The organism is Anaeromassilibacillus sp. An172 (assembly GCF_002160515.1).
Classification (GTDB): Bacteria; Bacillota; Clostridia; order Oscillospirales; family Acutalibacteraceae; genus Limousia; species Limousia pullorum.
Genome location: NZ_NFKS01000007.1, coordinates 1 through 115,343, shown reverse-complemented (window position 1 = coordinate 115,343; position 115,343 = coordinate 1). Strand labels below are relative to the sequence as shown.

90 protein-coding genes, 1 tRNA gene, 1 other RNA gene and 2 riboswitches (1 of these 94 running past the window's edge) are annotated in these 115,343 nt (G+C 41.3%); of the genes, 52 read left to right on the top strand and 40 right to left on the bottom strand.

The window, feature by feature from the left end; translation table 11 throughout:
• Positions 1-1,168, bottom strand: partial view of a dockerin type I repeat-containing protein gene (locus tag B5F08_RS05170; protein WP_087377058.1) — the 5' portion only. The gene continues 449 nt to the left of window position 1, outside the view; only the first 1,168 of its 1,617 coding nucleotides appear in the window; its start codon is at positions 1,166-1,168; its stop codon lies off the left edge, out of view.
• Positions 1,169-1,186: 18 nt separating this feature from the next.
• Positions 1,187-2,680, bottom strand: a complete 1,494-nt coding sequence (locus B5F08_RS05165) for a DUF4874 domain-containing protein (protein ID WP_087377056.1) — start codon at positions 2,678-2,680, stop codon at positions 1,187-1,189.
• Positions 2,681-2,971: 291 nt separating this feature from the next.
• On the opposite strand from B5F08_RS05165, the gene B5F08_RS05160 reads away from it, so the two are divergent.
• The 8 genes from B5F08_RS05160 (at position 2,972) to B5F08_RS13235 (ending at position 11,363) form a co-directional block, all read left to right on the top strand.
• Positions 2,972-3,844, top strand: a complete 873-nt coding sequence (locus tag B5F08_RS05160) for a helix-turn-helix domain-containing protein (RefSeq protein ID WP_087377054.1) — start codon at positions 2,972-2,974, stop codon at positions 3,842-3,844.
• Positions 3,845-4,008: 164 nt separating this feature from the next.
• On the top strand, positions 4,009-5,070 hold the full coding sequence (locus tag B5F08_RS05155) for an aldose epimerase family protein (RefSeq protein WP_158096225.1): 1,062 nt from the start codon (positions 4,009-4,011) through the stop codon (positions 5,068-5,070).
• Positions 5,071-5,091: 21 nt separating this feature from the next.
• A complete protein-coding gene (locus B5F08_RS05150) occupies positions 5,092-5,484 on the top strand; it encodes a DUF2500 domain-containing protein (protein ID WP_087377050.1) in 393 nt (130 codons plus the stop codon).
• Between the two features lie 61 nt (positions 5,485-5,545).
• On the top strand, positions 5,546-6,820 hold the full coding sequence (locus tag B5F08_RS05145; protein WP_087377048.1) for a galactokinase: 1,275 nt from the start codon (positions 5,546-5,548) through the stop codon (positions 6,818-6,820).
• 598 nt (positions 6,821-7,418) lie between these two features.
• Positions 7,419-8,480, top strand: coding sequence for a galactose ABC transporter substrate-binding protein (locus tag B5F08_RS05140; protein ID WP_087377046.1), 1,062 nt, complete (start codon positions 7,419-7,421; stop codon positions 8,478-8,480).
• A 144-nt stretch (positions 8,481-8,624) separates the two neighbouring features.
• Positions 8,625-10,133 (top strand): sugar ABC transporter ATP-binding protein, encoded by a 1,509-nt coding sequence (locus B5F08_RS05135; protein ID WP_087377044.1) that lies wholly within the window; start codon positions 8,625-8,627, stop codon positions 10,131-10,133.
• Positions 10,134-10,149: 16 nt separating this feature from the next.
• Positions 10,150-11,172 carry an ABC transporter permease subunit gene (locus tag B5F08_RS05130; protein WP_087377042.1) on the top strand — a complete coding sequence of 341 codons (1,023 nt, stop codon included), beginning with the start codon at positions 10,150-10,152 and terminating at the stop codon, positions 11,170-11,172.
• Positions 11,173-11,201: 29 nt separating this feature from the next.
• Positions 11,202-11,363, top strand: coding sequence for a hypothetical protein (locus B5F08_RS13235; protein ID WP_158096224.1), 162 nt, complete (start codon positions 11,202-11,204; stop codon positions 11,361-11,363).
• Positions 11,364-11,501: 138 nt separating this feature from the next.
• On the opposite strand, the gene B5F08_RS05125 is transcribed toward B5F08_RS13235, so the two are convergent.
• The 4 genes from B5F08_RS05125 to B5F08_RS05110 all read right to left on the bottom strand — a co-directional run bounded on the left by B5F08_RS05125 (position 11,502) and on the right by B5F08_RS05110 (position 13,593).
• Positions 11,502-11,846, bottom strand: a complete 345-nt coding sequence (locus tag B5F08_RS05125; protein WP_087377066.1) for a type II toxin-antitoxin system PemK/MazF family toxin — start codon at positions 11,844-11,846, stop codon at positions 11,502-11,504.
• Between the two features lie 121 nt (positions 11,847-11,967).
• Positions 11,968-12,942, bottom strand: a complete 975-nt coding sequence (locus tag B5F08_RS05120; RefSeq protein WP_087377040.1) for an NAD(P)H-dependent glycerol-3-phosphate dehydrogenase — start codon at positions 12,940-12,942, stop codon at positions 11,968-11,970.
• A 106-nt stretch (positions 12,943-13,048) separates the two neighbouring features.
• Positions 13,049-13,243: non-coding RNA, 6S RNA (gene ssrS / locus B5F08_RS05115), on the bottom strand.
• A 47-nt stretch (positions 13,244-13,290) separates the two neighbouring features.
• Positions 13,291-13,593: a DUF1292 domain-containing protein gene (locus tag B5F08_RS05110; protein WP_087377037.1), complete on the bottom strand. Its 303-nt coding sequence runs from the start codon at positions 13,591-13,593 to the stop codon at positions 13,291-13,293.
• A 257-nt stretch (positions 13,594-13,850) separates the two neighbouring features.
• Here B5F08_RS05110 and B5F08_RS05105 point away from each other — a divergent pair, with 257 nt between their 5' ends.
• The 10 genes from B5F08_RS05105 (at position 13,851) to B5F08_RS05060 (ending at position 27,217) form a co-directional block, all read left to right on the top strand.
• A complete protein-coding gene (locus B5F08_RS05105) occupies positions 13,851-15,785 on the top strand; it encodes an NAD(+) synthase (protein WP_087377035.1) in 1,935 nt (644 codons plus the stop codon).
• 15 nt (positions 15,786-15,800) lie between these two features.
• Entirely contained in the window at positions 15,801-16,286 is a 486-nt protein-coding gene (locus tag B5F08_RS05100) for a hypothetical protein (RefSeq protein ID WP_087377033.1), read from the top strand.
• Positions 16,287-16,314: 28 nt separating this feature from the next.
• Positions 16,315-16,794, top strand: coding sequence for an Lrp/AsnC family transcriptional regulator (locus B5F08_RS05095; RefSeq protein WP_087377031.1), 480 nt, complete (start codon positions 16,315-16,317; stop codon positions 16,792-16,794).
• A 7-nt stretch (positions 16,795-16,801) separates the two neighbouring features.
• Positions 16,802-17,986, top strand: a complete 1,185-nt coding sequence (locus B5F08_RS05090; protein WP_087377030.1) for an aminotransferase class I/II-fold pyridoxal phosphate-dependent enzyme — start codon at positions 16,802-16,804, stop codon at positions 17,984-17,986.
• 17 nt (positions 17,987-18,003) lie between these two features.
• Positions 18,004-18,891, top strand: a complete 888-nt coding sequence (gene ispE / locus B5F08_RS05085; RefSeq protein WP_087377028.1) for a 4-(cytidine 5'-diphospho)-2-C-methyl-D-erythritol kinase — start codon at positions 18,004-18,006, stop codon at positions 18,889-18,891.
• Between the two features lie 62 nt (positions 18,892-18,953).
• Positions 18,954-19,553 (top strand): stage II sporulation protein R, encoded by a 600-nt coding sequence (spoIIR, locus tag B5F08_RS05080; RefSeq protein WP_087377026.1) that lies wholly within the window; start codon positions 18,954-18,956, stop codon positions 19,551-19,553.
• A gap of 89 nt (positions 19,554-19,642) precedes the next feature.
• Entirely contained in the window at positions 19,643-22,993 is a 3,351-nt protein-coding gene (locus B5F08_RS05075; RefSeq protein ID WP_087377024.1) for a PD-(D/E)XK nuclease family protein, read from the top strand.
• On the top strand, positions 22,993-26,583 hold the full coding sequence (gene addA, locus B5F08_RS05070) for a helicase-exonuclease AddAB subunit AddA (protein ID WP_087377022.1): 3,591 nt from the start codon (positions 22,993-22,995) through the stop codon (positions 26,581-26,583). Before B5F08_RS05075 ends, addA begins: the two co-directional genes overlap by 1 nt.
• 62 nt (positions 26,584-26,645) lie before the next feature.
• Entirely contained in the window at positions 26,646-26,963 is a 318-nt protein-coding gene (locus tag B5F08_RS05065; RefSeq protein WP_158096223.1) for a LysM peptidoglycan-binding domain-containing protein, read from the top strand.
• 14 nt (positions 26,964-26,977) lie between these two features.
• Positions 26,978-27,217: a helix-turn-helix domain-containing protein gene (locus B5F08_RS05060; RefSeq protein ID WP_087377018.1), complete on the top strand. Its 240-nt coding sequence runs from the start codon at positions 26,978-26,980 to the stop codon at positions 27,215-27,217.
• A gap of 41 nt (positions 27,218-27,258) precedes the next feature.
• Here B5F08_RS05060 and B5F08_RS05055 read toward each other — a convergent pair whose 3' ends face one another.
• Positions 27,259-28,674: an AI-2E family transporter gene (locus tag B5F08_RS05055; protein ID WP_087377016.1), complete on the bottom strand. Its 1,416-nt coding sequence runs from the start codon at positions 28,672-28,674 to the stop codon at positions 27,259-27,261.
• A gap of 23 nt (positions 28,675-28,697) precedes the next feature.
• Positions 28,698-29,546 (bottom strand): PHP domain-containing protein, encoded by an 849-nt coding sequence (locus B5F08_RS05050; protein WP_087377014.1) that lies wholly within the window; start codon positions 29,544-29,546, stop codon positions 28,698-28,700.
• A 244-nt stretch (positions 29,547-29,790) separates the two neighbouring features.
• Between B5F08_RS05050 and B5F08_RS05045 the strand changes: the two genes are divergently transcribed.
• Complete coding sequence (locus B5F08_RS05045; RefSeq protein WP_087377012.1) at positions 29,791-30,360, top strand: hypothetical protein; 570 nt, start codon at positions 29,791-29,793, stop codon at positions 30,358-30,360.
• A gap of 35 nt (positions 30,361-30,395) precedes the next feature.
• Here the strand turns inward: B5F08_RS05045 and galE are convergent, their stop codons facing one another.
• The 3 genes from galE to B5F08_RS05030 form a co-directional block, all read right to left on the bottom strand.
• Complete coding sequence (gene galE / locus B5F08_RS05040) at positions 30,396-31,409, bottom strand: UDP-glucose 4-epimerase GalE (RefSeq protein WP_087377010.1); 1,014 nt, start codon at positions 31,407-31,409, stop codon at positions 30,396-30,398.
• Between the two features lie 154 nt (positions 31,410-31,563).
• Positions 31,564-32,802, bottom strand: coding sequence for a DNA recombination protein RmuC (locus B5F08_RS05035; RefSeq protein ID WP_087377008.1), 1,239 nt, complete (start codon positions 32,800-32,802; stop codon positions 31,564-31,566).
• Positions 32,803-32,899: 97 nt separating this feature from the next.
• On the bottom strand, positions 32,900-33,829 hold the full coding sequence (locus tag B5F08_RS05030) for a S1 RNA-binding domain-containing protein (protein ID WP_087377006.1): 930 nt from the start codon (positions 33,827-33,829) through the stop codon (positions 32,900-32,902).
• A 206-nt stretch (positions 33,830-34,035) separates the two neighbouring features.
• On the opposite strand from B5F08_RS05030, the gene B5F08_RS05025 reads away from it, so the two are divergent.
• The 7 genes from B5F08_RS05025 (at position 34,036) to B5F08_RS04995 (ending at position 42,860) form a co-directional block, all read left to right on the top strand.
• Positions 34,036-34,998 (top strand): peptidylprolyl isomerase, encoded by a 963-nt coding sequence (locus B5F08_RS05025; RefSeq protein ID WP_158096222.1) that lies wholly within the window; start codon positions 34,036-34,038, stop codon positions 34,996-34,998.
• A gap of 33 nt (positions 34,999-35,031) precedes the next feature.
• Positions 35,032-35,889, top strand: coding sequence for an HAD family hydrolase (locus B5F08_RS05020; RefSeq protein WP_087377004.1), 858 nt, complete (start codon positions 35,032-35,034; stop codon positions 35,887-35,889).
• A gap of 343 nt (positions 35,890-36,232) precedes the next feature.
• A complete protein-coding gene (locus B5F08_RS05015) occupies positions 36,233-37,192 on the top strand; it encodes a metal ABC transporter solute-binding protein, Zn/Mn family (protein ID WP_242968282.1) in 960 nt (319 codons plus the stop codon).
• A complete protein-coding gene (locus B5F08_RS05010) occupies positions 37,192-37,932 on the top strand; it encodes a metal ABC transporter ATP-binding protein (RefSeq protein WP_087377002.1) in 741 nt (246 codons plus the stop codon). The genes B5F08_RS05015 and B5F08_RS05010 overlap by 1 nt, the downstream gene beginning before the upstream one ends.
• Positions 37,925-38,845, top strand: coding sequence for a metal ABC transporter permease (locus B5F08_RS05005; protein WP_087377001.1), 921 nt, complete (start codon positions 37,925-37,927; stop codon positions 38,843-38,845). The genes B5F08_RS05010 and B5F08_RS05005 overlap by 8 nt, the downstream gene beginning before the upstream one ends.
• The gene (locus B5F08_RS05000) at positions 38,829-39,695 is read left to right on the top strand and encodes a metal ABC transporter permease (protein ID WP_087376999.1); all 867 of its coding nucleotides are present in this window, start codon (positions 38,829-38,831) and stop codon (positions 39,693-39,695) included. Before B5F08_RS05005 ends, B5F08_RS05000 begins: the two co-directional genes overlap by 17 nt.
• 123 nt (positions 39,696-39,818) lie before the next feature.
• Positions 39,819-42,860 (top strand): hypothetical protein, encoded by a 3,042-nt coding sequence (locus tag B5F08_RS04995; protein ID WP_087376997.1) that lies wholly within the window; start codon positions 39,819-39,821, stop codon positions 42,858-42,860.
• Between the two features lie 67 nt (positions 42,861-42,927).
• Here B5F08_RS04995 and B5F08_RS04990 read toward each other — a convergent pair whose 3' ends face one another.
• The 3 genes from B5F08_RS04990 to B5F08_RS04980 form a co-directional block, all read right to left on the bottom strand.
• Positions 42,928-45,141, bottom strand: a complete 2,214-nt coding sequence (locus B5F08_RS04990; protein ID WP_087376995.1) for a polyribonucleotide nucleotidyltransferase — start codon at positions 45,139-45,141, stop codon at positions 42,928-42,930.
• Positions 45,142-45,323: 182 nt separating this feature from the next.
• Entirely contained in the window at positions 45,324-45,587 is a 264-nt protein-coding gene (gene rpsO / locus B5F08_RS04985; RefSeq protein WP_087376993.1) for a 30S ribosomal protein S15, read from the bottom strand.
• Positions 45,588-45,770: 183 nt separating this feature from the next.
• A complete protein-coding gene (locus B5F08_RS04980; RefSeq protein ID WP_158096221.1) occupies positions 45,771-46,214 on the bottom strand; it encodes a helix-turn-helix domain-containing protein in 444 nt (147 codons plus the stop codon).
• Positions 46,215-46,509: 295 nt separating this feature from the next.
• On the opposite strand from B5F08_RS04980, the gene B5F08_RS04975 reads away from it, so the two are divergent.
• Both B5F08_RS04975 and B5F08_RS04970 read left to right on the top strand, forming a co-directional pair.
• Positions 46,510-46,586: transfer RNA gene (locus B5F08_RS04975), tRNA-Thr, on the top strand.
• An 87-nt stretch (positions 46,587-46,673) separates the two neighbouring features.
• On the top strand, positions 46,674-47,213 hold the full coding sequence (locus B5F08_RS04970) for a DUF4358 domain-containing protein (protein ID WP_158096220.1): 540 nt from the start codon (positions 46,674-46,676) through the stop codon (positions 47,211-47,213).
• Positions 47,214-47,302: 89 nt separating this feature from the next.
• Here the strand turns inward: B5F08_RS04970 and trhA are convergent, their stop codons facing one another.
• Positions 47,303-47,956, bottom strand: a complete 654-nt coding sequence (gene trhA / locus B5F08_RS04965) for a PAQR family membrane homeostasis protein TrhA (protein ID WP_087376987.1) — start codon at positions 47,954-47,956, stop codon at positions 47,303-47,305.
• Positions 47,957-48,259: 303 nt separating this feature from the next.
• Here trhA and nagA point away from each other — a divergent pair, with 303 nt between their 5' ends.
• Together nagA and nagB are read left to right on the top strand one after the other, a co-directional pair.
• Positions 48,260-49,393 (top strand): N-acetylglucosamine-6-phosphate deacetylase, encoded by a 1,134-nt coding sequence (gene nagA / locus B5F08_RS04960; RefSeq protein ID WP_087376985.1) that lies wholly within the window; start codon positions 48,260-48,262, stop codon positions 49,391-49,393.
• 81 nt (positions 49,394-49,474) lie between these two features.
• Positions 49,475-50,242: a glucosamine-6-phosphate deaminase gene (gene nagB, locus B5F08_RS04955; RefSeq protein ID WP_087376983.1), complete on the top strand. Its 768-nt coding sequence runs from the start codon at positions 49,475-49,477 to the stop codon at positions 50,240-50,242.
• Between the two features lie 130 nt (positions 50,243-50,372).
• On the opposite strand, the gene B5F08_RS04950 is transcribed toward nagB, so the two are convergent.
• From B5F08_RS04950 to B5F08_RS04940, 3 genes are all read right to left on the bottom strand, one after another.
• Positions 50,373-51,365 carry a sensor histidine kinase gene (locus B5F08_RS04950; protein WP_087376981.1) on the bottom strand — a complete coding sequence of 331 codons (993 nt, stop codon included), beginning with the start codon at positions 51,363-51,365 and terminating at the stop codon, positions 50,373-50,375.
• Between the two features lie 13 nt (positions 51,366-51,378).
• Positions 51,379-52,050 carry a response regulator transcription factor gene (locus B5F08_RS04945; protein ID WP_087376979.1) on the bottom strand — a complete coding sequence of 224 codons (672 nt, stop codon included), beginning with the start codon at positions 52,048-52,050 and terminating at the stop codon, positions 51,379-51,381.
• 115 nt (positions 52,051-52,165) lie between these two features.
• Complete coding sequence (locus B5F08_RS04940; protein WP_087376977.1) at positions 52,166-53,788, bottom strand: glycoside hydrolase family 13 protein; 1,623 nt, start codon at positions 53,786-53,788, stop codon at positions 52,166-52,168.
• 113 nt (positions 53,789-53,901) lie between these two features.
• Between B5F08_RS04940 and B5F08_RS04935 the strand changes: the two genes are divergently transcribed.
• The 8 genes from B5F08_RS04935 to B5F08_RS04895 all read left to right on the top strand — a co-directional run bounded on the left by B5F08_RS04935 (position 53,902) and on the right by B5F08_RS04895 (position 63,244).
• Positions 53,902-54,783 carry an AraC family transcriptional regulator gene (locus tag B5F08_RS04935; protein ID WP_087376975.1) on the top strand — a complete coding sequence of 294 codons (882 nt, stop codon included), beginning with the start codon at positions 53,902-53,904 and terminating at the stop codon, positions 54,781-54,783.
• Positions 54,784-55,030: 247 nt separating this feature from the next.
• Positions 55,031-56,170: a cysteine desulfurase family protein gene (locus tag B5F08_RS04930; protein ID WP_087376973.1), complete on the top strand. Its 1,140-nt coding sequence runs from the start codon at positions 55,031-55,033 to the stop codon at positions 56,168-56,170.
• A gap of 21 nt (positions 56,171-56,191) precedes the next feature.
• Positions 56,192-57,364, top strand: a complete 1,173-nt coding sequence (thiI, locus tag B5F08_RS04925; protein WP_087376970.1) for a tRNA uracil 4-sulfurtransferase ThiI — start codon at positions 56,192-56,194, stop codon at positions 57,362-57,364.
• A gap of 40 nt (positions 57,365-57,404) precedes the next feature.
• Positions 57,405-59,219, top strand: coding sequence for a class B sortase (locus tag B5F08_RS04920; RefSeq protein ID WP_087376968.1), 1,815 nt, complete (start codon positions 57,405-57,407; stop codon positions 59,217-59,219).
• A 12-nt stretch (positions 59,220-59,231) separates the two neighbouring features.
• A complete protein-coding gene (locus tag B5F08_RS04915) occupies positions 59,232-59,672 on the top strand; it encodes a hypothetical protein (protein WP_087376966.1) in 441 nt (146 codons plus the stop codon).
• A gap of 527 nt (positions 59,673-60,199) precedes the next feature.
• Positions 60,200-60,964: an ABC transporter ATP-binding protein gene (locus tag B5F08_RS04905; RefSeq protein WP_087376962.1), complete on the top strand. Its 765-nt coding sequence runs from the start codon at positions 60,200-60,202 to the stop codon at positions 60,962-60,964.
• Positions 60,961-62,997 carry an ABC transporter permease gene (locus B5F08_RS04900; protein WP_087376960.1) on the top strand — a complete coding sequence of 679 codons (2,037 nt, stop codon included), beginning with the start codon at positions 60,961-60,963 and terminating at the stop codon, positions 62,995-62,997. The genes B5F08_RS04905 and B5F08_RS04900 overlap by 4 nt, the downstream gene beginning before the upstream one ends.
• Positions 62,998-63,016: 19 nt before the next feature.
• Complete coding sequence (locus tag B5F08_RS04895; RefSeq protein WP_087376958.1) at positions 63,017-63,244, top strand: hypothetical protein; 228 nt, start codon at positions 63,017-63,019, stop codon at positions 63,242-63,244.
• Positions 63,245-63,334: 90 nt separating this feature from the next.
• Here the strand turns inward: B5F08_RS04895 and B5F08_RS04890 are convergent, their stop codons facing one another.
• The 8 genes from B5F08_RS04890 to B5F08_RS04855 form a co-directional block, all read right to left on the bottom strand.
• On the bottom strand, positions 63,335-65,533 hold the full coding sequence (locus B5F08_RS04890; RefSeq protein WP_087376956.1) for a hypothetical protein: 2,199 nt from the start codon (positions 65,531-65,533) through the stop codon (positions 63,335-63,337).
• Entirely contained in the window at positions 65,530-66,411 is an 882-nt protein-coding gene (locus B5F08_RS04885; protein WP_087376954.1) for an ABC transporter ATP-binding protein, read from the bottom strand. The genes B5F08_RS04890 and B5F08_RS04885 overlap by 4 nt, the downstream gene beginning before the upstream one ends.
• 35 nt (positions 66,412-66,446) lie before the next feature.
• The gene (locus B5F08_RS04880; protein WP_087376952.1) at positions 66,447-67,610 is read right to left on the bottom strand and encodes a hypothetical protein; all 1,164 of its coding nucleotides are present in this window, start codon (positions 67,608-67,610) and stop codon (positions 66,447-66,449) included.
• Positions 67,611-67,693: 83 nt separating this feature from the next.
• Entirely contained in the window at positions 67,694-69,166 is a 1,473-nt protein-coding gene (locus B5F08_RS04875; RefSeq protein WP_087376950.1) for an extracellular solute-binding protein, read from the bottom strand.
• A 23-nt stretch (positions 69,167-69,189) separates the two neighbouring features.
• The gene (locus tag B5F08_RS04870) at positions 69,190-69,504 is read right to left on the bottom strand and encodes a hypothetical protein (RefSeq protein ID WP_087376948.1); all 315 of its coding nucleotides are present in this window, start codon (positions 69,502-69,504) and stop codon (positions 69,190-69,192) included.
• Positions 69,505-69,742: 238 nt separating this feature from the next.
• Entirely contained in the window at positions 69,743-70,900 is a 1,158-nt protein-coding gene (locus B5F08_RS04865; protein WP_087376946.1) for a hypothetical protein, read from the bottom strand.
• 26 nt (positions 70,901-70,926) lie between these two features.
• On the bottom strand, positions 70,927-72,444 hold the full coding sequence (locus tag B5F08_RS04860) for a hypothetical protein (RefSeq protein ID WP_087376944.1): 1,518 nt from the start codon (positions 72,442-72,444) through the stop codon (positions 70,927-70,929).
• 173 nt (positions 72,445-72,617) lie between these two features.
• On the bottom strand, positions 72,618-73,421 hold the full coding sequence (locus B5F08_RS04855; protein WP_087376942.1) for an amidohydrolase family protein: 804 nt from the start codon (positions 73,419-73,421) through the stop codon (positions 72,618-72,620).
• A gap of 163 nt (positions 73,422-73,584) precedes the next feature.
• Between B5F08_RS04855 and spoVAC the strand changes: the two genes are divergently transcribed.
• Positions 73,585-74,040 (top strand): stage V sporulation protein AC, encoded by a 456-nt coding sequence (gene spoVAC, locus B5F08_RS04850; protein ID WP_242968277.1) that lies wholly within the window; start codon positions 73,585-73,587, stop codon positions 74,038-74,040.
• A 23-nt stretch (positions 74,041-74,063) separates the two neighbouring features.
• On the opposite strand, the gene B5F08_RS04845 is transcribed toward spoVAC, so the two are convergent.
• The 3 genes from B5F08_RS04845 to B5F08_RS04835 are packed head-to-tail and all read right to left on the bottom strand — an operon-like array spanning position 74,064 to position 75,540.
• Positions 74,064-75,011: a HipA domain-containing protein gene (locus B5F08_RS04845; protein WP_087376938.1), complete on the bottom strand. Its 948-nt coding sequence runs from the start codon at positions 75,009-75,011 to the stop codon at positions 74,064-74,066.
• Entirely contained in the window at positions 75,008-75,337 is a 330-nt protein-coding gene (locus B5F08_RS04840) for a HipA N-terminal domain-containing protein (RefSeq protein ID WP_087376936.1), read from the bottom strand. Before B5F08_RS04840 ends, B5F08_RS04845 begins: the two co-directional genes overlap by 4 nt.
• A complete protein-coding gene (locus B5F08_RS04835; RefSeq protein WP_087376934.1) occupies positions 75,337-75,540 on the bottom strand; it encodes a helix-turn-helix transcriptional regulator in 204 nt (67 codons plus the stop codon). The genes B5F08_RS04840 and B5F08_RS04835 overlap by 1 nt, the downstream gene beginning before the upstream one ends.
• A 661-nt stretch (positions 75,541-76,201) precedes the next feature.
• On the opposite strand from B5F08_RS04835, the gene rpoB reads away from it, so the two are divergent.
• Together rpoB and rpoC are read left to right on the top strand one after the other, a co-directional pair.
• Entirely contained in the window at positions 76,202-79,942 is a 3,741-nt protein-coding gene (gene rpoB, locus B5F08_RS04830) for a DNA-directed RNA polymerase subunit beta (RefSeq protein WP_087376932.1), read from the top strand.
• 14 nt (positions 79,943-79,956) lie between these two features.
• Positions 79,957-83,544, top strand: coding sequence for a DNA-directed RNA polymerase subunit beta' (gene rpoC, locus B5F08_RS04825; RefSeq protein WP_087376930.1), 3,588 nt, complete (start codon positions 79,957-79,959; stop codon positions 83,542-83,544).
• A 424-nt stretch (positions 83,545-83,968) separates the two neighbouring features.
• On the opposite strand, the gene B5F08_RS04820 is transcribed toward rpoC, so the two are convergent.
• From B5F08_RS04820 to B5F08_RS04805, 4 genes are all read right to left on the bottom strand, one after another.
• Positions 83,969-85,363 (bottom strand): MATE family efflux transporter, encoded by a 1,395-nt coding sequence (locus B5F08_RS04820; protein ID WP_087376928.1) that lies wholly within the window; start codon positions 85,361-85,363, stop codon positions 83,969-83,971.
• A 164-nt stretch (positions 85,364-85,527) separates the two neighbouring features.
• Positions 85,528-86,919: an NADPH-dependent glutamate synthase gene (gene gltA / locus B5F08_RS04815; RefSeq protein ID WP_087376926.1), complete on the bottom strand. Its 1,392-nt coding sequence runs from the start codon at positions 86,917-86,919 to the stop codon at positions 85,528-85,530.
• Complete coding sequence (locus B5F08_RS04810; protein ID WP_087376924.1) at positions 86,912-87,760, bottom strand: sulfide/dihydroorotate dehydrogenase-like FAD/NAD-binding protein; 849 nt, start codon at positions 87,758-87,760, stop codon at positions 86,912-86,914. The genes gltA and B5F08_RS04810 overlap by 8 nt, the downstream gene beginning before the upstream one ends.
• A 66-nt stretch (positions 87,761-87,826) precedes the next feature.
• Positions 87,827-88,312, bottom strand: a complete 486-nt coding sequence (locus B5F08_RS04805; RefSeq protein ID WP_087376922.1) for a VanZ family protein — start codon at positions 88,310-88,312, stop codon at positions 87,827-87,829.
• A 184-nt stretch (positions 88,313-88,496) separates the two neighbouring features.
• Here B5F08_RS04805 and B5F08_RS04800 point away from each other — a divergent pair, with 184 nt between their 5' ends.
• The 5 genes from B5F08_RS04800 to pulA all read left to right on the top strand — a co-directional run bounded on the left by B5F08_RS04800 (position 88,497) and on the right by pulA (position 95,712).
• Positions 88,497-89,006 (top strand): COG2426 family protein, encoded by a 510-nt coding sequence (locus B5F08_RS04800; RefSeq protein ID WP_087376920.1) that lies wholly within the window; start codon positions 88,497-88,499, stop codon positions 89,004-89,006.
• Positions 89,007-89,325: 319 nt separating this feature from the next.
• Positions 89,326-90,552, top strand: coding sequence for an NAD(P)/FAD-dependent oxidoreductase (locus tag B5F08_RS04795; RefSeq protein ID WP_087376918.1), 1,227 nt, complete (start codon positions 89,326-89,328; stop codon positions 90,550-90,552).
• A 3-nt stretch (positions 90,553-90,555) separates the two neighbouring features.
• On the top strand, positions 90,556-92,160 hold the full coding sequence (locus B5F08_RS04790; protein ID WP_087376916.1) for an NAD(P)/FAD-dependent oxidoreductase: 1,605 nt from the start codon (positions 90,556-90,558) through the stop codon (positions 92,158-92,160).
• Positions 92,161-92,230: 70 nt separating this feature from the next.
• Positions 92,231-93,490 (top strand): phosphopyruvate hydratase, encoded by a 1,260-nt coding sequence (eno, locus tag B5F08_RS04785; protein ID WP_087376914.1) that lies wholly within the window; start codon positions 92,231-92,233, stop codon positions 93,488-93,490.
• Between the two features lie 167 nt (positions 93,491-93,657).
• Positions 93,658-95,712, top strand: a complete 2,055-nt coding sequence (gene pulA, locus B5F08_RS04780; protein ID WP_158096219.1) for a type I pullulanase — start codon at positions 93,658-93,660, stop codon at positions 95,710-95,712.
• Between the two features lie 90 nt (positions 95,713-95,802).
• Here the strand turns inward: pulA and B5F08_RS04775 are convergent, their stop codons facing one another.
• The 5 genes from B5F08_RS04775 to B5F08_RS04755 all read right to left on the bottom strand — a co-directional run bounded on the left by B5F08_RS04775 (position 95,803) and on the right by B5F08_RS04755 (position 100,824).
• Positions 95,803-96,729, bottom strand: a complete 927-nt coding sequence (locus tag B5F08_RS04775; RefSeq protein WP_087376910.1) for a DMT family transporter — start codon at positions 96,727-96,729, stop codon at positions 95,803-95,805.
• A gap of 125 nt (positions 96,730-96,854) precedes the next feature.
• A complete protein-coding gene (locus B5F08_RS04770; protein ID WP_087376908.1) occupies positions 96,855-97,442 on the bottom strand; it encodes a folate family ECF transporter S component in 588 nt (195 codons plus the stop codon).
• A gap of 87 nt (positions 97,443-97,529) precedes the next feature.
• A riboswitch (THF riboswitch) is annotated at positions 97,530-97,626 on the bottom strand.
• Positions 97,627-97,672: 46 nt separating this feature from the next.
• Positions 97,673-98,311, bottom strand: coding sequence for an ECF transporter S component (locus B5F08_RS04765; protein WP_087376906.1), 639 nt, complete (start codon positions 98,309-98,311; stop codon positions 97,673-97,675).
• Positions 98,312-98,441: 130 nt separating this feature from the next.
• A riboswitch (FMN riboswitch) is annotated at positions 98,442-98,555 on the bottom strand.
• A gap of 56 nt (positions 98,556-98,611) precedes the next feature.
• Positions 98,612-99,436, bottom strand: a complete 825-nt coding sequence (locus B5F08_RS04760) for a DUF975 family protein (RefSeq protein ID WP_087376904.1) — start codon at positions 99,434-99,436, stop codon at positions 98,612-98,614.
• Between the two features lie 26 nt (positions 99,437-99,462).
• Positions 99,463-100,824, bottom strand: a complete 1,362-nt coding sequence (locus B5F08_RS04755; RefSeq protein ID WP_087376902.1) for a Sapep family Mn(2+)-dependent dipeptidase — start codon at positions 100,822-100,824, stop codon at positions 99,463-99,465.
• 164 nt (positions 100,825-100,988) lie between these two features.
• On the opposite strand from B5F08_RS04755, the gene yfbR reads away from it, so the two are divergent.
• Both yfbR and B5F08_RS04745 read left to right on the top strand, forming a co-directional pair.
• Positions 100,989-101,573 carry a 5'-deoxynucleotidase gene (gene yfbR, locus B5F08_RS04750; RefSeq protein ID WP_087376900.1) on the top strand — a complete coding sequence of 195 codons (585 nt, stop codon included), beginning with the start codon at positions 100,989-100,991 and terminating at the stop codon, positions 101,571-101,573.
• A 289-nt stretch (positions 101,574-101,862) separates the two neighbouring features.
• Complete coding sequence (locus tag B5F08_RS04745) at positions 101,863-103,026, top strand: LCP family protein (protein WP_087376898.1); 1,164 nt, start codon at positions 101,863-101,865, stop codon at positions 103,024-103,026.
• Between the two features lie 118 nt (positions 103,027-103,144).
• Here B5F08_RS04745 and B5F08_RS04740 read toward each other — a convergent pair whose 3' ends face one another.
• A complete protein-coding gene (locus B5F08_RS04740; protein WP_242968275.1) occupies positions 103,145-104,827 on the bottom strand; it encodes a DUF1653 domain-containing protein in 1,683 nt (560 codons plus the stop codon).
• Between the two features lie 156 nt (positions 104,828-104,983).
• Between B5F08_RS04740 and B5F08_RS04735 the strand changes: the two genes are divergently transcribed.
• Positions 104,984-105,514, top strand: coding sequence for an inorganic diphosphatase (locus tag B5F08_RS04735; protein ID WP_087376895.1), 531 nt, complete (start codon positions 104,984-104,986; stop codon positions 105,512-105,514).
• A 65-nt stretch (positions 105,515-105,579) separates the two neighbouring features.
• Here B5F08_RS04735 and B5F08_RS04730 read toward each other — a convergent pair whose 3' ends face one another.
• Positions 105,580-106,854, bottom strand: a complete 1,275-nt coding sequence (locus B5F08_RS04730) for a chloride channel protein (RefSeq protein ID WP_087377060.1) — start codon at positions 106,852-106,854, stop codon at positions 105,580-105,582.
• Positions 106,855-107,092: 238 nt separating this feature from the next.
• Here B5F08_RS04730 and B5F08_RS04725 point away from each other — a divergent pair, with 238 nt between their 5' ends.
• The 3 genes from B5F08_RS04725 (at position 107,093) to B5F08_RS04715 (ending at position 114,957) form a co-directional block, all read left to right on the top strand.
• Positions 107,093-108,043 (top strand): L-lactate dehydrogenase, encoded by a 951-nt coding sequence (locus B5F08_RS04725; protein ID WP_087376894.1) that lies wholly within the window; start codon positions 107,093-107,095, stop codon positions 108,041-108,043.
• 338 nt (positions 108,044-108,381) lie between these two features.
• Positions 108,382-110,970, top strand: coding sequence for a dockerin type I domain-containing protein (locus B5F08_RS04720; RefSeq protein WP_087376892.1), 2,589 nt, complete (start codon positions 108,382-108,384; stop codon positions 110,968-110,970).
• A gap of 297 nt (positions 110,971-111,267) precedes the next feature.
• Complete coding sequence (locus tag B5F08_RS04715) at positions 111,268-114,957, top strand: dockerin type I domain-containing protein (RefSeq protein ID WP_087376890.1); 3,690 nt, start codon at positions 111,268-111,270, stop codon at positions 114,955-114,957.
• Positions 114,958-115,343: the final 386 nt, after the last annotated feature.

The following is a 115,343-nucleotide window of genomic DNA, read 5'->3' as shown; positions in this document are numbered from 1 at the left end:
CAGCTGTAGAACTGTTAATTTTAATTCTGAATTTTGAAGCTGTACAGGAGTCAAAGGTAATTTTGTGTCCCTCGGTTCCCTGTACGTCACAGCGGTAGTTAAAATCTGTACCGGCGGCGATTTCTGTCCATACTCCGTCGATTTCAGCTTCCGCACTCATATTTAAAGTAAATTTATCTGATGAGGAGGCAAGGAGGGTGAGTCCTGTGGCGTTGAGATTTTTTCCTGAGAAATCAAGTGTCAGATAAGCGGGATTTTCACTGTCTGTAAAGGAAACGGTCATTCCTGTTGAAATCTGTCTGTCTGTAAGATATGCTGTGTTTCCCAAAGATACTGTGAGATTTTCAGCTTCTGCGGCAGGTGCGTTCTCCATTGGGTTTTGTGAGGAGGTAAATTCTTCTATTGCAGTTTCTATCTGCTCAATCATCACAGGAATGTCATCTGCTGTTACAAGTCCTGCGTCAAGCTTTTCCTTTATCTCATTTGTAACAGCATTAAGGCTGTCAACTGCGTCCTGAGAAAATTCTCCGTCCTTATTGCCTATGAGAACCTGTGATACAAGCTTTTCCGCCTGAGCTATTGCGTCTGTAAGTGGCTTAAATTCTGTAACTATGTATCCGTTTGGACGCATAAGGTGCATACAGATTTTATCTGACCATGAATGATATGCGCTGTTGATTTTTACTCTGAATTTCATGGTGGTAACAGGTTCGGTGAGAGTGATTTCAACCTCTTCTTCTGTTCCGCCCGAGGTTTGCCATGGTACTTCAATATTTTCCTGTGCAGTTACCCACTGACCGTCCTTGAAATACTCAAGGCTGATATTTTTTACTGCCTGGTCTTTTGGCCACCAGCCTACAAGTGTCAATGACTCTATCATGACTTCGTTGCCGTAGTTGTATACGATGTATGCGTCCTGCATGTTGTCGCTTCCGGGACCGAAGTCAAAATCTCTCATGGTCGGAGCTGTTTCGCTGTATGGAGGATTGTCCACAAGATAGGTTGTGCTTCCTCCTCTTACCTGAAGATTTTCAAGGGTTATTTCAGGGATGTTAAGAGGTTTTTTCTCATCTCCGTCTGCCGCCAAAAAGCTTTGACAGGACATAACCAAAAGCATTATGGCTATCAATGATGATAAAACCCTTTTGGAAGTTTTAAAAGCTTTCATTTGTACAATCTCCCTTCATTATATCAAATCGCCAAGGATGTTGTATCCGTCGGTGTATTCTATGTTGTTGGCAAGTCTTGCTGTGTCGCCGTTTCTTGAAGAGAGTCTCAAAGCAAGTCTGTAGCCTCTGCCGTTTTCCGGACGCTGAAGCTCTATTGTCTTTTCAACGGTTGAGCCTGACTGAAGCTCTTCAAGACTGCAAAACTCACTGCTGCTTACCGGGTTTCCGTCTGCGTCAAGAAGCACAAGCTCGATTTTATCAAGTGTAAGAGGTGCGGCAAAACCGTAATTCTTTAATGCTACAGTAGCGGTAACAGTGTCTCCGTTTACAACCGCTGAAGCTTTTTCGGCTTTCAGATAATAGCCCAAATAATCCTTTATATAATCAAACATGGTTCTCGGGAGATTGTTTCCGTTTTCATCAAGGAACCAGCTTTCATCGTAGAGAAGTCCGTTTTCGTCAAGGATATTTTGGTTGATATACTCTGTTTTCCAGTACTCCATTGAGTAGTATCCGTCTTTTTCCTTGTAGTTGTGGGTAAGGCTCAAGGATGTAAAATGATGCTCTGCCATTCTCTTTGCCATTTTTATGGAGCTTATGTAATCTCCGCCGATTTCACCTTTGTAATAATCGTTGGCACTGCCCCAAATCATCTCTCCGTCAACGGGAACATAACAGCTTTCCTCTGACATCTGCTGATATCTGTCTGACTGAGGGTCACTGCCTGCTGTGTTCCAGCCGTGAAGATTTCCAATAAGGAAGTCGTCGTGGAAACCTATTCTGTCATAGTCAGGGTCGTCTTTGCTGAAATTATCTGTCTTTATATAGCTGTATCTCACCTGTACATATAAGTCGTCGGGAGTGTTGCCCATAATGGCGTCAAGAATTTTTTTGTAGTCAACTCTTGACATTGCGCCTGAGTCCCATTCTCCCCAGGCTCCTACACAGCCTGCCTGCAATACGGAAATCTGGTCACGTCTTTCTTCTATAAATGGTGCAAGCTGTTCCCAGTGTCTTACAACCATGTCGTCCTCTGGTTCCTGGGAAAGCGGGTTTGTGTCATCGGAAATGTAGGCAAATCTCAAAACCGCCTTGAGATTGTTTTCTTCCAGCATGTCGAAATATCTGTTCATGTTGTCAAAAGCGGTTTGGTCAAGCTCCTTGTCCTTGTAGCCTGTAAGGTAGAAATAAACCTGCACAAGGGTTGGATTGTCGGACTTGTACTTGTCGATTTCGTCCTGAAGCTGCTGGAATGCGTCCACATCCGCATATTCAAAAAGGCTCATTCCTGTGGCAACGTCCAGATATACCTCCATGCGAAGTCCTCTGTCAGGGTTTGCGGACATCAATTCGGTGGTTTTATCGCCGGTGAGTCCCTCGGTGGAGAACTCGTAGGTTTTGCTGTCCGGTATCTTGCTCTTATAGGCAGCTTGTATGCCGGCAATGGATATGCTTGCGGTCAGTACAAGGGCTACAGCGGCGGCAAGAATTTTAGATACTTTAGTTTTCATTGTTTACCGTCCTTTCTTTTAGTTGTTATCTATATATTATCATTTAAGTGATGAAAAAACTTATACAATACGGTGTAAATGTAAGGTCAGTTATAAAATATGGCAGAGATTTCGCTTACCTATTGATTATTTCCCGTGTTTATGATAAAAGTATACTGTAAATTATAGAATGAGATAATAGAAAAATAAAATAACTTATAAAATATAGAACGAAAAACCGTTATAATTTAAAAAATAAAGCGCAAAGTTATTCTATATGGAATTGCCAATATTTATAAAGAAGGTGTCTGTATGCAGGAAAAGGATGTAATAATGGAGGCACTGCTCAGCAGTAACGACGAAAAAAATATAATACACAACGCATTGATAAGATTTTTGGAGTCGGATTTTTTCTTTGGCCCACACTGTCATCAAAATGTGGAGCTGTGCCTTATGCTTAAAGGGGAATGTGACATTATAGTAAACGGCGAGGTTGTGACAGTTCATGAAAATGAATTTATGGTTCTTTTTCCAAACTGCATACATTCCTTTAGAGTTAAGCACGACAAAACCGCAAACTTCCTCCAGATGCATTTCAGAAGCGAAAGCTTTTTAAATATGGACCCAAAAACCTACAAGCAGGTAAAATTTTTATTCTATATGGCTACAGAATCCAAGGCGTATATGAAAGCAAAGTACAGCGACGAGATTTTTTCCTGTGTTAAAAGAATTGTTTACGAGATAAACGAGGACAAGCAGATAAATAATATAGCTTTGGCAAACCTATATATTTACGAGCTGATACTGCTTCTTTCAAGGGATATTCAAAATTCATTTAATTCTGTTTTAAAGGTTGACCATCCCATTACAGCTGCGGCGGTTGAATATATAAATAACAATATTGAAGCGAAAATTTCCTTGTCTGATGTGGCGAAAAACTGCAATGTAAGCAAAAGATATCTCACGGAAATATTTAAAAAGCATATAAATGTAACGGTCAATGAATATATAAATATCACGAAAATAAAGAAGGCTATTGAATATATATACGATAGCGATGAAAGCCTTACGGATATTGCGTATCGGCTTAACTTTGGTTCTGTGCAGTATTTTTCCGCTGTTTTTAAGAAATACGCAGGGGTAGCGCCCAGAGAATTTAAGAATCTTAACAGTCGTCAGGTATAATAAAAACAGGCAGTAAAAACGCTGCCTGTTTTTTAGTAAAATTTTTTGTATGATTTTTATTGAAATCGTCGAAAATAATTCTTTGTATTGTAATTGAATTTACCTCGTGGTATACTTAGTGCGTGTTAAGCGATATTTAATGTATGAATAAATGGGGTGATATTTTGACTGAAATATTTGATTTTGGTAAAATAGACAATGAAAATAAGGTTTATTTGCTCAAAATAACCAATAAATCCGGCGCTTTTGTCACAATTACAAACTATGGCTGTACAATAGTCTCAATCTGCGTTCCGGATAAAAACGGTGTTTTAACAGATGTATGTCTTGGTTATGACACTCTTGAAGAATACAGGGAAAACGACGGATATTTGGGCATGTTCGTTGGAAGATGTGCAAACAGAATTGCAAACGGTGTTTTCAGTCTTAACGGAGTCACCTATAAGCTTGCAGCAAATAACGGCGTAAATCATCTCCACGGAGGAGTAAACGGGTTCAGCAGTAAGGTGTATGACTTTGAAATAAAGGAAAATACCGTTAAATTTACCGCTGTTTCCAAGGACGGAGAAGAGGGCTACCCGGGAGAAATGAAAATAACGGTGGAATATACCTTTACAGATGATAACCAGTTGATATTTAACAGCCGTGCTGTTTCCTCAAAGGATACCATTGTAAATTTTACAAACCACACCTATTTTGATTTAAACGGACAGGGAAGCGGAAAGGCTTTGGAGCAAAAAGTTCAGATTTTTGCAGACGGAATAACGGAAATCAACGAAAATCTTATTCCTACAGGCAAAATTCTTCCTGTAAAAGAAAACAAAGCTTTTGATTTTACAGAGCCAAAGGCTTTGAAACAGGATATAAATATGGATGACCGCCAGCTTAAAATAGCCAACGGCTATGACCACAATTTTGTGCTTTCAGGATATTATGAAAAACCTTACCAAATTGTAGCTCTTCAAAAAGCGGCACGCCTTATAGGAGAGGAAACCTCTATTGTTATGGATATGTATACAACACAGCCGGGTATGCAGATGTATACGGCGAACTTTCTCACAGAGAGAAAGGGAAAAGAGGGAAAAATCTACAGAGAAAACGACGGCGTGGCTTTGGAAACCCAGAATTTCCCCGACGCAATAAACCACAGCGATTTCCCGTCGCCGATACTTAAAAAGGGCAAAATGTACGGAAAAATGACAGTTTACAAATTCTCTGTAATTTAATAAATTTTACGAGGTTATAATATGGGATTTAGATACGAGTTTGACGATACATCACCCTTTTTCTGGGTGTTTCTTGTGGTGTTTATTCTGATTTTTCTTGTAGTTATAGGCATATTTGTTTATATAATAGTCCGAAACGTAGGTCAGTGGAATAAAAACAACCATTCCCCAAGACAGACCGTAAACGCACGGATTGTTGGTAAAAGAATGGATATCACCAACCGTCACCGCACACGTATGGGAGGTACAATGTATACGCCCAGCTCAACATGGTATTATGTAACATTCCAGTTTGAAAGCGGTGACCGAATGGAGCTTCCTGTAAACGCTTTCCAATACGGAATGATGGCTGAGGGGGATTACGGACAGCTTACCTTCCAGGGAACCAGGTGTATAGATTTTAAAAGACAGTGATTAAATTTTGTTTTGCCGGAAAAGTTTCGGCAAATGATAATATATAATAATGAGGTGCAATATGAAAACTATAAATCAATGGAAAGAAGATTTTTCCTGCGGCAAAATGGACGCAGAGCTTCAAAAGCTTTACAATGAAACAGAAGAGAACAAGAGCCGTTACATAGAGGTTCTTGAGGGATTTGAAGAGTATTTCGGCGCTGACCAGAGAGAGGTTATGCTTTGCTCTGCTCCTGGACGTACAGAAATCGGCGGAAACCACACAGACCACCAGCACGGAAGATGTCTTGCCGGAAGTGTAAATCTGGACATAATCGCAGCAGTTGCTCTCAACGGCACAGATAAGGTTAGAGTTAAATCAAAGGGCTACAATGAAGATTCAATAGATATAAACGATTTGGAGATACATCAGGATGAGATAAATAAGTCTGCTTCTCTTATCCGTGGTGTTCTGAAGAAATTCAGCGAAAAGGGCTGTGATATCAAAGGCGTTGACGTTTACACAGTTTCCAATGTTCTCAAGGGCAGCGGTCTTTCCTCATCTGCCGCTTACGAGGTCTTAATAGCTTCCTTTATTAATCACCTTTTTAACGGGGATAAGGCGTCGCCTGTTGAAATTGCTCAGATAAGCCAGTACGCAGAGAGCGTTTATTTCGGAAAGCCCTGCGGACTTCTTGACCAGACAGCCTCTGCCGCCGGAAATATGGTTGAAATGGATTTTAATGACCCTAAAAATCCTCAGATAACAAAGGTTGATTTTGATTTTTCAAAATCGGGATATGCTCTCTGCATTATCGACACAGGAGCAGACCACGCCGACCTTACAGACGAGTATGCGGCAATTCCGATAGAACTTAAAGTTATCAGCAATTATTTCGGAAAAGATGTTCTTAGAGATATACCAAAAGAGGATGTAATGTCAAACATCCCAAGCCTTCGCCGACTGGCAGGTGACAGAGCTGTACTCCGTGCCGTGCATTTCTATAATGATGACGAAAGAGTTCCAATGCAGGCTGAAGCTCTGAAAAACAATGACTTTGACACTTTCCTCCGTCTTGTTAAGGAATCCGGCAGATCCTCATGGATGTATTTGCAGAATGTTATTCCGGCAGGCTACAAAGAACACCAGGACGTGGCACTGTCATTGATGCTCTGCGACAACTTCCTTGAGGGCAGAGGAGCATACAGAATTCACGGAGGCGGTTTTGCAGGCACTGTTCAGGCTTTTGTTCCATACGATATTTTGGACAGATTTAAAACAGGAATAGAGTCCGTTCTCGGCGAGGATTCATGTCATGTGCTCTTTATAAGACCTGTTGGATTCCATATAATGTGATACATACAGCAAACATATACATAAGATAGTGTTTTTAACCGCAGACAGCGATATTGGTTGTTTGCGGTTTTTTATATGTGCATTAATTTCAGTGAACAATTTTTGAATATAAAAGGTGTATCGATGGGCTGATACACAGGTATAAAGCTTCGGAAAATTATAACAGTATCTTTATTTTATAATAAGAATAATCGTAAAAAAGCTATGACATAGGGTAAAAAGCGGCGGTAGAGCAAAAAAATTGAATATTTAACCTTTATGCATAATGTAAAATGTAACACGGTGCTGTTTTGTGTATATTGACGAAACTTGTTGGAAGAATTACTATAGAAAACTTGAAAAAAAACGATTTCACAGTAAATAATAGATAAAATTTTTTAGTGCGTGTAAAATTTATATATATTATGTTGACATGGAATTTTCGTTTTGATAAAATATAGATGAAAAATTTGTGAAAAAAACGTGTAAAAAGTGGTTTTTAAGTAAAATAAGCGGTAGATTTTACGTTAAAAACTCACTTTTTGCTCTTTAGTTTGACTTTCACAATGACAAAAATCCTAAATGGTAATTTTTTATTTAAGAAAAGGAGAAAACACAAATGAAGAAAATGAAAAAAATTATTGCACTGATGCTCACAATCTTTATGATGGCATCTTTGGCAGCTTGCGGCGGTAATGAAGCTACAGACGAAGCTACAGACGGCGGCGACAAGAAGGTTGTAAACATAGGCGCTGCTATTTATCAGTATGACGACAACTTCATGACTCTTTACCGCACAGAGATGGAAAACTATGTAAAATCTCTCAACGAGTCTTCAACAGATGTTGAATACAAGCTCACATTGGTAGACGGCAAAAACGACATGGCTACTCAGACAGAGCAGATCAACAGCTTCATCACACAGGGTATGGACGCAATTATTCTCAATCCTGTTCAGACATCTTCCGCAAAGGTTCTTGTTGACAAGTGCGTAGAGGCAAACATTCCTGTTGTAATCATCAACCGTGAGCCTGACGGAAGCGTTATCACAAGCAGCGACAAGGTTTGCTATGTTGGCGCAGATGCAAAGCAGTCCGGTACATATCAGGGCGAAATCATCCGTGACCTTCCAAACAAGGGTGACGCAGACGGCGACGGCGTTGTTCGTTATATCATGATTCAGGGCGACCCTGAGAACTCCGACGCACAGTTCCGTACAGAGTATTCAATCAAGGCTCTCACAGACGCAGGTATCGAAGTTGAAGAGCTTATGAACCAGATCGGTAACTGGGCAACAGACCAAGGCCAGCAGATTGCTGCTAACGGACTTGCACAGTTCGGCGACAAGGTTGACGTTATCTTCTGCAACAACGACGGTATGGCAGTTGGCGCATCAGCAGCTATTAAGCAGGCAGGCCGCACAGTTGGCAAGGACATCTATCTTGTAGGTGTTGACGCTATCGACCAGGCTATGGATCTTCTCAATAAGGGTGAATTGACAGGTACAGTTCGTAACAACCATATCGACCAGTCACACACAGCAGTTGACGTTGCTATCAAGGCTGTTAACGGCGAGGCTATCGAGGATTACTACTGGATCGACTATGAGAAGGTTACATCAAGCGATTCTGCAACCGAAGAAGAGACAGAGGCTGAAGAAACAACAGAGGCAGCAGCATAATTATTGAGTCACTTGCATTGTGTGCAGGGAGCTTATTAAAGCCGATTAAATTTTAAATACATATTGAGTTTAATTTGCAGGTGAGCTTCATTGTCTGAATGAAGGTCACCTGCAATATTTTTTGAGAACAGGAGGAAAAACAGCATGGCAGATACACAGTATCGTCTGGAAATGAGAGGCGTTGTTAAAACATTTCCCGGCGTTAAAGCCCTTGATCATGCCCAGCTAAGACTCAAGCCCGGTACGGTTCATGCGCTTATGGGTGAAAACGGCGCAGGAAAGTCCACTCTTATGAAATGCATGTTCGGTATATATAAGATGGACGAGGGCGAAATCTTTTACGAGGGAAAACCCGTAAAAATAAAAGACCCGCTGGATGCTCTTCACAAGGGCATAGCAATGGTGCATCAGGAATTGCAGCCCATACCGGCAAGAAGCGTCGGTGAAAATATATTCTTGGGACGCTATCCAAAAAAATTCGGTGGATTATTTGTTGACCATAAAAAGATGTACAGTGATACCGAGAAGCTTTTGAAAAAAGTTAGAATGGACTTTGACCCAAAGCAGCATGTTGGTACATTGAGCGTTTCTCAGATGCAGTCAGTTGAAATCGCAAAGGCGGTTTCCGCAAACTGTAAGGTTTTGATTTTGGACGAGCCTACCTCTTCACTTACCGCAAAAGAGGTTGAAGCTCTTTTCAGAATTATAGAGGACTTAAAGGCAGAGGGCGTTTCCATTGTATATATAAGCCATAAGATGGACGAAATTCTTAGAATTTCAGACGAAGTTACAATCATGCGTGACGGTCAGTACATCGGAACATGGGACGCAAAAGAGCTTACAACCGATATGATTATTACAAAGATGGTTGGTCGTGAGCTTACAAACCTGTTCCCGCCTAAGATAAATCAGCCCGGCGAGGTTGTATTCAAGGTTGAGGACTTTACATCCATTAATCCCAAGAGCTTCAGAGATATCAATTTCGAGCTTAGAGCCGGAGAAATCCTCTGCGTAGGCGGACTTGTAGGCGCACAGAGAACAGAGCTTATGGAGGGTATTTTCGGTATCAGAAGCCACAGTAAAGGAAAGATTTACTACAAGGGCAAAGAGCTGAAAATAAGACGTCCTAAGGACGCTATCGACCAGGGAATTGCGATGCTTACCGAGGACAGAAGAGCCACCGGTATTATGGGAGTTCTCTCAATAGCTGATAATATTTCCATAGCTTCACTGAAAAAGTACAGAGACTTCGGTTTTCTTATCAACAATAGAAAAATAGAGAATCTTGTTCAGGACAACGTTAAAAAGATGAACATTAAAGCGCCGTCAAGTAAAACGCTTATTCAGTCTTTGTCCGGCGGTAACCAGCAGAAGGTTCTCATAGGCAGATGGCTTGCCAATAATCCGGATGTTTTGATTCTGGACGAGCCTACCCGTGGTATTGACGTAGGCGCAAAATACGAAATTTACTGCATTATTTCCGAGCTTGCAAAAGAGGGAAAAGCTATTATCCTTATTTCCTCAGAAATGAGCGAGCTTATCGGAATGGCGGACAGAGTAATGGTTATGTGTGACGGACGTATCACCGGATTCATCGATGGCAAGGACGCAACACAGGAAAATATTATGGAACTTGCCACACAGTTTGCATAAGGAGGATTAACCGAAAATGGGTAAAATAAAAAGCACAAAAATAACCCCGAAATCAGTGGGAAGATTTCTGCTGAATAATGCTATTATTGAATTGCTTATAATAATGGCTTTAATTGTTGGTTTTACAACAAACAACTTTTTCACAATGGGTAACTTCAACAACCTGGCTATGAACACATCAATCAGATTTTTGATTGCTCTCGGTGTTTCAGGATGTTTGATTACAAAAGGTACCGACCTTTCAGCCGGACGTGCCGCAGGTCTTGCAGCCTGTGTAGGCGGTGTTTTGATGCAGGATATAGACTATGTAGGCCGTATGTTCCCGGGAATGCCTCAGATGAATATGTTTATTGCATTCCTTATAGTTGTAGCTATTACAGGTGTTATCGGTCTTATCAACGGACTTATCATCAGTATCCTTAAAGTTCCTCCATTTATCGCAACTTTGGGTACACAGACAGCTATCTACGGTACTACACTTATCTTTACAAACGCAACACCTATCGGTGGTTTCCAGGAAAGCTATACAAAGTTTACAAGCGGCGCTTTGTTTAACATTAACGGTGAAAAGGTATTGCCTTACCTTATGATAATCGCTGTAATTTTTGGCGTTGTTTTCTGGGTTCTCTACAATAAAACCACATACGGAAAGAATATGTACGCTATCGGCGGAAACGAAAACGCAGCAGAGGTTTCCGGTGTTAACACAGTTCGTTCAAAGATACTCATTTACACAGTAGCAGGCGTTATGTACGGCGTTGCAGGTTTCCTCCTTGCAGGTAAGTCCGGCGGCGCAGCTTCCAGCCTTGGTATGGGCTACGAGCTTGAGGCTATCGCAGGATGTACAATCGGCGGCGTATCCACAACAGGTGGTATCGGTAGAGTAGGCGGCGTTCTCATCGGTGTTCTGGTATTTGAAATCCTCAAGATTTGCCTCCAGTTCATGAACGTTAACCCATACTACAACTACATTGTTCAGGGTCTTGTTATCGTATTGGCAGTATCCTTGGATATCCGTAAGTATTTGGCTAAGAAATAATTTCTGTATAAAGGGAAAGGAGATTGAAAATGGAAGAGAAAAAAGACCAGAAACCAAAGAGCGCATTCACTCAAAGCAAAGAAAATTTTTACGAAAAACTGCCTTTTACCCTTAAACAGATAGATATAATAATCGCCATTTGTATTATTGCTATTGTGGGAGTGCTGGTTTTCGGTTACCTGACCAGATAATGTCTAAAAAGATATTTCATGACTGACTACATATTTTTCTTTATTATTCATTTGCCATAAACCTAAAAACAGGAGAGCGTACAATGTGCGCTCTCCTGTAATATTTTTTAGGGTTTGTCCTTTTTATAAAAAGTTATTTTAAAGCAATCCGAAAGAAATGGAAATAGCCTTGTTTATCTTATCCATGTAGCCGTTGTCAACGCTGCCCATTTTTTCACGAAGTCGTTTTTTGTCTATGGTTCTTATCTGCTCCAAAAGCACAACGCTGTCCTTTGCAAGACCGCTTCCCGTTGTGTCAATGGCTATGTGTGTGGGCAGATTGGCTTTTGACTGCTGGCTTGTAATGGCGGCGGCAATTACGGTGGGGCTGAACTTGTTTCCCACATCGTTTTGCACAATCAGAACAGGTCGTATACCCCCTTGTTCCGAGCCCACCACCGGACTTAAATCTGCATAATATATATCACCACGTCGTATGTTCACATTGTTCACGCTCCATGTTTTTGTTTTCAATAATATTTTTGCCATGGGATTTTTCTTTTATACCGTGACATTACATATTATTTAAAAACATGAAAATGGGTGATATTTATTTTTTATGATATCAGTCAACCTGCCAGAATTCGTCTCTTATTTCTCTTGCGAACAAAGCGTCAAGGGTTTCCTTTATGGAGTTGCCGTCAAACAATACGTTTGTTACAGCTCTTACAATAGGAAGGTCAACGTCGTAGCGTTCGCCCATCTTTAAAAGAGCCTTTGAGGTCATAACACCTTCTGCAAGCTTTTCAAATCTTTTGCCGTGGGCAAAGTCCTCGCCGAACTGTCTGTTGTGACTCCATTTAGAAAACAGTGTGGCTTCATAATCTCCCAGATGGCAAAGTCCGTATGCGCTTTTCTCGTTTCCGCCAACGGCTTTTATAAGTCTTGAAACCTCATATGGAGCTCTCGCCATCAATGCGCCTTTAAGTGAGGTGAAATTAAGACCGTCCAGAATACCTGCGGCAATTCCCACCACGTTTTTGGCGGCGGCTCCTATTTCAGAGCCGATAAGGTCTGTTCCTATATAAAAACGTATGATGTCTCCTGAAAATTCCTCAACAAGCTTTGTTTTTACATCCTTGTTGTTGCTGTCTATAACCATGCAGTTTGGTATTCCCTTTACAAAATCCTGAGGATGTCCGGGACCTACCCAAACGGCGATAGGGGTTTCCTTTTCGTCTACAAAATCCCCTACAACCTCGCTTAAACGGCAGCCTGTGGAAACCTCAATTCCTTTCATGCAAAGCACAATAATTTTATTTTTCAAGTCGTGTTTTGCGATGTCCACCATGTAGGAACGGAGATGCTGACAGGAAATGGAAATTATTATAACCTCGGCTGTAGAGATAGCCTGTCCCAAGTCTGAGGTTACGGTTATTGAAGGAGGGAAAGACAGATAATCATTTTTTCTCTCGGTAGAAAGCTGTATAAATTCCGGGGCGTCCGCAAGTCCGCAGGAGGTAACATTGTGACCGATTTTATCAAGATACCAAGCTATGCAGCTTCCCCATCTTCCGCAGCCCAAAACAGAAACGTTCATATTATTCACCATCTTTAATTTTATTTTAAAAGACGCAAGGGCGTCAGATTTCAGTCTTAATAAAAGAAAAAAGACCGGGTATTCTCTGCCCGATCTATCTCATAAAAGTAACCCCGCTTAACCGTGTGTTGTTTAAGATAACCTGCCTACGAAAAGAAAAGCAGGTGGGTGCCGCCTTTTGGCTTTAGGATTCCTTCGTCCCGAAAATCGAGGAGGTCTTCACACCGTCAAAAGAGATTAGGCTCCCTATTTATTAGTTGTAGGGTTATTTTAACAACTTTCACGCATTAAGCAGGGAATTAAGCAAGTTTAAGTTTACAACAATATTATATTCTGAAAAGAACGGGATTATTCTTCGGTTTCATCGTCGTCAAAAAGCTCTTCAAAACGCTGTTCAAAAATCTCAGCAAGCTTATCCAAAAGCTCGTCGTCCTCTACTTCGGCCAATTCCTCTTCGCCGTTTTCTTCAACAACTTCCATAATATAATATTCGCCGCTGTCTTCAACGCTTTCTTCTGCGTCGTCGAATACGGGATAAAGAGCATAATATTCCTTGTCTTCGTACTCTAAAGTATCGAGAATTTCAAAAGTATGCTCGTTATTGTCTTCGTCAATCAAAGTGATCAAATCAGCAGAAAATTCATTGTTCATTGGTATCACTCCTTTTCTTTGATTTAATTTTACATCATTTCATATTTAAAGTCAAGCAATTTGACGGATATTTTGAATTTACAAATGTAAAATATATTGAAAATGCGTATGATGGAAATTTGAGGAAATTTAAAAGTTTTTGTGAATAACAATGTTTTATTACATCACTTGTAAAATTAACACGTGTGGAGTATAATGATAAATGGAGATATCCCGAGTTTTTTCGGGAATTTATTACATGTTTTGCGGGTGATGGTATGAATTACGGTTTTTTAAGAGTCAGTGCGGCGTCTCCTAAGGTTCATCCTGCGGACTGCCAGTATAATATTGAAAGAATAAAAGAACTTATAATTGAGGGAGCGGACAACAGAACTTCTCTTGTTGTTTTTCCGGAGCTTTGCGTTACCGGCATAACCTGCGGAGATTTGTTTTTCCACAATACCCTTTTGGAAAGCGCCGAAAATGCGGTTAAAAAGCTGCTGGAGGAAACGGCGTTTCTTATGACCGCCTTTGTTATAGGCGTTCCCGTAAAATACGGCGGAAAGCTTTATGACTGCGCCCTGTTTTGCAGCAGAGGCAAGGTTGTGGGAGCTGTTCCGAAAAGAAAAATAAAAAGACATGACGAGTTTTCCCTGGCAAAATATTTTTCAGACGGTATAGGCCTTGACGGAACTATCGACTATGCAGACTGCAAGTCAGTGCCGTTAAATCCCTATATTGTTTTTGAAAATCAGAAAAACAGCCTGTTTTCCGTATGTGTGGATATGGGAGAGTCCCTGTTTTCTTCTATTCCAAACAGCGAATATCTTACGGCTGTTGGGGGAGCAAAAATTACAGTTTGCCCTTCTGCCTGCGCCGAGATTATCGGAAAGGCTGATTACAGACGTTCCGTTGTAAAATCCCAGAGCGGAAGAATGCTCTGCGGCTATATCTTTACATCCGCTTCCTTGGGAGAGAGCACAACGGATATTGTGTGCGCAGGACACAGACTTATTGCGGAAAACGGCGTAATTGTTACAGAAAGCGAGCTTTGCACCAACGGCGCAGTTTACGGCGACCTTGACTTGGAAAAAATGGAAAGCGACCGCAGAAAGAGCGCAGTTTTTGCAATAGCTTCCGACAACATCGACGTGTGTGTTGACCGCATAATCAAAAAGGTTTATTTCTCAATGGACGAAAGAGAGATTATTTTAAGAAGAGAGATAAGCCGTCTGCCGTTTATTCCAAAGGAAGAGAATATGGACGAAACCTGCCGCCAGATACTCACAATGCAGGCGTCTGCCCTTGCGGTTCGTATGGAGCATATAAAATGTGACAAGCTGGTTATCGGTCTGTCAGGAGGACTTGACAGCACTTTGGCACTTATCGCCTGTGTCAAAGCCTGCGATATGCTTGGAATAAGCAGTAAAAATATTCTCACTGTGACAATGCCATGCTTCGGAACTACAAGCAGAACAAAGTCCAACGCCCAGAAGCTTGCGGAGTGCTACGGTACAGAGTTTAAGGAGATAAATATTTCCGCTTCCGTTCGTCAGCACTTTATAGATATAGGACATGACGAAGCCATGAGAAATGTCACCTATGAAAACAGCCAGGCAAGAGAGCGCACACAGGTGCTTATGGATTTGGCAAACACAAGGGGAGCTATAGTTGTGGGAACAGGCGACCTTTCCGAAATTGCTTTGGGATGGGCTACCTACAACGGCGACCATATGTCAATGTATGCGGTAAACGCAGATATTCCGAAAACACTTATAAGAGTTTTGACACAGTACGAGTCAGACCATTGTGACGAAGAGCTGGGCGCAGTTTTGAAGGATATTCTCGACACACCTGTAAGTCCTGAGCTTTTGCCTCCGTCAGATGATGGAGAAATCGCTCAAAAGACAGAGGATGTTGTAGGTCCTTACGAGCTTCACGACTTCTTCCTTTATTACTTTGTGCGCTACGGATTTTCACCGTCAAAGGTGTTTTATCTTGCAAATACAGCTTTCGATGGAATTTACAGTGAGGATACGATAAAATCATGGTTAAAGGTATTTATCAGAAGATTTTTCACTCAGCAGTTCAAGAGGTCTTGTATGACCGACGGACCTAAGATTGGTTCAGTTTCATTGTCCCCGAGGGGAGATTTTACAATGCCCAGCGACGCAGCTTTTGCAGTCTGGATGGAGGAGGCAGAAAAACTCTAAAAAGGACGTGTGCTTATGAAAGTCTTTCTGAAAAGAGAAACAACATCAGGAAATGTTATTTTTACAGTTAAAGACTGCATGAGTGATGATAAATACACGGTCACAGCCAAAGAGGGAACACCCATGTCAAAGGCGTATATAAAGGATAATTCCGGAATAAAACGACTTGTCATCAGGAGAATAAATCTTCCCATGTATACGCTTTATTCCATTTCATCGGGAGGAGAGAGGATTTCTCTTGTGACAAGCCACGGCACGGTGCCGGAATGTATTTTTTACGGAATAAGCTGGCACATCAGAGGGGATGTGCGGAAAAAATCCTATGATATAGTGGACGCTGATAACTCTGTTGTGGCGGCGGTTTCAAAAGCGGGAGTGGGAAAGTGCGACGCCCTTGCTTTAAATATATTCTGCGAACAGAGGGAGCTGTTTTCCATAGGCGTTGCCGTATGCCTTTCAATGGAAAAGGCTGTTGACTGCGAAGTGTTCCAAACAATATAAAATAACCCTATGAAAAGGTGGTAATGTTATGAATCGTTTATTGGCTTTACTCAGTGAAAGTACAAATTTCTCCACAGCTCAGCTTGCCATGATGCTTAATGAGCCTGAGGATTATATAAAAGCACAGATAAGAGAATATGAAAAAAGCGGTATAATCGTGGGCTATAAGGCTCTTGTAAACTGGGAAAAGGTTCAGGACGCAGGAGTTACCGCTCTTATTGAGCTTAAAGTAACACCTAAGATGGAAACCGGTTTTGACGAAATTGCCCAGAGAATTACCGAATTTGAACAGGTTGAGTCAGTTTACCTTATGGCAGGAGCTTACGACCTTGCTGTATACGTAAGAGGCGAAACCATTCAGGATGTGGCGACCTTTGTTTCCAGAAAGCTTTCCGCTATGGAGGGAATCATTTCCACAGCCACCCATTTCTTGCTTAAGAGATATAAAGAGGGCGGTATTCTGCTTGATTCCAACATAGAGAAGCAAGAGGAAAGAGAGGGTATTTGAGAAAACAATGGTGGATTATTCAAAGATATTAAATAAAAAGATAAAAGAGGTCAAACCGTCCGGCATAAGAAAGTTTTTTGATATTGCCAACGAAATGGAGGACGTTATATCACTTAGTATCGGTGAGCCGGACTTCCAGACACCTTGGCATATAAGACAAGCCGGAATTGACTCTCTTGAAAAGGGAAAAACATGGTACACCCCAAACAGGGGATTTATAAAGCTCAGACAGGAAATTTCAAATTACTTTGACAGAAGATTTAACGTAAAGTACGACCCCAACGATGAAATCCTTGTAACTGTAGGCGGAAGCGAAGCTATTGACGTGGTTTTGAGATGTGTTGTTGAGGAAGGCGACGAGGTTTTAATTCCTCAGCCGTCTTTCGTCTGTTATGAGCCGCTGGCTGTTATGGCAGACGCCACTCCGGTTATCATAGAAACCAAAAAGGAAAACAACTTCAAGCTTACACCTCAGGACATAGAGGAAAAAATCACCGACAAAACAAAGGTGCTGATACTTCCTTTCCCAAACAACCCCACAGGTGCGATTATGGAGAGAGAGGAACTTGAAGCTATTGCCGAGGTTATTGAAAAGCACGACCTTTTTGTACTTTCCGATGAAATTTACGGAGAGCTTACCTACAACGGAAAAGGCCATGTGGCTTTTTCCTCCATAGGAAATATGAAGGAAAGAACAGTCGTGGTTTCCGGATTTTCCAAAACCTACGCAATGACCGGCTGGCGTTTGGGATACGCCTTAGGCCCGAAGCCTGTTATCGACCAGATAACAAAGCTTCATCAGTTCGGCATTATGTCAGCTCCCACAACTGCCCAGTATGCGGCTATTGAAGCCCTTAAAAACGGCGATAAGGATATAGAAAACATGAGAAATCAGTACAACATGAGAAGACGTCTTTTAGTGGGAAGCTTTAACAAAATGGGACTTACCTGCTTTGACCCACAGGGCGCATTCTATGTGTTCCCATGCATCAAGTCAACAGGACTTTCCTCAGAGGAGTTCTGCACAAGACTTTTAAAAGCAAAGCATGTGGCTGTTGTTCCGGGCAACGCTTTCGGAGAAAGCGGCGAGGGCTATGTGAGAGTTTCCTATTCCTACTCCCTTGCCCATCTTAAAGAGGCTTTAAAGAGAATAGAAGAATTTTTAAAGGAACTTAAAGAGGAAAATTCCTAAACAAGAGGAGAAACTCTATGAAAATAAATGTTTTGGCTCCGGCAAAAATCAACCTGTCACTGGATGTAAACGGCTTGAGAAGCGACGGCTATCACTCCGTTTCAACGGTTATGCAGGCTGTGTCCATTTACGACGAGATAATACTTACCTCCAACGACAGCGGAGAAATCACTGTTTCCTGTGATTATCCGGGAGTTCCCTGCGACGAAACAAACATAGTTTACAAGGCGGCTGTGCAGTTTTTTAACTATACAAAAATACCTCAGTCGGGAGTGCATATCGAGATAAAAAAAATCATCCCAACACAGGCGGGCATGGGCGGCGGAAGCAGCGACGGAGCGGCTGTGCTTGTGGGACTTAACAGAATGTTTGACGCCCATTTAAAGACAAAGGAGCTTTGTCAGATAGGCGAAAGGGTGGGCGCTGACGTTCCATTCTGCATAAACGGCGGAACTCAGTACGGCACAGGAACCGGCGCAACTCTGGAAAAAATAAGGTCAATGCCAAGGGCTCAGATTGTAATCTGCAAGCCACAGGATGTTTCCGTTTCCACAAAGGAAGCTTACGCCAAGGTGGACGAGATGCCGGCAAAGGTTGCGGACTATAGCAAGTACCTTATCAGGTCTATCTATAACGGAGATTTAAGAAATTTCTGTGCCACACTTTACAACGATTTTGAAGAGGCTCTGCAAATTCCTCAGGTTGCCGAGATAAAGAAAATCATGTACCAAAACAAGGCAAAAGGCGCTTTGATGACCGGTTCCGGTTCGGCTGTTTACGGACTTTTCTCCTCCGAAAGACATGCGAAAAAATGCATAGAGGTTTTGAAAGAAAACTATCAGGATGTATTTCTCTGCAAGCCTGTAAAGGACGGCTGTAAAATTGTTTCGGTTGATTTGGATTAAATGAATATTAAAAAAATACCTGCCCATAATCACGTTAAGAAACGTGAAGGGCAGGTTTTTTTATGAAAATAATGTTTAAATCCATGTGCGTGGGATTTGTTCTCACTGTAATATTTTCCTTTTTACCTTTTCAGACAGTGTGTGAAACGCTGACCCAGGATGTTCTGAGATTACATATACTTGCAAATTCAGATACAAACGAAGACCAGGAGTTAAAGCTTTTGGTAAGGGACGAAATAACCAAGGAGTGCAAGGAGCTTTTTACAGAAGCTCAGTCTTTGGAGGAAGCAAAGGAAATAACCCTTGAAAACCTTGAAGAGCTGAACAAAACTGCAGCCACCGTTATTAAAGAGCAGGGGAAGGATTACACAGTATCTGTGCAGCTGTGTGAGGAATATTTCAATACAAGATACTACGGAAGCGTAACAATGCCGGCAGGAAAATACACAGCCTTGCAGATTAAAATAGGCAAGGCGAAAGGTGAAAACTGGTGGTGCGTTTTGTATCCCTCATTGTGCGTTGGGACGTCCACAGATTATGAAAGCTTTGAGGAAAACCTGACGCCCCAGGAATGCAGTGTGGTTTCCTCGGGAAATAAATATGAGTTCAAATTTAAAATCGTTGAGGCGGTAACAAGCTTTTTTAAATTTTTAGGATTTTAAACATGACCTTTTTATGACCTATAAATTGTGATATAATTTAAAAATAATATGATTGATGAGATGAAATATAATAATCAAGAGGTGATAATGTGCTTAATATAATAACAGGACGAAGCGGATGCGGAAAAACCCGGAGAGTTTCTCAAATATTGGCGGAAATTGCCGCCGGCGGGGAAAAATGCATGATGATTGTCCCTGACCAAAGCACCTTTGAAAACGAAAAAATGTTTTTGCGTTTGCTGGGGCCTAAGCTTGCGGGAAATGTTCTGGTTTTCGGATTTACAAGACTTTGCAAGTATATTTTTGAAAATACAGAGGGGAAAATTCCCTTGTGTATAGATGACGGTGACAGACAGCTTGTTATGTCTTTGGCTTTGGAGGAAACCGCCCAGAATCTTTCCCTTTTCTCCTCGGAAAAAAGGCGAGGGGAGTACATAAAAACACTTTTGCAGACCGTCACCGACTATAAAAAATGGGGAATAACTCCTCAGATGCTTGAGGATGTTTCTTCAAAAACAAAGGATAAAATGCTTAAAGCCAAGCTTTCTGAAACCGCATTGGTTTACAGTGCTTACGACGCAATTTTAAACGACGACAGGGAAAACAAAATCGACCCCTTTGACATGACAGAGGCGGCATATGACCGACTTGCAGGCACAGACCTTTTTAAAGGAATGGTTGTGGCGGTGGATTCTTTCAGAGATTTCACCGGCAGGCAGACAAAACTGCTTTCAAAAATAATGGAGAGAAGCTCACAGTTTTACATGACCGTAACCGACGACCCAACTGCTCCCGACGGCTCGGGACTTTTCGCCTCCACAAGAGCCAACAGGAGAATTTTTGAAAATCAGGCAAAAGAAAATAATATAGAAATCTCAAAGCCTGTGGTTTTGCAGGAAAACAAACGCTTTGAAAATGATGAGCTTTTGTATCTTGAGCGTGGTTTTCTTTCCGGAAGCTCTGAAACCTGCGACGATGCAGTTGAAAATGTTTTTCTTTCACGATGCGGCAGTATTTATTCCGAGGCGGAAAATGTCGCCTGTGAAATTAAAAAACTGATAATTGAAGAGAATTTCAGATACGGGGATATTTCGGTGGTGTTTCGCCATGGGGAGAGCTATGCGCCGGTTATTACAACGGTTTTTGACAAGTACGAAATCCCATATTTCTGCGATATTCCCGAGGACATAAGCGTAAAGCCCCTCATTAGACTTATAAAAGGCTGTATTTCCGCCGCAGTTTCAGGTTTTGACCGTGAAGAGGTTTTAAAAATTATGAAAACCGGACTTACAAATGTGACTGCTTACGAAACCTCGGTGTTTGAAAATTACCTGCTTATGTGGTCTATAACAGGAAAGAACCTGACAAAGCCATTTACCGCCAACCCCTCGGGCTTCGGTGCGGAGATGGGGAAAAAGGAGCAGGCGGAGCTTATGGAACTTGAAGCCATAAGACAGAAAATAATGACGCCTCTTATGAATTTTAAAAACAGCTGTGATGATACGGGTTGCAGGGAGATTTCAAAATCACTCTATCAGCTCTTAAAGGATTTGCACACAGAGGAACAGCTTGAAAATATGTATCAGAGCCTTTCAAAGCTTGGACTTGAAAACCAAAGCGAGGAACAGGTGCGATTGTGGGAAATGGTCATGGGAATCCTCGACAAAATGGTTTTGATTTTAGGTGACAGCAGACTGAGCCTTAAAAGATATTCGGAGCTTCTTGATTTACAGTTTCAAGCCTCGGAAATCGCCTTTATCCCCGAGGGTTTGGACAGGGTCACAATGGGTCAGGCGGACAGAATAAGACTAAACGGAGCAAAGGCTGTTTTCATTGTGGGAGCTATAGAGGGACAGTTCCCCACCGTGCCGGTAGAAGAGGGAATTTTCAGCGACAGGGAGAAAAAGGAGCTTTATAATCTGGGACTTCCGGCTTCCGATTTCTTTGAAGAGGTTTTAAACAAGGAAAAGTTTATCGCCTATTATGCCCTTTCCGCTTCAAGTAAAAAGGTCTTTGTTTCCTGGTACAGAACATCACTTTCAGGAGATGAAAACGAACCCTCGGTTATAGTTCGTGAGATTTTGAGAATTTTCCCTCAGATACATATAGAAACAGATGAATTTTTAGAGCCTGAACAGGTGCTGTGGTGTGAAAAGCCCTCCTTTGAGCTTTGCGCAAAAAAATACGGCGACAGAACAAGCGACGGTTTTGCTTTCGGACTTGTAAAGTATTTTGAAAATTCTGAGGAATACAAAAACAAAATGAAAGCTTTGGAAAGAGCGGTAAAGCGCAGTCATTCCGTTATAGAAAATCCCGATACAGCAAAAGCCTTGTTCGGTAAAAACTTTGCCATGTCCGCTTCCCAGGCGGAAAAATATCATCTTTGCCCCTTTAGCTATTTTTGCACCTACGGACTGAAAGCCCAGGAGAGAAAAACCGCAAAGATGACACCAAGCGAGTACGGAACTATCATACATTATACTTTGGAAAACTATTTCAAGGATTTTGACAGGGAAAAAATTCTCACCAAAGAGGAAATAGTTTCAAAGGTTCAAGAGCTTTTGGAGCAGTACAGCGAAAAATATTTGGGCGAGGAAGCAAAGGAAAATCACTCCCTTATGTTCCTTATGGAAAAGCTCAGGGATAACGCCGCAGGACTTATCGAGAGAATAAGTGAGGAGCTTTCCCAAAGCGAATTTGTGCCGAGAGATTTTGAACTCAGCATAGGAAAAGATATAGAGCCCTACAAAATAGAAACCGAAGAGGGCGCAAGTATATCGGTTTACGGAGTTATCGACAGGGTTGACGTTATGGAGAAAAACGGCGAAACCTATGTGAGAATAATAGACTACAAAACCGGCAAAAAGGAGTTTAAGCTTTCGGATATTCTTTTTGGTCTTAATATGCAGATGCTCATATATATGGAAGCTCTGTGTCAGGGAACGGGAAAATACAAAGGAACAAAACCAATCCCAGCAGGAATACTCTATATGCCGTCGGGAAGCGTCTTTGTTGACTCAGATTTCTCCATGGACAGCGGAAAAATCCAGCAGGAGATAGACAAGGAAAGAAAAATGAAAGGCCTTGTGCTCAATAACGACACAGTTATAAAGGGCATGGAAAAGAACGTGGGGGGAGTTTATCTTCCTGTAAAGCTCAACAAAAGCGGCGATAAGTACACAAGCACTGAAAGCCTTGTAAACGCTGTGGAAATAAAGAGAATTTTTGACAAGATAAATTCCATTCTTAAAAAGATGGTAAAGGAACTGCTTAACGGAAAAATAGGTCAGATTCCCGCAAAGGGAACAACAGACGCCTGCGCTTTTTGTCCTTACTGGCAGGTGTGCGGCTATGAAGAGGGAATGGAGAGCAGGGAAGTATTTAAGCTTAGCAAAGCAGACGTTATGGAAATTCTTGAAAATGAGGAGGGCGGACAGTAATGGGCAGACAGTGGACTGAAAATCAAAAGAACGCAATAAATGCAAGGGGAGGTTCCCTGATAGTTTCCGCCGCCGCAGGTTCGGGAAAAACAGCGGTTTTGGTTCAGAGGGTAATAGAGAGAATAACCGACAGCGAAAAGCCCTGCGACGCCGACAGGCTTCTTGTGGTTACCTACACAAGGGCGGCTGCTGCGGAAATGCTTCAAAGAATAAACGACAGAATAAGCGAGCTGCTGGAAAAAGACCCGTTAAACCCTGCATTAAGACGTCAGCAGAACCTTTTGGCAAAGGCGGACATCTCCACAATACACAGCTTTTGTTCACGAGTTATAAGGGAGTTTTCCTCAAGTCTTGATATCTCAGCAGATGTGAGAATAGGCGAGGACGGGGAGCTTATGGTAATGCGCAACGAGGCTATGGACTTAACCCTCAGCAAATTTTACGGTGAAAACAATGAGTATTTTAACCGGCTTGCCTCCGCCTTTTCCTCGGGACGTGACGACGTTAAGCTTAGAAATATCATATTTAGATTGTACGACTTTTTAAGGTCACACCCCTTTGCCGACAGCTGGCTTCAGGAAAAGCTAAGCTTTTACAGAGAGGGTCAGGAGGTTTCACAGACAGTATGGGGAAAAATTATCCGTGATTACTGCGTGGGCGCATGTCAGTACAGCTTGTCCGTGGCTGAAATTTCTATGGAGATTTCCACAGAGGAAGAAAAAATCTACAACGCCATAAACCTTTTGCTGGCTTCCGATTTGGCTTTTTTAAGGAGCATGAGCGAAACTCTTGAAAGTGGCACATGGGACGAAATAAAACAGAAGCTTTCATCATTTGAAAAGGGAACTTTCAGAACTCCAAGGGGTTATAAAGACCACCCATTGGCGGTAAAGCTAAAACAAAACAGAGAAATAATAAAAAGCACAGTCGAGGAAATGCAGAAGCTTTTCGCCCAAAGCGAGGAGGAATGTCTTGAGGATATAGACTATCTCCGCCCCATTGTTGAACAGATGTTTTTGTGCATAAAGGAGTTCGGGGAGAATTTTTCAAAGCTCAAGGAAAGCAAAAACATAGTTGACTACAGCGATTTGGAGCATTACACTCTGCAAATTCTTGTAAAAAGAGAGAACGGCGAAATAACCTTTACCGAGGAAGCAGACAGAATTTCTCAGAGATTTGATGAGGTTATGGTTGACGAGTATCAGGACGCCAACGAGGTTCAGGATTTGATTTTTAAAGCTATAAGCCGTGAAAAAAATCTCTTTGTGGTTGGCGACGTAAAGCAGAGCATTTACGGTTTCCGTCAGGCGATGCCGGAAATATTTCTGAGAAGACGTGAAAGCTGTGAAAGATATAATCCCGACAAGGATAACTACCCTGCGAAAATAATTCTGGAAAAGAATTTTAGAAGCCGAAAGACAGTCACCGACGGGGTAAACTTTGCCTTTGAACGCCTTATGTCAAAAGAGGTTGGCGACATGGAGTACAACGAGGATGAAATGCTTGTGTCCGGCGCATCCTATCCGGAAACGGAAGAAGCCGGTGTGGAGGTTCATTTTCTGGAATACCCCGGCGGCGGAGATATGTGCGTATTTGAGGCAAGGCACATTGCGGAGGAAATAAGAAAACTCCGCTCCACAATGAGGATAACCCGTGACGGACAGCAGGTACCGCCTGATTTCGGCGACTTTGCAATACTTTTGAGAAACGCAAATTCCTTTTTCCCTATCTACATAAAGGAGCTTGAAAAATACGGAATACCTGCGGTTTACGAGAAGTCCGAGGGATTTCTCAAAAACAAAGAGGTAGCTCTTGCTATGAATATCCTCAGAATAATCGACAATCCTGTGCAGGATATACCTCTTATCTCGGTGATGATGAGTCCCCTTTACGGATTCAGCGCAGATGAAATGTCGATGCTGAGAATTTTTTCAGATTCACCAAGACTTTACGGTTCAATGCTGGATATAATTTCAAAATATTCGGAGGGAAACAAAACAGGAGAAACTACGCCCCCTAAAAGCGTGGTGGAGCGTTTTGAAAAGTTTACAGAGGAGATTTCAAATTTCAGAGCCATGGCGGCAGTTATGTCCGCTCAGGAGCTTATGAGCAAGGTCTATGACGTTACCGGAATAGAAGCGGTTGTCAGCGCCTCGGGAAACGGAGAAACAGCGGTAAACAACCTGCGCAGACTGAGAGAATACGCCGCAGACTATGAGAAAAACTCCGATAAGGGTCTTTCAGGCTTTATAAGATATGTGGACAGATTGTTTGAATACGGCTCTGACTTGACAGGAGCGGCAAACACCCAGTCACAGGGTTCAAACTCTGTAAGAATAATGAGCATACACAAAAGCAAGGGGCTGGAATTTCCAATATGCTTTGTAGCCGCCATGTCTAAAGGTTTTGTATCGGACGCTTCCCAAAACGTGCTTATACATTCAAAGTTAGGCGTTGCCATGAAGCGAACCTATCCTGAGCTTATGTGCAGAAGAAGCACAATGCCAAGAGAAGCTCTCGCCATAGAAATGAAAAGAAGCGAAAAGTCGGAGGAACTTAGAGTTTTGTATGTGGCGATGACCAGGGCAAAGGAAAAGCTTATAATGCTCTGTTCCTCAAAGGATGTGGAAAAAGAGCTTAAAGCCGTGGGAGCTGGAATGACAGGCGTTGGGAAAATCCCATCCCATTTTGTAAGGGAAGCCGGCTCTCCGGGAAAATGGATAACAATGTGCAGTCTTTTGCACCCATGCTGCGGAGAGCTGAGAAAGCTTGCGGACTGCGAGGATATTTACAGGGCGGAAAACGTACAAAGGGAAGTTTGGAAAACAGAAATCTTTAAGTACACTCAGGAGGAAGAAGAGGAAATCACCACGGAAGCTTCCTGCGATGAAAACAGCCTCAAGGAAGAGGAAAAGAGAATTGAGAAAATCCTCACGGAAAGAAAGAATTTTAAATATCCTTACAGTGAGCTTGCGGACATACCTGTAAAGGTTACGGCTTCTGCTTTAAACGAAAAGGAAAGGCCGGTATATTTCAAAAAGCTTGCGCCACCTGCATTTTTGGGAGAGGAGAAGCTCACCGCCGCCCAAAAGGGAACGGCAATGCACCTTTTCTTCCAAAGCTGTGATTTTAATTTACTTAAAGAAAATCCTCAGAATGAAGTAAAAAGACTTGCGGAAAAAGGTGTTTTGTCGCCTGCTCAGGCGGAAGCTATAGACATAAAGCTTGTGGAGAGCTTTACAGAAAGTCCTCTGTTTAAGAGAATTACAGCTTCAAAAAATGTTATGAAGGAATACACATTTTCCGTTGAAATTCCTGTGTCAATGGTAAATCCTCAGATACAAAAGGAACTTTCAGACGAAAAGGTCATATTGCAGGGAGCGGTTGACCTTGCCTTTGAGGAAAAGGGTAAGCTTGTGATTGTGGACTATAAAACCGACAGGGTAAAAGAACCGGAGTTTTTGGCAGAGGAATACAGAAAACAGATAGCCCTTTATAAAAACGCCATGGAGCAAACCACAGGACTTGAGGTTTCCGCCTGCCTTATCTATTCCATAGTCCTGGGAAAAGAAATAGAGGTTTCAGTTTAAATTTATCACCGTAAAATTTTATTATCATATTATGTCATATGAGAATTTTATACGGTGATAATATGAAAGACTATTTTATGTACAGAGTAGAAAAGGGAGATACCTTTTGGAAAATAGGGGAAAAGTTCGGAGTTTCTCCCCTGGATATTTTTACAAAAAACTCCATAGATAAACCCAGAAGAGCCTGCCCAGGAGAGGTTTTGAAAATCCCTCTTAAAGGAACAAAAATCCCTATGTTTTACAGGGTAAAAGAGGGCGACACTCTATGGAAAATCTCCCGGGAAAACGGAGTGCCTATAAACGTACTTATAGACATAAACAACCTCGAAAACCCGGGAGGACTGCGAAAAGGAAAGATAATAAAGCTTAGGGAAAAATAAAAGGCGGTGGATGAATGAAGCTTAACGAGGCGGTAAGATGCCGGTTTCTGGAATTGTTAAAAGAAAAAAACATGACCCAATATCAGCTTTACATGAAAAGCGGAGTTCCGAAATCTACAATAGGAAATATAATAAACTGCTCTTACGAGTCCGTAAAGCTCAGGGTCATCCATGAATTATGTCAGGGTTTGGAAATCGACCTTAAAACATTTTTCAATTCTCCACTTTTTAATGAAGAAAATCTCGAACCATAAAACAACCCCTTCGATACGTTTTTTGTACCGAAGGGGTTTGATTATTTTTTATCTTCTCTTTTAATGTATTCTTCCGAGTCCAAGTCTATGTCGATGTTTAATTCTTTTCTGTTTATAGGCTTTTCATCAGGCTTGCTCTTTTTTGCAGGAGCAGGTCTTGTCTTTGGCTCGGCTTTTTTGTCCTCGTGGGATATTACTTTTTCGGCTTGACCGGAGGTTTCTTTTACGGTTTTAACCGAAACATTTTTTTCGTGTACGACTTTTTGCTTGGCTTTTGCCTTTTCTTCCTCGGCTCTAAGTCTTTCAAGCTTTTGTCTTTTAACACGCTTTTTGACGGTCTGTTTTATGAGAGCGTAGACAACAGAGGTCAACGGAATAAAGAGTATCATTCCGGCTATGCCGAAAATGCTTCCGCCCAAAGTTACCGCAGCCAAAACCCACATGGCGGGAAGTCCGATAGAGCCGCCCACAACTCTCGGGTAAATGAAGTTTCCTTCAATCTGCTGTAAAACAAGGAAGTAAACAACAAACCAGATTGCCTGTATAGGGTTTTGTATGAGGATGAAAAATGCTCCTACAAAGCATCCTGTGAAAGCTCCGATAATCGGGATAAATGAAAGCACTGCAATAAGTACGGATATCATTGCCGCATATGGGAAGCGGAAAATGCTCATTCCTATGAAGCACAGAGAGCCTAAAATCAAGGCTTCAAGACACTGACCGGAGAAAAATCCGGAGAATACAGAGTCGATAAGAGCTGTGATATCGAAAAATTTCTTGTATGCCTTTTTGGGAAGGAAAGAGCGAAGCACGATTTTAACCTGACGTGCAAGACTTTCTTTTCCCAAAAGAATATAAAGAGCGAAGATAAAGGACATGAAAAATGTTCCGATACCGCTGAACACCGCAGTTGCCGCCGATATGGAGGAGGAAACCGCCTGAGTTCCGAAACTGCTTAAAAATCCGGTTATCTGTTTTCCAACATTGTTCCAGTCGATTTGAATGTTCTCAAGGAATGAAAGATATCCCGGAAGGGATTTTGAAACCTCTTGGAAGAACTTCTGACATTCCCTCATAAATCCGGGGATTTCCGCAGAAAGTGAGGAAACCGTTTCGCCTATCTGAGGGGCTACGATAAATGCGGCGCCAATCAAAAGGGCTAAAATCAATACAATTGCCAAGACAAGACTTACAAGCCTTATGACCATTGATTTTTCTTTTTTCGGTTCTTTTTTTCTGATGGCTCTAACAAGCTTTGTGAGATTGCGCTCGATAAACCGCATTGGGATATTTAAAAGAAATGCGATAAATCCGCCTAAAATAAAAGGAAAAATAAATCCGATAACAACACCCAGGAAATCAAATATGGGCCCCAAGTTGTTAAGCGCCCAGTATAGAACAACACCGCCGCCAACTATGATTCCAAGGCGTTTAAAAAATAGTTTTTGGTTATCCAATATATACACCTCTTTTTTTAATTTTATAGTACATCAAACTGAGAATATTCATCTGTATCAAAGGAAATAAAGTGATTTCTCTTGTTTTTAAAACCGTGAAAATCGCTTCCGCAGGTTACAAACAGTCCGTATTTTTCTGCAAGCCTGCAAAGGCTGAGTCTTTCTTCGTGGGTAAAATCTCCGTAAAGTGCTTCAATTCCGTCAACGCCTAAGCTTATGGTTTTTTTCAGAATTGCTTCCACCTGGTTTTCATCAATAAGCTGTTTCTTAAAATTTCTGTAAACATTAAAGGGATGCGCCCATACCGCTTTGCCGCCTGCCTTATGTATTAGGTCTATGGAGTCCTTTAAAGAAAAATTCTCGCTGTCCAGAGCAGAACTGTAGTTATAGACGTCCTCCACTGCTTTTTCAAGGTTTGGATTGTCGCTGTAGTTTTTTTCTATGTGTGCGGCGATATCAAGCATCTGCATTACGATTCCGCAGCTTATGTCAACCTGAGTGTAGTCAAAAAACATTCCGTATTTTTCTAGGCTCTTTATAAGAACATCGTAGGTCTTTCTTACCCTTGCGGCTCTGTCGTCCAGTGCATCGTTGAGTTCTTTGTTATGAATATCAAAGCCGTATCCCAAAAGGTGCAGGCAGTATTTGCCGTCGCAGTGAGGATAATGTTCTTCCCTTGTGGTGAACTCCACGCCCGGGAGAAAATCAAGCTTTCCCTTTGAGTAATTTTGGGCGGTTTCCAATCCCTTTATGCTGTCGTGGTCTGACACTGCCAGTGCGGAAACGCCTTTTGAAACTGCCAAATCTATAAGCTCCTCAGGAGTTTTTGTGCCGTCGGAATTACCTGTATGTGTATGATAGTCTTTAATCATTTAAACCATCTTCTTTTTTAGATTTTTATTCGTATCTATATTATCATACCTATAAATTTAAAGCAATAAGATCTTTTGTGTATTACAGGAGAAAAATAGATTAAATTTGCAACATAATTTCAGATAAAATATAAAATTATTACACTTCTTTTGTTTTGTAAAGTAAAGAGTTAACCGGTCACGAAAAAATTAAAAATCTCAATAATTACGGATAAATTATCCATAATATAATTGAGGTGATACAATGGCTCGAGATTTGATTAAACTGTTGAAAATTTTACTGATTTCCTTTGTTTTGATTTACCTTGTTTTTCCTTTGGTACACGAGGGCGGACATGCCTTTTTCTCTATTTTAGCAGGAGCGGAGGTTTTGTCCGTGGAGATTTTTCCAACGCCCTCGGTGCTTTGTTCCTCCATTGGACTTGAAACCTTTGAAATCCTTTTTATTGGAAGCGGCGGAATGGTGATGACATTTCTTTTTTCGGTGATATTCAATTTTAAAAAGAATTTTTATCTTTGGTATTCCGGTTTTTTCTTTAGGGTGATAACATCAATTTCACTTCTTATTTCCTGTATATCCTCGGTGCTGTGGGGCTTTGGTATCTCCCTTGAAAATGAGGACGCAGTTATAATGCTAAATTTCTGTAACCCTGCCCTTTATCCCATTATTTTAGGTACAGCATCACTTTTGTTTTTTACCATTGTGATGATAAAAAGGGATGATTTTATAAAACGCATAGGTGAATTTTTCGATGTGAGATTTACAGAAAAAACAAAGAATTATGCAAAAGAAAACGAAGGCCATAAAATATGACCTTCGTTATTTTTAGTTTAATTTAAGGGGAGCAATTAAGCCTCGTATCCGTTAGGATTGCTTGACTGCCAGTGCCATGAATCACGGCACATGTCCTCGAGAGTCTTTTCTGCTTTCCAGCCAAGGCCTTCGTAAGCCTTCTTAGGATCTGCATAGCACTCTGCGATATCGCCTGGGCGGCGTGGCTTGATTTCGTAAGGAATTTCAACGCCGTTAACCTTCTGGAATGCATTTACGATGTCAAGAACGCTGTAACCTGTACCTGTACCCAGGTTGAATACCTCTGCACCCTTATGAGCGTCAGCATAGTCGATAGCCTTAACGTGGCCCTTTGCAAGGTCAACAACATGGATAAAGTCACGAACACCTGTACCGTCGTGTGTTGGGTAGTCATTTCCGAATACGCCCAAGCATTTAAGCTTGCCAACAGCAACCTGTGTTATGTAAGGCATAAGGTTGTTTGGAATACCGTTTGGATTCTCACCGATTCTTCCGCTCTCGTGAGCACCGATTGGGTTGAAGTATCTGAGAAGAACAACAGAGAGGTCAGGGTCAGCAACGCATGCATCCTTGAGAATCTGCTCAATCATAAGCTTTGTCCAGCCGTATGGGTTGGTGCAGCTTGTTGGCATTGTTTCTACGAGAGGAACTGTCTCAGGAATACCGTAAACTGTTGCGGAAGAACTGAATACGATGTTGTGAACTCCGTGCTTCTTCATAACTTCGAGAAGTGTAAGTGTGGAGTCGATATTGTTTCTGTAATATTTAATCGGAATAGATACGCTTTCGCCAACAGCCTTAAGTCCTGCAAAGTGGATAACTGCGTCAATCTTGTTTTCCTCAAACACTTTGTCAAGAGGCTCGAAGTCGCATACGTCTACATTGTAAAGAGGTACTTTCTGTCCGATAAGCTCTTCAACTCTTTTTACTGCTTCAGGGCTGCTGTTGCAGAAGTTGTCTACGATAACAGCAGTGTGACCAGCCTTGTAAAGCTCGATGCAAGTATGAGTACCGATGTAGCCGGCTCCGCCTGTCAATAAAATGTTCATTTCAAATCTCTCCTTTATTAAGGCTTCTAAACCTTTTTTACACTAAAATGATACACCTTTTTAATGAAAAAAACAAGAGATTTTTAAACATTTATTGCACAATATTTAAAACTTACCAGCTTTTACAGAGTGAATGATTTTTAAAAAATTATAATTAAATCTGTGAATCCGTGCTGTCACTCTGGAGCTTTTCCAGTTTTCTCTGAATCTGTCTTGTGCGGACTCCAACCAGCTTGTCCAGCTCGTTGTTTGCCTGTTCCAATCTTTGCTGTGTGTTTTCCAAAACAGTTGAAAACTTGTCGAACTCACCTTTAACAGAGCTTAAAACCTCCCAAACCTGTGCGCTTCGCTTTTGAACAGCCAATGTTTTAAAGCCCATTTGCAGGCTGTTAAGCAAAGCCGCCATGGTGCTGGGGCCTGCAAGGTTTATTTTGTACTCACGCTGTAAAATTTCAACCATTCCACGGTTTACAGCTTCCGCATAAAGTCCCTCAAAGGGCAGGAAAAGAATTGCAAAATCTGTTGTATAGGGCGGGCATACATATTTTTCGTGAATGTCACGGGCTTCACTTTTAAGTCTTGAAACAAGAGCCTTTGCCGCCTCATCGATTTTTGCCTTGTCGCCCTGTTCGTATGCATCCACAAGGACTGTGTAGGTGTCGCCGGGAAACTTTGAGTCTATAGGAAGATATATAAAGCCGTTGTCCTCAGCCGGAAGCTTTACCGCAAATTCCACGGGATTTTTTGACTTGGGAACAGTAACCACATTTTCGCAGTACTGCTCCGGTGAAAGTATCTCCTTGAGTATGGCGGAAAGCTGAAGCTCTCCCAAAATACCCCTTGTCTTTACGTTGGAGAGAACCTTTTTCAAATCTCCCACACCTGCGGCGAGATTCTGCATTTCTCCAAGTCCCTTGTAAACCTGTTCCAGCCTTTCTGTAACAAGGGAGAAAGAGCGTGTCATTTTTTCTTCCAGTGTTTTTTGAAGCTTTTCGTCAACGGTCGCCCTCATTTGTTCCAGCTTTTGGCTGTTTTCATCCCTGATAAACTCAAGGCGTTTTTCAACGGTCTGACGTATCTGTTCCAGCTTCTGCTGGTTGTCCGAAGAAAAGGTGCCAAGTCGCTGTTCCAGCTGCATAAGCTTTTCCGTCTGTGAAGCGGAGAAATTCTGCTGGTTTACGGAAAGCATGTTTCCCATTGAAGAAATGCTCTGCTGGGTGGTTTTCTGCATCTCCTGACGTAACGCCTGATTGTTTTTGTAAAGGGCGTCGGTGAGAGCCTTTTCGGAAATACCACCTGATGAACCGTTCTTTTTTGAGAACAAAAGATACACGACGGCTGCGGCAAGGATAATCACTGCCACAGCCAAAATCCATGTCAGTACATCGTTCATATTATCACCTCTTATAATTACTAAGATGATAATACCATAACAAATGTTCGATGTCAATTGCAGACTGTTATTTTGTTGAAATATGTTTTATTATTTTTCAGTCATCGGAAAAATCCGTGCAGATAATTTTTTCACAGCCCTCAGGGGAATACATAAAGCTTTCCATTCTGTCGCCGTTAAAGAAGTATTCCGGAGTATGGGGACTGTAGCTGTATGGGAATGTATCGATTATAATAAGCTTTATTTTCATTTTAGATGGGATAATGCTCTTTATGTAAACGCTTGCCTGCTGACCTACCTTGACGCCCTCTTTTGTTTCCGCCAGTCCTGCAAGGTTTGGGGAAAGCTCCACAAATGCCCCGTAGTTTTCTACTGAACGGACAATTCCCGTGACTGTTTCTCCCGGTGTAAATCTTTGGGCGTTTTCTTCCCATGTTCCCAAAAGCTCTTTATGGCTTAAAGAAATTCTTCCGTTTTCTATGGATTTCACCACTGCCTTTATATCCATGCCGGGATAAAATCTCTCTTTGGGATGTTCAATTCTTGAAACTGAAATTGAGTCAATGGGCAAAAGAGCCACAATTCCGCAGCCTATATCAGCAAAGGCTCCGAACTGCTCCAAATGGGTTATCTTTGCAGGGATAACGTCGCCTTTTCTCAGGCGGCTTGTGTAGTTTTCCATGCATTTTTTCTGAGCCTTTTCCCTTGATAGTACAATGAGGGGAGAACCGTTTTCATCGGCGGTTATTTCCGTAATCACAAAACAAACCGGGCGGTTTACCCTTGAGATAACGGCGATATCCCTGACAGTGCCTTCTTTTATTCCTGCCGCACCTTCTTCACGTGGGATAATTCCTTTAATTCCGCCCAAATCCACAATTAAATTGTGCTTTGCGTCGCAGACCACCGCCACCGCCTCTAATATTTTTTCCTCACGCATGGCGTCACCCAGGGTTTGGAGGTTTTTAAGGCTGTTTCGGTTTTCTTCTGTGTTTATTAGATTTCCTTCCGGTAAATATGCTGTCATTTTAACGCCTCCGTTTTGTTATCTTTTCTCAATATACTATGAAAAGATTTTTCCTAATATAACCAATGTGACGCTTTTTTGAATTTTGAAAGTAAAATTCAAGTTCTATTGAAATTGTAGTAATTTTATAATAAAATATATGGTGCAGACCTATTTTTGCAACAAAAGATATATATGGTCAAAGGATAATGAAAGGAAAGAACACAATGAAAAATTCAAAGAAAATCATAAGCGTAATGCTTGCTGTAATGATGGCGGCAGCTTCCGCTTTTTCAATGGCAGGATGTTCAGGCGATAATAATGAAACAACATCAACAGACGAGTCAGCACAGACAACAACAGAAGCATCAACTACCGAAGAGGGCGCAACAGAAGAAGCTACCTATGACCCGGCAGACCTTGATGAAGTTGCCGAAGTAGTAGGAAAGTCCTACAAGGAAGATACAGAGCACGACTACGGATACCAGCTTGAAATGCCGGAGGTTGGAGAAACAATCGCAATTATCCACACATCTATGGGCGATATTTCTTTAAGACTCTTCCCGGAAAATGCTCCTAACACAGTAAACAACTTTATTGAGCTTGCTAAGGCAGGTAAATATGACAACACTATTTTCCACAGAGTTATAGACGACTTTATGATTCAGGGCGGCGACTTTGAGAACGGAGACGGCACAGGCGGTTCTACCTACAATGATGAAATCCTTGAGGATGAGTTCTGCGACAAGCTTTTGAACCTGAGAGGCGCAGTAGCTATGGCAAACTCAGGCCGTGACACAAACGGAAGCCAGTTCTTTATAAACCAGGCAGGCCCTGAAAATATTGACTGGGATGCACTTCAGAAGCAGTGGGAATACATGTATGAGGGTCTTTCAATGTACCATGCACAGGGCGTTGCAGACTACTTTGCAGGAATGTACGGTTCATACTGCTATAATCCTGAATCCGTTCCGGAGGAAGTAAAGGAGCTTTACAACCGGTACGGCGGCAACCCATCACTTGACGGCGCATACAACGCAGTTGACAGAGGTCACACAGTATTTGCTCAGGTATTTGAGGGAATGGATGTTGTAGACGCTATTGCCGCTGTTGAGACAGATTCCGAAACAAACAAGCCTTACGACGATGTTATTGTAACATCAGTTGAAATCACAACATATCAGGGATAATTTTTCCTGTGTAAATAGGAGAGGAGAGCAGTCATGTCAGAAAAATCCATTGCGGCTATAATGTACGATTTTGACAAAACCCTTTGTACAAGGGATATGCAGGACTATCAGTTCATACCCAGCCTCGGCATGACCTCCTCACAGTTTTGGCAGGAAGCCAATATATTCGGCAGGGAAAAGGAAATGGACAGCGTTCTTGCCTACATGTACACAATGATTAGGGAAGCCAAAAGAAAAAACGTCCCCGTTTTCAGGGAAACTTTGGTAAACCAAGGCAAAAGCGTAGAGCTTTTCAAGGGACTTGACACGTGGTTTGACAGAATAGACGAGTTCGGAAAAAGTCAAGGCGTACAGGTAGAGCATTATGTAATTTCCTCGGGACTTAAAGAGATAATCGAGGGAACATCCATAAGCCACAAGTTTAAGAAAATTTTCGCCTGTGAGTTTTATTACGACGATGAAACAAAGCAGGCTGTATGGCCCATAACTGCGGTAAACTACACAAACAAAACCCAGTTTGTCTACAGAATAAACAAAGGCGTTTTGGATGTTTCCAACGACGAGGACTTAAACCGTTCCATGCCCGACAGCGTAAAGCGAGTGCCATTCACCAACATGGTTTACATAGGCGACGGACTTTCCGATGTGCCCTGCATGAAGATGATGAAGTCCTACGGCGGTCAGGCAATAGCTGTTTATCAAAACGACAACCCAAAGGTCAGAGAGCTTTTAAAGCGTGGAAGAGTTGACTATATTTTCCCCGCCGACTACTCCGAAAACAGCAGTCTTGAGATGACAATAAAAAATATTATCCGCAAGATTGCCGTCTGCGACAAACTCTACTTTGAAAATGTCCGCCAAAAGTTTTTTATATCCGGCGTGCAGGGGTGACTGCAAGAAATAAACGTCATCACACGCCGGGCGAGACCTTGAGTTTAGAAATGACAATGGCTCTGTCACAATTAAGTTTGTGGCAGAGTTTTTTATTTCCGGCGTGCAGAGGTTTGATTAAGAAATAGACGTAGTTACACGCCGGGTGAGACGTTAGTTTTAGAAATAACAATGGCTCTGTCACAATTAAGTTTGTGATAGAGCCTATTTTTTTAAATAAAAATTAACCTATTACATAGGGGGTAAATATACAATCCACTTTTACTATTAGACTATAAAAGTATTAACACCTTTTAACCCTCCGTCATATATTGACATAGAGAATTAAAAGGGGCGAAAAGCTTTGGAGGAAAAATATTCAAAAATTTTTAAAAAAGAAATTCCCACATTGATTGTGGTTTTTGCGGTTTTCCTGTTTTCTTTTGGCTATGGGGTTTTCGGCACAGGAGAGGAAAGGGAAGAAGAGGCCGATAAAATAAAGATAGTCACAACAACCACTATGCTCTGTGATATGGTGAAAAATATTGCAGGGGACAAAGCGGAGGTTACGGGACTTATGGGAAGCGGAGTTGACCCTCATCTTTATCAGGCGGGAGCAGGCGACGTTTTTACAATGGAAAACAGCGACGTGGTCATATACAACGGTCTGCATCTTGAGGGCAAAATGGGGGATATTTTTGAAAACCTCAGTTCCATGGGAAAAACCGTTATCTGCGCTTCCGACGGAGTGGAAACCTCACACCTCATAGAAACATCATCGGGAGTTTACGACCCACATATATGGTTTGACGTTTCAATATGGAAGGAAGCCGCAGAGCATGTAAGTAAAAGTCTTTGCGATGCCGACCCAAAAAACAGTATATATTATGAGGAAAATCTCAGAAATTATCTGGGTGAGCTTGATGACTTGGAAATTTATATAGAGGATAAATTAAAAGAATTGCCGGAGGAAAAAAGAATACTTGTAACGGCTCATGACGCTTTCGGCTATTTCGGAAAAGCTTATGGATTTCAGGTTGAGGGCTTGCAAGGTATAAGCACCGACGCCCAAACCGGAACTAAGGATATAAGCCTTATGGCAAAGTTTATTTCAGACAATAAAATAAAAGCGGTGTTTGCGGAAAATTCTCTGCCAAAGGCCACGATAAACGCCTTGTGCGAAGCGGTGCAAAATAAAGGATTTGAAACAAAAATAGGGGGACAGCTTTACTCTGATTCCTTAGGCGATGAGGAAAACGGCGGAGAAACCTATATAAAGGCAGTAAAAAGCAATGTAGACACCATAGTCAGGGAGTTGAGCTGATGGAAAATCCGGTACTAAGTGTGAAAAATCTCACCGTCGCCTATGACGGCAAGCCGGTTTTGGAGAATATAACCGGAGAAATAAAAAAGGGAAGCCTTACCGCTATAATCGGGCCAAACGGGGCGGGAAAAACAACTTTTCTAAAGGCGATTATGGGATTGTTAAAGCCTCTTTCCGGCGAAGTGACCTTTGGTTTTGAGGACAAGGAGAGAAAAACAAAAATTGCCTATGTTCCCCAGACCGGAAGCACAGACAGGGACTTTCCTGTTACGGTTTTCGATGTGGCGTTGATGGGCAGATATCCTCACTTGGGATGGTTTAAAAGACCTAAGAAAAAAGACAGGGAAATAGCTTTTGAAATGCTTAAAAAAGTTGGAATGGAAAAATATATCCACAGACAGATTGGGACGTTGTCGGGAGGACAGGAACAAAGGGTATTTCTCGCCCGAGCCTTGGCTCAGCAGGCAAAGCTGTATTTCTTGGATGAACCATTTAAGGGAGTGGACGCCGCCACGGAAAAAGTCATTGTGGAAATGCTCAGAGAAATCAGAGAACAGGGCGGAACAGTGGTTGTGGTTCACCACGACTTGAATACTGTAAAAAAGTATTTCGACTCGGTGATAATGATAAATAAAACCCTTGTGTGCTGGGGAGATACTGAAAGCTGTTTTAATGAAAAAACAGTTTCAAGGACATTTAAAACAGATATTTTTCCGGAGATGAAAACAAGCTATGACTGATTTGTTTTTGCTCTTTCAGGATTATACCTTTTGTGTGGTTTCATTGGGTTCTGCCCTTTTGGGAATACTATGCGGAGTTCTGGGAAGCTTTGCGGTTTTGAGAAAACAGAGCCTTTTGGGCGACGGAATTTCCCACGGAGCACTGCCGGGAATCTGCGCAGCTTTTCTCATAACACTATGCAAGGATGAAGAAATTTTACTTTTGGGAGCTTTGGCAGGGGGAGTGATTTCCCTGTGCTTAATAACATTGATTACAAGGTTTTCAAAAATAAAATTTGACTGCGCCCTTGCGATGACGCTTTCCGTAATGTTCGGCTTAGGACTTGTGCTTTTGACCTTTGCCCAAAAGCTTCCCAACTCCTCCCAGGCGGGACTTAAAACATTTATCTATGGTCAAGCGTCGGCAATGACTTCAAAGGATGTTTTTATAATTTTAATTTCCACGGCGGTTGTGCTTGTGACCGTGGCGATTTTCTGGAAACCCTTTAAGCTTGTTACCTTCGATAAGGTGTTTTCTCAGGTGGTGGGAATTAAAGTGTGGATGGTTGATTTTGTCCTGTCATTTTTCGTCACCTTGGCTTCCGTGGTTGGAATAAAAACGGTAGGCGTAATTTTAATGAGCGCCATGCTGGTGGCTCCGGCAGCGGCTGCAAGACAATGGGTCAGCCGTCTTGAAACAATGACATTGCTTTCAGCAGTTATAGGAGCCTTTGGGGGAGTTTTGGGAACTGCCGTAAGCTCTTCCTTTGAGTCGGTTCCCACAGGGCCGGTAATAGTTGTGTGTCTTGGAGTTATGGCGGTTTTTTCAATATTGTTAGCTCCAAAAAGAGGAGTGCTTTGGAAGCTTATCAAGCGAAAACAAAACAGGAAAAAGCTTATTGAAAGGGTGAAAAGCTTTGAATCCTCAGATTGAAATACTCTTAACAGCGGTTTTTATGTCAGCCGCCTGCGCTTTGCCCGGGTCGTTTCTTGTGGTGCGAAATATGTCCATGACCTCAGATGCAATAACCCATACGGTTCTTTTGGGAATAGTTTTGGGATTTTTATTGACAGGTGACCTAAACTCGCCCATATTGATAATCGGTGCGGGAATTGTGGGAGTGCTGACCGTGTGGTTTACAGAAACTCTGGACAATACGGGACTTGTAGACAGTGACGCTTCCAACGGCTTGGTGTTTCCTCTGCTGTTTTCCGTAGGAGTTATACTGATAACACTCTGCGCCGACTCTGTTCACCTTGATACAGACTCGGTTTTGCTGGGAGAACTTGCCTTTGCGCCCTTTGATAGGCTTATGGTTTTGGGAAAGGATATAGGGGCGAAAAGCGTGTATTTTTCAATGTTCTTGTTTGCCCTAAACCTGATTTTTGTCCTTGTGTTTTATAAGGAACTGAAATTTGCTTCTTTCGATGAAATTGCAGCCAAAACAGGTGGATTTCATCCGGAGATTTTGCACTACGCCTTGATGACCTGCGCTTCAATAACAGCGGTTGTGGCTTTCCAGTGGGTAGGCTCTGTGCTTGTGGTGGCGTTTATGATAGCTCCCCCTGCCGCCGCATTGCTTCTGACAAAACGTCTGTCTGTGGTTTTAGCACTAAGCTGCGCATTAGGCGGAACCGCCGCCGCATGGGGCTATAAGCTTGCGTCAACCTTAGACGTCTCCATCTCCGGCACAATGGCGGTTATGACCGGGGTAATTTTTATAATAATTCTGATAATAACTAACCTAAAAATCACTATAAATAAAAAATCCAAAAGCGGTTAAAAAGTACCGCTTTTGGATTTTTGTATATGTAATAGGTTTGTTGACTTTATAAAAACCATGAGGTACAATATATCTGTAAAATTTTAAAATATGTTGACGAAGAATGTAAAAGGAGGGGAAATTATGATAAAATTTTTAACCGATAAAATAACCGATTTGGTGAATGGTTTTGTTTCAGAACAAGAGGGAAAGATAAAAGGCGTTATAAACAAAAAGACAGAAGAAAAATCACTTGAAAAAAGATTTGAGGAAAGCTCAAAAAGATTTTTTGACGAAAAAATTGAAAATTCATTGAGTATTGAAGAAATAGATTTTCCTGCTTTAAACGAATATGTTAAGAAAAATCTTCTTACACAGGTACGGGACAGCCTTCTTTTTAAAGATAAATGGGGTTCACTTTCGGACAGCTGTTTTATAAATTCCTGTATAAATGTAGCTAAAGCCGATACACCGGAAAAAGAGCGAATTGTATGCGCATATGTTCGGACAGCGAGGGAGATAGTCAAGAGTTTTTACATGGATAAAAACAGTATAGAACAGCAGATACTCTTAGGTGAACATTTTTCTAATCTTTTTGAATATGCAGAAGCAAGACATATGGAACTTATGACAGGGTTCGATAAAATGTACAAGGACATTGCATATATAAATTCTTTTGCCAGCGTCATTGATAGAATTTCACCTAAAACCTTAAATTTAAGTCCCTTTCATTACCGCAACGACATAATTACATTCAGAGGAAGAGAAGAAGAGCAAAAAGAGATTTACAGTTTTCTTGATGATGAAAGAAAACTGTTGTGGATGTCAATTTCCGGTGACGGAGGTTCCGGAAAAAGCAAGCTTATGTATCACATGACCCAAAAGCTTGAGAGCAACGACTGCTGGAAAGTGATATGGCTTGGGGAACAAAGTCTGCAAAGCATAATGTCAAAGGATAAATTTGAATATCCTATAAACCTTTTATTTGTCTGCGACTACGGCGGTCAGTTTTCTGAAAAGCTGGGAGATTTTATAGAAAGACTCTGCACCTTTGACAACACCTACAGTGAAAAAATAAGACTGATAATTCTGGAACGTGAGGGATTTACTCAAGTTTGTGATAGGCTGTTAGAGCCTATGTGGTACAGAAGCTTTAGAGGAAATATAAGCAGAAATCACTGCATAGACAGCACCGCATTTGACAAAAATAAATCTCTGAATTTAAAGCCTTTAAATGATGATGATTTTAAGGGAATAGTGAAAGATTACCTTGCAGAAAAAAAGAAATCTTTGTCGGATGAGAAAATAAATACAGTTATAAAAAAGACTCACGAAATAGATGACAGAAAAACGGGCGCAAGACCCTTGATTCTGCTGTTTGTCGCCGATGCGGTAGCCGACGGAAACGAAGCAGAAAACTGGGATTTAAACAATCTGGTGGAACATGTAATAAAAAGATATGAAGACCACTGGAAAAACGTCATATGCAAAGGCGATGAGGAGCTTTTCAAGGCGGTAAAGGAAATAATAGCCTATGCCACAGCCGTTGGCGGATGGAATTTGAAAAATAAAAAAATAGTGGAACCGATTAAAAATGCCATAGATGTATTTTTGAAAAAAGTTGAAGATAAAAACATGTTTTTATGCAGTATTTGCGAAAAAACAGAAACTGACGGTATTTGGACAACGTTTGAACCGGATTTGCTCGGCGAATTTTTTGTACTGGAGTTCTTGAGAGAAAAAATACAAAATTATGACGATGAATATGTATCTAATTTTTCTGATATTTGCTGGGAAAATAGTTCTGTGTTGTTTGCATGGTTTTTATCTCGTTGTGTTCAAAATTATTGCATGCAGGAAAGATTTAATACAATATTTGCAGATGACATGGAGATGTTTGAACCAAATGATGAAGAAAATGCGGTGTGGTATAGCTATATCCTGGTAAATATGACGTTTTATCAAACAGTAGAAAAAGCAGGTGAAACAGTAAAAAAATTAGAAATGATGAGTCAGAAATACATTACAAATCAAAAATTTCAGGCATCATACGCAAATGGACTTGTTAATTTGAGCAGAGTTCAGGAGCTACGAGAAAGGGAAAAGACAATAGAAGAACTAAAAAATCTGAGTGAGTCATCCCCAGAGAATCAAGAAATCCAAACAATATATGCAAAGGGACTTGTTAATTTGAGCAACAAGCAGGAACTAAAAGAGAGTGAAAAGACAATAGAAGAGCTAAAAAATCTGAGTGAGTCATCCCCGGAGAATCAAGAAGTCCGGACAGTATACGCAAATGGACTTGTTAATTTGAGCAGTGTTCAGGAGCTGCAAGAAAGGGAAAAGACAATAGAAGAACTAAAAAGGCTGAGTGAGTCAGTCCCTGAGAATCAAGAAGTCCGGACAGAATATGCAAAAGGACTTGTTAATTTGAGCAGTGTTCAGGAGCTGCAAGAAAGGGAAAAGACAATAGAAGAACTAAAAAATCTGAGTGAGTCATCCCCGGAGAATCAAGAAGTCCGGACAGAATACGCAAAGGGACTTTTTAATTTGAGCAATGTTCAGGAGCTGAGAGAAAGGGAAAAGACTGTAGAAAAACTAAAAAAGCTGTGGAGGTCAGCCTCAGAGAATCAAGAAATCCAAACAGCATATGCAAGAGGACTTTTAAATTTGAGCAATGTTCAGGAGTTGAAAGAAGGGGAAAATACCGTAGAAAAACTAAAAGAACTGTGGGAGTTATCCCCGGAGAATCAAGAAGTCCGGACAGAATACGCAAAGGGACTTTTTAATTTGAGCAATGTTCAGGAACTGCAGGAAAGGGAAAAGATAATAGAAGAACTAAAAAATCTGAGTGAGTCATCCCCGGAGAATCAAGAAGTCCGGACAGTATACGCAAATGGACTTGCAAATTTCAGTGCAGCGCAAAAACTTTCGGAAATAGGAGATACAATAGATAAGCTTAAAAATTTGGAGAGCATTGACCCACAGAATTTAATTATGCAAACAGCCTATATGATAGGAATAATGAATATGACACTGAAAAAGGCTGAACACTACAAAACCAAAGACTCCATAGAAAGCGATATTGCCGAAATCAAAAAATATGCTGAGGAACATAAGGGTAATGAAGAATTACAGAAATTTTATAATCAATTTCTTGATGACCTTAACGAAATCTTCCCATAACAAATCACCCCGGCGGATTTCCGTCGGGGTGTGATTTTATCATATTGAATTTTACAGCTCAAAGAAATTACTTTCTATTGTTTCTGTTATGGCCGCCGCGGCGGTCGTTTCTATCTCTATTGTTTCTGTTTGGCTTATGGTCTGCCGGGTCATTTTCCGGAACAAGGCCGTCTACCTCGATGAGAACGTCACGTCTTGAAAGGTTCAGTCTTCCCTTGTCGTCGATGTCGAGAACCTTAACTCTGATAATGTCGCCTACGTTTACAACGTCTGTAACCTTATCTGTTCTCTTAACGTCAAGCTGGGAAATGTGTACAAGTCCCTCTTTACCCGGGGCAATCTCTACGAATGCGCCGAAGTCCATGATTCTTGTAACCTTACCAAGGAACATTGCGCCTGGCTCTGGGTCAACTGCTATTGTATTTACAATCTCAACTGCTCTCTGGCACATTGCTGTGTCTGTACCGGAAACGAATACCTTACCGAACTCGCCGTCTTCCTCAATGTCTATCTTGCACTGGCACTCTGCCTGGATTTCCTTGATAACTTTGCCGCCCTTGCCGATAACTTCGCTAATCTTATCAGCTGGGATTGTTGTTGTGAACATCTTAGGAGCGTATGGAGAAAGCTCTGCTCTTGGCTCAGGAATAGCCTTGAGCATAATCTCGTCAAGGATATAGTTTCTTGCCTTGTGTGTCTTTGCCAAAGCTTCCTTAACCATATCAGGTGTAAGACCGCTGATTTTAAGGTCCATCTGAATTGCTGTGATACCGTCGTGTGTACCTGCAACCTTGAAGTCCATATCGCCGAAGAAGTCCTCAAGACCCTGGATATCAACCATTGTCATCCATCTTTCGCCCTCGGTGATAAGTCCGCAGGAGATACCTGCAACAGGAGCCTTAATCGGAACACCTGCGTCCATGAGAGCAAGTGTTGAACCGCATACGGAACCCTGTGATGTTGAACCGTTGGAGGAGAGAACCTCGGAAACAAGTCTCAATGCATATGGGAATTCCTCAACTGATGGGATAACAGGAACCAAAGCTCTTTCTGCCAATGCACCGTGACCGATTTCACGTCTTCCTGGGCCTCTGCTTGGCTTTGTTTCGCCAACGGAGTAGCTTGGGAAGTTGTAGTGGTGCATATATCTCTTTGTTTCCTCATCGTCAATTCCGTCGAGAAGCTGCTGGTCGGATACAGGGCCCAGTGTTGCGATTGTGAGAACCTGTGTCTGTCCTCTTGTAAAGAGGCCTGAACCGTGAACTCTTGGAAGAAGACCAACTTCAGAAGCCAAAGGTCTGATATCGTCCATACCTCTTCCGTCAACACGCTTCTGCTCGTCCAAAAGCCAGCGTCTAACTACTGTTTTCTGAGTTTTGTAGAGGCACTCGTCGATTTTTGCCTCGCACTCAGGATATATCTCGTCGAATTTCTCGTGAACAGCCTCGTAAATTGGCTTGAGTCTTTCGTCACGAACTGTTTTGTCGTCTGTGTCAAGGGCAACCTTGATGTCCTCTTCTGAGAATGCCTTGATAGCCTCGAACATGTCGTGGTCAGGCTCGTTGCTTGGATATTCAAACTTAGGCTTTCCGATTTCTGCCTGAATTCCCTTGATGAACTCGATAATCTTCTGGTTAGCCTCGTGACCTGCCATAATGGCGTTGTACATAACCTCGTCGCTTACGCAGTCTGCGCCTGCTTCAATCATTGCAATTCTGCTGTCAGTTGAAGCAACTGTTGTTGCCATTTTGGAAACAGCTCTCTGAGCGGCTGTTGGGTTGATAACATATTTGCCGTCAACATATCCAACGGAAACGCCGGAAATCGGGCCGTTCCATGGAATATCGGAAATTGAAAGGGCGATTGATGTTCCCACCATTGCTGCGATTTCAGGCATGCAGTCGTTGTCAACGCTCATAACTGTGCAGACAATGGAAACGTCGTTTCTCATATCCTTAGGGAAGAGAGGACGAATAGGTCTGTCGATAACACGGCTTACAAGAATAGCCTTGTCGGAAGGTCTGCCTTCTCTTTTGAGATAGCTTCCCGGAATTTTACCTACGGAGTAGAGCTTTTCCTCAAAGTCAACTGAAAGAGGGAAGAAGTCTATGCCGTCTCTTGGCTTTGCTGCGGCTGTAGCTGCAACGTGTACAACTGTGTCACCGTATCTTACAAGGCATGCGCCGTTTGCAAGCTGTGTCATTTTACCTGTTTCAACAACAAGTGGTCTGCCGGCAAAGTCTGTTTCAAATACTCTGAAATTATTAAATTCTTTAACCAAAATGTATCCTCCTTTAAAACTTTTGAAAAGCAGAAGAATATTATTGATTTAGCAATAACACCAAGGAAAAATATACTTTTTCTTTCGTGTTACCGCTAAATCTCAATAAGCTTTCTTCTGTTTTTCCTCTTTGAATTTACAAACATAGGGCAAACGGATAACCGCCTGCCCTGATTTTGCAATTATTTACGGATGCCGAGTCTTGCGATGATTGAACGGTATCTCTCAATGTCAACCTTGATGAGGTAGTTGAGAAGATTTCTTCTCTTACCAACCATCTGGAGAAGACCTCTGCGGCTGTGATGGTCCTTCTTGTGAACCTTGAGGTGCTCGGTAAGGTCGTTGATTCTCTTTGTGAGAAGAGCAATCTGAACCTCAGGAGAACCTGTGTCGCCTTCGTGTGTTGCGTATTCCTGCATAATTGCAAGCTTTTCTTCTTTAAGCATTTTTATTCCACCTTTAACTTAAATATTTATAACCGAAATTCACAGGTAAGGGATTGGTGAAAATCCGTACAACGGCTTAAACCCCTATCCGTGGAACCGGCTTACGTCAAAACAGTATATCACAATTTTCCCTTGATGTAAAGAAAATTTTTCTGATTTTTTACTTTCGGACAACTGCAAAAATTAAATCTCGATGTCCTTGTATTTTTCGGTAAGTTTTTGAATTTCCTGAATTATTTCCTGTTTTGCTTCTTTGGGCAAAATTCTGTAATTTATTATAAGGCTCTGTTCATCGTTGCCAAGGCAGTATATTTTTTCGTTGTTTTGTTTTCTTACTGCTGCCTGCTGAGGGTTTTCGTCCCTTTGAAGAGAAGAAAAATCGGAATCGCCCACATCATCCTGTGCTTCGGGTTCCATGGGCATAAGGTCGTCAACAGAAACATGATATATTTGTGCAAGCTTTTTAAGAGTTATAAGATTTGGAAGAGTCTTGCCGATTTCATAATAGGTATAGGTTGTTCTCTCTATGTGCAAGGCATCAGCTACTTGCTGTTGAGTAAATCCGCTGTTTTGTCTGTAAAATTTTAGATTTGATATAAGTGAATTCGATTTTGGTTTTCTGCCCACAATTCTGCCCCCTTTTCTTTATTATAATTAGCTTAAAGCTTTTTACGCTTTCTTTTTTCCTTATGGACATAGTATGCTTATTATCATCAATGAAATTATAACCTTTATTAGAAAAATATTCTTTGTTTAGTGATGAATTATCACAGTGAAAAAAAATCACATCACGCATTGCATAATTCCTTCACCTCCTCTTGCAATACAATTAAAAATACAGAACACAAAGGCTTGAAATTTTGTAAAACATGTAGTATAATACCACAGGTAAAGGTGAATTTTAAGAACAGAATAGTTATGCGCTGGAGTAGCTCAGTTGGTAGAGCAGCTGATTCGTAATCAGCAGGTTCGTGGGTTCAAGTCCCATCTCCAGCTCCAAAGCCGTGGCTTAAAACCATGGCTTTTTTACGGTCAGCCGCCTTGTATTGGCGGAATATAAATTATTTTACCGAAAGGAGAAAATCAATGAAAAAGGTATTTTCTGTAATGCTTGCAGTTTTGATGACTGCTGCTCTTGCTCTGAGCTTCTCAGGCTGCGGCGGAAACAGTCAGCAGGAAACAAAGGATATCGACCTTGAAAAGCTTCACCAGGATGTAAAAGTTGCATATGGCGAGAGTTATACCGCAAATATGGCTATTGACGCTGCTACACTTGAGACAGTTTATGGTATTTCAGAGGATCTTTACGACGAGTGCATTGCCGAAACAGCTATGATTTCTGCACAGACCGACTTCTTTATTGCCCTCAAGGCTAAGGACGGCAAGGCAGAAGAAATGAAAACTGCTCTTGAAAAGGCAAAGGAAGCAATCGTAGCTTCTGCATTCTATCCTGCAAACCAGGTTAAGGTTCAAAGCACACAGGTAATAGTTCACGGAGACTATGGCTTTGTATTTGTTTTGGGATATCCTGAGAATCTTAATGAAGAAGACGAAGAAGCCATGAGAGCCGCTTACGATGCAGAAAATCAGAAAGCTGCTGATGTAATCGAGTCATATTTTAAATAATAAATAAATCTGTTTTTCAGATATAAAAAATAACAACCGCATGTGGTCGATAAAACGATCTTCATGCGGTTGTTTTGTTTTAAGGAACTTTACGCATTTGGAAGAGCGATTGCTGTAAATACAGAAAAATAATGAAGTGTACTGCCTATAACTGTAAATATATGCCATACTGAGTGGAAATATTTTACTTTTTTGATTGCGTAAAATATGACGCCGATGGTGTAGAAAATTCCTCCTGCAACTAAAAGAGCGAAGCTTATAAACGGCATTGAGTTCATCAAAGGCTTTACTGCTATTATGATAACCCAGCCCATTGCAATATAGCAGACCACAGAAATTTTTGAAAATTTTTCAAGGTCGATGGAATTAAGCACAATTCCTATTGCCGCCGCTCCCCATACTACGCCGAACAGCACCCAGCCCAGAGGACTTCTCAGCACTGCCAGTGTATAAGGTGTGTAGGTTCCCGCTATAAGAAAAAATATTGTGTTGTGATCCATTATCCTGAAAAACTTTTTGGCTTTTTCGTTGGTTATGGAATGATAGAGTGTGCTCATTGTGTAGAGTATAATCAGGGAAGCTCCGTAAACGGCGGATGACACAACTGCAAAGGCGTCGCTGTTGATTGCAGAAAAAACAATCAAAACCACAGTGCCGGCGATTGAAAGCAGACTGCCCACGCCGTGGGTTACGGAATTAAAAATTTCTTCCCCGAGGGTGTATCTTTTTTTGACCGTTGACATTCCTGTTCCCCCTTGAGTTCTTTTTAGAGAAGTATATCACTTGATTGATAAAATAACAATCGAAAATAGGAAAAAATCAGGGGAAATTCAAAGGAGTTGTGTAATTGAACATAATAAAACAGAACCACCCGTGGAATAAGGCGATTTTTTTATTTTTTATTGGTACTGAAAAATAAATTTCAAAAAATTCTGTTTATTTTTCATAATATTCTGGATTTTTTTTAATTTTATGATATAATTTTAATAAGAAGGATTTCTGATAAACTTTTCTTTAATTCAATATTTTATGTGAGGTGTTTAGCGATGCAAATTAAAAATGGCAAGGTCTTTTTCAAAGACGGAAGTTTTAACGACGTGAATATTGACATCGAGAACGGTAAGATTAGTTCAGTGGGTGATTTTGCTCCCGCAGACGATGCCATTGACGCAAAGGGATTGTATGTAGTTCCCGGATATGTTGATATACATATTCACGGCGCAGACGGAAGCGATTTCTGCGACGGTTACAAAGAGAATATAGCTACTATTTCCAAGTACTTGGGACAGCAGGGCGTTACAACATTTGTTGCCGCTACAATGTCTTTTGATGAGGGTACTTTAACACAGGTTGCTCATGCAGCTAAGGAATTTGCAGCAGAGGACAACTGCGAGGGCGCAGCTCTCAGAGGTATAAACATGGAAGGCCCATTCTTCTCAAAAGCAAAGAAGGGCGCACAGAGCGATAAGTACATTATCGACCCTGATTATGATTTCTACAAGAGAGTTAACGACGAGTCCGGCAACATGATTAAGCTTGTTGACGTTGCTCCTGAGCTTAACGGCGCTATGGACTTTATCGATAAGGTTTCCAAAGAGTGCAGAGTAAGTATCGCTCATACAGAGGCCGACTATGATACAGCTGTTGAAGCTTTCAATCACGGTGTTTCCCATATTACACACCTTTTCAACGCTATGCCTCCGTTTACACACAGAGACCCCGGCGTTGTTGGAGCTGCTTCCGACTATGCAGAGCATGTTGAGCTTATCTGCGACGGTATCCATATTCATCCGGCAGTAGTAAGAACAGTATTTAAGATTTTCGGCGACGATAAGGTTTGCCTTATCAGTGACTCCATGAGAGCATGCGGACTTCACGACGGCGAGTATTCTTTGGGCGGACAGAAGGTTTATGTAAAAGCCGGCAAAGCAACACTTGAAAACGGAACAATCGCCGGAAGCGCTACCTGCCTTGCAGAGTGCGTAAGAAGAGCAGTTAAGTTCGGTGTTCCTATGGCTTCTGCTCTCAAGGCTGCAACAATCAATCCTGCACAGGCTGCAAGAATTGACGACGTTTGCGGAAGCATCGAAGAGGGCAAGGCTGCTGATATCCTTATCATGGGCGAGGATTTGGTTCCTAAGATGATTATCAGAGGCGGCAAGATTATTTACGGCGCATAATTTACATAGTTAATAATTATTGATTTATTCAATATATATTAGAAAGAAGTAAACAAAATTTGGACAAAGGGGATAATTGAAATGAAAATTTTATTTGCAAAAGATTATGATGAGATGAGCCGCAAGGCAGCCAACATCATTGCTTCTCAGATTACAATGAAGCACAACAGTGTTCTCGGTCTTGCAACTGGTTCAAGCCCAATCGGAACATACAAAGAGCTTATCAAGAAGTATGAGCAGGGCGACCTTTGCTTCGATGGCTGCTACACAGCAAACCTGGACGAGTACAGAGGCCTTACAAAGGACAACGACCAGAGCTATGCTTATTTCATGTACAATAATCTTTTCAAGTATGTAAACATCAACATGGATAAGACAAACATTCCTGACGGTTCTAATCCTGACGCAGAAGCAGAGTGCAAGAGATACGACAAGGTTGTTGAAGATTTGGGCGGCGTTGATATTCAGCTTCTCGGTATCGGTCACGACGGTCACATCGGCTTCAACGAGCCGGACGACAGCTTCCCGGTTGGCACACACTGCGTAAAGCTTACAGACATGACAATCGAAGCAAACAAGAGATTCTTTGCACGTAAAGAGGACGTTCCAACCGAGGCTTACACAATGGGTATCGGCACAATCATGAAGGCAAAGAAAATCCTTATGGTTGCTTCAGGTAAAGATAAGGCAGAAATCCTTTACAAGACAGCTTGCGGAGAGGTTAAGCCAGACGTTCCTGCTTCAATCCTCAGACTCCATGCAGACGTAACAATCGTTGCTGACGAAGCTGCTCTTTCAATGATTATCGAGAAGGCTCCAGAGCTTGTTATCGGTCTTCCAAAGAAATAATTTTTGATGTAATAAATAACATCAATTAAAAAAACTCCCCGTTTTGGATAATCCAAAATCGGGGAGTTTTCGTATAAAAAGGAAGTTGTTGAAATCAAAATATTTTTGAGTTTTTAAGCACTACTGAATTTTAATCGGAAATAAAAATCTTTTTCTGGTTAAGATTTATTTTTATGGTTGTGCCTTCGCCTAAGACAGAGGAGGCTGTTATTTCGTGTCCAAGATTTTTGCAAATTCTCTTGCATAGATACAGACCTATGCCGCTGGCTTTTTTGTCGTTTCTGCCGTTGTAGCCTGTGTAACCGTTTTCAAAAATTCTCGGCAAATCCTCCGGAGCAATTCCTATTCCTGTGTCCTTTATGCAAAGCTCTTGATTGTCGTTTACAAAAACGGAAATGCTTCCCTGCTTTGTGTATTTAAGGCTGTTGGATAAAACCTGCTCTATTACAAATAACAGCCACTTTTCATCGGTGACAACCTTTAAATCCGAGGGGCGATAGTCAAGCTTTATTTTCTTTCTTATAAATTGGCTGGCAAATTTTTTTATGCCCTGCCTTACAATACTGTCAATATCGTATTCACGGATTACGTAGTCGCTGGAATTTGAATCAAGCCTGAGATAACAAAGCACCATTTCCACATACTGCTCTATTCTCTGTAAATCCTCAGTAAGCCTCCGTGAAAAGTCAGAGTCTTCGTTTTGAAGATTAAGCCTCATGGCGGCGATTGGAGTTTTTATCTGATGAGCCCACATGGTGTAGTAGTCTATCATTTCGTTGTAGCGTTCTTCCATTTTAAGGCGTATTTGTTTGTTTTCTTCAAAAAGAATGTTAGCCACATCTCCGTAGTCCTTTTCAATCTCGTTTTTGGCTTCCGGAAGAAATTCCATTCCGTAAACTGTAAGCTTTTTGATTTTTTCTAAATCCTTATGAGTTTTTCGTATGCTGTTAAAATCACGGATAACAAAAATCAAAGCCACCAAAAGACATAAGGCTAAAGGGTACAGCACAGCGCCCAAGGGAAGATGATAGAGGGCAAAGGATACGGAAAAAATAACGGCAAATATAAGGAAAACCAGTATAACCTTTTTTCTGTAGTTTAAATAAGAAATGAGAAACTTCATAATAAACCGCCTTTCACAGTATCACATAACCCACGCCGAATTTTGTGGTTATAAAATTTTTAAGTCCTGCGGCGTCCAGCTTTTTTCTCAGGCGGTTTACATTTACAGTAAGTGTGTTTTCGTCAACAAAGCTGTCGGTTTCCCAAAGTCTTTCCATAAGTCTCTCACGGCTAACAATTTTCCCTTTGCTTTCCATAAGGGCAAGCAAAATTCTGTATTCGTTTTTTGTGAGGATGATTTTTGTTTCGCCGTAGGTCAAGGTGTTGTCACCTGTGTTGAGCATTGCTCCTCTGTGTTCAAAGACGGTGACGGATTTTCCGAAATCGTAGGTTCTTCTCAAAAGCGCCTGAATTTTAGCCATAAGCACGCTTTGGTCAAAGGGCTTCGCCACAAAATCGTCGCCGCCCATGTTCATAGCCATAACTATATTCATGTTGTCAGAGGCTGAGGATATAAAAATTATCGGAACGCTTGAAGCACGACGGATTTCACTGCACCAGTGATAACCGTTGAAAAATGGCAGGGAAATATCCAAAAGTACAATATGAGGGCTGAATGAAGCAAACTCAGCCAAAATGTTTCTGAAATCCTGAGCCACCTTGACTGTGAAATCCCACATTTCCGCCTGTTGTTTTATAGCTGAAGCGATAGAGCTGTCGTCTTCTACAATATATATCTTGTACATAGCTTTCTCCGTATTTTTAAATAATTCTTTTAATAAGTATATCACCAAAGAAAAGATATCTCAACAGCAAAAATCCCCACGGAAATAAACAAATTTGTGGGGATTCGTTTTAAAATCAGATAATTTTATAAATTGCGCTTTCGTAAGGTTTAAGCTCTATATTTTTTAAATCAAGGATTTTTTCTGTGGGGTAGTTTGAAATAAGTGTTTCGCCCTTGCCCTCAAAGGAAAATGTTCTGTTGCAGTTGTGGAAGTTGCATACTACAAGGATTGTTTCGCCCTCGTAGGTTCTGAGATATGCGTAAATATCCTCGTCCTCGGGCAATAAAAGCTCGTATTTTCCGTGGATAATAGCAGGGGTGCTTTTTCTCAGCTTTATAAGCTTTTGATAGTAATAGAAAATTGAATTTTCGTCATTCAATGCGTCCTCGGCGTTGATTTCAACATAGTTGGGGTTTAACTTGTACCATGGTGTTCCTGTGGTAAATCCTGCCTGATATCCGCTGTTCCACTGCATGGGGGTTCTTGCATTGTCCCTTGAGTTTCTTTTGAGTGACACTAAAATTTCTTCGTCGGTCTTTCCCTTTTCTTTCCACTCCTTGCGCATGTTTACGCTTTCAATATCGGAAAAATCCTCAAGACGGTTAAACGGAACATTTGTCATACCTATTTCCTCGCCCTGGTAGATGTAGGGAGTTCCCTGCATACCATGGAGGAGAGTTGCAAGCATTTTTGCAGAAAGCACACGGTATTCTCCGTCATTGCCCCAGCGTGAAACTATTCTCGGCAGGTCGTGATTGTCCCAGAACAGACTGTTCCAGCCTTTGCCGTATAACTCATTCTGCCATTTTGAGAACACCTGTTTAAGCTCGGTAAGCTGTAAAGGTCTTGAGTCCCAGCGTTCTCCGCCGGGGATTCTGTCCAGCATACACTGTTCAAACTGGAAAATCATGCTCAGTTCATGTCTTTCGGGGTTTGAGTATTTAATTCCGTCATCTGTGTTGGCACTCCAACATTCTCCCACAGTCAAAAGATTTTTGCCATCCAGAGTTTCACGGTGCATTTCCTTAATGTACTCGTGGAGCATAGGGCCGTTCTCTCTTATCTTTTTGTCGGGAACCTTGCCTATAGTATCTATAACATCCATTCTGAAACCGCCTATGCCCAAGTCAATCCAGTAGTTCATCATTTTCCAGATTTCTTTTCTCATGTTTGGATTTTCCCAGTTCAAGTCAGGCTGTTTTTTGCTGAAAAAGTGCAGGTAATACTCGCCTGTTTCCGGAGAATACTCCCATGCGCTTCCGCCGAATGATGCCTTTAAATCATTGGGAGGATTTTCTCCGTCACCTTTTCTCCAGATGTAGAAATCACGGTACTTGTTGTCCTTTGATTTTTTGGCTTCAATAAACCATGGGTGTTCATCGGAGGAATGGTTTACAACCAAGTCCATAACGATTTTTATGCCCAGCTCGTCGCACTTTTTGATAAGCTCTTTCATTTCGTCCATGGTGCCGTATTCCTCGGAAACACCGTAATAGTCGGATATATCATAGCCGTTGTCGGCGTTTGGGGAAGGGTATGTTGGGCTTAACCAGATAACGTCAATTCCAAGCTTTGATAAATACCACAATTTTGAGATGATTCCCTTTATATCTCCAACACCGTCGCCGTTTCCGTCGCAGAAACTGCGTGGGTAAATCTGATAAACAACGCTGTTTTTCCACCAATCTTTCAGCATTTTATCCACACTCCTTGTGTTTTTTTCTTACTTTGAGTATAATATAAAAAAGTTCTTTCATCTTCAATAATATTAACATCAAATAACACAATATTACGATTAAGGTGAGCGCAATGTCAAATCCTTTCCATGAAAACACAGTCCACGGCACACCGGTTTTTCCTTTGCAGGTGTATTTCCAGCACGACAACGAGGGTTTCTATTTTGTACCCCAGCATTGGCATGAGGAATTTGAGTGGGTGTATGTTGAACACGGCTCTGTAAATATCACAGTTCACGGAAAACAATATTCCCTCACGGAAAATGAAATTTGTTTTATAAACAGCGGCGAACTCCATGAAATTAAATCAACCGGAAGCTCTCTGCACCACGCAATCGTGTTTCAGCCTAAAATCCTCGATTTTGAATTTTACGATTTGTGCCAGCACAGCATTGTGCAGCCTGTGACGGGAAATAAAATGCTTTTTCCTACGGTTTTCAGTGATGCTCAGTCAGGGCTGCAAAGGGAGATACTGCCATACTTAAAGGAAACGGTAAAAATTTATCACAGTAACCCCAGTGGCGGAGCTTTGTCCTTAAAGCTCCAGCTTCTCCATGTGATAGATATTTTAAGCAGAAATAAGTGCTTTTCCCAGAATATTTCCACCTCCACACAGGAGGACTCAATAAGCAAATTGAAAAAAGTGATAGGGTATATAAAGGAAAATTACGAAAATAAAATAACCCTTGAGGAGCTGGCAAAAATCTGCTATATGAGTCCCAACTATTTCTGCAATTATTTCCATAAGGAAACAGGAAAAACACCCATTGTTTTCATAAACGAGTATAGAATACAAAAGGCGTCGAAGCTTCTTTCCCAGTCTGATATATCAATTTCCGAAGCGGCTGTAAAGGTTGGTTTTGACAATTTCAGCTACTTTATCAGGAAGTTTAAGGAATACAAGGGAGTAACTCCGAAACAATATAAAGAGCTTGTAAAAGCCATAAAAACTTAATATCGGTAATTTATTTAAAAATCAAATTCAACATCCACTCACGAAATTGTTTTTTCTTTGTCACAGAAAGCGGATAAAATTTCTCTGTCTATAATAAGGATAAATAGGTTTTATTGATTAAAAAGCTCCATTTTCAACAATATATATTAGATGATTTCGCAATTTAGCGTTAAAGTCTTTCCAAGAATAAAAATTTGATGTATAATAAAAGTTACGAAATTTATTCTTACTCAAGGACAGGGATTTTATGACGGAGCATTATCTTGACAACAGCGCCACAACGGCGGTTTGCCGTGAAGCGGCACAGAAAGCTTTTGAAATGATGACAACAAAATACGGAAACCCTTCATCCCTACACAACAAGGGAATGGAAGCGGAAGACGAGGTGGAGAAATCAAGAGAAATAATCGCTAAATCCTTAGGCGTAACACCTGAGGAAATATTCTTCACAAGCGGCGGCACAGAAGCCAACAACACAGCTATAATCGGAGCCGCCCACGCCGCAAAGCGCAAGGGAAACAAAATAGTTATCTCCGCTGTTGAGCACAGTTCTGTTTTGGAAACAGCAGAAAGCCTTGAAAAGGAAGGTTTTGAAGTGGTCAAAATTTTCCCCGACGAGGACGGACATATCAATATAAAGGATATTGAAGAGGCAATAGACGAAAAAACTGTGGTTGTTTCCGTTATGACAGTGAACAACGAAACGGGAGCTGTTTTCCCGACGGACAAGATTGCAAAGATTATCAAAAGGAAAAAATCCCCTGCTTTGTTCCACACGGACTGTGTTCAGGCTTACGGAAAAATTTCCCTTAAAGCTTCAAAGTTGGGAGCTGATCTTATAACCATAAGCGCACACAAGGTTCACGGCCCTAAAGGTGTTGGCGCACTTTACATAAGAAAAGGTGTGAGAATAATTCCACTTATCCACGGCGGCGAACAGCAGAAAAAAATCCGTCCAGGCACTGAGGGAGTTCCCCTTATCTGCGCTTTTGGAACAGCGGTTTCACTTTTTGACATTGAGGAAAATATGAAAAATATAACCGCTCTGCGTGACTATGCCTTGGAAAAGCTTTTTCAAATCGACGGAGTACAGGTAAATTCTCCAAAGGATTGCCTGCCATATATTATCAACATTTCGGTTTTGGGAATAAAGAGCGAAACTATGCTTCACCATTTGGCTTCCAAGGGTGTATATATTTCCAGTTCCAGCGCCTGCGCAAAGGGTCAGAGAAGCTATGTTTTAAAGGCTATGAAGCTTTCCGACCAGAGAATTGACAGCGCACTTAGAATAAGCTTTTCAAAGTTCAATACAAAAGAGGATGTGGACGCACTTGTGGAGGGGATAATTTCCGGATGCGGTTCACTGGTAAGAAAAAAATACAACTGATAAAGAAAAGGATTTATGAAAATGAGAGAAATAATTTTGATAAAACTGGGTGAGATTACACTTAAAGGCCTTAACAGAAGAACCTTTGAGGATATTCTCAAAAAGAACATAAAAAACAATCTGCGTGATTTGGGCGCATTTAAAATTTCTTCCGCTCAGTCCACATTGTATGTTGAGCCTCTTTCCGAGGATGTGGATTTGGACGAGGTAAGCTCAAGAATTGAAAAAATCTTTGGAATAGTTGCATTTTCCCGTGCCTGCGTTTGCGACAAGGACATGGACGACATTGTTTCCAAGGGACTTGAGTATCTCTGCGAGGAATTGGAGGAGGCTTCCACATTTAAGGTTGAGGCAAAGCGTTCCGATAAAAAATTCCCTCTTAAATCACCGGAAATCTGCGCATATACAGGAGAGAAAATCCTTGAGAAATTCCCTCACCTTACCGTTGACGTGCATAACCCGGACATAATTGTAACCGTTGAAGTCCGTGACTTTGCGGCTTATGTGCGTGGTTCTGTTATCAGAGGAGCAGGCGGTATTCCTGTTGGAACAGGCGGAAACGCCGCAATCCTTATAAGCGGAGGAATAGATTCTCCGGTTGCCGCATGGATGATGGCAAAAAGAGGAATAAAGCTCACAGCAATTCACTTTGCAAGCCCTCCATACACCAGTGAAAGAGCCGAGCAAAAGGTTGTAAAGCTTTTGAAAAAAGTAAGCCTTTACAGCGGAAGAATGACCATGTATACAGTTCCTTTTACTGAAATTCAGGAGGTAATCCAGAGCAAATGCCCTGAGGAGCTTTTCACAATTATAATGAGAAGAATGATGATGAAAATTTCCTCAAGAATTGCCGCAGATAATGACTGTACCGCCCTTATCACAGGCGAAAGCTTGGGTCAGGTTGCAAGCCAGACAATTCACGCACTTGCCTGCACCGACGAAGCCGCCGACATGCTGGTTTTCCGTCCCCTTATCGGAATGGACAAGGAGGAAATAATAACTATTTCCAGAAAAATAGATACTTTTGAAACATCAATAGAGCCTTACGAGGACTGCTGCACAGTGTTTACACCAAAACATCCACGCACACGTCCGGTTCTTAAATATATAAAACAGGCAGAAGAAAAAGCAGATTTCGACGCTATGATTGAAAAAGCTCTTTCAGACCTTAAAGTAACTGTGATTGAGCCTTGAAATCAAAGCCGAAATCCGGTAAAGGAGGAATGTTTCTTAAATGAACTGTGAATTATTTTCAATTCGAGGAAATCAGGAAGAAATAAACCGTCTTAATCAAAATTTGGGAGCTATTGTAGCAGGTCTTGCAAAACTGGATATACAGATTTTATTTAAGACGGAGATTGACAGAAGCACCTCAAAAATAGAAGAAGCCATAATCAACAGTGTAAACGACCAGTCGTCACCGGAGATTATAATAATAGCTAACGCCATTGACGAAACCTGCGGAGCGGATTTTCAGTCAGTGTTTTCAAAAATTATTTATAACTGGGAAACCAGATATAAAAACTCTCTCCCAATTCAGGATAGAAACAAACAATTTCACGTTAAAGTGTTTACGATTGACAATCTGGGATGCGGTCAAAACGGATACTGCTTTACAATTTACAACACAAGGATAATTGTACTTCCCAGTGAAACCTTGGCGAAAAAAAATATTGTAAATTTAATATTTGAAGCCACAACCTGCGCTTTGAACAAGTTCAGGGGAAGCAACCTGCTTTTTCCGAATGGTTTTGATTTTTCTAATGATAATCAGAAACCCGCCGAGGAAACACACAGTACTGAGAATAACGAAATTTACAGCACCTCAGAGCCTGAACCAACCGATGAGGAACAGGAGAGCGTTGATATCATTTCTTCCACGGAAGAGGAAAACACTATTCCAAAGGATATAGAGTTTATTCCGGAGCCACTTTCCAAAAAAGAGGAAAAAAAGCTTAAAAAAGCCGAGAAGAAGAAAAACAAAAAGGGATTTTTCAGAAGAAATTTCCCGTGCAAAGGGGATAGGCCTCTTGAGATTGTGAGAAAGTCTGTTATCCTTGTGGCTTTTGTGACAATAGTTATATGCGCTGCTATGATTGTAAACGAGGTTGTAATTCTTCCTGCGCAAAACGAAAAACGCCAAAACGAAATACAGAATATTTTCTATAATAAGCCTACAGCTAATACAGAAATTCAAGATGAAACCGAGGAAACAGAGGAGACCTCTGAAACTGAGCCTGAAGAGATTTCATACAACTGGGACGCTCTCAAGGAAATAAACGACGAGATAATAGGCTGGATTTCCATAGACAATACGGTAATCGACTATCCTGTGCTTTCCCATGAAGGAGATGAGCCGGGAACAACAAACCCCTACTATCTTACACACAACTATGCCGACCAGTGGGACAGCTACGGTTCAATCTTTACCGACCCAACATCATACGGCGGACTTGATACTAAAAATATCGTTCTCCACGGTCATCACATGAACGACGGAAGCATGTTCGGAAATCTCACATATTACGGTACAGGTTTTGCTGACGGCAACGGAACGCCTAATGTAAATCTTGATTTTTATAAGTCAGCTCCGATAGTTCACTTCAATACACCTGAATGGAATGCGGACTGGAAAATCATTGCTGTAATCCATACAAACGCTCTGGAAAGTCACGGAGAATTTTTCAATTACCTTGCAGGTAATTTCAGTTCCGATGATGAGTTTCTTGACTTTGTATACGATGTAAGAGAAAGGTCAATTATCGACACAGATGTAACTGTAAACGAGGATGACCAGCTTATAACACTTTCAACCTGCACATATGAGTTTGAAAATTTCAGAACCGCAGTTATTGCACGACGTGTTCGTCCCGATGAGGACCCAACAGTAAATGTTGACAATGCGTCAGTGAATACGGATATGGTATGGCCGGATGTCTATTACTGGACCTACGGCGGCACAAAGCCGGAGGATAAGAGCTTTTCAGAGGCATATGCAGACGGCGAGATAAGCTGGTATGACGGCGACCTGTACAGCTCAGAATCCTAATAGGTGACGGATATGAAATGTTATTTGATATATTATTTTGCAAAGAAAACCGCTCTCTGCGAAAAGGCTTTGAAAACAGAGCTTTCCGGATGCGGCGTCAGCATAATGAAAATCCTCGGTGCGGCAGATCCTGAGTATCTGGGAAATATGATGACCGACGGACTTAATCACTGCAATATCGTAATAACGGTGGGAGGACTTAACTCATCCGGTGATATTTCACTTGAGAAAACCCTTTCGTCGGCAGTTGAAAAAGCCGGCGGCACAATGGACGATGTTCAGAAGCTGCCTTACGGAAAAAATCACGAGAAATTCGGATATATAATCGAAAGGGGAAGCCAGTGTATTGTGGCTCTTCCCGATAGCCCGGAGGGAATTTCCGAACTTTTTGACCAGCCGCTGTCGAAATATTTCGAGGAAAAAGTAAAAAACGCAGAAAATAAAAAAGCTTAATAAAAAACGGGATACACAATGGAGGTATCCCGTTTTTGTTGTATTATATAATCAAAGGATATTTCAGGTTCAAATAAATTAAAAAGAAAAGTTAAATGTAAGCAGCCTATTTCAAAATTAAGGAAAAGACCTCGCCCGACCTGTGCAGGTGTTAATCTTTTATTTCCTCCCTTTGCAGGTCGGAAATAAAAGATGTGACATGAATGTAAGAAATTGAGGGGGAAATGTAAGGGAGTTCTATGGCGTTTGGGTTTTGTTTTCTGTTACAATATAGACACAGAAAAAAAAGAAAACCAACTGTAAGCGAGCCGTTCCAAAGATTTAGGAAAGGTTTCGCCCGACGGAAAACAAAAGCTAATTTCAAACTTGACCTTTCTATGCCGGAGATAAAAAACGAAAATAGAAAAGTCAACTATGAGCGAGCCATTCCAAAAGTTAAGGAAAAGGTTTCGCCCGACGGAAAACAGAAGCTAATTTCCAGCTTATCCTTTCTCCGTCGGAAATAAAATATAAAGGAGGATATATGAATGAGTATTTTGGAGGTCAGCGGACTTAGAAAGGTATATACAACACGACTGGGCGGAAATAGAGTTGAAGCCCTTAGAAACGTAAACTTTTCCGTAGAAAACGGAGAATATGTGGCAATTATGGGTGAGTCCGGTTCAGGTAAAACTACATTGCTCAATATCCTTGCGGCTTTGGATAAGCCTACATCAGGAGTTGTTGTGCTGGACGGTCAGAATTTGGCAAAGATAAAGGAATCACAGGTGGCAACGTTCAGACGTGATAATCTGGGCTTTGTGTTTCAGGATTTTAACCTGCTTGATACATTTTCTTTGGAGGATAATATTTATCTTCCGCTGGTGCTTGCGGGCAGACCCTATAGGGAAATGAAAGAAAGACTTGACCCTATAGCTCAAAGACTGGGAATTACCGAGCTTTTGAAAAAATATCCTTACGAGGTGTCAGGCGGTCAGAAACAGCGTGCGGCGGTGGCAAGAGCATTGATTACAAACCCAAAGCTGATTTTGGCAGACGAACCTACAGGAGCCTTGGACTCAAAGTCAACAGATGAGCTTTTGGAGCTGTTCGGAGAGATAAATAAGTACGGACAGACAATTTTAATGGTTACACATTCAGTAAAGGCGGCAAGCCATGCCGGACGTGTTATGTTCATAAAGGACGGAGAGGTGTTCCACCAGATTTATAGAGCGAATAACACAATACAGCAGTTCTATCAGAAGATTTCAGATACACTTACTATGCTTGCAACAGGCGGTGACAGAAGATGAAAAAAGGAATTTATTCACGCCTTGCCCTTACAGGCATAAAGAAAAATAAAAAGCTTTATATACCATATATTTTAACCTGCATAGGTATGGTTATGATGTTCTATATTATAACCTTTCTTTCAAGCAGTGATATGATGATGAACTACCCCGGCGGAGAAACTATGAGAGGTATTCTCGGCTTTGGAGTGTATGTAATTGGATTTTTTGCAGTGATTTTCCTTTTTTATACCAACTCTTTTCTTGTACGAAGAAGAAAAAAGGAATTTGGTCTGTATAATATTTTGGGAATGGGCAAAAGAAATATCGCCCGTGTAATGCTTTGGGAAACATTGTTTATAGGTGCTTTTTCAATAGCTGTGGGAATGGCTTTGGGAGTTTTGTTTTCAAAGCTTGCAGAGCTTGTTATGGTAAACATAATGAGCATGGATGTAACCTTTGGCGTGACCATTGATTATAAAGCTATTTATTACACTGTGGTTTTGTTTGCGGTTATATTCTTTTTAATACTTTTAAATTCCCTCAGACAGGTTCATCTTTCAAACCCTATAGCCTTGCTTCACAGTGAAAATGCGGGAGAAAAACCGCCTAAAGCAAACTGGTTCTTTGCGGTTTTGGGAGTTTTGATTTTGGGATGCGCCTACTATCTTGCAGTTACAATTAAAGACCCTGTAACAACACTTGCGGCGTTCTTCTTTGCGGTTATTATGGTAATCATCGCCACTTACCTTATATTTATTTCCGGTTCTGTGGCATTTTGTAAGATTTTGCAGAAAAAGAAAAATTACTACTATAAGACAAACCATTTTGTATCCGTTTCATCCATGAGCTATAGAATGAAGAGAAACGGAGCCGGTCTCGCTTCAATATGCATACTCTGTACCATGGTTTTGGTTATGATATCCTCTACAGTGTGCCTTTATTTGGGAAAAGAGGATTCATTAAGGGAGAGATATCCCAGAAATATAAATATAACTATGACATCTCAGATATATTCAGATTTGATTTCACAGGACGCTAACAGCATTGCAAAAATGAGCATTGAAACAGCGGAAAATATGGGATATAGTCCCGAAAACTTTCTGGATTATTCAACCCTTGCCTTTGTAAGCTATATCAGAAACGGAGAGATTGTCTTCGACGACGGAGAAAGCGGCTTTGATTACGCAACAGGGGATTTGTGGCAGATATTCATGGTTCCCCTTGAGGACTACAACAGAATAACAGGCTCAAAGGAAACACTTGAGAATAACGAGGTGCTTATAAGCACAAGCAAGGATATGAATTACGGCTATGATACTGTAAGCATAAAGGGACAGGAGCCTTTGAATATAAAGACAAAAGGTACCAATTTTGAAAACAACGGCGTGGATACAATGCAGATTATTCCGGCTCTGTATATCTTTGTGCCTGACCTTGGCGTTCAGATTGAAAGAATTTCACAGACAAACGCTGAGGCGCTGGAAACGGTAAGCAGATTCATAGGCTTTGATTTAAACGCCTCAGACACAGAGCAGGTTCAGGTCTACGACGCAATAAGCGATAATTTGAGAAATTCGGAAATCGAAAATCCCGACAGCAGCCTTGTTGTATCGGTGGAAAGCGCCTCAAATGAAAAGCAGTCTTTCTATGGACTGTTCGGCGGATTGTTCTTCCTTGGAATAATACTTGGTATAGTGTTCATATTTGCGGCGGTGCTTATTATGTATTACAAGCAGATTTCCGAGGGCTATGAGGACCAGTCCAGATTTGAGATAATGCAAAAGGTGGGCATGACTAAAAGAGAAATCAAAAAGAGCATAAACTCACAGATGCTCACAGTATTCTTTATGCCCCTTATCGCCTCAGGGGTACATCTCGCCTTTGCGTTCCCGATGATTTACAAAATGCTTATACTTTTCGGACTTGTAAATAAAGTCTTTTTGATAATGGTGACGGTGGGATGTTTCCTTTTGTTTGCACTGCTTTATATGCTGGTGTATAAAATCACCTCGAGAGCCTATTATTCAATAGTCAGCGGAGGAAAGGAAAAATAATAAACCGGAGGTGACAACAGTGGAGGGAGAAATAACTTGCCAAGCTGGAGAAATATATAAGGTACATGAAAAAAAGAAAGAAAAAGGCATCGTGAAAAAAGCAATAAGCAGGGTAATAACCTGTACAGGGGTGGGTATAATTCTCCTTTTGGCTGTGCCTATAGCGGTTTGTGCAATGATGATAGCCGCTGTCTGGTGGACTACAGATAAAATAGTTTCGGCGATAAACAGCGGCGATGATTTTTAAACAGCTTTCACCTACATTACTCTATAAATAAAAAGCAAAAGCTCTGTGAACCGACATAGGTTTCACAGAGCTTTCGCTTTTAAGGATGAGTTAACATGTTTTCTGAGATTTTTTAAGTAAAACCGCTCCAAGGGCGGTGAGAATTATAATTCCCAAAAGGGATAGAATAAGCTGTAAATTGTTGAAAAACAGCTTGTTTGCGGAGAGTATCGACACCATGCTGAAATTGTCAAGGATTTTAAAATCAATCATTGAAAGAATAGCAGGCGCTCCGAAAATTGCAAGATTTAAAAGCACGGAAATTATCTGAGATTTTAAAAGAGAGGAAATACCTAAGATAATAACCGTAAGGCCTATAACGCCCAAAAGTCTTATAAGATACAGAATTATCATATATACCATTATGGGAAGTGACATAAAGCTTTCGGAAAGCACCATAAGGTTTTGACTTTGGCTCATAAGACTATCAAAGCCGTACATTCTCAGGCAGTAGATAAAGTCCGGCGCAAAAGCCAAAACACACATGATTACGGAGAGCATAAGACAGGCTTTAACCTTTGTGCTTACAGTTTTTCCCTTGCCTTTAAGGGTGGTTGTTAAAATCTGGTTCATTCCTGTGGCTTTTTCCATGGGGAAAAGGCTTGTAACCGATATTGCTATAAACAAAATCAAAAAACAGGCGGAAGCTGACGCTGTTTTTGAGTCCGGATTAAATAGGTATGCATAACCGGAATAGGGGACAAACTCCGCATTTTCTCCCTGGGCTTCAAGCTCCTGCAAATGATAGGCAAGGGGGAGAAGCTTGCTTTCAATGCTGTATGCCTTTGTCCTTGCTGTGAAATTGTCATGGCTCAAGGCGGCGTTTTCCTCGTACTCGGATTGCAGATAATTTAGTTTTTCCTCTGTGTATTCGCCCTTTAATGTTTCTATGTAGCTTATTTCGCACTGCTCGTAGGCGGTTAGAGTGTCTTTTTGCGGGTAGCTTAGAAACTGCACCGCTATAAAAACAGCGAAAATAATAATTGCCCCGTTGCTTACAAAAAGCTTGAAACATTCGTAACTGAAAATCCCTGAGGAATATTTTTTCCTGTGGGGAGAGGGCAGTCGGGAGAAGATTTTCAGCTTGCCCTTTTCCTTTTTGGATTTTACAAATATCAAAACGCTTATTATGGGCAGAACCAGTGCAAGTACCGCCATAATTATAAGTGAAATGGTAAGCACGTCCATGGGGACTGAAAAGATGTTGAGGTTTACCTCACCGCAGAACAGTGAGGTTCCGGAAAGGAAGTTTCCCAAGTTCAAAAAATGAAGCTGTGCCATCGGTGAGGTTACGGGAATTACAAAGTAGAGAACATAGTTTATTGCAAGAATTATTCCCGTAAAGCCGTAGGCGGCGATGCTGTTGGCGAAAATTACAGAAAATATTATTGCTATTGACGCCACAATAAAAAATGCAAAGGCTTTTACAATCCATAAAAGAATGAAATACTGCCAGATGTTTATTTTTACTGTGCTTGCGGCAAAGCCGGGCAGGGATTGGACAGGCCTTGAAAGGTCGCCCAAGCCGTATACAACAGCGGAGTACAGCAGATTGACGGAAAGAAAGATAAGGGAAAGAAAAAAGCACATTATAAGCACTGCGAATATTTTAGCAAGTATAACCTGCTTCCTGCCTTTTCTTGTGGTTCTGATAACAGGCATTATGCCCTGCTGGTGTTCCTTTATAAGAAGCTCGCCCACAATCAAAAGGAGAATAAACACTGTTATAATGTCCCCGGTAAAAAGTCCCGTGGCGGCGGTTATGCCGTGGGTTTTGTCAAAGGACACAGGCGTTCCGTGGAGGCTTTGAAAGTCCTCTGCCATTTTTATGGCGTTGTTGTAGGCAAAGGAGCCTTTTTCTCCGAAGATTGAAACAGAGGTCTTTTTCAAGGCGTTTTCCTCTGAGTCCGTGAGGAAATTTTCGTAGTTTTGTATAAACAAAGCTTCCTCGTAAAGCTCATTTAGAAAATCTCTCTCGTCGTAAAGATTTTCGTCGTAGCCGGTTTCCGGGTCGTTTATTTTTTCCTGTATGACGTCTATTTTATTTTTAAGAAATGAAACCCTTTCGGATGTGTTCAGATTTTCCATTTCCGCAAAAACACTGCGGTAATTCTGGGGTGTGAAATAGGGATTTTCCTGAGTTTCAAGGCTTTCGGTGTAGTAGAAAATAAAAAGATTTATACCCAAAGCCATAATAAGCAGTAAAGCGATTTTTCCGGTGAGAATTTTTTTAAGTTCCCATAAAATCATTTTTTCTCACCTCTGTCGTTGAACATATACAGGTAAACATCCTCAAGTGTGGGAGGGAGAACGGAAAGTCTGGGGGCTTTGGGTTTCTTGTCGGAAACCACTCTTACCCATACCGTGTCCTTTTCGTCACGCCTTAAATTTCCCACCACGAAAAGCTTTTCAATAAAGGGAATGTCCTTCTCCCTTGCGGGAAATTCAAAAACCTTGCCCTCTGCTGTTTTAAGCCATTTTGACGGTGGCAGACAGCCGTAACACACGCCGCTTTTCAGCATAACCACCTTTTTGGCGATAAATTCAATATCAGGCACAACATGTGTGGCGATTATTACAATTCGGTCAAAGGCGATTTCCGAAATTAAATTTCTTATTCTTATGCGCTCCTTGGGGTCAAGTCCTGCGGTGGGTTCGTCGAAGATAAGTATTTTCGGGTCGCCCAAAATCGCCTGAGTTATTAAAACTCTCTGCTTCATTCCGCCGGAAAAGCCCCCAAGCTTTTTGTCCAAAACGTCATAGAGATTAACTTTTTTTGCCGCCTGTTCCACCGTTTTGGGGATTTCCCTTTTCGGGATACCCTTTAAAGCGCACATGTACCACAAAAAACGCCTTGCGGTAAAGTTGTCGTATATTCCCTGCTGCTGGGGCATATAGCCTAAAAGTGAGCGGTATTGGTCGCCCATTTTTAAAATGGGTGTGGAATCCCAAAAAACCTCGCCCTTTGTGGGGCTTATGTTGTCGGTGATAATTTTCATCATTGTGGATTTTCCCGAGCCGTTGGGCCCTAAAAGTCCGTATATGCCCGGCTTGAAGGTGAGGGAAAAATTGTCAAGGGCTTTTTTCTCACCGTACTGCTTTGTTATGTTTTTTAGTTTAAGCTCCATATAACCGCCCTCCTTTTATATAGTTTTTGCTATTGTTAATCCTCCCAGCTGTAAAAAGCAAAGGGTTCGCTTTGAGGATTGTTTTTATCTATTAAAACGTAGCTTTGTCCTGTTATAGTGTAAGAATTTTCACCTGTCGGAACTTTTTTGTCGGTTCTTGTGCCTATATAGCCGCTGTCCGTCAGGCAGTAAATAACCAAATCCTCACTGCCGCCGGTTATGGCGTCTGCCTCGCTTTCGGAGAAGCCACGCTGTTTTTTCTCAAATTCGTCCTTGCCGATGGTTTTTTCTTCCTGAGTTTTAAGGTCAACAGTAAAATATCTATCGGGAACAAAGGACTGCGTAGCTTCATAAACAGTGTAGGTGTAAGCATATAAGTAGTTTTCATCGGCAAAAACAGGAAGTGCAGCCGCTTTATTTTCGTAAAGCACTTTGGTTTCTCCTGTTTCTATATTATATTTATATGTTCTGTAGGTTCTCTGTTCTTCGTACTCTTTGAATTTTTTACTGTATTCTTCAAAGTCTAATTCGTTTGGAATACTACCGTAAATCTCATTGCTTAGCTCCTTGTCAAGATATGAGGTAAAATATATTATTTCAGAGTCGCAGACACTTACAATGTCTAATGTTCCTTGTTCCATATGGTCAATAATAGTGGCTTCCTTGCCGGTTTTTAAATTTGCGCCGTATATTCCATAATAGGATTCACCTGTGTTGAAGTTTGAGACCTCTGTTACATAGTATATATAATCTCCGGAAACCAAAGGTCTCATTGGATCTATATAAAATCCCTCTTCGGAAAGTTCTTTTCCCAGAGTTACGGTTTCTTTGTGGTTTGTAAAGTCTATATCCGACTCAATTAGGGTGTAAAGGGAGTCTTCATCGTTTAAGGTGTAGATTTTGCCGCCGGATACATTGTAACTATAGGCTGAGCCTATATATCCGTGACAGCTTTTGCCGGAATGTTGACAGTCTTTTTTGTCGCACAATACTACAGTTTTTTTTGAAGCGGCATCAAAATATTGGAGTATACCGTTTTTGTCTACGAAAAATACACCTTCCTTATAGACTTTAAAGCCGGTTGCAGTGTGGCTAACCCACTGCAGCGGCTGCTGTGTTTCTTCATTGCCGGAGCAGGCTGTAAATAAGGACATCAATAAAACAAGACACATAATCAGTGAAAGTTTTCTAAGCTTCATAAAATCACCCCGTTAGCAATATTGGCTCTGCGTTTTTTATTCGCAGAGCCAATATTTTAATAAAATTTTATTTTCAGAAAGAGCTAAACCTGCTCTGAAATACGGTCTATAATCTCCTGAATACCCAGCTCCTCAAGGCGCTGTGCAATTTCCGCCATTCCTTTTTCTACGCTTTCATCTGTAAGCTTTCCGTTTTCATCGGCTAAAACTCCGTTTTCGTCGAAAAAGCTTTCACTTATCTCAATTATATAGCTGTCAATGGCTTCCTTTTTCTCCTCAAGCCCTGTAAGGTCTATATAGGAAATATTGTCATAGGGCTTTGCGATTTCTACAGTTTCAAGATAAGGCGTAACTCTGTCTCCGCTTTCGTCCGCAGGATAATAGGCGTCAGACCACTCATTTACATCCATATCCTGGCAAACATTTATTGTATACAGGGCGTTTACATCATGCTTTCCAAAAAGCTTCTTTACCTCATCGTCACATACAAGGTCATAGAGAAGCTGCGCCGCTTCATCTTTGTGCTGTGTTTTTGAGGATATAGCCATACCTGTAAGAACGGTTTCCTGCATATTGTCCGGTGGGTAATAGCCGTATGTTCCGGTTGGTGATGGTGTTACATACATAGAGCCAAAGGCTGCGATAGTATTTTTGCTGGTGGAAGATATAGAGACATTTACTTTTGCAGACGTAACTGTTTCAGTCATATACCCGGCGTTTTTATATCTCGCCATAGCCTTTATAAATTCAACCATATACGGGTCGGAAAACAGGTTGAATACCCTTGGAGAGTTTTCCTTTGTGACTCCTACTCCCGAAACCAGATATTTGTATTTATTGCAATGAGTAGAGATAACCTTTACAATATAATTTTCAACCGAATAAGTCTTAAAATGAGCAGGAATAGTGTCATATGCAAACAAAGCTTCATATTCGTTGGCTTCATAGAGCTTTTGGAAGAGGGCGTCCGCCTGGGTTATATCCACCATGTAGTCTTCCTCCGTGAGATTGGCTTTTTCAAAAAGCTCTTTGTCTATGGCAAAGCCGCCGTCTGTGCTGAAAGGTATAATAACTCCGAAAGAGGTGGGTATTATATAGAGCTTGCCTTTATATCTTCCGGAATCCAGGTTTTCATCTATGAGGTATTCTTTCTTTACGTCCTCGTACTGCTCCTCCGTCCATAAATCCTCAGGGGAATAAAGACATTGGTTTTCAAGAAGCTGGGGGATTCCCTGAACAGAAGTGCTGTTGCTTACAATACCGTTGTCAACATAAAAAACATCAAAATCGTCAATCAGCTTGCTGTAATTTGTAAAGTTCCCATCTTCGTCAAAATATTCTTGGTAACGAACTGTTGAAAAATCAAGACGATAGGGCTTTTGAAGCTCCTCGAGCTTTGCATTTATATCGTCCTCGTATTCTTCAAGCTCTGTGCCTATTGAAAAAGTGAGTCTTACGCTGAGAGTGACCGGTTTGTCTTCATTGTTACAGCCTGAAAACAAAGAAACAACAATAACCATACAAAGCAAAGCGGAAATTAGTTTTTTAAACCTCATAAAATCACCTTCTTGTTTAAGGCTTATAAATCATAATAATCAAAGAGATAGCTGTAGTTACCATATGTAGTAAAAGCAGAATCTACACTTTTGCTTGTGACATAGTGCTGTCCCACAGCTCCGTCAATACTACCCATTCCGCCATTTACATTACCACTGCGGAGGTACACTTCAGCATAACTACCTCCGGTAGAATAGCCTTTATAATCTGTATATTTACCAATACTTCCTTCTGCCTTATTGCCGGTAGCATATACGGTGACACCTGTAAATCCGTTTCCACCCGAAGTACGGCTTGTTGTTCCTTTTGCATAAATATTTGAAGTGCTAAGTCCCAACTGAAGCTCACCGTAGTAGTGTATTCCATCATATTATAAACACCTGTTGTTTGGTATGAATGGACATTTTTTATAAATCTAAATTTAACAACAGCACATCGGACTCCCCTCCTAAAATAGTTTACTGTAAATTGCATATAAAAATAATCAACTTATTTAAAATTTATTATGGTAAGAGTATAACATATTAAAAATATAATTGCAAGCTTTTTGCGTGATTTTTAAAAAATTTTTAAAGTTATTTTTCAAAAGTATAGAAAACAAAAGGCTCATTTTGAGGATTGTTTTTATCTATTAAAACATAGCTTTGCTTTGTTATAAGGTAAGAATTTTCACCTGTCGGAACTTTTTTGTCGGTTCTTGTGCCTATATAGCCGCTGTCTACAAGGCAGTAAATGCTTATATTCTCATTGCCGCCGGTTATGGTTTCCTTTTCTCTGTCGGTATATCCTCTAAAGGCTTTGTAATACTCATCCTCAGTAACGGTTTTTTCTTCCTGTGTTTTCTGGTCAACAGTGAAATATTTGTCGGCAGCAAAGCTTGTTTCTTCAATGGTATAGTTCATACAATACAAGGAGTTTTCATTTGCGAAAAGGGGGAGCGTTGTTGTTTTGTTTTCGTAAAATACTGTTGTTTCCCTTGTCTCTATATTGTACCTGTATACGCTGTAGGTTCTTTGTTCTTCGATTTCTTTAAATTTTTTATTCCACTGTTCCCAGTCTATAGTCTCCTGCTCAATTCCGTAAATCTGATTGCTAAGCTCTTCGTCAAGATAAGAGGTAAAATAGATTATCTCAGGGCCGCAGACGCTGACAATATTCAGGTCGCTTGAGCTTTTTTGGCGGTCAGCTATTGTGGTTTCTTTTCCGGTTTTTATGTTTATACCGTAAATTCCGTAATAGGAGTCGCCTGTATCAAAGTTTGTAACCTGCGCTAAATAGTAAAGATAATCGCCGGAAACCAAAAAGCTGTCTGCTGATATATAATATCCCTGTTCTGTCAAGGCTTTGCCTAAGGATACGGTTTCTCTGTGATTTGTGTAATCTATATTTGACTCAATAAGAGTGTCAAAGGAATCATTGCTATTTAAGGTGTAGATATGCTCACCGGAAACCACGTAACCTCTGGATGAACCTATATATCCGTGACAGCTTGAGCCGGAGTGCTGACAGTCCTTTTTATCGCACAATATGACGTTTTCCTTTGAAGAGGCGTCGAAGTAGTGGAGAATAGTGTTATTGTCGGTGAAAAATACACCGTCTTTGTAGACTTTAAAGCCTGTTGTGCTGTAGCTTTCCCATTCTGTCGTCTGTGTTTTCTCATTTTTGGAGCAGGCTGTAAATGCGTAAAGCAATAAAGCAAGACATATAATCAATGATAGTTTTTTAACTTTCATAAAATCACTTCCTTTTATCTAAGCCTTTAAAGCTGTTCTTCAATTCGGTCGATAATTTGCTGAATACCCAATTCCTCAAGGTGCTGGGCAACTTCTGCCATACCTTTTTCAATGCTTTCTTCAGTTATATTTCCGTTTTCATCGGCTAAAACTCCGTTATCATAGAAAAAGTTTCTGGTTATTTCACAGACATAAAGGTCGATTTGTTCTTTTACATCCTCAAGTCCAGTAAGGTCAAAACCGTTTGGTTTGTCAATCTCCTGAGCGTTTTCCAATGCTTCAAGATAAGGGGCGATACGGTCGCCGTTTTCATCTTTTGGAGAGAAAGCTACTCTGCAAAGTTCCTCATCAAAAAGGCTCACATAGTATTGGTCACTTTCTGAGTAAAGGGACTTTTTAACATCCTTGTCTGTTATGAGGTCGTAAAGAAATGCTAAAGCTTCATCCTTTTTCTCGGTTTTTGAGGATACAGCAAGACCGCAGAGACTTGTTTTTTGTATGGATTCCGGAGAATAGTAAATATATTTTCCTGAACCGGTGGGCAGAAGAGTAAAATCGCCTGCCACTATAGGTAAATCCTTTACTCCGTGCCCCATTGAATTGTTTATATCAAAGGTGTCTAATTGCGTTGTATATCCCTTTTCACGATATCTCACCATAGCTTTTACATAGTCTATAAAGTATTCATCGGAGAAAAGGTTAAAAACTTTCGGCTCTGTTTCCCTTGTCATTCCCACTCCCGAAACCGGGAAAAGATAGGTATATATTTCAAGATAAAACATCAGATTTTTGGGTACAACGTAGTGAAAACCGTAAACACCGTATGGAAGAACGTATTTTTTATCAATGCTTGTGTCATGATTCACTATATCCACAAGGCTGTCTGTGGGAAGATATATAAGGGTGCTTGAATATTGTGAAAGCTTTTCAAGAAGCTGGTCGGCTTCTGTTATATCCACCATGTATTCTTCCATAGGCAGTTGAGCTTCCTCGAATAACTTTGTCTTAACTCCAAAGCTTGTGCCTACTGATATTGCATTTTTTACTGAGCTTATGTTGGTGGGGAATATGTACTGAACGCCGTCAAATTTTCCGTAATCAAGATTTTCTTCAATGACATATTGCTCTGTAATTGTGTTCACTATAATTTCCTCCTGACCCTCAAAAAAGATGTCGTCAAGAGCCATGAAACATCCGTTTTCCACACAGTTTATAATGTCTTGAAGATACGACGTGAAATCATCGGGATTGTTACTGTTTTCCAGATAGAAAATATCGAAATCTGAGGAAAGCTTTTCATAATCATCGTTGTAGTCGGAATAATTAAAGCCGGAAATATCCACACGGTAGGGCTTTGACAGGTTTTCAAGCTCCGCATTGAGAGAGCTTTCCAAAATTACGGCGTCTTCCTCTGAACATCTGTAAATACCCCATTTAATTGTGGCTGTGTTTTGTTCTTCCTTACATCCTGAAAGGGTAAGAACACCTGCAAGTACAGTGACTGCAAGCAGACAGCATAGAATTTTCTTAAAATTTTTCCTCATAATATCAACTCCTTACTTTTGCAATTATTTTTAATATTTCGTTAATTTAATTATATAACATCCAAAAAACTTTTCAACAATTTATGTAAAAATTAAGAATTTTTTAATAATTGGAAGGTGTTGTAAATAAAAAAATCAGCGCCCAAAAGGACGCTGATTAGTATGTAGTTATATTAAAGTATTTCTAAAAGATTTTTGCTGTTTTTCCAGAGAATTTTTTCTTTCAGTTCCTCGGAAAGAGGAAGCTCTTTAAAAAGCTTCAAAGCATTTTTCTGGTCATCCCAAGGGGAATCGGTTCCGAAAAGAATTTTGTCGGGATTGTGGTTTTGTAAAATTCTTAAAATCTGCTTTTCATCAAACTTTCCTATGGTGAAGCTTGTGTCGATGTATACATCCTTGCTCACAAGGCAATCTTCAACATCATCCATATATCCATAACCGCCCATGTGTGCGGCGATTATTTTTGCACCGTTAAGTCTTGGGAGAATACCGGCAAGTCGTTTCGGTGTGCTTCTGTGAACATCCGGGAATGATGGATCCATTCCGCAGTGGATTAGGATTATAAGTCCCAGCTCTGCGGCGTATTCCATAATGCGGACAACCGCTTCGTCGTCGAGATATAGTCCCTGAAAATCAGGATGTATTTTTATTCCCTTTATTCCTGCTGATTTAAGTCTTTTAAGCTCCTCTTTCATGTCGGGATTTAAAGGATGACAAGCGCCGAAGGAATAAAGTCCTGTTGTATCGCCCTGGTTGTTTACCTCTATTGAATAATTGTTTATTGAATGAACCTGGTCTGCTCTTGAGGCTACCGGCATGTTTACGCTTATGTCAATGCCGTTTTCCCTCATGGATTTTATTAAATCCTCTTTGGTACCATTTAAAAAGGCGTGAGCGCCTGCGGAATTTTCCAAAGCCTTTATAGCGTGGGGTGCAAGCTTTGGCGGAAAAATATGTGTGTGAATATCTATAACCATATAAACACTTCCTTGATTTAAAGCTATAATTTATTAAAAGAATACAGTATAATTATACATCTGTTTTCACAGCAATTCAAGTTAATTTTTCCGTTGTTTATTTGAATAAAGGGAAACAGCGGGGAAAATACTACTTTAAAACAAAATGATAAAGGTGATAAACATGAAAAAAATCACAAAAGAGGAATATTCAAAACTGACAGAGAAAATCTCTCCGCCGTCGCCCACTTTGAAAAACTGTGTGTTTGCATTTCTTATAGGCGGCTTGATTTGCACCGTGGGTCAGATTTTTCTTGATACCTATTTGAGCTTTGGCTTTTCAAAGGAAGAGGCAGGAATGCTCAATACAATTACAATGATTTTTATAGGTGTAACATTGACAGCTTTCGGAATTTATGAAAAGATAGGAAGCAAGGCGGGAGCCGGAACCCTGGTTCCCATAACAGGCTTTGCAAACTCCGTGGCGTCCTCAGCAATCGAATTTCGCACAGAGGGTTTCATAACCGGAGTGGGAGTTAAGATGTTCGTAATAGCCGGCCCCGTAATAGTCTACTCGATAGCCGCAGGCGTGGTTTACGGGGTTGTTGTTTTTCTTATGAAGATTATAACAAAGGCATAGGAGGTAAAATTCCTATGCCTTTGTTATAGAGTTTGTATTCTTGCTGAAATAAGATTTATCAGATTTTCCTTTTGTTTGTCGGCGATTAAAGACTCTTTGCACATTGAAATGAGTTTATCTTCCGATTTTTTCAGCTTGTCTATCATTTTCTCGGCGGCGGTTTTTGAAAGACCGGAGTTTTCGGCAAACACAAGAAAATCTTTTCTGCGTATGTTTGTTTTTTTACCGTTCATTGTCAAGGCAAACTGTTCCTTGTCCTCCGGCATTATTGTATTGACAGGAAGCAGATCGTAGGCCGGTGAGAGAACATATTCCCCTGAGCCTTCAAAGGTTTCTATAAGGGAAAAGTTTTTAAGATGCATGTCGGAATTTCCAACAATATATGAAAATACAAGACGCATGAAAAGCTCTGTCATATCAAGTCCGGTTCGTGAGGAATATTTGCTTATTATTTTTGCACAGCGCTCATAGGAGCCTCTGTATTTATCCTGTGTAAGTCTCAGGTCAAGCTGACAAAAATCCTCCATAGCCAGCATCTGTATTTTTCCTTTATCAGAAAAAATTCTGTCCACACGTTTTGTTATATAGGCGAGATTTTCTCCGTCTTTTACAAGTGCATGAGGAACCGTAGGAATTCCAACAACATCAGCCATTGTCATTATAAGCTGTTCCGCCTGAGGAAGACATTCAAATTCTTCTACCTGAGGTTTTAAAATGTATCCTGTGGGATAATTTACGATTGTAAGCTTTGTTTTTTTATCGGTTGACAGATGGAGAGATAATTTTTTCTGTACGCCGGGAACGGTGTAACCTCTGTTTATATTTTCTGATACCAAATGTATCAAAGCTTGGTTTGATATTTCAATTTCCGGAAGCTGTGCAGTTCCGAAAAATTTTTTGATACAGCTTTTATGCCATCCTGTTTCGTATTCCTGTGTTTTTAAAGGCTTACCGCAGCAAAGACAGTTCATATGCGTTCCTCCCTTATACTTACATTTCCTATGCAGTCTTTACAGGCAACCATGAGAAGCTGAAACCTGTCTTTTGTGTCGATTTTCCAGTTTCTGCTGACGATATTTAACAACCAGCCTTCGGGTATTAAACCGTCAAAAAAAGGAAAAAGAACTTTTGATGTGTACATTTCTTTTTGTAATGGAAGGGTAAGGGACACGGGAGCAGGGTTTTGGGATAAAAGATAGTTTTCATCGTAGAGAAAAGAATAACCGCTGTCTGTTTCTTTTAATTCTCCTGCGTAAATATTTCTCACATACACATAGGCAGTTCTGAGAGTCTGCATTATTTATCTTCCTTTCTGCCGGGAACCGCTTCCATGCCGAACATGGCAAGTGCGGCGTTTACTTTGTCCATTCTTACTGTTTCTTTACCTTGTTCCAAATCCCTTACAAATCTAAGGCCAAGCCCCGAACGCATGGCAAATTCCTCTTGGGTAAGACCTGCCGCTTTTCTGTTTTCTTTAATAAATCTAGCAATCCTGTTCATGGTATCACACTTTCAATAATTTTATTGTTAATAATTATTTTATACCTTATCGGGTATAAAGTCAATGATTTTTTATAAATTATACCTTTTCGGGTATATTTTATGTGTTAATGATAATTTTATACCTTATCGGGTATAAAAATAAACTTAGATTTTCAAAAAAGGAAATAAAATCTCATAGATAAATTGCTGTCAAAAGTTCCTTTAAAAACAACCAACACCACCGGGTGTTTCTTGGTAGAGCTTAAAAATTTCCCCAAAGACGTTTTAATGCTTTTGGGGAATTATTTTTTGAAAAATCTTTATTAAAATGAAAAAAATCCCGTAAAATACGGGAAAAAGGCAAAAATGCCCTTGACAAACAAAATGAGATGTAGTAAATTATTAAGATGTAACATCATGGGGATATGTGTCTGCTTGTCTTTAAAAACAGGCAAAAAAAATTTGTTGACCGTTGGTATATTAGCACATAATATGCCGGATTGTCAAGAGTTTTTCAGAAACATTTCCTCCCTGATTAAAACAGAAAAATTGCTTATTTTGTGACTGCATTATTATATCGCTTTTGTCGCATGAAGCAAAACCCTAAGCTTTAAAAGCTTTGAGGGAACAGCGTTAGATTTTTTATCCTAAATGATTTCTTAAAGGAGTGATACGCCCGATGGTAAATGTCAAACCGGTAAAGCTTGGAAACAACATCAGACAGAGCTTCGCAAAAATTGACGAAGTTATCGAAATGCCAAACCTTATTGAGGTTCAGAAAAAGTCATATGACTGGTTTATCAAAGAGGGACTTGCAGAGGTATTCAAGGATGTTTCAGGAATAACCGATTACACAGGTAATCTTGTTCTCGATTTCATTGACTACAGTCTGGACGTTGATAAGCCCAACTACAGTGTTATCGAATGTAAAGAGAGAGATGCAACATATTCCGCAGCATTGCGTGTAACTGCTCGTCTTATCAACAAGGAAACAGGCGAAATTAAGGACTCCAACGTGTTCATGGGCGATTTCCCGCTTATGACCGCAAGCGGCACCTTTGTTATTAACGGTGCAGAAAGAGTTATAGTTTCTCAGCTTGTAAGAAGCCCGGGCGTTTATTATAAGATGGACCACGACAAGACAGGTAAAGAGCTTTTCAGCTCCACTGTTATTCCTAACAGAGGTGCCTGGCTTGAATACGAAAACGATGTAAACGACGTTTTCTATGTTCGTATAGATAAAAACAGAAAGATTCCGGTTACTGTTTTCATCAGAGCCTTGGGACTTGGCACAAACGCAGAAATCCTTGAGTGCTTCGGCGACGACGCAAGAATTAAGGCAACTATTGAAAAGGATACAACAAACTCAGTAGACGAGGGTCTTATTGAAGTATACAAGAAGCTCCGTCCAAGTGAGCCTCCTACAGTTGACAGCGCAAAAACCCACATTCACAATCTGTTCTTCGATTCAAGAAGATACGATATGTCAAGGGTTGGCCGCTATAAGTACAACAAAAAGCTCGGTATATCCAACAGACTTGCAGGCTGTGTTTTGGCAGAGCCTATTGCAAATCCGAGAACAGGCGAGGTTATGGCTCTTCGTGGCGACACAATTTCCAGAGAAAAGGCAAAGGAAATTGAAAATGCCGGCGTAAGCGTTGCATTTGTTGCAGGCGAGGACGGAAAGGTAATCAAGATTATATCAAACGGAATGGTTGATATAAACGAGTACGTAAGCTTTGACGCAAAGAAAGAATGCGGCATAAACGAAAAGGTAAGCTTTGCAGTTCTCTGCGAAATCCTTGACAGCTGTGAGAATGAAGAGGAACTCAAGCACACAATCAAGAGAAGAGCTGCTGACCTTATTCCTAACCACATAACAATCGACGATATTTTCTCTTCAATCAACTACATGAACTGCCTTGCAGAGGGCATCGGCGTTACAGATGATATCGACCATTTGGGCAACAGACGTATCAGATGCGTAGGCGAGCTTTTGCAGAACCAGTTCAGAATCGGTTTCAGCCGTCTTGAAAGAGTTATCAGAGAGAGAATGACATTGCAGGCTTCCGACCTTGAGTCACTTTCCCCCGGTTCTCTTATAAATATCAGACCTGTTACAGCGGCAATCAAAGAGTTCTTTGGTTCTTCACCGCTTTCACAGTTCATGGACCAGAACAACCCTCTTGCAGAGCTTACTCACAAGAGAAGACTTTCAGCATTGGGTCCTGGCGGTCTTTCCAGAGATAGAGCCGGATTTGAGGTTCGTGACGTTCACTACACCCACTACGGACGTATGTGTCCTATCGAAACTCCTGAAGGTCCTAACATCGGTCTTATTTCCTACCTTGCAACATTTGCAAGAATTAACGAATACGGCTTCATTGAAGCACCATTCAGAAAGATAAACAAAGATACCGGCGTCGTAACAGACGAGGTTATCTACATGACAGCGGACATGGAAGACGAATTTGCAGTTGCTCAGGCTAACGAGCCTTTGGACGAAAACGGCAGATTTGTTCATAAGAAAGTAAACGGACGTTTCAGAGATGAATTCGTTGAATTCCCGGCAGAGCGTTTCGACTTTATGGACGTTTCTCCAAGAATGGTTGTTTCCGTTGCTACCGCTATGATTCCGTTCCTTGAAAACGACGACGCAAACCGTGCTTTGATGGGTTCAAACATGCAGAGACAGGCAGTTCCGCTTCTCGTTACCGAGTCACCAATTGTTGGTACCGGTATGGAGTACAAGGCAGGCGTTGACTCAGGCGTTTGTATCCTCTCAGAAGAGGACGGCGTGGTTATGAGCGTTGACGCAAACCACATCAGAGTTCAGTATGACTCAGGCAGAGTTCAGGACTTCGACGTTATCAAGTTCCTCCGTTCCAACCAGGGAACATGTATAAACCAGATTCCGGTTGTTTCAAGAGGACAGAGAGTTGTAAAGGGCGAGGTTCTTGCAGACGGCCCTTCAACAAAGAACGGCGAAATTTCCCTTGGTAAAAATGCCCTCATCGGCTTTATGACATGGGAAGGTTACAACTACGAGGACGCAGTTCTCATCAATGAAAAGATAGTTAGAGATGATGTTTACACATCAATTCATATAGAAGAATACGAAACAGAAGCAAGAGATACAAAGCTTGGACCGGAGGAAATCACAAGAGATATTCCAAACGTGGGCGAGGATATGCTCAAAGACCTTGACGAGGACGGTATTATCCATATCGGCGCAGAGGTTCATGCAGGCGATATTCTTGTTGGTAAGGTAACACCAAAGGGTGAAACAGAGCTTACAGCCGAGGAAAGACTTTTGAGAGCTATTTTCGGCGAGAAGGCAAGAGAAGTAAGAGATACATCTTTGAGAGTTCCTCACGGTGAATGCGGTATCGTTGTTGACGTTAAGGTGTTCACAAGAGAGGACAGCCGTGACGAGCTTCAGCCCGGCGTTAACAAGGTTGTACGCTGCTACCTTGCTCAGAAGAGAAAGATAAGCGTAGGCGACAAGATGGCCGGACGTCACGGAAACAAGGGTGTTGTTTCCAGAATTCTCCCTGTTGAGGATATGCCATTCCTTCCGGACGGTACTCCGCTTGATATCGTTTTGAACCCGTTGGGCGTTCCTTCACGTATGAACATCGGTCAGGTACTTGAGGTGCATCTTGGTTATGCAGCAAAGGCTCTTGGCTGGAAGATAATGACTCCTGTATTCGACGGCGCACACGAGCAGGATGTATTCGAGGCTTTGGAACAGGCTGGCTACAGCCGTGACGGTAAAACATGGCTTACCGACGGACGTACAGGCGAGCGTTTCGACAACCCTGTTACAGTAGGTTACATGTATTACCTCAAGCTCCATCACCTTGTTGACGATAAGATTCACGCAAGAAGCACAGGTCCTTACTCCCTTGTTACTCAGCAGCCTCTGGGCGGTAAAGCTCAGTTCGGCGGCCAGCGTTTCGGAGAAATGGAAGTTTGGGCACTTGAAGCTTACGGCGCAGCTTATACACTTCAGGAAATCCTTACAGTTAAGTCCGACGATGTTGTGGGACGTGTTAAGACCTACGAGGCAATCGTTAAGGGTGAAAACATTCCTACACCTGGTATTCCTGAGTCCTTTAAGGTTCTCATTAAGGAACTCCAGTCCTTGGCTCTTGATGTTAAGGTTCTCGATAAGAACAACGAAGAAATCGACTTGAAGCAGAAGTTCGACGATGACGACGATATTCCGACACATGCAGATGACGGAGAAGAGCCGGATACAGTATTCGACGAAAACGAAGTAATGACAAATATGGACGACGGTTTCTCCCTTGACGAGGATTCCAACGAGGGCAACTTCTTTGACGAGCGTTCAATATTTGATGACACCGATGATTCCGCCTTTGATTATGACGATCACGGCGCAGATGAGTTTTAAGGAGGAGAAGCACAATGGATCATAATGTTTTTGAGTCTATTAAAATAGGACTTGCTTCCCCTGACCAGATAAGAGCATGGTCTTATGGCGAGGTAAAAAAGCCGGAGACAATCAACTACAGAACATTGAAGCCTGAGGTTGACGGCTTGTTCTGCGAGCGTATTTTCGGACCTACAAAGGACTGGGAATGTCACTGCGGTAAGTACAAGAGAATTCGCTTTAAGGGCAAAGTCTGCGACCGCTGCGGCGTTGAGGTAACAAGAGCTAAGGTAAGACGTGAGCGTATGGGTCACATCGAGCTTGCCGCTCCTGTATCACATATCTGGTATTTCAAGGGTATTCCATCAAGAATTTCACTTATGCTTGATATTTCCCCAAGAATGCTTGAAAAGGTTCTGTATTTTGCCTCATACATCGTAACAGATCCCGGCGACTGCCGTGACCTTGTGAAGATGCAGTGTCTCTCAGAGCGTGAATACAACGACATGAGAGAAAAATATGACGACGATTTTAAGGCGTCTATGGGTGCGGAAGCTATCAAAGCGCTTTTGCAGGAAGTAAACCTTGACGAGCTTTCAGAGCAGCTTAGAGCACAGCTTGAAAACGCTTCAGGTCAGAAGAGAGTTCGTCTTTTGAAAAGACTTGAGGTTGTAGAGAGCTTCAGAATGTCAGGCAACCGTCCTGAGTGGATGATTCTTGACGTTGTTCCGGTAATTCCACCGGATATCAGACCGATGGTTCAGCTGGACGGCGGACGTTTCGCAACCTCCGACCTTAACGACCTTTACAGACGTGTAATTAACAGAAACAACCGTCTTAAAAGACTTTTAGAGCTTGAAGCTCCGGATATAATTATCAGAAATGAAAAGAGAATGCTTCAGGAAGCTGTTGACGCACTTATCGACAACGGCAGAAGAGGCAGACCTGTTACAGGTCCTAACAACCGTCCTTTGAAGTCACTTTCAGATATGCTTAAGGGTAAGCAGGGGCGTTTCCGTCAGAACCTTCTCGGTAAGCGTGTTGACTACTCCGGACGTTCTGTTATCGTTGTTGGCCCTGAGCTTAAAATGTATCAGTGCGGTCTTCCTAAGGAGATGGCATTGGAGCTCTTTAAGCCATTCGTTATGAAGCGCCTTGTTGAAACAAAGAATGTTGTAAACATTAAGGCAGCAAGAAAGGCTGTTGAAAGAGCAAAGCCTGAGGTTTGGGACGCTCTTGAAGTTGTAATCAAGGGACATCCGGTACTTTTGAACCGTGCTCCTACACTTCACAGACTTGGTATTCAGGCATTCGAGCCGGTTCTTGTTGAAGGCCGTGCATTGAAGCTTCACCCACTTGTTTGTACAGCATTTAACGCCGACTTCGACGGCGACCAGATGGCTGTTCACGTTCCTCTTTCCGCAGAGGCACAGGCTGAGGCAAGATTCTTGATGCTGGCTGCCGGAAACCTTTTGAAGCCTTCCGACGGACGTCCTGTTGCAGTTCCTACACAGGATATGATTCTTGGTTCTTACTACCTGACCCTTGATAAGGACGGAGAACCGGGCGAGGGCAAGGTATTCTGCGATGTAAACGAAGCTATGATGGCATACAGCGCAGGAGTTGTAAAGCTTCATTCAAAAATCAAGGTTCGCCGCACCATGGTTATCGACGGTGTGGAGGAATCAGGTATCATCGATACTACAGTTGGTAAGATTATATTCAACGATCCAATTCCTCAGGATTTGGGATTTGTTGACAGATCTAAGCCTGAAAATAAATTTAAACTTGAAATTGACTTCCTTGTTGGCAAGAAGCAGCTCGGTAAAATTGTTGACGCTTGTATCCGTATCCACGGCGCAAACGTAGCCGCTCAGGTGCTTGACGATATCAAGGCACAGGGTTACAAGTACTCAACAAGAGGTGCTATCACCGTTGCGGTTTGCGACGCTGAAATTCCACCGGCAAAGAAAGAGATTATCGCAGCCGCTGAAAAAGAGGTTGACGAGGTAAGAGAGTACTACATGAACGGTATGTTCTCCAACGAAGAGCGTTATGCAAGAGTTCTTAAGATTTGGGAGAAAGCCACAAACGACGTTACCGCCGCACTTCAGAAGAACTTGGGCAGATACAACCCAATCTACATGATGGCGGATTCCGGTGCCCGTGGTAGTATGAGCCAGATTCGTCAGCTTGCCGGTATGCGTGGTCTTATCGCCAACACATCAGGTAAAACGATCGAAATTCCAATCAGAGCTAACTACCGTGAAGGTCTTAACATTTTGGAATACTTTATTTCATCCCGTGGTGCTCGTAAGGGTCTTGCCGATACAGCTCTTAGAACTGCTGACTCCGGTTACCTTACCCGTCGTCTTGTTGACGTTTCACAGGATGTTATCATCCGTGAGGACGACTGCGGAACCCACGAAGGTCTTGAAATCTTTGACATCAAGTCAGGAAATCAGGTTATCGAAGGTCTCCACGAGCGTCTTGTGGGCAGATATCTTGTTGATGATTTCTGTGATAAGGAAACAGGCGAGGTTCTTGTATCCAAGGATAAGATGATGGACGAACACGATGCAGATATTATCGTAAATGCAGGTACAGAAAAGATTACAATCCGCAGCATTTTGGGCTGCCGTGCAAAACACGGTGTCTGCAAGAAGTGCTACGGTTCCAACCTTGCAAACGGTATGCCTGTTAATGTGGGTGAGGCTGTTGGTATTATCGCAGCTCAGTCAATCGGTGAGCCTGGTACACAGCTTACAATGAGAACCTTCCATACCGGCGGTGTTGCTTCCGCAGAAGATATCACACAGGGTCTTCCACGTGTTGAAGAGCTTTTCGAAGGCAGAAAGCCAAAGAGCCTTGCTATCATCAGTGAAATCGACGGTGTGGTTCGCTTTGAGGAAATCAAGAACAACAGACACGCTGTTGTATTCAATCCGGAAACACAGGAAGAGAAACAGTATCTCATCCCATTCGGATTCAGAGTTAAAGTTGAAGAGGGACAGCAGATTAAAGCCGGCGATAAAATCACCGACGGTTCTGTTAACCCACATGATATACTTGCAATTCTCGGCGCAAATGCCGTACAGGACTACCTCATCTCTGAAGTTCAGAGTACTTACCGCTTGCAGGGTGTTGATATCAACGATAAGCATATCGAAGTTATCGTTCGCCAGATGATGAAGAAGGTAAGAGTTGAGGATGCCGGAAGCACAGAGTTTATGGCAGGCCAGATGTACGACAAGAACGACGTACTCTTTGCAAACGAAGAAATTCAGAAGAGAATCGCAAACGGCGAAACCGGACTTAAAGAGGCAACATATACTCAGCTTCTCTTGGGTATCACAAAGGCATCTCTTGCAACAGACAGCTTCCTGTCTGCCGCTTCCTTCCAGGAAACAACAAGAGTTCTTACAGATGCCGCTATTAAGGGTAAGGTTGACCCGCTTATCGGACTTAAGGAAAACGTTATTATCGGTAAGCTTGTTCCTGCCGGTACAGGTATGGCAAGATATAACAACATCCAGATAGAGGAGAACACGCCGGCTGTTCAGTCCGCCGCCAACGTAACTCCTCTCGAAACCTCCGACATAGAAGACTCCTCCGAAGAATAATTTTTAATTCCGATGTGCAAAGGTTATTTTAAGAAATAAACGCCTGCACACATCGGGCGAGACCTTTTGTTTAGTCTTTGGAGTGGTTTGCTCACGGTTGAGTTTCGTTTTTAAATATTAAAATTTACAGCCACGGTTTTAAATAGCCGTGGCTGTGTTTTTTATATCAGTGTTTTTAATTCTGCCCTGCATGGTTTTCTTATGAAAATAAGGATGATTAAAAGGCGGGCGAGACGTTTTGTTCAGTCTTTGGAGTGGCTCGCTCACGGTTGAGTTTCAATTTTAAATATTAAAATTTACAGCCACGGTTACTGTTTAACCGTGGCTGGGTTTATTTGTAAAAGATAATATTTATTTTCTTTTATAGAAAACAAGAAAAATCCGCAGTCACCATTGAACTGCGGATTTTTGTGTTATAAGTTATTTATATGTCAGCTATAGGAACTCCGGGCTGAAGCTTTGAAAATACTTTTTTATTGATTCTTGTATAGAGGAAGATTGCCACAATAAGTGCGCCTACCTCAGCTATAGGATATGCAAACCACACAGCGTTTACACCAAAATTTGAAAGAACCAAAGCGGCAGGTAAAATGAAAACAAGCTGTCTAAGCAATGAAAGTATCATGCTGGAAAATCCTTTTCCCACAGCCTGGAAGGTGGTGGAGAAGATTATGTCGATAGCCGCAGGCAGGAAAGAAAGGCTTATAAATCTCATGGCCATTATACCCATGTTAAGTATATCGTCGTTAGCATTGAACAAAGAGAGTATCTGAGCAGGGAAAACCCAGAAAATCACAGTTCCGCAAAGCATTATAAAAGCGGCTATGATACAGCCGTATCTTATAGCGGAATGAAGTCTGTCCTTGTTTTTTGCGCCGAAGTTGTAGCCCATAATAGGCATAAGTCCCTGATTTAAACCGAAAACAGGCATAAATACAAAGCTCTGCATTTTGTAGTAAATTCCGTGTACTGAAACAGCCGCCTCGGAAAATCCCATGAGGATTGCGTTAAGTCCAACAACAAGCACAGAGCTTATGGACTGCATTATAATAGAGGGAAATCCTACGGCATAAATATTTTTTATAATTTTAAGGCTTGGCTTGAAATTTCTGACATGAACCTGAACCGCATGTTTCTTGAAAAAGAAAATATATATTGCAAAAAGCATTGCCAAAATCTGACCTATAACAGTTGCGATTGCTGCTCCGGCAACCTCCATTCTCGGGAAAGGTCCGATTCCGAAAATAAACAGAGGGTCAAGTACAATGTTGGTAACAGCTCCTATAAGCTGGAAAATCATTGGAAAAATCATGTTGCCCGTTGCCTGAAGAACCTTTTCAATGGCTATTTCCACCATAACGCCCACGGAGAATATAAGAATAATTGAGGTGTAGTCTACACCGTATTTCATTACTCCAGGTGTTGGGTTAAAAAGCTTGAAAAAGGGAACAGTGAGGAAAATTCCAACCAGCAAAAATACCAGCCAGCTTATTATTGAAATAAAAATTCCGTTTGCCGCACCGTTGTTGGCAAGCTCCTGATTTTTTTCTCCCAGTCGTCTTGAAATAAATGAGTTTATACCCACGCCTGTACCTACAGCCACGGAAATAGTCATAAGCTGTAAAGGATAGGCAAGGGAAAGGGCGGTAAGTGCGTCCTGACCCAAGCTTGAAACAAACACACTGTCAACAATATTGTACATTGCCTGTATAATCATGGAAAACATTGTGGGCAGTGACATTGAAAGTATAAGCCTAAGCATTGGGGTACTTCCCATTTTATCGGCAGAAATAGTTTTCTTTTTGATGTTCTGACTCATATTATCCCCCTTGCAGTAATAATGAAGAACAAAAAAGATGATATATTATGTTTTCTTGAAATAAAATTTAAGGTAAGTGGTTTTTACTTTCTAAAAAAGAGCAAAATATATGATGCATATCAAAACTGGTATGCATCATATGAATTTGTCTTATTATAAAATAATCACTTGCGCTTCTTCAAAAGCTCGTCAATGGATTTAGCAGCCTGCTTACCTGCGCCCATAGCCAGGATAACTGTTGCAGCACCTGTAACAGCGTCGCCGCCTGCATAAATATTTTTAAGTGATGTCTGCATTGTCTTTGGATTTACTGTGAGACAGCCTCTTCTGTTTGCCTCAAGACCCGGAGTAACTGAAAGGATAAGTGGGTTTGGAGTATTTCCCAAAGCCATGATAACGCAGTCAATATCCATTGTAAAGTTGGAACCTTCAACTACTACAGGAGCACGTCTTCCTGATGCATCAGGCTCGCCAAGCTCCATGGATACACACTCGAGCTTTGATACCTTGCCGTTTTCATCGCCGATAATTCTTACAGGGTTTGTAAGTGTCTTGAAGATAATCTCTTCTTCCTTAGCGTGATGAACTTCTTCTTTTCTTGCAGGCATCTCATTTTCAGAACGTCTGTAAACTATGTAAACATTCTCTGCGCCAAGACGCTTAGCACTTCTTGCAGCGTCCATAGCAACGTTACCGCCGCCTACAACAGCTACGTTCTTTGGCTTAACAATGAATGTGTCGTACTTGTCATCGTAAGCCTTCAAAAGATTGATTCTTGTGAGGAACTCGTTTGCGGAATAAACACCGATAAGTCCTTCGCCGTCAATTCCCATAAATGCAGGAAGTCCTGCGCCTGTTCCAAGATAGATTGCCTCAAATCCCATATCGAAAAGCTCGTCAAGTGTGAGGATTTTTCCGATAACCATGTTTGTTTCAATCTTAACGCCGATAGATACCAAATCCTCGATTTCCTTTTCAACAATCTTCTTAGGAAGTCTGAATTCAGGAATACCGTACATCAAAACGCCGCCGGCTTTGTGGAGAGCTTCAAAAATTGTAACCTCATAACCAAGCTTTGCAAGGTCGCCAGCGCAGGTAAGACCGGATGGGCCTGAACCAATAACAGCTACCTTGTGGCCGTTTGTTGCAGGCTTTACAGGTTTTTCCTCACAGTTTTTCATGTGGTAGTCGGCAACAAATCTTTCAAGACGTCCGATAGCAACGCTCTCGCCCTTGAGACCTCTTACGCACTTGCTCTCGCACTGTGTTTCCTGAGGGCAAACTCTGCCGCAAACAGCAGGAAGTGAGTTTACAGTCTTAATAATCTGATAAGCCTCTTCAAATTCGTTGTCCTTGATTTTCTGAATAAACTGTGGAATCGGCACGTTAACAGGACATGCGCTTACGCAGGCAGGAGTTTTACAGCCCAAGCAGCGGTTAGCCTCGTTTATAGCCATTTCCACATTGTAGCCTGCGGAAACCTCTTTGAAGTTCTTGTTCCTGAGCTGTGGCACACGCTCAGGCATTCTTGTTTTATTTTTATCCATATTAAACATTTTCTGCACCTCTCATCAAACGGCAGTCAGGCTCTCTTACTGCTCTCTGCTCTAAATCCTTATATGTGCCGAGACGCTTCATAGCCTCGTCGAAGTCAACCTCGTGACCGTCAAAGTCAGGGCCGTCAACACATGCAAACTTTGTCTTTCCGCCTACTGTAAGTCTGCATCCTCCGCACATTCCTGTGCCGTCAATCATAATCGGGTTCATGCTTACGATTGTTTTGATGCCGTATTCCTTTGTAAGCTCGGAAACAGCCTTCATCATAGGAATAGGACCGATAGCGATAACCAAATCGTATGTGTCGCCGATTTCAAGGCTTCTTCTAAGTGTGTCTGTAACAAAACCCTTGTTGCCGTTTGAACCGTCGTCGGTCATAACGGTGAGTCTTGAGCAAACCTTCTGCATGTCTTTTTTGAGTATAATAAGGTCTTCAGTTCTGAAGCCTGCGATAATGTCAACATATGCGCCCATATTGTGAAGAGCTTTTGCCTGTGGATAAGCGATAGCACAGCCTGCACCGCCGCCGATTACACATACTCTTTTGTATCCCTCAAGCTCGGAAGCTTTTCCCAGAGGGCCTACAAAGTCGGAGATGCTTTCGCCTGCTCCGTATGTGTCCAAAAGCATTGTTGTTTTGCCGACTTTCTGATATATAATAGTAACAGTTCCCTTTTCTCTGTCGTAGTCGGCAATAGTGAGAGGAATTCTCTCTCCGTATTCATCAACACGAAGAATGATAAACTGTCCGGCTTGTGCCTTGGCAGCTACAAGGGGAGCTTTTATTACCATTTTTGTCATGGATGGATTGAGATAAGTCTTTTCTACAATTTCAAACATCTTAATCTTCCCTTTACTTATAGAATAATATATGTATCGCCTTGCTTTTATGGCAAAGGCGGATTTTCAGCAGTTTTTTTCTTCTTTTTTCTTTTTATGCCTTGCCATTACAATATAAAAAAGCAGGGCAATTAAGGTTCCGGCTAGAACGCCGCTGAAGTCAAGCAATACATCTGAAACCTGACTTCCTCTGCCGTCAACAAAAAGCTGTACTGTTTCGTCGCTTACGGCAGTTGCAAGCCCTATAAAAAGAATTGTAAATATGTTCTTACAGGGAGTTTTTGTGAATACTCTGAAAGCAGAGGTTGTTATTATACCGAGAAGAAAAAATTCGGCAAAATGCGCCGTTTTTCTAATGATATGGTTTGTCAAAACTATGTTTAGATTCAGGCTTTTAAAAAAGCCGTTGATAACGTCAACTATGCTTTGACTGTTTGCGCCGGACACAGTCGCCGGCTTTAAAGAATTGGATAAAATAAAAACAATGTAGCCTGCGGTGAGTATAATCATGAAAACTTTTAATATTTTGTTATCTTTGGCTGACTTATTCATTATATCACCCCATTGTCTTATCTATTTTAAACCAAAAAGATTTTTATGTCAAACTTTAGTTGTAAATTCTCCGTTTTTGAGGTATAATGAAGTACTGACAGGCTTACTTTTGTTTATATTTTTGTCTATATAAACACTGTAAAAAATATATGTTAATTTTTTGTTTAGTTTATTACGGAGGTTGATGTTTTTGGAGGGTCTTATTCAGTCAATGATCGAAGCAATGGCCGGTATTCCCAAGGAATTGATTATATTTATCGTTTCCATGTGTCCTATACTGGAGTGCCGTGGCGGACTGATTGCGGCAAGCTTTCTCGGAGTAGATCTTTTGCCTGCTTTGGGTATCTGTATTATCGGTAACTTGCTGCCTATACCATTTATCTTACTTTTTATTGAAAGAATTTTTGCAAAGCTGAAAAATACAAGGTTTGTAAAGCTTGTTGATAAACTTGAAGCTAAAGCAAATGAAAAAGCCGAAGTGATTATGAAGCACAAGGTTTTCGGATTGTTCCTTTTTGTAGGTATTCCTCTTCCGGGTACAGGAGCTTGGACAGGTGCTTTGGTTGCAGCTTTGTTTAAGTTTAAATTTAAAGATGCTATGAAGAGCATTATCCCCGGCGTGCTTATGGCTTCAATTATAATTGCAAGTCTGTTCTTCGGACTTATTCCTGCAATTGTAAATTTGTTTGTGTAATTTAAAACATAAAATATAACGAGAACAAAAACCGTCTGGCTTTTAAAAGTCAGACGGTTTTTGCCATGTTAAAATGATTTAGTGTGATATATTGTGTTTTATTTGGTGTCTAATTAAAATTTTAATTATATCATAGGGAAAAATCGGATAATGCAATTTTTTTCCGGCAGATATTTTATGGAATTTCTTCTGTAACAATTATATACGATGAAAAAACCAATTCTGTAACTTTTTTCCGAATTAAAATCAGAAAACACATCGAAAAATTACGATTATATGCTATAATAAAAACAACTAAAAAATAAGATACGGAGTAGCTATGGAAAATTATTTTGCCAATGTGGCTGTAATAGGCGGAGGAGCGGCCGGTCTTGTCTGTGCTGTAACCTGCGCTCAAAAGGATAAAAACAGAAAAGTAATTATAATAGAAAAGGAACAGCGTGTGGGAAAGAAAATTCTTGCTACCGGCAACGGAAGATGCAATCTCACAAATATGAAGGCTTCCCCTGAAAATTATCACGGAAGCTTTCAAAAGGGCGTTGAAAATCTGTTGAAAGAAATACCCCCCTCAGAGGTTTTGAGATTTTTTGAAAATATAGGTCTTTTTTGGAAAGAAGAGGACGAGGGGAGAGTTTATCCCTACAGCAATCAGGCGTCATCTGTGCTTGATGTTTTAAGACTTGCCCTTGACCGTCTGGGCGTTGAAGAAAAATGCGGATGCGCTGTTAAATCCATTTCAAAAAGAGGAAATAAGTTTTCAGTTGTCTGCGACGGCTGTACCGTGACAGCGGAAAAGGTTGTGGTATGTACAGGTGGAAAAGCCTCGGAAAAGTTAGGCTCCGACGGAAGCGGACTGAAATTTTTAAAGGAAATGGGACATACAATAACACCTCTCTATCCGTCTCTTGTGCCTGTTTCAGTAAAAAATCCATATATGAAATCCTTAAAGGGAATAAGATGCATGGGAGAGGTTTCCCTTGCTGATGAAAAGGGAAAGATAGTAAAAAGAGAACAGGGAGAAATCCAGTTCGGCGAAAAGGCTCTTTCCGGAATTTGTGTTTTTAACCTTTCATCATATGTTGGTGAAATCAAAAAGCCACGCATATATCTTAATCTTTTTCCGGAATATGATTTTAACACACTTGTTGACCTTTTGTTTAAGCGTAGGAAAATGCTTTCTGAAAATACCCTTGAGGACTTTTTTACGGGAATGCTTCACAAACGAATAGGCTTTGTTGTTCTTAAAGATGTTCTTTCAAAAAACCTTTCACAGAAAGTGGGAAACCTTACAAAAACCGATATAAAGCAGATTGCGCAGACACTCACAAAATGGGAATTTGACTGCACAGTTAATATGAATTTTTCCTCCGCTCAGGTGACAAAAGGCGGAGTAAGCGGAAAGGAAATAGACCCTTATACAATGGAAAGCAAAAAGGTCAAAGGCCTTTATATCTGCGGAGAGGCGGCAGACGTGGACGGAGACTGCGGCGGCTATAATCTGCAGTTTGCATTTTCCTCCGGAATTATGGCGGGAAGGATGGTTTGATTTATGATAAAAATATCTGATATGAAATTCCCTGTTGACTATACGGAAAAGGATATACAGCAGAGGATTGCAAAAGAACTTAGAATAGAAAAAGAGAAAATAAAACGTTTTTCCATTGCCAGACGTTCCGTGGACGCAAGGAAGAAAAACGATGTTAAATTTATAATTTCTGTAAATGCGGAGATTGAGGGCGACGAGAAAAAAGTAATCTCCCGTGCAAAAAGCAAAAACGTAACCACAGCAAAACCCTTTACCTATAAAATAGAAAAATGCAGGGAAATGAAAAATCCTCCTGTTATAGTTGGCTTTGGGCCTGCGGGACTTTTTGCAGGACTTTTCCTTGCACGTGCCGGAGCTAATCCCATAATCCTTGAAAGAGGAGAGGACGTGGACAGCCGAACAAAGGCGGTTGAAAATTTCTGGAATAACAGGGAGTTTTCACCTCTTTCAAATGTGCAGTTCGGAGAGGGCGGCGCAGGAACATTTTCCGACGGAAAGCTTAACACAGGCACAAAGGACATAAGAAGCCGCATTGTGTTGGAGGAATTTGTGGCTCACGGCGCGCCCGATGAAATACTTTACAATGCAAAGCCCCATATCGGCACGGATAAGCTGAAAACCACGGTAAAAAATATACGTGAAGAGATAGTTTCTTTGGGAGGACAAGTGTATTTTTCAACAAAGCTTACGGATATAAACATAAAAAACGGAGCAGTTACCGGAGCGGTTGCAGAGCAGAACGGAAAGAAGCTTATATTTGATACGGAAAATCTTATTCTTGCCATAGGTCACAGCGCAAGGGACACCTTTGAAATGCTTTACAATAAAGGCATTTTTATGGAGCAAAAGCCTTTTTCCGTTGGTGCAAGAATTGAACACCTGCAAAAGAACACGGACAAAGCTCAGTACGGAGAATTTGCCGGAAAAGGACATCTGGGAGCTGCCGACTACAAGCTAAGCGAGCATTTAGAAAACGGCAGGGGAGTTTATACCTTCTGCATGTGTCCCGGAGGAATGGTTGTTGGAGCTTCCAGCGAAGAAAACACGGTTGTAACCAACGGAATGAGCGAATTTGCCCGTGACAGAACAAATTCCAATGCCGCACTGCTGGTTGGAGTAAACCCCTCTGATTTCGGTTCTGACAATCCTCTTGCAGGTGTTGAATATCAGAGAAAGCTGGAAAAAGCCGCATTTCTTTTGGGCGGTGAAAACTATAACGCCCCTGCCCAGCGTGTGGAGGACTTTCTCCAAAACAGAAAAACAGCGGCTTTCGGAGAGGTTATACCCTCGTATCTTCCGGGAGTTGAACCCTCAAACCTCAGGGAAATTCTTCCCGGCTATGTGTCAGAGTCAATGGCTCAGGCGATAATTAAAATGGACAGAAAGCTTCACGGCTTTGCAAACGGCGACGCAGTTTTAACGGGAGTTGAAACAAGAAGCTCTTCACCGGTGAGAATTTCAAGAAACGCAGAGTATCAGTCTGTAACCCTTTCAGGACTTTACCCCTGCGGCGAGGGCGCAGGCTACGCCGGAGGAATAGTTTCCGCCGCTGTAGATGGTATAAAATTAGCTTCTTATATAGCAGATGTGTCCGTGTGCGGTGATTGATAATTTTTCTTTCAAACATAATATATCAGCTTAAATTGGAAAAACTATTCCTTGACAGGAGGTTTTTCTAATGGATTTAAAAATAAAATGTATTGACGGAAGAGAAATAATCGACTCAAGAGGTAATCCCACGGTGGAAGCTCAGGTTTATCTGGAATGTGGAGTCACTGCGGTGGCTTCTGTGCCGTCGGGAGCGTCAACCGGTGTTTATGAGGCGGTGGAGCTTCGTGACGGTGACGGAAGATACAACGGAAAAGGCGTTTTAAAGGCGGTTGAAAATATAAAAGAAAAAATTTCTCCGGCTTTAAAGGGAATAAATGTAACAGAACAGCGAAAAATCGATAGAATAATGATAGAGCTGGACGGAAGCGACAACAAGAAAAATCTTGGTGCAAATGCCGTTTTGGCTGTTTCCCTTGCCTGCGCAAAGGCGGCGGCTAAGGCTCTCTGTGTACCGCTGTACCGTTATTTGGGAGGATTTAACAGTTCAAGACTGCCGGTTCCTATGATGAATATTTTAAACGGCGGAGCTCATGCTTCAAACAATGTGGATATTCAGGAATTTATGATTATGCCGGTGGGCGCTCAGAGCTTTTCAAAAGGCCTTATGCAGTGCTGTGAAATTTATCAGGCATTGGGTTCAATCCTTAAAAGTCAGGGAAAATCCACAGCGGTGGGAGATGAGGGCGGTTTTGCCCCTGACCTTGCCACAGATAAGGACGCTTTAAAGCTTATTATGGAGGCTGTTCATAAAGCCGGCTACAACAGCGAAAATACAAAAATCGCCTTGGACGCCGCTTCCTCCGAATGGTATAAGGACGGAATTTACACACTTCCAAAGCGTGGAACAGTGGCGGACAGCGACCAGCTTATTGACTATTACGAGAAACTGGCTTCTGAATTCCCCATAATCTCCATTGAGGACGGACTAAGCGAGCACGACTGGACAGGATGGCAGACATTGACTTCCCGTCTGGGAAAAAAGCTTCAGCTTGTGGGTGACGATTTGTTTGTGACAAATGTTACAAGACTGAAAAAGGGAATTAAGATGGGCGCAGGAAATTCCGTATTGGTGAAGATAAATCAGATAGGAACATTGTCTGAAACTTTTGACACCATAGAAACCGCCCACAAATCCGGATACACCGCAGTTATTTCCCACAGAAGCGGAGAGACCGAGGACACCACAATAGCCGATATCGCAGTTGCGGTAAATTCGGGACAGATTAAAACAGGAGCTCCATGCAGAACAGAGAGAACTGCAAAGTATAACAGACTTTTAAGAATTGAGCAGGTTTTAGCAAGTTCTGCACAATATGGAATAATATAGGAAAAATCCAATCATAATGTGAATATTGTAAACTAAATATTAAAAGAATAAAACCGCCTGATGGGTGGTTTTATTCTTTTAGAGAAAATCAAAATGACGGTTATGTGATAAAATAATGTTAAATTATGACTATTATACGAAAATACGAATGGGTAGGGGCTAAAAATATGCAATATGTGAAAGATGCATTGTTAAAGTCAAAAGAGAAAAACGAAGCGACTTGGAAGGTTCTTGATAAGTTTTCATACGACGGCGATGATTTGGGAGCGGTCTGTTCAAAGGCTGAAACCACCTTTAAGGTGTGGGCGCCCACAGCGCAGATGGTAAAGCTGCGCCTTTATTCAGTTGGAAGCCGTGAGGAACAGCCCAATGTCAGCGATGTTATATCTACCACAGAGATGGAGCACACACCTGAAAATGGTTTGTGGAGCATTACTGTAAAAGGAAATCTTAAAAATATATATTACACATACCTTGTAACCGTAGACGGCAGGGAAAATGAAACAGCGGATATCTATGCAAAAGCCGCAGGTGTAAACGGACTTAGATCCATGGTTGTGGATTTAAGCGACACAAACCCTCACGGCTGGAACAAGGACTCACATATATTTGTGGAGAATCCCACCGACGCAATTATCTGGGAAACACACGTTAAGGATTTTTCCTATGCTCAGTCCAGCGGCGTCAGCCATAAAAACAGGGGAAAGTTTCTGGCTTTTACCGAGCATACAACCATGTACGGAGTAAGGGACAGACGTGAAACCTGTGTTGATTACTTAAAAAAGATAGGAATTACCCATGTTCAGCTTATGCCTATATACGACTTTGCAACCGTCAACGAGGCTGGAGGCGATGAGTACAACTGGGGATATGACCCGCTGAATTACAATGTTCCCGAGGGAAGCTATTCCAGCGACCCGTTCCACGGCGAAGTTAGAATAAAGGAATGTAAAGAGATGATAAAAGCTCTCCATGACGCAGGTATCGGCGTTATCATGGATGTAGTTTTCAATCACACATACAAAAGCAGGGATTCCTGGTTCAATCTGACTGTTCCCGGCTACTATTACAGAATAGGAAAAGACGGAAAATGGTCTAACGGCTCAGGCTGCGGAAACGATACAGCCAGCGAAAGAAAGATGTACAGGAAATATATGGTTGATTCTGTTCTTTACTGGGCAAAGGAATACCATATAGACGGATTTAGATTTGACCTTATGGGACTTCACGATGTGGATACCATGAACGAAATAAGAAAAGCTCTGGACAGTCTTCCAAACGGAAGCAAGTACCTGATGTACGGCGAGGGCTGGAAGATGTTTACCAATGTGGACAGCGGAATTTTTCTTGCTAACCACACAAATATGGGATATCTTGACAGCCGTATAGGTTCTTTTAACGACGGAATAAGAGATGCTCTAAAAGGAAACGCCTTTGACGACAGAAACAAGGGCTTTGCTCAGTGCGGAGTAAACAAGGGCGGAATAATTATATCGGCAGAGGGTCAGTGCGGAAAATACTGCGGATGGGCGCAGGCACCTACCCAGACAATAAATTTTGTTTCCTGCCACGACAATTACACACTTTATGATAAGCTTGTTTCCTCATGTATAGGAAACAGGGATTACAAAATGAGATACGAAAATCTTATCCCAATGGTAAAGCTTTGTCAGACCTTGATTATGACTGCTCAGGGAATACCTTTTTCTTTGGGCGGAGAGGAATTTTGCAGAACAAAGTACGGCGATAAAAACAGTTATCGTTCTGCACCGTCTGTTAATATGGTTGAATGGGAAAACCTCAGCAACTATGGCGATGTAAGCGACTACTATGCCGGACTTATAAAGATAAGAAAGCAGTTTGATATGCTCAGAGACCCAACAAGAGCCACAGCCAACAGATTGAAGTTTTTCCAAAATCTCCCGAACTATGCCGCAGGATTTATGATTTCCGAAGAGGACGGAGAGTTTGGCGAAAATAAACATCATAAAATGGCAGTTATTTTAAACGGAAGCGCAGACAATTATCTTGACGCCGAAATTGAATACAGCGACGGTTCCAACTGGGTTGTTTTGGCAGACGGAACAAATTCCGGAGTCAGAAGTTTGGGAGTTGTTTCCAACAATAGATTTATGCTGAACAGAAACTCAGCCGCCATACTTATATATAAGTCATGGTACGACGAGATTATGGAAAAACAGCAGAAGGGGAAGAAGCATTGAACTTTCCTGAAATCCGCTTGGCAGGATTTAAAAAAGAATTTATAAAAAATAAAAGCGCAGAAACATTTTTTCTCTGTTTCTGCGCTTATTTTATTTGTTACGAACTTTTACAGGACAAGGACGTGAGAATTTAAGCTCCGAAAGCACAAGTCCGGAAATTGTAAGTATTATTCCCAGCGCCGCCTGAAATGTTATCTTTTCTCCCAGAACAATCACTGAGGTGATAACGGTAACAACAGGCACAAGGTAGATGTAAACGCTGGTTTTTACATCGCCTAATATATTTATTGTCTTTCCCCAGATTGCAAAGCAGGCGGCGGAAGCCAAAAGTCCAAGATACAAAAAGTTTGCGATTATCTGAGGTGATGAAAATTTATCAAGGGTTATATTGAAATCCATGAAGAACAAAGCCGGTATCATAAAAATCAGACCATAGCCAAAGCATCTTCTTGTGGTTTGAATTGTGTTGTAGCCGTAGCTTCCGATTTTCTTTGTGATAAATGAATATACAGCCCAGATAAAAGCGGCGAGTATTGCCAGAATATCACCCATTGGATTAAAGCTGTAGCCCTGACCGTCGTTAAAGCTGATTATGGCAATTCCGCAGATTGCCGCAAAGAAACCAAGATAAAAGTTTAATTTAGGTTTGTCCCCTTTGTTGAACAGGGCGGAAATTATTCCGCTGAAAAATGGAGATATTGCAACTATTACGCCTACGTTTGAAGCCAAGGTATAGGTTAATGCAATATTCTCAAAAAGAAAATAAAGCGTAATTCCGCAAAGTCCTGCAAAAGCAAAAAGCAATTCGTGTTTTCTGTCCTTTATTTTCATTCTTTTCGGGTAAAAGATATTTAGAGCGATAAAGCCTATTATAAAACGGCAGAAAAGAATTTCAATGGGAGTAAATGAAGTAAGCAAAACCTTTGTGGATATAAAAGTTGTACCCCATATAAGTATAGTGATGACAGCGGTAAGATGTCCGAAAGCCGGACTGTCCGTCTCGATTTTTCTTATCATACTTTAAAGACCCCTTTGTTAAAAATACCAAAGACAAATTTACATCAAAACAGACTTTCAGTCAATAGAAAAGTTTTTAAACAAAATAAAAAACCAGCCGGGGAAGCTGGTTTTAGTATATAAAGTTAAGTTTTTGCTCTTACAAGCTTTGCCTTTTTTACAACGGATACCAAAGAGAAAATTACAATAATCTCGAAAGGTGTTGTTACAAGCTGTTTTAATGCTCTTGCGGCAAGGTACTCGAAATACGGGAAGCCGTACTGAACGGTGAGCCAGAAGGTTCCCAAAAGCAGCTCAACAAAAATTGTGATAATGAGCTTGCTTATGATTACCCTTGGAAGTGTGGCGTTGTTTTTGTAAAGAAGCATACCGTAAATCAGACCGCTTAAAGCGGCGTTGATTGTCCAGCCGGGAAAATATGCGCCGCCTGTTGAATTTAAGAAAAATGACAGCATATCACCGCAGCCGCCCATAATGGCTGTGGGGACAGGGCCTAAAATCATACCGCAGATTGCAGTTGGTATAAAAACAAGGCTGAACTTTACGCCGGGAAATGCGGCGAGGGTGAAGTTTGCGTAATATCCCAATACAACTCTCAATGCCAAAAGCATACCGCAGATAGCCACGGATGCGGGAGAGGATAATTCGTGGGAAGAACGTCTGAGTTTTTCAAGCGGAGTCATATTGTTTCCGCTTTTTGCAAAAATTGACATAAAATACCTCCTTTTTAATTGTTGCTACAAAAGGAGGTTATAAAAAGGGCGGAATTTCACAATTCCGCCCGCATAAAGTCCTGATGTAACAGCGGGATGCGAAATTTGTACCGCAGGTTAACCTTTCGTCCCAACGACAACTCCCCGTTCATTGGGCACTTCACGCACAAATCTCTACTCTGTGAACATATCTGATTATAGCACAAATAATGTCTTTGTCAATCGGTTTTTTAAATTTTGCTGTGTATAAGTCTTGACAGCGGCTTGTAAAGGAAGAAAACCAAAATTGAAACAAGTATTCCCTTAACAAGATTGAAAGGCGCAACAGCCAAAATTACAAATGACAAAAGTCCGTCGATGTTTGGGTTTATGGCTGAACCCATCTGAACAAATGCTTCCATTGGCATTTTAAATGCTGCGGCATATGCAGGAAGAAGCAGATATGCGTTTAAAAATACAGCGGCAACAGCCATTGCAACGGTTCCTATGCCCATTCCCAGAAGAGCGAAGCTTCTTTTCTTTTTCCATTTGTACAAAAGGGAAGCAGGAACAACAAAGGCGCATCCCATAAGGAAGTTGGCAAGCTCGCCCACGCCTGCGGTCATAGTGCCTTTTAACACAAACTTTAAGAGGATTTTTACAAGCTCCATTACGATTGCCCAAACAGGACCGAGAGAAAATCCGCCGATAAGCACAGGAATTTCGGAAAAGTCCAGCTTGTAGAAGTCCGGTGCGATAAATGGAAGCGGAACCTCAAAAAACATAAGGGCAGCCGCCAAAGCGGAAAGCATTGCGGCTATGATAAGCCTGTTGAGATGTGTGTTTGTGTGCTGTTTTGCACTGTTGTTGACCTTTGATTTTGTCTGCATAACAAAAACCTCCAATAATAGAAATGATTTAAAGAAGATTTGTTGTCTGTTGCAAAAAAAGAACCCCCGAATATTCGGGGGTATTCCACAGCTTAATGTGCTGCACAAAAATGTGCCAAAAGCATTAAGTGTTTATCTTCTTTCATCCGGACTATACCGTCGGTTTCGGAATTTCACCGAATCAGCGTTACGCTCGTGGACTTTAACCACCGGTGGGGAATTACACCCCGCCCCGAAGACAACTTATTTTCTTTTATTAAATTATATGACGTATGTTTTAGATTGTCAATAGTCTTGTTTTTAAAACTGCTGAAAGGCGGAAGTGTTTGCCACAGAAATATTTTGATTTACAGCGGTTTTAAACTTGTTTTTGTACTTGTTTTCAAGGTAAAAGCTGAAAATTATCATTGTTACAAAGAAATAGGGAGTAACCCACAAAATGGGAATTATAAAAAAACCCAGCAAATACCAAGGAATAAAACTCAGGTAAAACAGGATAATATTGCCTTTTTGGTTTTGACAGATTTCCCTTGAACGGCGGAAATGGGCATTGCTGTTTATCTGAGGCATCATTGTGAATGCTGTGGCAGCATAAAAAAGAGATGTACAGAGATATACAAACAGGATAAGTCCCAAAACAATGAAAATTGAAAATACCGCCGCTCCCACAAGGGGATTGGTTGTGTTTTTCAGGGGAGTGAAAACAAACAGCATAACAACTCCCAAAAGAGGGAGAAAGGATATTAAAAGCCTTGCCAGAACTCTGATTAAGAGAGAAAAGCTGAATTTCAAGGCGCACTTATAAAGTCCGTTGCCGCCGTAATAAAATATTTCCGATAATTTCGGCTGTTCATCCCTTGCAATAAGCAGAAACAGTCTATAGCATCCCAAAAACAAGGGGGAGAAGAAAAACATAGCCGCTGCGCAGAATATTCCCTGAATAACAGGCAGTAAAAATCCCGTTTGTTCTATACCGGGAATAAGGCTTCCCAAAAGTCCTATAAGATATGATAAATAATTTCCCGCCGCAGCTGTTAAAAGGCAAACCATCACGGCTCCCACGGAAATGGAAATTCCCCCATGGGAGAGCTTGGCTTTTGCGGTAAGTTTTAAAGCTTTAAACAACTTTTTCAGCTCCTATGAAGATATTATCAGTCCTCTACAGCCATTTTGTACATGGCTTCAAGGCAGATTTGAGCGTGCAGGAAAAACTTTTCTGCGTCAATGCTTTCGTTTGCCTGGTGAAGTCCACATTCATCATCAGGGAAAACTCCGCCGAATGCAAGGCCTTTTCCTCCCAGTGTCTTAGCGTAAGTGCCACCGCCGGTTGTGTAAAGGTTTGGATATTCTCCCATAATGTCCTTGTATGCTTCGCTTAAAAGGTTTACAAGCTTGCTGCCCTTTTCAAAGTAAACAGGCTTTTCGTGTTTGATAATTCTGAAATTAAGACCCTCGTACTTTGCGGCTGAGAAAACTCTGTCGATTATATCCTTGCCGTTTACGGTGACAGGGTATCTTATATCAAGTGTGGCAGAAGCACCATTCTCGCCAATGCGGACTGTTCCCACGTTGATAGTTAAATCTCCGGAAGCTGCATCACGCATTTTAAGTCCCATTGAAATTCCGTTTGTTTCTGTTCCTATTCTGTAGTTTATAAATGAACAGATACTGCCCATTGCCTTTAAGCCGTAGTGGGAGCAGAGCAGAGAAACAAGCTCGGTTATTGCGTTTTTGCCCAGGTCAGGCTCACAGGCGTGGGCGGATTTGCCACGGCTTATTATCATCATTCCGTCTATTGTGTATTTAAACTCAAAATCTCCGTCCCTTGCATCGGCAAGACGCAGAAGCTGATGGTCGTCGTTTTCACTGGCGTCCAAAAGAGCATAGGCATAATCGGGAACAGCGTTTATAGCCTCTCCGCCGTTAAGCTCTGTAAGAATAGTGCCGTCATGTCTGTCGAGGGATATTTCAACCTGCAAAATTCCTTTTTCGCCAACGCATATTCCGTAATTGCTGTCGGGAGTAAATGCCATTTCCGGAAGAGGCTCGTTTTCAAAGTAGGTCTTCATGTCGTTCATGCCAACCTCTTCGTCGGTTCCGAAAATAGCACGGAGTGTGTTTTTAATATCCACATTGTTGTCCTTCAATGCCTTCAGACAATACAAAGTGATAAGTGCAAAGCCCTTGTCGTCTGCAACTCCTCTTCCGTAATATCTGCCGTCCTTTACTGTCAGTGCAAATGGCTCTGTATTCCAGCCGTTTCCCTCGGGAACAACGTCCAGATGTGTCAAAACGCCGCAGAGCTTTCCGGAGTCGCCCAGCTGAACATGACCGCAGTTGCTCGCAACTTTCTTGGATGTCAGTCCGAATTCCTCAGCCCTTGACATTATAAAGTCCAAAGCTTTTTCACATTCGTCGTTGTAGTAACGTGATATGGATTTAAAGGAGACAAGGGTGTTCAAATCCTTTAATATATCGTCCTTGTAGTTAAGAATTTTTTCGCCAAAACTCATATATAACTTTCCTTTCTAAAATAAGGCAAATAAACTATTTACCTTACAGTAATATTGTAATATAATATTCAGAAACAGTCTGAATTTTTTTGTGTTATTTGTGTTAAATTATATTATAGCAGATAGCAGTAAAAAATGCACTATTTTTTTAAGGAAGTGATTTTATGGAACAGAGTAATTTTTTCGCAATGCTTTCAAGAATGAAATATATAAACCGCTGGGGTCTTATGAACAACACAAGAACCGAGAATATCTCAGAACACAGCATACAGACAGCAATCATCGCCCACGCTCTCTGTGTTATACACAACAAAAGATTTAACGGCAATATTGATGCGGACAAAATAGCAGTTGCCGCCATGTTTCATGATGTTTCGGAAATAATAACAGGCGATATGCCTACACCGGTTAAATACTATAACCCGGCAATTGTTGAGGCATATAAAAAGGTAGAGGAAATCGCTGTGGATAAGCTTCTTTCCATGCTTCCTGATGATTTGCGTGAGGAGTATTCTCCTGTTTTAAATTTTGAAAGGGAGAATAAGGAGCTTTACAGATTTGTAAAAGCCGCCGATAAAATCTCTGCCCTTATAAAATGCACGGAAGAGCAGATGACCGGAAGCCGAGAATTTGACCAAGCCAAAAAGACGCTGGAAAATGACCTTAAAAACATGAAAATGCCGGAAATAGAGGTGTTTTTAAAGGAGTTTTTGCCGGCTTTCAGCCTTACTTTAGATGAACAAGGGTAAAACTTTACATAAATTTGATGTGTATAAATGTATACTGTGATATTTTGCTGAATTTATTTATAATTCTAATTGAGAATTATTTTTTTCGCCTATTAGTTGTATAATATTAAAGTCAAAAATTCTACCTGATTTACACTAAAATTACATAAAACCCCATTTTAGCTGGGATTTTTTAACATGAAGTGTTTTAAGACAAGTATAATTTAACCTTAAAAGCATTATAAATTATTGCGGTTTTTCGTGATAAAATTTTATACTATATTTTTATTTTTTTAAGAGAGGCGATTCCATGGCGGGTAATGATAATAGAAGCAGAGATATCAGTTCCAATTCAAAAAAGAATAAAATGCCTAAGTTTAAGCCCAAGGGAACAGCTAGAAGAGTTGTGGCAGTTTTCCTTTCTCTGATATTTATTGTGCTTGGCTCCGGTATTATTTATTATTATAAAACCCTTGATTCTTTTAATTTTGATAATTTCAGCAAGGAGAGCAATCCTACTGATGAAACCACAGAGGGAGAGGCTCCTGATTTGGGCATCGGCGATCTGAATACCGATATGGATTCCGGCTTGCTTAATGACCCTATGGTGCTCAATGTTATGCTTTTCGGCAGCGATATGAGAGACTGGAGCGGAGAGGATTACGGCAGAAGCGACAGCTTGATTCTCCTTTCCATAGATAACCGCCACGATAAAATTAAGCTCACATCATTTTTGAGAGATACCTATGTGGAAATTCCGGGTTACGGTATGCAAAAGATTACCAACGCATATTCTTTAGGCGGCCCTGAACTTGCCATAGAAACTGTTGAGTATAATTTTGGAATAAAAATAGACAGATACGCAGTTGTAGGTTTTGATGCTTTTGAAAATATAGTTAATACTTTGGGCGGAATTGACATAGAGCTTACTCAGGGTGAGATTGACTATATTAACCATCAGAGATACAGAAACGGTCAGACTGATACGGAAAATGAGATTACCGCAGAGCCGGGCATTGTACATCTCAATGGTTCTCAGGCTCTTTGGCATTGCAGAAACAGAGGCTTTGATGAAAGAGACAGCGGCGACCCGTTTGTTTTTGAGGGTGACGACTGGGACAGAACCGACAGACAGAGAGATTTCCTCAACACGGTTATGGAGGATATGAAAACAGCTTCACTTCCTCAGATTATCCAGATTGTCAGTGAAATAGGACCTATGATAACCACTAACCTGACAAAGAGCGAGATAACAACACTTGTTATGAACTCCTTGACATATCTCAGCTATGATATGGTAGAAACAACGGTTCCTAATAATTATTGGGAATACGGCGAAACCTCAGACGGTCAGTCAATAATAAGAATTTATGATTTTGACGCCGCAAGAAAAGAGCTTGCAGTGTTCCTTTACGAGGAGCTTGTAAGCGGCGGTACTGAAATAGAATCGGAAGAAGAAAACGTATACTATTAAAATAATCTTAATCACCGTGCCGAAAGGTACGGTGATTTTTTATGAAAGAAATCCCGGATTTACTGAACTAAGCTTTGTAAATCCGGGATTTTGAATTTAATTTACATCAAATCAATTATCAGTCCATGGGAGCGAAACGAAGCATTTTCTTTCCGTCACGTTCTATAACCTCATTGAACATAGCGTATGGTCTTACCCAAAGGCTTCCGTCCATGGCGTTTTTGTAAACAACCATTTCTGCTCCTGTTTCGCTGTGTTTTGCAATACCTACAACCTCGTATTCGCCGCCTTTGAAATGACGGTATCTGCCGAGATGTACAGGCTGCGGAACCGGAACCTCTTCAACCTCAACAGCTGGTTCCTCAGCAACCGGTGTTTCTGTTATTTCTTCAGCTGCCGGAGCCTCCTGCTGTGGTTCAGAGTTTTGGCACTGATCTTCCGGAAGTCTGAAATCAGCAGAGCCCTGAACAAGGATTCTAGCGGAATATGCCGGAATGCTTATATTTGCCCAGCCGTTTGCCTGGAATGTTTCGTAGTTATTTAAAACATCAACAAGATATGTGTCGCCGTCAACCTTGAAGTCCATGTTTTTGTCCTCTGCGGCAAGGTTTAATGCGATATATACTGTCTGATCCTCATACTGACGCTTGTAAACAAGCTGTTCGTTTTTGATATTTACATTTTCAAATGTTCCGTATTTAACGGCTTTAAGACCGAGTCTTGCCTTTCCCAGACGTCCTAAGAAGCTGCAAAGCTCAAGGTTTGGATTTACAAGATTGTGGAAATCAAGGCATGGACGGAGAGCTTCGTCGCTTGTGTTGCTTCTCACGCCCTCTATTGCGTATTCACTTCCGTAATAGATTGACGGAACACCCGGCATTGTGTACATGAGTGTGTATACGTTGGCAAGGTGATTTTTATCTCTAAGTGTGCTTGCAATTCTGTTTACATCGTGGTTGTCAACAAAATTGTAGGTGTAGATATTTCTGTAAATACCGCCGCCGTAAGCGCCGCCGAACTGACGCTGAAGTGAGTGGGCGATTTCAAAATAGTTGTGGTCATTATGGGAGGAGTAAATTCCCTTGTAGCACTCGTAGTTTGTAACAGAGTCCAAAGCCTCAGGGTTTGCATAGCGTGTATAATCGCCGTGGATTATCTCTCCGTAAAGCCAGAAGTCGCTTTTCTTTGACTTGCACAGTGCTCTAAGCTCTTTAAAGAAGTTTACGTCGATGCAGTCTGCAACATCAAGGCGGAGTCCGTCAATGTCAAATTCGTCAATCCAGAAGGAAACTGCGCCCAAAAGATGATTTACTACGTCACGGTTGTGGTGGTTGAGCTTTACAAGGTCGTAGTGTCCTGCCCAGCCCTCGTACCAGAAGGGGTCGCCGTAAGGGCTTGAACCGCCGAAATTGAGATTTTGGAACCATCCGCAGTATGGTGAATTGCTTCCCTTTTCCTGAACATCCTTAAATGCCCAGAACTCTCTGCCTACATGGTTGAATACGCCGTCAAGTATAACCTTTATGCCGTTGCTGTGAAGAGTGTCACAAATTCTTTTGAAAGACTGGTTGTCGCCAAGTCGCTTATCTATTTTATAATAATCACGTGTATCGTAACCGTGTTTAGTGCTTTCAAATACAGGGTTGAACACTATGGCGTTAACTCTAAGCTCCTTATAATGGTCTATCCACTCGTAGATTTTATCAAGTCGGTACTCTTGTTTATTATCGTTCATAATAGGAGCACCGCAGAAACCCAACGGGTAGATATTGTAGATAATACTTTCGTTAATGAAACTCATGATACATGACCTCCGGATTAGTGTATTTTACTGACTTTTGTTAAACTTAATCAATAACTTTATTTAGTTTAACATAAAATTGGCTATTGTGCAACAGTTTTCTATATGTTATAATATAGGGGCAGTATTAAAAAATTTTTACTTGGAGGGAAAAAAATGAATATTTGGCACGATATGGATTCTTCCAGAATCAACGCATTGGATTTTATGGTAGTAATAGAAATACCGAAGGGCAGTCAGTCTAAGTACGAGCTTGACAAACAGACCGGCTATTTGGTGCTGGACAGAATTTTGCATACCTCTACTCATTATCCTGCTAACTACGGATTTATTCCGAGAACATATGCCGACGACGGTGACCCGCTTGACGTACTTGTTTTGTGCAGTCAGGTGATGTATCCCCTTACAACAGTAAGATGTTATCCTATCGGCGTTATAAATATGATAGACAACGGAAAGAATGACGAAAAGATTATTGCAATTCCTTTCAATGACCCGTCATATAACACATATTCCGACATTTCACAGCTTCCTATGCATATTTTCGAGGAAATGGCTCACTTCTTTAAAGTTTACAAATCCCTTGAAAACAAGGAAACAGCGGTAGACGAAGTTCAGGATGCGGCAAAGGCTATTGAGATAGTTCATTCCTGCATCAAGAATTACAAGGAAAAATTCAACTGTTGAAATTAAAATAAAAAAACAAGACACCGGTTTCGATGTCTTGTAAAAAACTAAGGTTTATTTAGGATTTACTTTGCATTTATGTTTATGTATTCAGCCTTTAGTTTTGAATAAAGAATTTTTTGGCTGGAGTACAGACCGTAATATCCTGAGAGCATGTAGCTTACGGATACGGCAACGGCAAAGAATATAAGTCCATGTGCTCCGAAAATTTCAACACTGAGAATAATCGATGCAACAGGGCAATTTACAACGCCGCAGAAGGTGGCAACAAGTCCTATAGCTGCGCCGAACTGTGGGTCAAGACCCAAAAGACTTCCGGCAAAGTAACCGAAGGCTGTTCCTATAAACATGGTTGGAACGATTTCGCCGCCTTTAAATCCGGCAGATATGGTTACTGCTGTGAAGATGATTTTCATTATAAAGTCAAACCAGACAACCTGACCGCCGTTGAATACACGTTCTATGTATTCCATACCGGTTCCGTTAAAGCGGTGTGTGTTTATAATCAAAGTGAGAATAACCACAATAAGTCCGCCTACAAATATTCTTATGTATGAATTTTTAAAAAGCTTTTTGAAAAGCTTTGCCGTATTTTTTAATGTGATACAGAAAATAATACTCACAACGGCGCAGAGAACTCCTAAAAGCAAAACCCTAAGCAATGTAAGTATTTCAATATCGGGAAAATGCTCAACGGCAAAGTAAAGGGGAGCGGCTCCCATAAGTGAAGATACTGCAAATCCTGACAGAGAAGCTATAAGACAGGGAACAAGTGCGCTGTAATAGAAAACGCCGACGCTTATAACCTCGATTGCAAATATAACAGCGGTGAGAGGAGTTCCGAAAAGGGCTGAGAAAACACTGCTCATTCCGCACATTATGGCAATATGCATGTCCTTTTCATCAAGCTTGAAAATTCCGCCCATTTGGCGTCCTATACTTCCGCCAAGCTGTAAAGCGGCTCCTTCTCGTCCGGCTGAACCGCCGAAAAGCTGAGTAATAACAGTTGCGGCGAAAATCAGCGGCGCTATAAGTATGGGAACTTCGTTGTGAGAACGAACGGAGTTTATTACAATGTTTGTGCCGGGGTCGCTGTCGAATTTAAGCCCTCTGTACATTAAAACTAAAAGAAGACCCGCAAAGGGCAGAAAATAAAGCAGAAAAGGGTTTGCGTTGTGAAGCTCGGTTACGTATTTTACGCTTTCGTGAAAAAGTCCTCCGATAAAGCCTCCTGTGCAGCCGGTGACACCTGCCACAACAGCCCATTTGAGAAATGTAAATATATAATTTCGTATGGAGAGAATTTTCCTGCGAAGAAAAGATTTTAACTGGTCTTTTATTTCTTCCGGAGATTTCTTCGGGAATATTGATTGATTGCCCTCATTTTCCTGTTTCAAATAAGACGCCTCCTAACTGTCTTTTAATTTGAATGAATTTGGTTTAGAGTAAAACACTGATAATTTTACCACCAAAAATCAGCGCAGTCAATTTTAATGAGTAAGTTTTGTTTATATTAAAAATTTCGGTTTCTTTCTTTAATGAGGGGGAAAACCGTTCATACGAAAGGTTGATGTAAAAATGATGCTTAACAAAAGAAAAGTTGTTATTGTAGGTACAGGAATGGTAGGAATGAGCTTTGCTTATGCTCTCCTTAACCAGAATGTTTGCGACGAGCTTGTGCTTATAGATATTAACAAGAAGCGTGCAGAAGGAGAAGCAGCAGACCTTAACCACGGCGTGGCTTTCTCTTCAAGCAGCATGAGAATTTATGCAGGTAACTACAGCGATTGCTCAGATGCAGATATCGTTGCAATCTGCGCAGGTGCAAACCAGAAGCCCGGCGAATCCAGACTTGAGCTTTTGCAGAGAAACACAGCTGTTTTCAAATCCATAGTTGGCCCTGTTGTAAGAAGCGGCTTCGGCGGAGTTTTCCTTGTTGCTACAAACCCTGTTGACATTATGACAAGAATTACCTGCGAGCTTTCAAACTTTAACCCATCAAGAGTAGTGGGAACAGGTACAACCCTGGACTCTGCAAGACTTCGTTACCTTGTTGGCGATTATTTCAGCGTTGACCCAAGAAACGTTCACGCCTATGTTATCGGTGAGCACGGCGACAGCGAATTCGTTCCGTGGTCACAGGCTCTCATCTCCACAAAGAGAATTACAGATATAGTTGAAAAGAGCGGCGACCAGTACAGCCTTGAGGATTTGGATAAAATAAGCGGCCTTGTAAGAGGTGCAGCTCAGCACATTATCGAGGCAAAGGGTGCTACCTATTACGGAATAGGTATGGCTATGGTTAGAATTGCAAAGGCTATTTTACAGAACCAGAACAGCGTTTTGACAGTTTCCGTAAGACTCAGAGGTGAATACGGCAAAAAAGGCGTATTTATCGGAAACCCTGCAATTATCAATAAAAACGGTGTAGACAGAACAATCGAGCTTGAACTTACTCCGGACGAGCTTGAAAGAATGGAAAATTCCTGCACACTTCTTGATGAATGCTTTAACAGCATTGAGCTGTAATGAGAATTATTTAAACCTTAAAAATAAGATTTTAATAAAAATTATATATCTTGTTATAAACAGAGAGCGATTGCCGTTCTCTGTTTGTTTTTTATACCTTTTTTTCCTTTTTTTAAAATTGAAAAGGAGTAAGAACATTGTATTTTTTTAAAAAGAAAATTCTGTAAAAGCGAAACAAAAATGATTTATGAAAATGTGATAAAATAAATAAAACTTATCAAATTAAACCGGATATTTTTATTGACAAGGCCGCTGTTTCTGATATATAATGGAGAAGGTAAAAAGTGTACTTTTTATTCCGAATACTGATTACTAAAAAAAGAACGGAGGTTATTGTTTTGAAAAAAGGATTAAAAAAATGTCTTTCAATAGTTCTTACTATTGCAATGTTGGTATCTGTTATGTCTGTATCCCTTATTGCTAATGCAGCAGAAGATACTGTAACAATTAACGGTAAGACATATACTGTTGGAGATACTATTGAGGTGAAGAAGGAAATCACTGTTAATGATAAGTGGCTGCTTAACGGCCAGGTATCCATCCCTTATAACAGTGATGTCCTGAAATTTGTTGAAGAAGAACCATCAAAAATGTTCCCTGTAGCTAACGGACATAGTTTGGTATACTTTAATACAGGAAGTAAAATCAATTTCAACTTCACGGATGTAAAGAAAGGTATCGACTTTACACAGGGCGGAATTCTCTATGACCTTACTTTTGAGGTTATCGCAGGTTCAGCTGAAGAAGTTACAATCGATGACGATCTTCAGGTTATAAGCACATTCCCATTTGCTGGTGACCCTCAGTCAGAAGAAAATCAGGGTAAGCCGGTAGAATATCCTTTTGACAGCGCACTTGAAAATGGCACAATTCCAGCTGATAAGGGTACAGAAGGAGAAATAGAGATTAAAGGTCCTGAGGCTGAAACTTTGACAATCAACGGTTACGAAGCAACAGTTGGCGAGACAGTTTATATCTCAAAGAAAATCCAGGTAAATAACAACTGGCTTATGAACGGTCAGATTTCTGTTAAGTATGACCCAGAGTATCTCCAGTTTGCTCCTGTAGAAGATGAAAAAATGTTCCCGAATGTATTCGGAATCGGTTCTTTCATGTATAACGATGTAAAAGATAAAGAGAGCGGCGCAAGCGTTGGCGAAATTAGAATTACCTTTACTGATGTTACAGCAGGTTATAACTTTACAAACTCAGCAGTTCTCTACGATCTTCCATTCACAGTTATAAAGGGTTCAGATACAGCTAAGGACGTTACTGACGAAATCGAAGCAATGAGCAGTTTTCCTTTTGCTGGCGATCCTGCACAGGAGGAAAATCCTGACTATACTCAGGTAAGTGTTATTGACGATAACACAGGCGAAATCGATGCTGCAAAGGGTACATCCGATGCAGAACCGGTTGTAGCAGATACACCTGCAGTAACTGATAAGATTATCGTTAACGGTATTGAAGTTGTTGCCGGCGACGAAATCAATCATTACCTCAATATAAAGGATGATAATTGGTTTGCAAACGGTCAGTATGAGATCACATTCAACAACACAGTTCTTGATCTTGTTGTAAATGACGATTCTATTACATATCCTGTTATTACAGCAGCAGGCGTTTCTGTAGTTGACAACGTAGTAGACAACGGCGACGGTACATCTACAATTTACTTCAACTTCTCCACAACAAACGGTGTAAGCTTTGAGGAGCTTGGCAAAGTATTTGATTTCTACTTCACAGTAAAAGAAGATGCAGCTCCTGGCAACTACACAGTTGATACAAAGATTGTTGAAACATATGTATTCTCTACACCAGGTCAGCCTGACGGTTCAAGCTATGACATGACAAATGTATACGATGAAGAGACAGGTACACTTAATGTTGAGGAATCAAATCTTGTAACAGAAATTAAAGATATCGACACATCCGCTCTTGAGGCTCTCATCGCAGAGGCAAAGGCTCTTGCAGCAGAAGAAGGCTACACAGAAGAATCTATCGCAGCTCTCAATGAGGCTATCGCAGCAGCTGAGGCAGTTGCAGCAGATCCACAGTCACAGGATCAGGTTAACGCAGCAGTTAAGGCTCTCCAGGCAGCTATGGACGCAGTAAAAATCGACGTATCAGCTCTCGAAGCACTTATCGAGACAGCAGAAGCAATGGATACAACAGGCTACACATCAGAATCTGTTCAGGCATTGGCAGATGCTATTGTACACGCTAAGACAGTAGCAGAAGCTCCTGAAAGCGTACAGGCAGTTGCTGATGAAATCGTAGCTCTCCAGGCAGCTATCGACGGTCTTGTAGTTGATACAGCAGAACTTGAGGCTCTCATCGCAGAGGCAAAAGAGCTCGCAGCAAAAGAAGGCTACACAGAAGAGTCTATAGCAGATCTTGAAGCAGCAATCGCAGCAGCAGAATCAGTTATAGGGGCTGCAACAGTTGACGACGTTAAGGCTCAGATCGAGGCTCTCACAGCAGCTATGGCAGCAGTTAAGCCTGACACAACAGCTCTCGAAGCAGCAATCGCAGCAGCAGAAGAGAAGCTTGCTGATGACAAGTACTCACCAACAAGCAAAGCAGCTCTCCAGGCAGCAGTAGATGCAGGAAAAGAGCTCCTTGCAAAGGTTGAAACAGAATTCGTAGCTTATGAAGATGTTGTAGCAGCAACAGAGGCTATCAACACAGCTATTGACAACCTCGTAGAAGGCGTTCTTCTCGGAGATGCAAATGACGACGGTAGAGTTAATATCGACGATGCATCTTATATCCAGAACTTCCTTGTAAAGCTTAACGTAACAATTAACGAGCTTGCAGCTGATGTTAACAAGGATGGCAAGATTACAATAATGGATACAACAATGATTCAGGTTCGTCTTGCAACTAATGCTGAGAATGAGTATGTATTCCCAGACGAAATCTGATTATTAACAGGTATTTAAAATTAAGGTATTGAAAGTTTGTTTTTTATTCAGTATTTGGGATTATAACAAGTAAATAAGTTATGCGGAGTTTGTAAACTGTTTTTACAAACTCCGCTTTTTTATTAAGGTGATATTTTTGATATGATACATAAAAGTATGTAAAATGTATTGTGAATAATACTAAAAAAAGTTTTTATTGATATATATTATTGACAAAAGGGTTGAAAATGGTATAATGAATATGTACAAAATAAATTAAATTATAGTTGTGCGTAAAAAAGATTGGAGGTTTAAACAGTGAAAACAAACTACTTGAAAAAGTGCATTTCCGTGCTACTTTCCATTTCAATGATTGCTTCTCTGTTTGCTGTTTCCTTTACAGCCTCAGCGGAAGAAGTTTTGGTAGTTGACGGAAAAAGCTATCAAATGGGCGATATTGTTGAGCTTAAGGGCGAGCTTCAGGTAAACAATTGGCTCATGAACGGACAAGTTGAAGTTCCTTACGACAATTCAAAGCTTAAACTTGTCGATAATCAGACAGAGGAAGCTATGTTCCCAGAACTTACAGCTCAGGGAATCACAGTATTCTACAACAACCTTGACGAAGGAAAATTCCTCTTTAACTTCTCACAGCCATTGACCGGAGCTGACTTTACAACAAGCAAGACTTTGTATGATCTTAAGTTTGAAGTAATCGGCACAGGTGAAACAGCTTTGGCAGACGGCGTTAAAATTGTAGATATGAGATCTTACAATTTTGAAGGAAGTCCTGAAGGTAAAGATGACTTTACAATGGTTGCTGTTAACGATGAAAACGGCGGAATTATTGCTGATAAGGGTGCTATAAAGAACGAGGCAGCTCCTGATGCAGAAGAGCCGGTTGAAAAAACTCTCACAGTTGACGGTAAAATTTATAATGTAGGTGACACATTTACATTTGTAGGCGATCTCCAGACAAACAGATGGCTGATGAATACCCAGTTTGAACTTAACTTTGACCAGACAAAACTTAATGTTGTTGAAGCAAATTATCCTGTTCTCGATGCAGCAGGCATTACAGTATTTGAAAATTTCAGCAACGAAGAAGGCTGGTATACATTTAACTTCTCAGATCCATCAAAGGGTGCAAACTTCACAGAGAAGGGCGAACTCTATGTTGTTACATTTAAGGTTGTAGGCGGCGGCGAAACAACTTTGAATGACAAGACAAACATCGTTGAGATGTCCTCCTTCCCATTTGACGGAGATCCTGCTGATCATAAGGATGAGGATCTCAGACCTGTTGATATTACAGACGGAAACGGTGCTTTGAATCCTGATAACGGTACAATAAGCAACGAAATTAAGGACGAAACTCCAGTAGAAAAGACTCTTACAGTTGACGGTAAGACCTATAATGTAGGCGAAACATTCAAGCTCGTTGGACAGCTCCAGGCTAACAGATGGGTTATGAATGCTCAGTTCGTTCTCAACTTTGATGCTTCTAAGATTAAGATAGTTGACACAGCTTATCCTGCAATAGAAGCTGCTGGCATCGCAACTGTAGAGAACTACAACAACGATGAAGGCTGGTACAAGTTCAACTTTACAGATGTTGAAAATGGTGTTGACTTTACATCTACAGCAAACCTTTATGAGGTAACCTTTGAGGTTATCGCAGGCGGCGAAACAACTCTTGCTGATAAGGCAAATGTTGAGGTTCTTTCAACATTCCAGTTCGAGGGTTCACCTGCTGATCATCCTGATGAAGAAATAGAAATCGTTGACATCGCAGACGGCAACGGCGGTATCAAGGCTGAAGAAGGCAAGATCGAACATCTCGTTGACCCAGAGGAAATTCCAGTAGAAAAGACTCTTACAGTTGACGGAAAAACTTACGATGTAGGCGATACATTTAAGCTTGTAGGACAGCTCCAGTCTAACAGATGGGTTCTCAATTCCCAGTTTGATTTGGAATTCGATGCTTCCAAGCTTAAGATAGTTGATACAGCTTATCCTGCAGTAACAGACGCAGGTATTGCTGTTTATGACAATTATGACAACGACGAAGGCTGGTACACATTTAACTTTACAGATATTGAAAATGGTGTTAACTTTACAAAGACAGCTAACCTTTACGAGGTAACCTTTGAGGTTATCGCAGGCGGCGAAACAACTCTTGCTGACAAGGCTAAGTTTGTAGCTCTTTCAACATTCCAGTTTGAAGGTTCACCTGCTGACAATCCCGGCGAGCCAATCGAAATCGTAGATATCACTGACGGCAACGGCGGTGTAAATCCTGACGAAGGTAAGGTTGAGCACGTTATCGATCCAGAAGAGATTCCTGTTACAACTCTTGTAGTTGACGGAACAGAATACAATGTTGGTGATACATTCAGATTTAACATTGACCTCGAAACATTGAGATGGATTTTGAATGCTCAGTATACAATGAATTTCGATGCTTCCAAGCTCCAGATTAAGTCAGTTGAGTATCCAACAGTTACAGAGGCTGGAATTGGTGTTATTGACAATATAAGCAACGAATCCGGATTCTTTACATTTAACTTTACAGATGTAACTAACGGTGTTGACTTTACAATAAGAAATGTACTTGCAACTTTGGAATTTGAAGTTGTAGGAACAGGTGAAACAAGCCTTAAGAATGCAGGTAAGTTTGATGTATTGAGCACATTTAACTTTGATGGTTCTCCGGCAGATCCTGCAAACGAAGGCAAACCAATTGAAATCACAGATATCACAGACGGTAAGGGCGGCGTAGATCCTGAAGACGGTAAGGTTGTATATTACTATGGTGACCCAACAGTTGTTGAAGACTTTACAGTAAATGGACAGGAAGTTCAGGAAGGCGATATCGTTGAGTACCGTGTATGGGTTAAGAACGACGAGAACTGGCTTGTAAACGGCGAGTTTGATATTCTCTATACTAATGCATATCTTGAGTTCCTCGATGTTACATATCCGGGTCTTGCAAGCATTGCAGGATACGTTGTAGACAATCAGATTCCTGATTCCGGTCTTACAGAATCTCAGGGCAAGCCAGCAGGCGAGCTGCTCTTCAACTTCTCAAACATCCACTCCGGTGTTGACTTTACTGAGGGCGCATACATGGCAATCTTCAGATTTAAGGTTCATGAGTCCACAAATCCTGACATCCCTGCACAGGGCGCTTCTGTAATCGAGCTTAACGGCAACGTTGTAAACGATATGTATGCATTTAAGTTTGCAGGTTCAGGTGCATCACACTCTATCACAGAGAAACAGGAACTCGACAGATTGATCGGTGAAGACGGCTTGCCAACAACAGACGAGTTCAGACTTGAGACAGAAATTATCCGTGAGATAAAGATTGATGTTACAGAGCTTCAGAAAGCTTATGACAAGTGGTCACAGTTTGACACAGAAGGCTACACAGCAGAGTCAGTTGCAAACCTCAATAAGGCTCTTGAAGAAGCTAAGAAGATTCTTGATGACGTAGCAGCAGGCAACGCAGACGCGTATACTCAGGAAATCATCGATAAGATGACAGCAGACCTCAATGCTGCAGGCGAAGCACTTGTAGTAGATAAGCAGCCTCTCGTTGATAAGATTGCAGAGGCTCAGGGTTATGTTGACGACGATAAAACTCTGTATGTACCAGAAACAATAGAGGCTCTCAAGGATGCTATAGAAGCTGCTCAGGCAGTTGTAGACGATGAGAATGCTACAGTTCAGGATGTTAAGGATCAGATTGCAGCTCTCGAAGAGGCTATAAACAATCTTAAGAAGGGCGCATATCTTGGTGACGTAGACCTTAGCGGTGAAGTAACCGTAGTTGATGCAACAATTACACAGACTGTTCTTACTAATTTTACAGTATCTGTATTCTATGAAACACTCGCCGATGTAAACAAGGACGGAGAGATAACAATTTATGATGTTACATTGATTCAGATGATTGCAGCTGGTCTCTATGAAACTGAAATCGTAGCTATTCCAGTAGAATAATTCCTATTAATTTGTTTCATTGATTGCGCACGAAAGATGAACAAATAATTTAATTTATTGAAAAGGGCTGCGGCGTATGCTGCAGCCCTTTACCTTTGAAACGAAATAAAAGAAAATACAAAAAAACAAAAAGCCGATACTTTATGTGTCGGCTTTTAATGGATAAGTCTGTGTCAATGTGTTATAACGGTTGATATGATATCTGGTGAAAATAAGGTTTAGAAACCTGTATTTTTGTTTGTTACAGAATAAAACAAAAAAACCGATACATTTGTATCGGTCAGCTTGTCCAAAAACCCTGAATTTCTATCTGAAATTCAGGGTTTTTGCGTTTATCAAGCAACCAACACTTTGATAAAAAAGAAGGAGGAATTGGGGTTTAGCCT

Coding starts and splice junctions, on each gene's coding strand:
- B5F08_RS05135 (WP_087377044.1), top strand. CDS start 8,625: ATGGCAGATACACAGTATCGTCTGGAAATGAGAGGCGTTGTTAAAACA.
- B5F08_RS05030 (WP_087377006.1), bottom strand. CDS start 33,829: ATGACAGCATATTTACCGGAAGGAAATCTAATAAACACAGAAGAAAAC.
- B5F08_RS04915 (WP_087376966.1), top strand. CDS start 59,232: ATGAAATGTTATTTGATATATTATTTTGCAAAGAAAACCGCTCTCTGC.
- B5F08_RS05005 (WP_087377001.1), top strand. CDS start 37,925: ATGACTGATTTGTTTTTGCTCTTTCAGGATTATACCTTTTGTGTGGTT.
- B5F08_RS05140 (WP_087377046.1), top strand. CDS start 7,419: ATGAAGAAAATGAAAAAAATTATTGCACTGATGCTCACAATCTTTATG.
- B5F08_RS05045 (WP_087377012.1), top strand. CDS start 29,791: ATGGCTCGAGATTTGATTAAACTGTTGAAAATTTTACTGATTTCCTTT.
- B5F08_RS05025 (WP_158096222.1), top strand. CDS start 34,036: ATGAAAAATTCAAAGAAAATCATAAGCGTAATGCTTGCTGTAATGATG.
- B5F08_RS04855 (WP_087376942.1), bottom strand. CDS start 73,421: ATGGTTATAGATATTCACACACATATTTTTCCGCCAAAGCTTGCACCC.
- B5F08_RS05020 (WP_087377004.1), top strand. CDS start 35,032: ATGTCAGAAAAATCCATTGCGGCTATAATGTACGATTTTGACAAAACC.
- B5F08_RS05065 (WP_158096223.1), top strand. CDS start 26,646: ATGAAAGACTATTTTATGTACAGAGTAGAAAAGGGAGATACCTTTTGG.
- B5F08_RS04865 (WP_087376946.1), bottom strand. CDS start 70,900: ATGAAAGTTAAAAAACTATCATTGATTATATGTCTTGCTTTATTGCTT.
- B5F08_RS05150 (WP_087377050.1), top strand. CDS start 5,092: ATGGGATTTAGATACGAGTTTGACGATACATCACCCTTTTTCTGGGTG.
- B5F08_RS04770 (WP_087376908.1), bottom strand. CDS start 97,442: ATGTCAATTTTTGCAAAAAGCGGAAACAATATGACTCCGCTTGAAAAA.
- B5F08_RS04860 (WP_087376944.1), bottom strand. CDS start 72,444: ATGAGGAAAAATTTTAAGAAAATTCTATGCTGTCTGCTTGCAGTCACT.
- yfbR (WP_087376900.1), top strand. CDS start 100,989: ATGGAACAGAGTAATTTTTTCGCAATGCTTTCAAGAATGAAATATATA.
- gltA (WP_087376926.1), bottom strand. CDS start 86,919: ATGTTTAATATGGATAAAAATAAAACAAGAATGCCTGAGCGTGTGCCA.
- B5F08_RS04820 (WP_087376928.1), bottom strand. CDS start 85,363: ATGAGTCAGAACATCAAAAAGAAAACTATTTCTGCCGATAAAATGGGA.
- ispE (WP_087377028.1), top strand. CDS start 18,004: ATGAAAATAAATGTTTTGGCTCCGGCAAAAATCAACCTGTCACTGGAT.
- B5F08_RS13235 (WP_158096224.1), top strand. CDS start 11,202: ATGGAAGAGAAAAAAGACCAGAAACCAAAGAGCGCATTCACTCAAAGC.
- B5F08_RS04745 (WP_087376898.1), top strand. CDS start 101,863: ATGGCGGGTAATGATAATAGAAGCAGAGATATCAGTTCCAATTCAAAA.
- B5F08_RS04890 (WP_087376956.1), bottom strand. CDS start 65,533: ATGATTTTATGGGAACTTAAAAAAATTCTCACCGGAAAAATCGCTTTA.
- nagA (WP_087376985.1), top strand. CDS start 48,260: ATGCAAATTAAAAATGGCAAGGTCTTTTTCAAAGACGGAAGTTTTAAC.
- spoVAC (WP_242968277.1), top strand. CDS start 73,585: ATGAAAAAAATCACAAAAGAGGAATATTCAAAACTGACAGAGAAAATC.
- B5F08_RS04995 (WP_087376997.1), top strand. CDS start 39,819: ATGATAAAATTTTTAACCGATAAAATAACCGATTTGGTGAATGGTTTT.
- B5F08_RS04835 (WP_087376934.1), bottom strand. CDS start 75,540: ATGAACAGGATTGCTAGATTTATTAAAGAAAACAGAAAAGCGGCAGGT.
- B5F08_RS05130 (WP_087377042.1), top strand. CDS start 10,150: ATGGGTAAAATAAAAAGCACAAAAATAACCCCGAAATCAGTGGGAAGA.
- B5F08_RS05060 (WP_087377018.1), top strand. CDS start 26,978: ATGAAGCTTAACGAGGCGGTAAGATGCCGGTTTCTGGAATTGTTAAAA.
- B5F08_RS05035 (WP_087377008.1), bottom strand. CDS start 32,802: ATGAACGATGTACTGACATGGATTTTGGCTGTGGCAGTGATTATCCTT.
- B5F08_RS04905 (WP_087376962.1), top strand. CDS start 60,200: ATGAGTATTTTGGAGGTCAGCGGACTTAGAAAGGTATATACAACACGA.
- nagB (WP_087376983.1), top strand. CDS start 49,475: ATGAAAATTTTATTTGCAAAAGATTATGATGAGATGAGCCGCAAGGCA.
- B5F08_RS05165 (WP_087377056.1), bottom strand. CDS start 2,680: ATGAAAACTAAAGTATCTAAAATTCTTGCCGCCGCTGTAGCCCTTGTA.
- thiI (WP_087376970.1), top strand. CDS start 56,192: ATGAGAGAAATAATTTTGATAAAACTGGGTGAGATTACACTTAAAGGC.
- rpoB (WP_087376932.1), top strand. CDS start 76,202: ATGGTAAATGTCAAACCGGTAAAGCTTGGAAACAACATCAGACAGAGC.
- B5F08_RS04805 (WP_087376922.1), bottom strand. CDS start 88,312: ATGAATAAGTCAGCCAAAGATAACAAAATATTAAAAGTTTTCATGATT.
- B5F08_RS05050 (WP_087377014.1), bottom strand. CDS start 29,546: ATGATTAAAGACTATCATACACATACAGGTAATTCCGACGGCACAAAA.
- B5F08_RS05010 (WP_087377002.1), top strand. CDS start 37,192: ATGGAAAATCCGGTACTAAGTGTGAAAAATCTCACCGTCGCCTATGAC.
- B5F08_RS04930 (WP_087376973.1), top strand. CDS start 55,031: ATGACGGAGCATTATCTTGACAACAGCGCCACAACGGCGGTTTGCCGT.
- B5F08_RS04775 (WP_087376910.1), bottom strand. CDS start 96,729: ATGATAAGAAAAATCGAGACGGACAGTCCGGCTTTCGGACATCTTACC.
- B5F08_RS05105 (WP_087377035.1), top strand. CDS start 13,851: ATGAATTACGGTTTTTTAAGAGTCAGTGCGGCGTCTCCTAAGGTTCAT.
- B5F08_RS04935 (WP_087376975.1), top strand. CDS start 53,902: ATGTCAAATCCTTTCCATGAAAACACAGTCCACGGCACACCGGTTTTT.
- B5F08_RS04900 (WP_087376960.1), top strand. CDS start 60,961: ATGAAAAAAGGAATTTATTCACGCCTTGCCCTTACAGGCATAAAGAAA.
- B5F08_RS04725 (WP_087376894.1), top strand. CDS start 107,093: ATGATGCTTAACAAAAGAAAAGTTGTTATTGTAGGTACAGGAATGGTA.
- B5F08_RS04790 (WP_087376916.1), top strand. CDS start 90,556: ATGATAAAAATATCTGATATGAAATTCCCTGTTGACTATACGGAAAAG.
- addA (WP_087377022.1), top strand. CDS start 22,993: ATGGGCAGACAGTGGACTGAAAATCAAAAGAACGCAATAAATGCAAGG.
- B5F08_RS05110 (WP_087377037.1), bottom strand. CDS start 13,593: ATGAACAATGAATTTTCTGCTGATTTGATCACTTTGATTGACGAAGAC.
- B5F08_RS04740 (WP_242968275.1), bottom strand. CDS start 104,827: ATGAGTTTCATTAACGAAAGTATTATCTACAATATCTACCCGTTGGGT.
- B5F08_RS04735 (WP_087376895.1), top strand. CDS start 104,984: ATGAATATTTGGCACGATATGGATTCTTCCAGAATCAACGCATTGGAT.
- rpoC (WP_087376930.1), top strand. CDS start 79,957: ATGGATCATAATGTTTTTGAGTCTATTAAAATAGGACTTGCTTCCCCT.
- B5F08_RS04950 (WP_087376981.1), bottom strand. CDS start 51,365: ATGAAGTTTCTCATTTCTTATTTAAACTACAGAAAAAAGGTTATACTG.
- B5F08_RS04875 (WP_087376950.1), bottom strand. CDS start 69,166: ATGAGGTTTAAAAAACTAATTTCCGCTTTGCTTTGTATGGTTATTGTT.
- B5F08_RS04885 (WP_087376954.1), bottom strand. CDS start 66,411: ATGGAGCTTAAACTAAAAAACATAACAAAGCAGTACGGTGAGAAAAAA.
- eno (WP_087376914.1), top strand. CDS start 92,231: ATGGATTTAAAAATAAAATGTATTGACGGAAGAGAAATAATCGACTCA.
- B5F08_RS05095 (WP_087377031.1), top strand. CDS start 16,315: ATGAATCGTTTATTGGCTTTACTCAGTGAAAGTACAAATTTCTCCACA.
- pulA (WP_158096219.1), top strand. CDS start 93,658: ATGCAATATGTGAAAGATGCATTGTTAAAGTCAAAAGAGAAAAACGAA.
- galE (WP_087377010.1), bottom strand. CDS start 31,409: ATGAACATTTTATTGACAGGCGGAGCCGGCTACATCGGTACTCATACT.
- rpsO (WP_087376993.1), bottom strand. CDS start 45,587: ATGCTTAAAGAAGAAAAGCTTGCAATTATGCAGGAATACGCAACACAC.
- B5F08_RS05120 (WP_087377040.1), bottom strand. CDS start 12,942: ATGAACGTTTCTGTTTTGGGCTGCGGAAGATGGGGAAGCTGCATAGCT.
- B5F08_RS05160 (WP_087377054.1), top strand. CDS start 2,972: ATGCAGGAAAAGGATGTAATAATGGAGGCACTGCTCAGCAGTAACGAC.
- B5F08_RS05090 (WP_087377030.1), top strand. CDS start 16,802: ATGGTGGATTATTCAAAGATATTAAATAAAAAGATAAAAGAGGTCAAA.
- B5F08_RS04755 (WP_087376902.1), bottom strand. CDS start 100,824: ATGAGTTTTGGCGAAAAAATTCTTAACTACAAGGACGATATATTAAAG.
- B5F08_RS04880 (WP_087376952.1), bottom strand. CDS start 67,610: ATGAAGCTTAGAAAACTTTCACTGATTATGTGTCTTGTTTTATTGATG.
- spoIIR (WP_087377026.1), top strand. CDS start 18,954: ATGAAAATAATGTTTAAATCCATGTGCGTGGGATTTGTTCTCACTGTA.
- B5F08_RS04765 (WP_087376906.1), bottom strand. CDS start 98,311: ATGCAGACAAAATCAAAGGTCAACAACAGTGCAAAACAGCACACAAAC.
- B5F08_RS05100 (WP_087377033.1), top strand. CDS start 15,801: ATGAAAGTCTTTCTGAAAAGAGAAACAACATCAGGAAATGTTATTTTT.
- B5F08_RS04810 (WP_087376924.1), bottom strand. CDS start 87,760: ATGTTTGAAATTGTAGAAAAGACTTATCTCAATCCATCCATGACAAAA.
- B5F08_RS04840 (WP_087376936.1), bottom strand. CDS start 75,337: ATGCAGACTCTCAGAACTGCCTATGTGTATGTGAGAAATATTTACGCA.
- B5F08_RS04970 (WP_158096220.1), top strand. CDS start 46,674: ATGAAAAAGGTATTTTCTGTAATGCTTGCAGTTTTGATGACTGCTGCT.
- B5F08_RS05145 (WP_087377048.1), top strand. CDS start 5,546: ATGAAAACTATAAATCAATGGAAAGAAGATTTTTCCTGCGGCAAAATG.
- B5F08_RS04845 (WP_087376938.1), bottom strand. CDS start 75,011: ATGAACTGTCTTTGCTGCGGTAAGCCTTTAAAAACACAGGAATACGAA.
- trhA (WP_087376987.1), bottom strand. CDS start 47,956: ATGTCAACGGTCAAAAAAAGATACACCCTCGGGGAAGAAATTTTTAAT.
- B5F08_RS04800 (WP_087376920.1), top strand. CDS start 88,497: ATGTTTTTGGAGGGTCTTATTCAGTCAATGATCGAAGCAATGGCCGGT.
- B5F08_RS04920 (WP_087376968.1), top strand. CDS start 57,405: ATGAACTGTGAATTATTTTCAATTCGAGGAAATCAGGAAGAAATAAAC.
- B5F08_RS04945 (WP_087376979.1), bottom strand. CDS start 52,050: ATGTACAAGATATATATTGTAGAAGACGACAGCTCTATCGCTTCAGCT.
- B5F08_RS04940 (WP_087376977.1), bottom strand. CDS start 53,788: ATGCTGAAAGATTGGTGGAAAAACAGCGTTGTTTATCAGATTTACCCA.
- B5F08_RS04795 (WP_087376918.1), top strand. CDS start 89,326: ATGGAAAATTATTTTGCCAATGTGGCTGTAATAGGCGGAGGAGCGGCC.